The organism is Pseudomonas sp. AM4(2022) (genome assembly GCF_036346515.1).
Taxonomy (GTDB): Bacteria; Pseudomonadota; Gammaproteobacteria; order Pseudomonadales; family Pseudomonadaceae; genus Aquipseudomonas; species Aquipseudomonas paracarnis.
On sequence record NZ_JAOTNW010000005.1, the window covers coordinates 173,014 to 288,356 of the forward strand.

Genomic DNA, 115,343 nt, shown 5'->3' on the forward strand with positions numbered 1-115,343 from the left:
AGGCCGGGCTGGAATGGTTGCTGGAGCTGGGCAACAGCAGCATCACCTACCGCTCGCGCTATCTGGCAGTGCCGCAGTTGATCCCGGTGCTCGACCTGCTGCTGCTCGACGAGCAGAACCCCCATGCGGTGCTGTTCCAGCTCAAGTTGGTGAGCCGAACCCTGCGCCGTCTCAATGATGATTTTGGCGTGCCCCGTGAAACCGGGCTGGCGCCATTGGTCGAGCGCTTGGCGCGTTTTGACCTGGGCTGCCTGGAGAACGGCCTGTTTGGCGAAGCCAGCGTGCGTGCCGCCCTGGACGGCCTGGCCGACTTGCTGCAAGCGGTGGCCGATGAAAGCGGGCAGGTGTCGGATCGCCTGGCGCTGCGCCATTTTGCCCACGTGGATGATGTCAGCCAACAAACGGTGTCGGTGTAATGAGTGCGCGCTACCAGATTTTCCATGATACCCATTACCACTACGACAGCCCGGTGTCCCTGGCCCAGCAACTGGCGCACCTGTGGCCACGGCCGTGCGCCTGGCAGAAGTGCACCTGGCAGCAGTTGGATATCAGCCCGGAACCCACCTCACGCCGCGATGAGCTGGACGTGTTCGGCAACCCGATCACTCGCTTGGCGTTCGAACGGCCCCATGATGAATTGCTGGTGAACGCCGGGCTCACTGTAGAAGTGCTGGCGCGACCCGCTCTGGACTTCCAGCGGTCGCCGCCCTGGGACCACACCCGCGACAGCCTGACCTATAGCAGCCAACCCTTGAGCGCCGAGCTGATCGAAGCGTGCCGCTATCGCTTCGAGTCGCCCTATGTCCATCTGAAGAAAACCTTCGTCGAGTTCTCCGAAAGCTGCTTCCCGCCCGGCGAGCCTTTACTGCTGGGCACGCAGGCATTGATGGAGAAGATCTTCAGCGAATTTACCTTCGATGCCGAAGCCACCCAGGTCGCCACGCCGCTGGTTGAAGTGCTGGAGCGCCGTCGCGGCGTGTGCCAGGACTTCGCTCACTTGATGCTTGCCTGCCTGCGTTCGCGGGGCCTGGCGGCGCGCTATATCAGCGGCTATCTGCTCACACAGCCACCGCCCGGCCAGCCACGGTTGATTGGCGCGGATGCCTCTCATGCGTGGGTCTCGGTGTTTTGCCCGGTATCAGGCTGGGTGGATTTTGACCCGACCAACAATGTGCAGCCGGCGCTGGAGCACATCACCCTGGCCTGGGGCCGGGATTTCTCTGATGTGTCGCCGTTGCGTGGGGTGATTCTGGGGGGAGGCAGCCACGACCCGGAGGTGCGGGTGACGGTGATGCCGCTGGAATAAAAAACGATCATTCCCACGCTCTGCGTGGGAATGCCCGCTGTGACGCTCTGCGTCACCCTTGCGCTGGCTTCAAGCCTGGTGCGGGACGCGGAGCGTCCGGGGCTGCATTCCCACGCGGAGCGTGGGAACGATCATTCAGCTGGGGCTTTCGGGGTTTCGGTCTCGTCAGTTGCTGCTTCACCTTCCGCATCCGGGTTCAGCACGCCGGCTTCTTCGTCTGCAGCGGCTTTCTTGCGTTGCAGCTTTTCCTCTTTCTTCTGTTCCTTGGCCAAGTCTCTCTGACGTTTGGCGAAGGAGTAATTAGGTTTGGCCATGGGCGATCCTCTAGGGTCGAAGGTGAGGGTGGGCGGCGCGCAGCTGCCTCGGGTCGTCATGGTAGCAGCTTCAGGGGGCCCTTTGCTTTCACTTACCGCAGGCGTAGGCAGCCAGGAGGCCGTTGAACAGGTGATTGAGGTGCATGGCATGAACTCCCGTGAGTGATGGGCCGATCATAATCAGGGTGCGGCAGTTTGGCTGGTTGATTGTGTTGATGAAGCTGATAGCCTAAAGTTGTATACAATCTGTTGATTCAGATCATAAGAACTCAAGCCTGATTGAGGCACCCTTACCGCAATCCGCGTTTTTAAAATTCTGCCTTGGAGATTCACATGTTTGCCAAACTCGTTGCTGTTTCCCTGCTGACTCTGGCGAGCGGCCAGTTGCTTGCTGCAGAGTGCAAGGTCACTGTCGACTCTACTGACCAGATGTCTTTCAACACCAAAGAAATCACCATCGACAAGAGCTGCAAGCAGTTCACCGTTGAGCTGACTCACTCGGGCAACCTGCCGAAAAACGTGATGGGCCATAACTGGGTGCTGACTACCGAAGCCAATATGCAACCGGTGGCAACCGACGGCATGGCTGCGGGGATCGACAAGGATTACCTGAAAGCCGGTGATGAGCGCATCATCGCCCACACCAAGATCATCGGTGCCGGCGAGAAAGACTCGGTGACCTTCGACGTCTCCAAGCTGAAGGCCGATGAGAAGTACAGCTTCTTCTGCTCGTTCCCAGGCCACATCTCGATGATGAAAGGTGCTGTGGTTCTGAAGTAAGACCGCGTTACCGTTCTTCGCGAGCAAGCCCGCTCCCACATTCGACCGCATTCTCATGTTGGAACTCGGTCAACTGTGGGAGCGGGCTTGCTCGCGAAGGCGATCTAACAATCAATGCAAAACGATCGGGTTCACCTCAAGGCGCAAACGGCATCACCCGCTTGTGCTCAGTCTTGCGATAGGTATCGCAGATAATCCTGAACGCCTCTTCACGCACCGGTTCACCCTGCAGGAACGCATCGATCTCGGTATAGGTCACTCCATGTGACGCCTCGTCCGGCTTGCCCGGCGACAGGTCTTCGAGGTCAGCGGTCGGCACCTTCTCCACCAGCGATTCCGGCGCACCAAAGTGGCGGGCAATGGCTCGCACCTGATGCTTCACCAGCCCGCTCAACGGCGCCAAGTCACAGGCGCCGTCACCGAACTTGGTGAAAAAGCCCATCACCGCTTCCGCCGCATGGTCGGTGCCGATCACCAGGCCGCCCGCCGCGCCGGCGATGGTGTACTGGGCCACCATGCGCATGCGCGCCTTGGTGTTGCCCAGCACGAAATCGCGGGACACCGCCGCCTTGCCTTCAAACGCCGCCACTTCATTAGCCAGGGCCTTCACTGCCGGGCCGATGTTCACGGTGTGGCGCTCGTCCGGCTCGATAAAGTCCACCGAAGCCTGGGCGTCGTGTTCGTCGAACTGGGTTTCGTAGGGCAGGCGCACGGCAATAAACCGATAAGCCTCATCGCCGGTGCTGGCGCGCAGCTCCTGCATCGCACGTTGGGCCAACAGGCCTGCGGTCAGGGAGTCGACACCGCCACTGATGCCGAGCACCAGGGTCTTGAGCCCGGAATTGCGCAGGCAGTCCTGGATAAAGGCCACGCGCCGGGCAACCTCGGCTTCGAGTGCGGCCTGGTCCTTGAACGGGGCTTGCACCTTGAGCTGTTGCGCAATCTCACGCTGTACGGCTTGCATGATTCACTCCTTGCTGGATAAGGCAGGTACTTTGAAAACGTGACGCAAATAGGCGACAAAATTCGGGTCGGTGCAATGGGTCTTGCCCGCTTCATCGGAGATTTTCGCGACGGGCTGGCCATTGCAGGCGGTCATTTTAAGCACGATGCTCATCGGTTCCACCCCTGGAATATCACAGGTCAGGTTGGTGCCGATGCCAAAGCTCACATTAATGCGACCGCGCAACGCCCGGAATATTTCCAAGGCCTTGGGCAATGTCAGACTGTCGGAGAACACCAGGGTCTTGCTCATCGGTTCGATGCCCAGCTTGTGGTAGTGAGCGATGGCTTTTTCCGCCCACTGGATCGGGTCACCGGAGTCATGGCGCAAGCCGTCGAAGAGCTTGGCGAAGTACAGGTCGAAGTCGCCGAGGAACGCGTCAGTGGTGATGCAATCGGTGAGGGCGATACCCAGCAGGCCCCGGTACTCGCGCACCCAGCAATCAAGGGCGGCGATCTGGCTGTCGATCAGGCGCGGGCCGAGTTGCTGGTGGGCCATGATCCATTCATGGGCCATGGTGCCCAGCGGCTTCATATCGAACTCACGGGCCAGGTGCACGTTGCTGGTGCCAACAAAGCGGCCAGGGAAATCGTGCTTGAGCACGCTGACCACTTCTTCTTGCACCCGGTAGGAAAAACGCCGGCGCGTACCGAAGTCCGCTACTTGCAGCTCCGACAGCTCGTCGCTGCTGGCGTTGGCGGTCAGCCAGTCGAACTTGCGATACAGCTGCTCGCGGGCCTGTTCAAGGATCACGGTCTGGTAGCGGTAGCGGTTACGCACCTCGCTGACGATGGCCAGCATTGGCACTTCAAACAGGATCACATGCAGCCACGGCCCGCGCAGGCGGATAAACAACTCGCCATTCTCTATGCCGGTTTGCACATACCGCAGGTTGAAGCGAAACAGCCCGAGGAAGCGCAGAAAATCCGGTTTCATAAAGCTGATGCGTTCCAGGAACCCCAGTTGATCGGGGCTCAGGCTCAGCTCGGCGAGGCGCTCGATCTGGTAGCGGATCTCCGCCAGGTAAGGGCGCAGGTCTTCACTGTTACGGCAACGAAACTCCCATTCAACTTCCACGTTCGGATAGTTGTGCAGCACCGCCTGCATCATGGTCAGCTTGTAGAAGTCGGTGTCGAGCAGGTTCTGCACGATGCGATCGGCAAACACACTCTCGCTCATAACGGGAATCTCCAGACGGGTCGGCGATGGAGGCCGGCCTTTACGCACAATTGAGGAAGGGGGCTAGTGGCGCATAGACCTGTGGGGGATTGCCAGTGATTTTTTTGCCAAGGCCACTGGCGCTTTCGCGAGCAAGCCCGCTCCCACACTTGGAATGCACTTCAAATGTGGGAGCGGGCTTGCTCGCGAAAGCGATATGTCAGGCACTAAATAACCTGCTCCATCATCCACTTCACAAATTCACGCACCTTGGGCACCTCCGCCGAATGCTCAGGATACGCCAGGTAGTAAGCATCCTGGCTCGGCATCGCATGTTGCCAGGGAATCACCAGCTTGCCCTCGGCCAATTCCTCTTCCACCAGAAAGCGCGGCAACAGCGCCACGCCACAACCCACCTGCGCGGCCCGAATGCACATATAGAACGTGTCGAACCGCGGCCCATGGTAACTGTGCTCTGTATGGAAACCCTGGCTGGCGAACCAGTCATGCCAGCCCTGGGGCCGCGAGGCGTTTTGCAGCAGCACCAGGTCGCTCAGTTGCGTGGGGTCGGTGAAGGGCTGGGCAGGCAGGCTGTCGGGCGAACAGACCGGTACCAGCTCTTCACTGAACAGCTTCAGGCTCTCGGTGCCAGGGCGTGCGCCCTGGCCGAAGTAAAACGCCATGTCGGCCTTGCCTTGCAGTAATTCGTCCGGGGCCTGTTCGTTGCACAGGTCCAGGTGGATCTGCGGGTGACGCAAACGCCAACCCTTGAGGCGCGGTACCAGCCAGCGTGCGCCAAAAGTGTAGGGCGTGGACACGCGCAGCACTTCGGTTTCGCCGCCGTAGGAGCGCAGGTAGTGGGTGGACATTTCCACTTGTGTGAGGATCTTGCGCACTTCCACCAGGTACAGGTCGCCCGCCGGGGTCATCTGCAAGCGGCGGCGCACGCGGCGGAACAGCAGGTGCTGCAACAGCTCTTCCAGCTGCGCCACCTGTTTGCTCACCGCGCTTTGGGTGAGGTTCAGTTCTTCGGCCGCGCGGGTGAAGCTCAGGTGGCGGGTGGCCGCTTCGAAACACTGCAGGGCGGTGATCGAGGGCAAATGTCTTCTGTTCAGCACGGCATGCCTCTTTTTATTCTTGCATGAATAAAGGGAATGATATCTCGCCTAATCGTCGTTTGTTGGCAAGTCTTGGGCCAGCTACAAATAGGCTCAGGATCGCCGTGCAAGCAGCGGCGCGATTTTTCTACGCAGATTTGAAGGAGTGACCCATGGTTGCCGCATTGCTTGATCGTCTCGGGGTAAACCCGGCGCTGTACCAGGCTGGGAAACAACCCGTGCATTCACCGATTGATGGCAGCCGTATCGGCAGTGTCCATTGGGAAGGTGCCGCCGAGGTGGAGCAGCAGGTCAGTCGCGCCGAGCATGCATTCGAAGCCTGGCGCAAGGTGCCGGCGCCGCGGCGTGGCGAGCTGGTGCGCCAGTTCGGCGACGTATTGCGCGAGTACAAGGCCGACCTGGGCGAACTTGTTTCCTGGGAAGCCGGCAAGATCACCCAGGAAGGCTTGGGTGAAGTGCAGGAAATGATCGACATCTGCGACTTCGCCGTCGGCCTGTCGCGCCAGTTGTACGGCTTGACCATCGCCTCCGAGCGCCCCGGGCACCATATGCGTGAAACCTGGCACCCGCTGGGCGTGGTCGGTGTGATCAGCGCCTTTAACTTCCCCGTGGCAGTATGGGCGTGGAACACCGCGCTGGCCCTGGTGTGCGGCAACGCGGTGATCTGGAAACCGTCGGAAAAGACCCCGCTCACCGCACTGGCCTGCCAGGCCTTGTTCGAGCGCGTACTGAAAAAATTCGACGGTGCCCCCGAGTACCTCAGCCAAGTGATCATCGGCGGCCGCGACGCCGGCGCTGCGCTGGTAGACGACCCGCGCGTCGCCCTGATCAGCGCCACCGGCAGCACGCGCATGGGCCGCGAAGTGGCACCCAAAGTCGCCGCGCGTTTCGCCCGCAGCATCCTGGAACTGGGCGGCAATAACGCGATGATCCTCGGCCCAAGCGCCGACCTGGACATGGCCGTGCGCGCCATCCTGTTCAGCGCGGTGGGCACCGCCGGACAACGCTGCACCACCCTGCGCCGGCTGATCGCCCATGAGTCGGTCAAGGAAGAAATCGTCACCCGCCTCAAGGCCGCCTATTCCAAAGTGCGCATCGGCCACCCCCTGGAAGGCAACCTGATTGGCCCGCTGATCGACAAGCACAGTTTCGACAACATGCAGGATGCCCTTGAGCAAGCCTTGAGCGAAGGCGGCAAGGTGTTCGGCGGCAAGCGCCAGTTGCAAGAAAAATTCCCCAACGCCTACTACGTATCGCCGGCCATCGTGGAGATGCCTGAGCAAAGCGACGTGGTGTGCAGCGAAACCTTCGCGCCGATTCTTTACGTGGTCGGTTACACCGACTTCGCCGAAGCCCTGCGCCTGAACAACGCCGTGCCGCAAGGCTTGTCGTCCTGCATCTTCACTACCGACGTGCGTGAAGCCGAGCAGTTCATGTCGGCGGTGGGCAGCGACTGCGGTATTGCCAACGTCAACATCGGCCCGAGCGGCGCGGAGATCGGTGGCGCGTTCGGGGGTGAAAAAGAGACCGGCGGCGGGCGTGAATCGGGCTCGGATGCGTGGCGCGGGTATATGCGCCGGCAGACCAATACCGTGAACTACTCGCTGGAACTGCCGTTGGCACAAGGCATTACCTTCGACTAAACCACTGTCGAAACGCGGTTGAAAATGTGGGAGCGGGCTTGCTCGCGAATGCGGTGGATCAGCTGTAAATCTGTTGACTGACACACTGAATTCGCGAGCAAGGCCGCTCCCACATTTGATTGGATTACCAAGTCGAAACTGAATTGAGTTGTTTGTTAGGTCTCATCGGAGTCTGGCAATGGCACTGCGCGAAACATGTTTATGGGAACACCTCACCCCAGGCCGCCCCGACCGAGCCGCGCTCAAGGGCGCGGTCAAGGTGGATGTGTGCGTGATCGGCGCCGGCATCACCGGTTTGTCGGCGGCTATTCATTTGCTGGAACAGGGTAAAAGCGTCGCCGTACTGGAGGCCCATCGCACCGGTCACGGCGGTTCGGGGCGCAACGTCGGGCTGGTCAACGCCGGCCTGTGGATTCCACCGGACGAGATCGAGGCCGGTTTCGGCACGGCGGTGGGCAGCCAGCTCAACCGCATGTTGGGCGCGGCGCCGTCCCTGGTGTTCAGCCTGATCGACAAATACAACATCGACTGCCAATTGCGCCGTGAAGGCACCTTGCACATGGCGCACAACGCCCGTGGCGAGGCGGACTTGCGCAGCCGTGAGCAGCAGTGGAAACGCCGCGGCGCACCGGTTGAGTTACTCACCGGCCAGGCCTGCGAGCGCGCCACCGGCACCCGGAAAATCGCCGCCGCGTTGCTGGATCGGCGCGCCGGCACCTTGAACCCCATGGCCTACACCACTGGGTTGGCGAATGCCGCCGTTGGGCTGGGCGGGCAACTGTTCGATCATTCGCCGGTCACCCAGCTTGAGCGCCAAGGCGCCGATTGGTCGGTGCAGACCGCCGAGGGCGCGGTAGAGGCCGCGCAGGTGGTGATCGCCTCCAATGCCTACACCGAAGGCGAATGGACCGAGCTGCGGCGTAACTTCTTCCCCGGCTATTACTACCAGGTGGCCTCGGCGCCCCTGACTGATGACGCCGCCCGGCAAATCCTCCCCGGCGGCCAGGGCTCCTGGGACACGCGCCAGGTCCTGAGCAGCATTCGCCGCGATGCCGATGGGCGCCTGTTGCTGGGCAGCCTGGGTAACGGCAACCAGAAACCGGCGTGGTTCCTCAAGGCGTGGGCCGATCGGGTGCAGCAACACTACTTCCCGTACCTCAAACCGGTGCAATGGGAATACACCTGGACCGGCTGCATCGCGTTCACCCCGGACCACTTGATGCGCCTGTTCGAACCGGCCCCCGGCCTGGTGGCGGTCACCGGCTATAACGGGCGCGGCGTGACCACCGGCAGCGTGGTGGGCAAGGCGTTTGCCGACTACCTGTGTCACCAGGACCCCCAAGCCTTGCCGATCCCTTTTGCCCCTATGCAACCTCTGGCCGCTGTGGGCCTGCGCAGTTGCCTGTATGAAGCCGGCTTCTCGCTCTATCACGCCGGGCAATGCCTGAGGATCGTGATTTGATCAGCGAAATACCCCTCAAAAGCCTGCGTTTTCTTAGCAGGCTACCCATCTGTATTGGTGCAAGTCGTAGCAATCACGCACTGTAAATGTGCAGTTCCGTTACGCACATTGTTACAGCTGTAGGAGCTGTCGTTTATGCCTGTGGTTGCAGGTGCGACCTCCCAGGGTTGTACTTTTTTGGAGCGTTGGTTGCACCTATAGACGCTAGACGGTTGCACGTCCTGGCAAAAGGCGTCGAAACGCCTGTAATAACAATGACACCGTGTCTTTTTGAAGAATAAAAAAGTAATGGCACGCGGCTTGCTCTGAGCTTTCAGTGAAAAGTTTGAATGCAAGTTGTCGTGCCAAAAATCAAAAATATCGGAGCACCACTCATGTCCCAGACGTTTTACAAGAAAGGTTTTCTGGCCCTCGCCGTTGCTGCGGCGCTGGGTGTTTCTACGTTTGTTCAAGCTGATGTGAAAATTGGTGTGGCAGGCCCGATGACGGGTGCCAACGCCGCTTTCGGTGAGCAGTACATGAAGGGTGCCCAGGCGGCAGCCGACGTTATCAACAAGGCCGGCGGCATTAACGGCGAGCAGATCAAGCTCGTGGCGGGCGATGACGCCTGCGAACCCAAGCAGGCCGTAGCCGTGGCCAACCGTCTGGCCGACCAGGACAAGGTGATCGGTGTGGTCGGGCACTTCTGCTCATCCAATACCATCCCGGCGTCGGAGGTTTACGATGAAGCGGGCATCATCGCCATCACCCCAGGTTCCACCAACCCACAAGTGACCGAACGCGGCCTGGGCGCCATGTTCCGTATGTGCGGGCGTGACGACCAGCAAGGCATCGTCGCCGGCGACTATATCGTCGATGTGCTCAAGGGCAAGAAAGTCGCGGTGATCAACGACAAGGACACCTACGGCAAAGGCTTGGCCGACGCCACCGCAGCCCAACTGACCAAGCGCGGCGTCAAGCCGGTGCTGGAAGAGGGCCTGACCCGAGGCGAGAAAGACTTCAGCGCCCTGGTCACCAAGATCCGTTCCCTGGGCGCCGACGTCGTGTACTTCGGCGGCTTGCATCCGGAAGCCGGCCCATTGGTGCGCCAGATCCGTGAAGCGGGCTTGAAAGACGTCAAGTTCATGTCCGATGACGGTGTGGTCACCGACGAACTGGTAGCCACCGCCGGCGGCGCCCAGTACGTCGATGGCGTATACATGACCTTCGGCGCCGACCCACGCCTGCTGCCAGACAGCAAGACCGTGGTGGAAGAGTTCCGCAAGAACGGCACCGAGCCTGAAGGCTACACCCTGTACGCCTACGCCTCGATCCAGGCCCTGGCCGCCGGCTTCAACGGTGCCAAGTCCAACAAGGGCGAAGACGCTGCCAAGTGGCTCAAGGCCAACCCGGTTAAAACCGTCATGGGCGAAAAAGCCTGGGATGCCAAGGGCGACCTGAAAGTCTCTGACTACGTGGTTTACCAGTGGGACAAAGACGGCAAATACCATCAGTTGGAAAAGCAGAAGTAATAACGCGACGGCTTGAACACCTCGATCTCTTTGGGAGCCGGGCTTGCCCGCGATGACGGCCTCAATACCAACACCTGTGTTGAATGTGAAACCGATATCGCAGGCAAGCCAGCTCCCACAGAGGGCCTGGTTGCCTGCTCTATTGCAACAAACCTGTTTTTTCCTCCAGAAGCGCCGCACACCCCACCGGTGTGCAGGTGCTCACCGCGTGAGATTGCGTTATGGATGGTATTTTCCTGCAGCAACTGGTCAACGGCCTGACCCTCGGGTCGGTCTATGGCCTGATCGCCATCGGCTACACAATGGTCTATGGCATCATTGGCATGATCAACTTCGCCCACGGCGAGGTTTATATGATTTCCGCTTACCTCGCGGCGATCAGTCTGGCACTGCTGGCTTACTTCGGCATCGAATCCTTCCCGCTGCTCATTCTCGGTACCTTGATCTTCACCGTAGTCGTCACCGGCGTGTACGGTTGGGTGATTGAGCGTGTCGCCTACAAACCGTTGCGTAACTCCACCCGCCTGGCTCCGCTGATCAGCGCCATCGGTATCTCGCTTATCCTGCAGAACTACGCGCAGATCGCCCAGGGCGCCAAGCAACAAGGCATTCCCACCCTGCTGGCCGGCGCCTGGCGTGTCGATATCGGCACCGGGTTTGTACAACTGACCTACACCAAGGTGTTCATCCTGGTCGCCGCTTTTGCCGGCATGGCCTTGCTCACCTACATCATCAAATACACCAAGCTGGGCCGTATGTGCCGTGCCACCCAGCAAGACCGCAAGATGGCCTCGATTCTGGGCATCAACACCGACCGGGTGATCTCCTACGTGTTTGTCATCGGTGCCGCCATGGCCGCCCTGGCCGGCGTGCTCATCACCCTCAACTACGGCACCTTCGACTTCTATGCCGGCTTCATCATCGGCATCAAGGCGTTTACCGCGGCGGTACTCGGCGGCATCGGCTCTCTGCCTGGGGCGATGCTGGGCGGGATCATTCTCGGTATCTCCGAGTCGTTGTTCTCGGGGTTGATCAACTCTGACTACAAAGACGTGTTCAGTTTCTCCCTGCTGGTGGTGATTCTGATTTTCCGTCCCCAGGGCCTGCTTGGTCGCCCACTCGTGGCGAAGGTGTAAACATGTCTGCTGCCAAATCCATTGATATCAAGAAAAGTGTGGTCGATACGGTCCTCGCCGGGCTGATTTCGCTGATCGTGTTCGGGCCTATCGTCGGCGTGGTGCTCGACGGCTACAGCTTCAACCTGGAGCCGCTGCGCGTTGCCACATTGGTCGCCATTGTGATGGCCGGACGCTTTGCCCTCAGCCTGTTTCTGCAAACCCCAAAGGGTGTGAAGATTCTGCAGGGCTTCGAAAGCAGCGGCTCGGGTGTGCACGTGCTGCCACCGGACTACAAGTCGCGATTGCGCTGGATCATCCCGGCGCTGATCGTGATCGCCATCGTGTTCCCGATCTTTGCCAACAAGTACCTGCTCACCGTGGTGATCCTGGGGCTGATCTACGTGTTGCTCGGCCTGGGGCTGAACATCGTGGTGGGCCTGGCGGGCCTGCTCGACCTGGGTTACGTGGCCTTCTACGCCATTGGTGCCTACGGCCTGGCGCTGGGTTATCAATACCTGGGCCTGGGGTTCTGGACGGTGCTGCCGCTGGCGGCCATCGCGGCGGCGCTGGCGGGGTGCATACTCGGCTTCCCGGTGCTGCGAATGCACGGTGACTACCTGGCCATCGTGACCCTGGGCTTCGGGGAAATCATTCGCCTGGTACTCAACAACTGGCTGTCATTCACCGGCGGCCCCAACGGTATGCCGGTGCCTTCGCCGACCTTTCTGGGCCTTGAATTCGGCAAGCGTGCAAAGGATGGCGGCATTCCGTTTCACGAGTTCTTCGGCATCGATTACAACCCCAACATCAAGTTCATGTTCATCTACATCGTGCTGTTTCTGGTGGTGCTGGCCGTGCTGTACATCAAGCATCGCCTGACGCGCATGCCGGTCGGTCGCGCCTGGGAAGCCCTGCGCGAAGATGAAATCGCCTGCCGTTCCATGGGCCTGAACCATGTGCTGGTCAAACTCTCGGCCTTCACCATCGGCGCTTCAACCGCAGGTTTGGCCGGGGTGTTCTTTGCCAGCTACCAGGGCTTCGTCAACCCATCGTCGTTTACCTTCTTCGAGTCGGCGTTGATCCTCGCCATCGTGGTGTTGGGCGGCATGGGCTCGACGGTCGGCGTGGTGATCGCCGCGTTTGTGCTGACCGTGGCGCCCGAACTGCTGCGCAGCTTCTCCGAGTATCGCGTGCTGCTGTTTGGCGTGTTGATGGTGGTGATGATGATCTGGAGACCGCGTGGCTTGATTCGGATCAGCCGTACCGGTGTGACGCCACGCAAGGGGGTAGCGCCATGAGCAAGGAAGTGGTCCTCTCCGTGGAACACCTGATGATGCACTTCGGAGGCATCAAGGCCCTCAGTGATGTGAGCCTGCAGGTCAAACGCAACTCGATCTTCGCCCTGATCGGCCCCAACGGCGCCGGCAAGACCACGGTGTTCAACTGCCTCACCGGCTTCTACAAAGCCAGTGGCGGCAAGATCGAGCTCAACGTGCGGGGCAAGCAAACCAACGTCATTCAGTTGCTGGGTGAGCGCTTTGAGGCCACCGACTTCGTGTCGCCCAAAAGCTTCCTCAGCCGTGTGTACTACAAGATGTTCGGCGGCACCCACCTGGTGAACCGTGCCGGGCTGGCGCGCACCTTTCAGAACATTCGCCTGTTCAAGGAAATGTCGGTGCTGGAAAACCTGCTGGTGGCCCAGCACATGTGGGTCAACCGCAACATGCTTGCCGGCATCCTCAATACCAAAGGCTACCGCAAGGCCGAAAGCGATGCGCTGGACTGCGCATTCTACTGGCTGGAAGTGGTCGACCTGGTGGACTGCGCCAACCGTCTGGCCGGCGAGCTCTCCTACGGCCAGCAGCGCCGTCTGGAAATCGCCCGCGCCATGTGCACGCGGCCGCAGATCATCTGCCTGGACGAACCGGCAGCGGGCCTCAACCCTCAGGAAACCGAAGCCCTCAGCGCGATGATTCGCCTGCTGCGCGACGAACACGACCTCACGGTGGTGCTGATCGAACACGACATGGGCATGGTGATGAGTATTTCCGACCACATTGTGGTGCTGGACCACGGCAACGTGATCGCCGAAGGCGGCCCCGACGCGATCCGCAACGACCCGAAAGTGATTGCTGCCTACCTGGGCGCGGACGAAGAGGAGCTGGTATGAGCGGACCCATCCTCGAAATGAAGGACCTGGACGTGTTCTACGGCCCGATCCAGGCCCTGAAAAAAGTCTCGCTGCACATCAACGAAGGCGAAACCGTCAGCCTGATCGGCTCCAACGGCGCAGGAAAGTCCACGCTGCTGATGTCGATCTTCGGCCAGCCTCGCGCCGAATCGGGGCAGATTCTGTACAACGGCGTCGACATTACCCACAAGTCGTCCCACTACATCGCTTCCAACGGCATTGCGCAGTCGCCGGAAGGGCGGCGGGTGTTCCCCGACATGACCGTCGAGGAAAACCTGCTGATGGGCACCATCCCCATTGGCGACAAGTTCGCCAGCGAGGACATGCAACGCATGTTCGAGCTGTTCCCCAGGCTCAAGGAGCGGCGTAACCAGCGGGCCATGACCATGTCCGGCGGCGAGCAGCAAATGCTCGCCATCGCCCGTGCGCTGATGAGCCGGCCCAAGCTGTTGTTGCTCGATGAGCCAAGCCTGGGGTTGGCGCCGATTGTGGTGAAGCAGATCTTCTCCACCCTGCGCGAGCTGGCGTCCACCGGTATGACTATCTTCCTGGTGGAGCAGAACGCCAACCATGCGCTGCGCCTGTCGGACCGCGCGTATGTGATGGTCAATGGTGAGATTCGTCTGACCGGGACCGGCAAGGAGTTGCTGGTGAACGAGGACGTGCGTAACGCCTACCTGGGCGGCCACTAACCTAAGATCCAGGCGCATCAACCCTGTGGGAACCGGGCCTTATGTGGGAGCCGGGCTTGCCCGCGATAGCATCACCTCGGTTTAGCTGGCATACCGAGGTGGCTGCATCGCAGGCAAGCCAGCTCCCACCCAAGGCCCGGTTCCCACATTTGTTTTTGCGGTGTCAACACGCCCTCCACCAAATTGTGGAAAACAAATCCAGCCGACCTCAAAAGCGCGACATATAGCCGCCGCAAATCCCTGTTTTGTCACAGTTTTGACTTGTCCCCATCCACTGTGGAACCGGCTGTGGGTAACGTGGGAGTAGCTGGCTGAAAGCCTTTAACTACGTGGCTTGTAGCGTGTTGGTTGTTTTTCGATCAGCGTGTTTTTCGCCACCGCCTCAAGGGTTTGTCAACCTGTTTAAAGACACAGGTATATGAATGAAATAAGTCATTCCTGCCTGTGGATAAGTCTGTGACTAAACTCTGGAAAGACGCGCGCAGGGGCCGGAATGACTGGCCTGGAGCCATCGTTGTGTTTTTCTGCATTTGTCAGCGGCTACATAGGCGCTCGCCCAGGTCAAGCAAAAAACTTTATAAAACCGCCTGCAACCCTTGTACACAGCGGCTTTGCGCCGTTTGCACTTGCCCCCAAAGACTGTGGGCGCAGTTGTGGATAACCTGCGCGCATATGGCTGCAAGCTACGGTTTATAAGGCTTTGCGTGGTTTGATTAAAAAATGATCAGCCAAGCATGCGTGTGTGTGCACAGCGGTTGCCGCAAACGCGGCGTAAGGGCATTCTGCTGGCTGTTTTTTTCCCGATGCCCGCAAGGAGAACACCATGTCCGACACGCTGTTTATCACTGGCGCTACTTCAGGTTTCGGCGAAGCCTGTGCCCGTCGCTTTGCCGAGGCCGGTTGGAAACTGGTGCTTACCGGTCGTCGTGCCGAGCGCTTGAATGCCTTGGTCGAAGAGCTTTCCAAGCAGACCGAAGTGCATGGCCTGGTGGTGGATGTGCGCGACCGCAAAGGCATGGAGGAGGCCATCGCCAACTTGCCGCCCTCGTTCGCGACGCTGCGTGGCCTGATCAACAATGCCGGCCTGGCCGTGGGCACCGACCCTGCGCCCAAGTGCGACCTCGACGATTGGGAAACCATGGTCGACACCAACATCAAGGGCCTGCTGACCACCACCAACCTGCTGTTGCCGCGCCTGATTGCCCATGGGCGCGGTGCCGGGATTATCAACCTGGGCTCCATCGCCGGTAACTACCCGTACCCGGGCAGCCATGTGTACGGCGGCTCCAAGGCGTTCGTGAAGCAGTTCTCGTTGAACCTGCGCTGCGACTTGCAAGGCACCGGCGTGCGCGTGACCAATATTGAGCCGGGCTTGTGTGAAAGCGAGTTCTCCCTGGTGCGCTTCGGCGGTGACCAGGCGCGTTACGACGCCACCTATGCAGGGGCCGAACCGATCCAGCCGCAGGATATTGCCGATACGATTTTCTGGGTGATGAACACCCCGGCGCACGTGAACATCAACCGCCTGGAGCTGATGCCGGTGAGCCAGACCTGGGCCGGGTTTGCGATTGAGCGTGGGGCCAAGGGCTAAGCACCTGCGCGACACACTGTAGGAGCGAGCTTGCTCGCGAAAAACGTTAACGATGACGCGGGTATCCTGAATGCACGCGGCGCGCTCAGGTTTTTCGCGAGCAAGCTCGCTCCTACAGTAGATGGCGTCAAATCGGCCAAAACAGGACATAAGGTACACTGCCCGCCTGAGAACCCCACCGCACCCAGCGGTTTAAAGGTTTTGACAGGAGGCTATGTGAGTAACCGAGGTGAGCAGGCACTGCTCAAACAATCGACTATCCTGATGTTCGCAGTCGCGATCGCCGGGATTGTCACGGGTGTGATATCCGGCGCCCAATCCATTCTGTTCGACGGCTTTTTCTCGCTGATCGCCACCGCCATCAAGGTGTTGATGCTGATCACGGCCAAGCTGATCGCCAAGAAAAGCAACGAGCGTTTCCAATTCGGCTATTGGCACCTGGAGCCGATGGTGCTGCTGATAGAAGGCAGCTTCCTGCTGCTGATTGCCATCTACGCGTTCCTCAATGGCGTGTTCGGCATTATCAATGGCGGGCGCGAAATCGAGTTGGGGCTGGTGATTATTTATGCGGCGGTGTTTACCGTCGTGGAGTTCGCCTACTTCTTCTATGTGCGCTACCGCAATCGCACACTCAAATCGTCATTGATCCAGTTCGACAACATCAGTTGGCTGGTGGACGCGATGCTGTCGGTGGGCTTGCTGATCAGCTTCCTGGCCGCACTGTTGCTCAAGTCCCAGGGCTATGGCGAGTGGGCGGTCTACGTGGACCCGTTGATCCTGATCCTGCTGGCCCTGAGCATGCTGGCGCCGGCATTCAAGATCCTGCGCCCGGCGCTGCGCGAAGTGTTGGGCATCGCGCCGGATCACTTGGACGACAAGGTCCGCGAAGTGATGGACGCGGCGCAGGCCAAGCATGGTTTCGACGACTACGTGTCCTATGTGCAGAAGCACGGGCGTGCACGGTTTATCGAGATTCATGTGGTGCTGCCAGCGGATTACCCGGTGGATAACGTTGCCACCCTCGATGGGCTGCGTGAAGAGATATCCACAGAGTTGGGGGCGGCGGATGCGGCGCGGTGGTTGACGATCAGTTTTACAGGCGACCGCAAGTGGATTGCCTAAAGTCTGTTAGACCGAGGTGAGGCTATCGCAGGCAAGCCAGCTCCCACAGTTGATAGTGTTCGCACATTAAAATGTGGGAGCTGGCTTGCCTGCGATGGGGCCTTGCAGGTCAGCCCAGATGCTGGACCAAGCCCTGATAGCAAGTCGCCAAATGATAAGGCGTAGTCGAAGGCATGTCCCGTCGGCTCACCTTACCCTCGGCATCCAGGCATTCATGCCAACCCTTGGCATGCAAAAAGCGCTGTTGCAACGCCTGCAACTGACGCTGCAGCACCGCTTCGCTACCCGGCCGCAAGGTCAGCGCCCGCAGGTACTCCGCCTGTGCCCAGATCCGTTGGGTACCGTCGCGCACCGTGCCATCCAGCGCGAGCATGCCGCTGACCGCACCGCTTAACTTATCCACACCCTTTTGCTCGGCATAGGCAAATGCCCGTGTCAGCGAGCCATGCAGCGCGGTGCCGCGCAGCACAGCTGAAGACTCGAGCAAAAAGAACCATTCGAACTGGTGCCCCGGCTCAAACCAGTTATCCACAGCGCCCAAAGGTTTCTCCATCATCACGCCGTGCTCGCGGTCGATGAAGCGTTGCTGCATGGCCGTCGCCAGTGCCAGCAGGGCCGCTTGCACCTGGGCGTCCTCACGCACCGCGAGGGTGGCCAGGAAACCTTCGGCCAGGTGCATCAGTGGGTTTTGCAAGGGGCCTGAGTTGAGGGAGGCCCAATTGCGTTCCAGTACTGCTTCGTACAAACCGTCGCCGGTGGCAAAGCGTTGGGCGACGACTTCCAGGGCAGCGTTGAGCACCGACTCTACCAATGGCTCACGCACCTTCGCCCAGTAATGGGCGCAGGCAAAAATAATGAAGGCGTGGGTGTAGAGGTCTTTGCGCTTGTCCAGCGGCTGGCCGGCGGGGTCGATGCTGTAGAACCAGCCACCGTGTTCGGCATCATGGAAGTGCCGTTGCAGGGAGCGAAACAGCGCCGCCGCACGTTCTTCGGCAAAAGCCGCGCCGGGCTCGCCGATCAGGCTGGCGAACAGGTACAACTGCCGGGCGCAGGCCATGGCGCGATAGCGCTGTGGGGGCAGTGGCTGGTGGTCGGCGTCCAGGGCCTCAAAGGGCAATGCCAGGTCGGCATTCCAGCCCGGGCCTTGCCAGAGGGGCACGATCAGGTCATGGAAGTGCGTGAGCACAGGCGTCAGGGAAGAGGGGGAAGCGATGGGCATTGGCTGGCGTCGTCACGGCAGGGGTGTAGGCGCGCATGGTAGCAGGCTTGGGAACGGCGGTGTTTATGCTACCGCTTTCGCGAGCAAGCCCGCTCCCACAGTTGGAACGCATTCCAAATGTGGGAGCGGGCTTGCTCGCGAAGAGGCCCTCAGCAGCGCTGCAAATCAACCCGCCAGCAACCACACCCCAGTCGCCGCCGAAGCCGCCCCGGCCACCCGCACCAAGGGTGCAGCAGCAGCTGGCAAAAAGCGCACGACTGCATAACCGGCTGCATGCAAGGCCGCGGTCGCCCCCACAAACCCAGCCGCATACGCCCAAGGGCTGGTCATGTCCGGCAGTTCCAGGCCATGGGCGACGCCGTGAAACAGCGCAAACAAGGCCGTGGCGCCCACGGCCACGAACAGCGGCGGCCGCACCGCCAACGCTACCGCCAGGCCCAAGGCCAGCACCGATGCGGCAATCCCGCTTTCCAGCGCCGGTAGTTGCAGCCCTTCAAAACCCAGCACGCCGCCGATCAGCATGGTGCCGACAAAGGTGCACGGCAGCGCCCAGCGCGCGGTGCCTTTTTGTTGGGCAGCCCAGAGGCCCACCGCAAGCATGGCCAGCAAATGATCGAGGCCGCCCAGGGGGTGGCTGATACCGGCCACCAGGCCATTGTCGCCATGGCCCGGATGGGCGAAGGCCAGGGCAGGCGCGAGCAGCAGCGCGGCGGCGGCGAAAAGTCTGTTGAGTCTCATGGACAGGTTCCTTATGGGTTGATCAGGCGGCGGTCAGCAGGCCCTGGCGTTCGATGAAGGCGACGATGTCATCCAGGCCGACCCCGGTTTTCTGGTTGCTGAACACAAAGGGTTTGCCGTTGCGCATGCGTTGAGTGTCGCTGTTCATCAGTTCCAGCGACGCGCCGACCAGCGGGGCCAGGTCGATTTTGTTGATCACCAGCAGGTCGGATTTACAAATGCCAGGCCCGCCCTTGCGCGGCAGCTTGTCGCCCGCAGACACATCGATCACATAGATGGTCAGGTCCGACAGTTCCGGGCTGAAGGTGGCCGACAGGTTGTCGCCGCCGGACTCCACCAGAATCAGGTCCAGGCCCGGAAAACGGCGGTTGAGTTGGTCCACGGCCTCCAGGTTGATCGAGGCATCTTCGCGAATCGCCGTGTGTGGGCAGCCACCGGTTTCCACGCCGATGATGCGCTCCGGCGCCAGGGCCTGGTTGCGCACCAGGAAGTCGGCGTCTTCGCGGGTGTAGATGTCGTTGGTCACCACCGCCAGGTTGTAGCGATCGCGCAGCGCCAGGCACAGGGCCAGGGTCAGGGCGGTCTTGCCCGAGCCTACCGGGCCGCCGATACCGACGCGCAGGGGTTGTGTGTTCATGTGCTTCTCCAGAATCAGGAACGGAACAGGCGGCTGTACTGGCGCTCGTGGGCCATGCACGCCAGGGACAGGCCAAAAGCAGCGCTGCCCAAATGGTTAGGGTTAATGCGCCCGGCATCCTGCTGGGCTTGTTGCAGCAGCGGCAGCAGTTCACTGGTTAGACGCTGGGCCGCTTGCTGGCCCAGTGGCAGGGTTTTCATCAGCACTGCCAATTGGTTTTCCAGCCAGCTCCACAGCCAGGCGGCGAGGGCGTCGTCGGGGCTGATGTGCCAGGCGCGCGCGGCCAAGGCCCAGCCAAGGGCCAAGTGCGCTTCGTCGCGTTGTGCAAGAAAGTCATGGGCGCTGATGTCCAGTTCCGGCAAGCCGTTGAGCAGCTGTTGCAGGGAGTAGCCCATCTGGCGGCTTTCCTGATACAGCTCGCGTGTTTCACGGCTGGCGCGATGCTCGTCGCACAACTGCGCCAGTCGCGCCCAGTCCTGCTCGATGGCTGCGCGGCAATGGGCAAGCAACAGCGGCGCTTCGAAGCGCGCCAGGTTGAGCAGCAACTGGTCACTGATCCAACGTCGGGCGCTCGCGGCATCCTGCACGCGGCCGTTGTCCACCGCCATTTCCAGGCCCTGGGAATAGCTGTAACCGCCAATCGGCAGTTGCGGACTGGCCAGGCGTAGAAGCGCCCAGGCTGGGTTCATAGACGTACGCCGAACTGATGCAGCTTGGGGGCGTAGTTGAAGTCTTCATCCCCATGGCGCGAATGATGATGGCCGCCGCCATAGGCGCCGTGCTCGGGTTGAAACGGCGCTTCGATGGGCTGTGCATCGGCACCCAGCTGTTCAAGCATGGCCTTGAGCACGTAGTCATCAAGCAGGCGCAGCCAACCGTCACCGACTTGCAGCGCCACATGGCGGTTGCCCAGGTGATAGGCGGCGCGGGTCAACTCGAACGCGTTGCGGCAGGTGACGTGCAGCAGTTGTTCAGGACGGGCGCACACCCGTACGACGCGTCCGTCTTCTGCCTGTAGGAATTCACCATCGTGCAAGGGCGGCTGGCCCCGCTCCAAAAACAGGCCGACGTCTTCACCGTCGGCACTGAAACAGCGCAGGCGGCTTTTGCTGCGGGCTTCGAAATTGAGCAGCAACTCGGCGGCCCAGAGGGCTTGGGGGGCGATTCGGCGGTGTATCACCAGCATCAGAGAGCTTCCAGCTGTGAGCGATGAAAGACCTAGAGCAAGGGGCTTGCCAATCACGGGATTGAGTAGGAATTCCCTGTAGTCAGGCAGGCATGCTGCTCAATAGGGCGTCGGATAATTCAGTGCGTGAATCAATTTGGTGCGTGGCGAGGTTTATAGCACCGGCGAAGGGCGTTTTGCGTTGATGGCGGCGCTTGTCTTGATGAAATTTCTTTCATCTTTTTCTCTGTAGGCGGTTTTTAGGATTTGTCCTACGAATCATGAGGATTTGGAGTTCATGAGATTACCTGCGGGTTCTTTAGGCTATGCGCCCTGTTTAATACCACCGCGACGTTCATCATGCTTCGATCAATTTTCTGTATATGCCTGGCCAGCCTGACCTTCTTCATTTCAACGGCATCGGCCAATTTTCAGCCCCGCGCCAGCTTCGGCTCGTCGCTGCAAAGCCTCAAGCCCGCCTCCATCGACGACGTGATCGACCGCGCCCATGAGTTGCTCGGTACGCCCTACAAGTGGGGCGGCACCTCGGCGGAGCAGGGCTTCGATTGCAGCAGCTTCCTGGTGTACCTGTTCAAGACCCAGGCCAATATCCAGATACCGCGCACCACCACGGCCATGCACCGCTCATCGGCGGCGACCATCAAGCGCAATGCGTTGAAGCCTGGGGATGCGGTGTTTTTCAAAGGCAACGGGCGCGGCCAGGTCAGCCATGTCGGGCTTTACATTGGCCAAGGCAAATTCATCCATTCGCCGCGCACCGGTAAAACCATCCGTATCGACTCATTGAGCAATAGCTACTGGAACAAGCACTACACCACCGCCAAACGGTTCCACACGGCGGGTTGATTGGCTTATTCGGTGCTGCCCAGCCCTTGCCAATGCTTGAGGCCGATAAAGATAAAGCGCAGTTGCTGGGTGATTTTCGCTTGGGGCGTAAGATGGGCCGGCAAGGCGTGGGGCGGTGGGTCGATGATATCGGGCAGGGTGGCGAACACACTCTTGACGATCAGGTCGGCCATCACGTGCAAACCTTCCGCATCCAGGTGCTGCAACTTGGGCATCAACGTCAAGTCGGCGGCCAGGTCGCGGGTGATGTCTTCGCGCAGGGCGGCGATGGCTTGGCGCACGGCCAGACAGCCGCCGTACTGTTCGCGAGCCAGGAACAGGAACTGAGAGCGGTTAGCCGAAACCACATCGAGAAAGATGCGCACCGAGGCATCAATGATGCCGCCCATCACGAATTCGTTGTGGCGCACCAGGCGGATCGTGGCGCGAAAGGTCTGGCCGACCTCGCTGACCAATACCAGCCCAAGCTGGTCCATATCGGCGAAATGGCGATAGAAACCGGTGGGCACGATACCCGCGGTCTTGGCCACTTCGCGCAAACTCAGGCTGCCAAACCCACGGCCACACTCCATCAGATGGCGGGCTGCGTCCATCAGGGCGAGGCGGGTCAGTTGCTTCTGTTCGGCGCGGGGCAGCATGAGCGGATGAGCTTTGTCGGCAAGTACAGCGACGCACTCTAGCAAAAGCGCTTTGCCGGCGTCGAACTTGGCAGGGGCGAGGCGTGACGCGGTCTATATAAAAGCAAAAGCCCGATCGGCAGATCGGGCTTTTTTCTGGGCCACCACAGGCTTAGCTCTGTGCTTGATGCAGTTCTTGCAGACGGTCGGCACCGCCTTCAGCAACGCCTTCGGTGTAGGCGCGTTTGTTGGCTTGTTCAGCACCGCCTTCGACCAGACCTTTCTCTTGCAGGCGGTTGTAGCCATTTTCAGCCACGGCGCCTTTGGCGTAATCACGGTTTTCGTCTTCTTGCGAACCGCTGCGAGCCACGGTTTGGCTGGTTTGCACGGCTTGGGCTTTGTTCTGTGGGGTGACCTGTTCGGCAGCTGGCAGGGCAAAAGCGCTGGAAGCCAGGACAGATAACAGAACGGTAGCGAGTAATTGGCGTTTCATGATGGTTGCTCCTAGGGAGGGCGATAAAGTGGGTACAGGGCTAATGTTACCCTTGATAAGTCGATATAAAAGTTCATAAACACAATGGTAATAATCAACAGAATTGATTGTTCTCCCCGGAGGCTCTAGATCGAGCCTCTCAAGCCCGCGGCTTTGCACCGATGTGGGTATTTTCGACACGAGCCTGGGTAACAATGGTGCGTCATCGATGGGGAAAATTGTCGGGTTGATCAGGAAAATCGCTTTTTTCGGCTAAATCCGCCGTTGCGTTAAACCCCCAGGCACTTTGCCAGTCGTAGTCCTATAAGCTGTTTAAAAGGCTGTAGCCCAGCCAGTCGTATTCAGGAGCCCTGTGCAATGACGCGCACTCGTAAAATTCTCGCTTGGAGCTGCGCCAGCTTCGTTCTGTTAATGGCCATCGTGGTACTGGTGTTGGTGTTCTTCGACTGGAACCGCATCAAGCCGCCCCTCAATGCCAAGGTCTCCGAAGAACTGCACCGCCCGTTCGCCATCAACGGCAACCTCGCAGTGGTGTGGCAGCGTGAACCCGATGAAGGCGGTTGGCGCGCCTGGGTGCCGTGGCCCCATGTAATTGCCGAAGACCTGACCCTGGGTAACCCCGATTGGTCGAAACAACCGCAGATGGTCACGCTCAAGAAGGTTGAGCTGCGCATATCGCCCCTGGCCTTGCTGGTGCAGCGTGTGGTGATCCCGCGCATCGACCTCACCGAACCCAGTGCCCAGTTGCAGCGCCTGGCTGATGGCCGCGCCAACTGGACCTTCAAGTTCGACCCCAAGGACCCTGACGCCGAGCCGTCCAACTGGGTGGTGGACATTGGCGCCATCGGTTTCGACAAAGGCCACGTGACCCTTGACGATCAAAGCCTCAAGACCCAGCTGGATGTGATCATCGACCCGCTGGGCAAGCCGATTCCCTTTGGCGAAATCGTCGGCGACGCCGATGCCAAGAAGGCCCTGGAAAAAGGCTCGGCGCCCCAGGACTATGCGTTCGGCCTCAAGGTCAAAGGCCAGTACCACGGCCAGAAACTCGCGGGCACGGGCAAGATCGGTGGCTTGCTGGCCTTGCAGGACGCGGCCAAGCCGTTCCCGCTGCAAGCCCAGGTCAAGATCGCGGACACCAGCATCGCCCTGGCTGGCACCCTGACCGACCCGCTGAACCTCGGCGCCCTGGACCTGCGCCTGAAACTCTCGGGCAGCAGCCTGGGCAACCTGTACCCGCTGACCGGCGTGACCCTGCCGGACTCGCCGGCCTATTCCACCGACGGTCACCTGATCGCCAAACTGCATGAGGCCAGCGGCGCCTCCTTCCGCTACGAGAACTTCAACGGCAAGATCGGCAACAGCGACATCCACGGCGACCTGGCCTATGTCGCCAGCCAGCCACGGCCCAAGCTCAGTGGCGCGCTGGTGTCCAACCAACTGCTGATGGATGACCTGGCACCTTTGATTGGCGCTGATTCCAACGCCAAGCAAAAAGCCCGAGGTGGTGAAAGCAAACAGCCGGCGACCAAAGTGCTGCCGGTTGAAGAGTTCCGCACCGAGCGTTGGCGCGATATGGATGCCGACGTCGAGTTCACCGGCAAGCGCATCGTGCACAGCGCCGATTTGCCCTTTACCGACCTCTACACCCACCTGGTGCTTAACGACGGCCAACTGAGTCTCGAACCCCTGCGCTTCGGCGTGGCCGGTGGCAAGCTCGATGCGCAGATTCGCTTGAACGGCCGCATCACACCGATGGAAGGCCGCGCCAAACTCACGGCGCGTAACTTCAAGCTCAAGCAGTTGTTCCCGACCTTCGAACCGATGAAAACCAGCTTTGGTGAGCTCAACGGCGATGCCGATATTGCCGGGCGCGGTAACTCGGTGGCGGCACTGTTGGGCACGTCCAACGGTGACCTGAAGATGCTCATCAACGATGGCGCCATCAGCCGAAGTCTGATGGAAATCGCCGGGCTCAACGTGGGCAACTACGTGGTGGGCCGCCTGTTCGGCGACGAGGAAGTGAAGATCAACTGCGCAGCGGCGGACTTCGGCATCAAGACAGGCCTGGCGACCACGCGGCTGTTTGTGTTCGATACCGAGAACGCGATCATCTACATCGACGGCACCGCGAATATGGCCACCGAGCAATTGGACCTGACCATCACGCCGGAATCCAAGGGCTTTCGCCTGTTCTCCCTGCGGTCACCCCTGTACGTCAACGGGCCGTTCATCAAGCCCAATGCCGGGGTCAAGGCCATCCCTCTGGCTCTGCGCGGTGCCGGCATGGTCGCTTTGGGTGTGATTGCCGGGCCTGCCGCCGGCTTGCTTGCCTTGGTAGCCCCAAGCGGTGGTGAGCCCAATGAGTGCGCACCGTTGCTGCAACAGATGAAGGAAGGCAAGGCGCCAAAGACTGTTAAGTAACTGTGGGAGCGGGATTGCCCGCGATAGCGAAGTATCAGTCAATGATTTATCAACTGATCCAACGCTATCGCGGGCAAGCCCGCTCCCACAGTGGGTGTTGCGGTGTTAGTTATTACAGATCCTGCAGAATATCCGCCATGTCATCGGCGTGTTCTTCTTCCTGGGCCAGGATGTCTTCGAAGATGCGACGGGTAGTCGGGTCTTTATCACCGATGTACTGGATGATCTCGCGGTAGCTGTCTACCGCGATCCGCTCGGCCACCAGGTCTTCGTAGACCATTTCCTTCAAGGTGTTGCCCGCCACGTATTGCGCATGGGAGTTCTTGGACAGCAGGTCGGGGTTGAACTCCGGCTCGCCGCCCAGTTGCACGATGCGCTCGGCCAGTTTGTCGGCGTGCTCGGCTTCCTGGGTCGCATGTTCCAAGAACTCATCGGCAGCCACGCTGGCTTTGAGGCCGTTGGCCATGAAGTAGTGACGCTTGTAGCGCAGCACGCAAACCAATTCGGTGGCCAGCGACTCGTTGAGCAGGCGGATGATTTCTTCGCGGTCGGCGTCATAGCCTTCGGTTACGGCGCCGTTTTCAACGTTCTGGCGGGCGCGGCTGCGCAGGGTCGCAACGTCAGTCAATTGTGCTTGAGTCATTTCAATCTCCTGGGGCTAATCCGGTTGTACGCCACGCTCTGCCGGCGTGATCGCTATCAGGTGTGAGTCCTGGGCGGCGCAAAAAGTTTTATTGGATTTGCCAGCAGGTGTCATCTTCTGGTCGTGGGAGTGGGTTAGCCTGACTTGATTCCGTCTGGTTCAAGGACGTTCGATACATGCCGCAGTCATTAGCCACACGTTACCCCCTGGTATTGGTACCCGGCATGCTGGGGTTTGTGCGCCTGGGGTGGTTCCCTTACTGGTACGGCATCGTCCCGGCGCTGCGGGCTGGTGGGGCGCAGGTATTTGCCGTGCAAGTCGCGCCGCTGGATTCCAGTGAGGTACGCGGTGAGCAGTTGCTGGTGCAGATCGAGCGGATTCTGCGCGAGACCGGCGCCGACAAGGTCAACCTGATCGGGCATAGCCAGGGCTCGCTCACCGCTCGCTATGCGGCAGCCACACACCCGCAATGGGTGGCCTCGGTGACCTCGGTGGCCGGGCCCAACCATGGTTCGGAACTGGCCGATCATATCCACACCCATTACCCGGTCGACAGCGCCAAAGGCCGACTGATGAGCGCTGCCTTTCACTTGGCCGCCTGGGTGATGGGCCTGCTGGAAACCGGCTATCGCGGGCCGCGCTTCAAGGCCGATCTGCCGGCCTCGCATCAGTCCCTGACCAGCGCGGGCGTGGCGCTGTTCAATCGCCAATATCCCCAGGGGTTGCCCCAGGAATGGGGTGGGCACGGCCTGGAGGAGGTCAATGGCGTGCGCTATTACTCGTGGTCCGGCACCTTGCAGCCGGGCAAGACAGATCGCGGGCGCAACCTGTTGGACGGGACGAATCGCAGCTGCCGCTGGTTCGCCCGCAGCTTTGTGCGGGAGAAGGGCCAGTGTGACGGCATGGTCGGGCGTTACAGCTCACACCTGGGCACGGTGATCGGCGATGATTACGCCCTGGACCATTTCGATATCGTCAACCAATCCCTGGGATTGGTGGGCAAGGGCGCCGAGCCGATCCGCTTGTTTGTCGAGCATGCGCGACGGCTGAAGGCGGCCGGTGTTTAACCGGGGAACCGCGTTATCGCTCTTCGCAGGCAAGCTCAGGCCACACTGACCCGACGGCCAACTGGCGTGGTCCAGCGCTCCGACAGAATCACCCCACCCAAGGTCAGCAAACCGCCCACCAAGTGATACAGCGCCAGCTCTTCCTTGAGCACCAGCGCTGCAATCAGCGCGGTGATCAAGGGCAGCAGATTGAAAAACAGTGTGGTACGGCTTGGCCCCAGGGTCTTCACCGAGTGCATCCACGCCAACGGCGCCAGCATCGACGCGAGCAGGCACGCATACAGCACCAGCGGGATATTCGCCCAACCCAGCCCTGCCTTGGCCGAAAACAGGAACAGCGGAAATAGCACCAGCACCGCCACCAGCACCTGCAAATACAGGAGCACCAATGGCGGCAGGCGCAGCTGCCATTTTTTCAGCAGGGTGCTGTAGACCGCATAGGCCAGCGTCGCAACCAGCATCATGCCGTCGCCCAGGTTGACCCCATGTTGCAGCAACGCGCCCAGGCTGCCGGCCGACACCACTACTACCACGCCTGCGAACGACAGCACCGCGCCGGTCATCGCACCAAAGGTCAGGCGTTGGCCAAGGCTGATGATCGCAGCGGTCAGCGCCATTAACGGCATCAGCGACAGGATGATGCCCATGTTGGTGGCGCTGGTCAGCGTCGCGGCGTAATAGGCCAGGCTTTGATACACCGCCATGCCGAGCACGCCAAGGATAAAGATCTTGCCCAGGTTGGGGCGGATCTGCGGCCAGTGGGCGACCACCGGTTTGAGCATGAACGGCGTGAACAGCAACGCAGCGAACAGCCAGCGGTAAAAGCCGATTTCAGCCGGGAAGATCGAGCCCACGGCCAATTTGTTGACCACGGTGTTGCCGGCCCAGATAAAGATAGCCAGCAGCGGATACGCGTATTGCATTGAAAAGAAACCCAGTGTGTTGACGAGGCAGGATTATCCTCTGTCTGGATCGAAGCCTATACTGCGATCCAGACAACTGAGCGTTGAATCCAGACAATATGTCCCGACACACCGTACGCCTACCCGATTTTGCCCGCCTGCCCAGCCCGGTGTATTTTCGGTATTCCGATTTTGCCCCGGACACCGAATGTACCCCGCACCAGCACACCTGGGGCTCGCTGGATTATTCGGCCAGCGGCGTGATGCGCATGGAAGTGGCGGGCAATCGCTTCATGTCGCCACCGCAATACGCGGTGTGGGTGCCGCCGCATACCGAGCACAGCTCCTACAATGCCGAGGCGATTGTCTACCACTCCGTAGGTCTGGCGCCGCAGCTATGCGAGCAGTTGCCGCAGCAGCCTTGCACGCTGGCGATCAGCGACATTCTCAAGGCGATCCTCAAGGATTTCGCCCTGCGCGACGTCAATGCGCCGCGCACCGACGCCGATATCCGGCTGGCCCAAGTGCTGGTGGACCAACTCCGGCAGGCGCCGGTCCACGATTGCTTCCTGCCCTACGCCCGCCACCCAGGATTGCTTGGGGTCTTGGAGGGCATGCAGGCAGAGCCGGGAGACAACCGCCCGCTGGCGCAATGGGCCGAGCAGGTGCATGTGAGCGAGCGCACCCTGGCGCGCCAGTTTGTGCGCGAGCTGGGCATGAGCTTTGGCGAATGGCGCCAGCGCCTGCGCTACCTGGCGGCCATCGAAGCGTTGGACAGCGACCGCAGCGTGCAACACGTGGCGTTTGATCTGGGCTACAGCACCGCCTCGGCGTTTATCGCCATGTTCCAACGCCACGCCGGCTGCACGCCGGAGCAATATCGGCGGGCGAATATTCGTGGCCGGTGAAGTTGTAACAGGTTTTGACTACACTGCGCGGTAGGCCGTGCCCGTCGGCACGGTAACAGGGAGAAAACTCCATGAAGATGCTGCGTATTCCATTGTTGATGATGGGCCTGCTGATGTGTGCCCAGGGTTTTGCCGCCACTGCCCAGCAGAACAAAATGACCACCTGCAATGCCGAGGCCACCACCAAGACGCTCAAGGGCGATGAGCGCAAGACTTTCATGAAGACTTGCCTGTCGGCACCTGCCGCCAACGATGCCAAGACCCTGACCCCGCAGCAGCAGAAGATGAAAGATTGCAATGCGTCGGCGAAAACCCAGGCCTTGGCCGGTGATGCGCGCAAAACCTTCATGAGCACTTGCCTGAAGAAATAATAGCCCCGGGCCATAGAAGGCTGCGACACTCGCACACAGCCCCTTTGTAGGAGCGAGCAAGTGTGGCGAGGGAGCTTGCTCCCGCTGGAGCGCGAAGCGCTCCCAAACCGAACAGACGAGTATGCCTGGTGCACACCGGCTCAATGGTTTGGGGCTGCTTCGCAGCCCAGCGGGAGCAAGCTCCCTCGCCACAGCAAGCTCGCTCCTACAACATCCTTCAACGCCGTTTGTTTTGAGGCTGTATGCCAACGTTTTCTCAGCGTCATGTGTTGTTGCTGTCCAGCTACATCATCATTTTCGGCGGGTTGCTGCTGGTACTGCCGCTGAAATTGCTGCCCAGCCTGCTGGCCGGCCTGTTGGTCTATGAGCTGGTCAACATGCTCACCCCTCAACTGCAACGCCTGATCGAAGGCCGGCGCGCGCGCTGGCTGGCGGTGGCCTTGCTGGGCACCCTGATTGTCAGCGTGTTGGCCTTGATCTTCGCCGGCGCCATCAGCTTCCTGCTCCACGAAGCGGAAAACCCCGGGGCTTCCCTGGACAAATTCATGGGCGTGGTCGACCGCGCGCGCGGCCAATTACCGCCGTCCATCGACGCTTACCTGCCCGCCAGCGCCGCGGAGTTTCGCGTGGCCATTGGTGATTGGCTAAGCAAACACCTGAGCGAACTGCAACTGGTCGGCAAAGACGCCGCCCACATGTTCGTCACCTTGCTGATCGGCATGGTGCTGGGCGCGATCATCGCCCTGCAGCGCGTGCCCGACCTGACCAAGCGCAAGCCCCTGGCCGCCGCGCTGTTCGACCGCCTGCACCTGCTGGTCCAGGCGTTTCGCAACATCGTCTTCGCCCAGATCAAAATCGCCGCGCTCAACACCGCTTTCACCGCGGTTTTCCTCGCGGTGGTGCTGCCGCTGTGTGGCATTCACCTGCCGCTGACCAAGACCCTCATCGTGCTGACCTTCCTGCTCGGCCTGCTGCCGGTGATCGGCAACCTGATCTCCAACACGCTGATCACCATCGTGGCGTTGTCGCTGTCGATCTGGGTGGCGGTGGCGGCGCTGGGGTATTTGATCGTGATTCACAAGGTCGAGTACTTCCTCAACGCGCGTATCGTCGGCGGGCAGATCAGTGCCAAGTCATGGGAATTGCTGTTGGCGATGCTGGTGTTTGAGGCCGCGTTCGGCCTGCCGGGGGTGGTGGCGGGGCCGATTTACTATGCCTATCTGAAGAGCGAGCTGAAGCTGGGTGGGATGGTTTAAAGACAGATTCGGGGCCTGAACTGGCCTCTTCGCGAGCAAGCCCGCTCCCACATTCGACTGCATCCCAAAGGTGGAACGCGGTCAAGTGTGGGAGCGGGCTTGCTCGCGAAGGGCGCGCCACGGTTTCAGCTGAAACTCAGCTGCCGTAACGCTTGCTCGCCTCAATCGCCAAACCACTCCCAATGCTGCCGAAGATATTGCCTTCCACATGCCGCGCATTCGGCAACATTGCCGAGATGCTGTGGCGCAGTGCCGGAATGCCGCTGGAACCACCGGTAAAGAACACCGTGTCCACATGGGCCACGCTCACCGAGGCGTCATTGAGTAACTGTGTGACACTGCCGCGCACGCGTTCGAGCAGGTTATCGATGGATGACTCGAACAGTGCCCGACTCAGGTCTACGCTCAGGCCCGCTTCGATGCGGTCCAGCGGCACGTGGCGGGTGTCTTCGTGGGTGAGCTGGATCTTGGTCTCTTCAACTTCCATCGCCAGCCAGTGCCCGGCGCGCTGTTCGATCAGTTTGAACAGGCGGTCGATGCCGCCGGTGTCTTCGATGTCGTAGCGCATACTGCCCAGGGCCAGCTGGGATTTTTGTGAATACACCGAGTTGATGGTGTGCCAGGTCGCCAGGTTCATGTGGTGGCTGGTGGGCATGTAGGCGCCGCTCTTCATGCGGCTGCCGTAGCCGAACAGCGGCATCATGCCGGCCAGCGAGAGCTGTTTGTCGAAGTCGGTACCGCCGATGTGCACGCCGCCGGTGGCGAGGATGTCGCTCTGGCGGTTGTCGTTATGGCGGCGATCCGGCGACAGGCGTACCAGGGAAAAGTCGGAGGTACCTCCGCCGATGTCGACGATCAGCACCAGCTCTTCTTTCTCGATGGTGGACTCGTAGTCGAACGCCGCTGCAATCGGTTCGTATTGGAACGAGATGTCCTTGAAGCCGATCTTGCGCGCCACATCCACCAGGGTGTTTTCCGCTTCCTGGTCGGCCATCGGGTCGTCATCGACGAAGAATACCGGGCGACCCAGTACCACTTCTTCGAATTCACGACCGGCGTTGGCTTCGGCGCGGCTCTTGAGCTGGCCGATAAACAGTGCCAGCAGGTCGGTGAAGGGCATGGCAGTGCCGAGCACGCTGGTGTCGTGCTTGATCAGCTTGGAACCCAGCAGGCTCTTGAGCGAGCGCATCAGGCGGCCTTCATAGTTCTCCAGGTATTCGTGCAGCGCCAGACGACCGTACACCGGGCGGCGTTCCTCGAAGTTGAAGAAGACCACTGACGGCAGGGTGATTTTGCCGTCCTCCAGCGCGATCAGCGTCTCCTCGCCGGGGCGGATCCAGCCGACGGTGGAGTTGGACGTGCCGAAGTCGATGCCGCAGGCACGGGCTGGAGATTCGTTTTTCATGTCTAACAGGTTCCGGTCAAAAAACGGCCGCGCAGTGTATGTCACTCGGGGCCGGATGCGTAGACCGGTGATCCGTAAATCCACCGGCATTCGTGCTACATAGCTACGTCTTGAGCCTGCCGGGGTTTGGCTAGGCTGCGGTTTTACCGCTCACGGATGAACCGCTATGCCTGATGCAACCTTTACCGCCGACCTGCGCGGCGTGCACTACGACTTCCTCAAACAACGCGTGCCAAGCTGGTTCCTGGAGGGCACGACCCAGCGCCAGGAAGAGCTGGGCCAGCACGAGATGGACATTCCTTCCTGGTACCTGGCCACGACTCACCAGGACAAAACCGCCCTGGCCGCGCAGCACACACGTTTTCGCGAAACCCTCAATTCAATCGAAGCGCATCTCGGCCAGATCGACGACATCCTCGCGTTCGCCGAGCAGCCGCTCAAGGACGCACTCAAAAAGCAGTTCAACCTGGAGCTGGATGTACGCAATGTGTTCTTCGTGCGCAAATATGCCTACAAAGGTGCTCGCGATGATTTTTATGGCGCCTTCGTGTTTGACCAGCAAAACGATCCCTCCCTGACCTACACCTACCGAGGTATCTCCCTGCTGGAAGCGGCCCTGGCCAATTTCGAGGCCGATGAAGAACAGCCAGCGCCGTGCAACGATTGCCAACTCATTACCCGCTGGAACCCCGACAACCCCGATATCATCGCGACATTCGCCGCCGTCAGCGCCCACGCCGTGGCGATCAAGCCCCATGAGTTTGCCAAGCTGTGCCGCTCCCTGGACCTCGGCGCCCAGTATCAAAAGCACATCAAGGCGGTGGTCGAACCCGACGCCGCCCAGGAGCGCGAGGCGCTGGAGCAAGTGCTTGAGGAGCATCAACGCCAGCAACTGGCGCTGAGCATCGAGATTGCCCGGTTGCAGTTAAACGGCGCGTTGAGTGCCGATGCCTACCAGATGCTCAAACAGGTGGTAGCCGGTTCCGGCACGCCGAAGCTTGCGGGTAAGCCGGTTACCTATGCCGCCCTCAAGGTACTGGACAGCGTGCTGGTGGGGCCGCTGCTGATCGGGCCAGACCGTGCACATTCGGACCGTACCGAGCGCCTGGTGGTGTACATACCCGGCGACCCGCAACAGCCGGTCAAGGAGTACGCCTCCAGTGGAGAGTTCATGGTCGACCTGCGCATGCGCTTGCACAGCGCGTCGTATCGACGCTTTTTCAGCCGCTTTGTGCCGGTGCGCGAGCAAGGCGGATTTTTCGCTCGTTTCAACCGGCTGTACCAGCCCGCCGACAATGGCAACGGCGGGGCGGATTATCCGCTGCGTACGCCGTTGGTGCATTTGCCCATGGACGAGTTCCTCCTCTGCGGTGATCTCTGGCGGCGCAGTCGCCAGGCGCATATCCGCAAGATCTTGAGTGATGCGCGGGCCGTGGCCGTACCCACCGAGGACGAGGACCGCAAGGCGCGGCTGGAGCGCCTGGAAAGTTTTTTCGATGCCGCTGTCAGCGTGTTCAACCTGGCGGCCTTCGTGGTGCCAGGGTTGGGGCCGATCATGCTGGCCGTGGGCGCGTCGCAGATGTGCTACGAGGTGTTTGAAGGGATAGAAGCCTATGGGCAAGGCGAGCCACGGCAAATGTGGGCGCATTTTGCGTCGGTGGCGTTGAACGTGGCGTTTATTGCCACCGGCGCCAAGGTGTTGCCCGCGGTCAAATGGCAAAGCGCGGTAGACCACCTCAAGCCTGTGACGATGCCGTCCGGCAAGCAGGTGCTGTGGAACCCTGACCTGGCGCCCTACGCGTCGCCGGTCAAACCGGTGCCCGAGGCCAAGGCCAACGCGCTGGGCCTGTATGACCACGACGGTCAACAGTTGCTGGCATTCGAGGATGCGCATTATCAGGTCAGGCAAGACCCTCACACCGGCGATTACCGCATTCAGCACCCGACGCGCCGCGACGCTTATGCGCCGGAGCTGGAGCACAACCACAACGGCGTTTGGACCCACGAGCTGGAAGAACCGCTGACCTGGGACGAATCAACCCTGCTCAAGCGCTTGGGGCTTGCCGAACAGGCCGACCCGCTGCGTATCAGCGGCGTCGACACCGACGTGTTGCGCCAGGCCGCGGTCCATCACGAGCCACTGCCGTTGCTGCTGGAAGACACGCTCAAACGCTTCCAATTGCACCAACAGCTCACCACCTTTGCCGAGCAGATAAAAAGCAGCGACCCATTGGTGTACTCGAAAGCCGAACCGGCGCTGCAATTTGACCTGCTTCAGCGCCGTGGCCTGCTGCCCGACAACGTGGCGCTGAAAGTTATCGGCCCTCAGGACGAGGTGCTCTGGGAGGCGGTCGATGCACCGGCGTCGGCCAGCAAGCGCGTCATGGTGGTGACCGAAAGCGCCATGGCCCAGGGCCGTTTGCTCCGGGAGTTGCTGTACACCTTGCAGGGTGTCGACCCGCTGCTCAAAGAGTTTCCAGGTAGCCCCGAGGAGTCGCTGGAGGTGCGCGCCGGCAAGCTGCGCCATTATCTTGGCGATGCCGTTGACACGCTCAAGGGGCCGTTGCTGGAACAACGCTACCAAGCGCTGAACCCTACGTCCGATGCCGATGTACAGCGTTTGCTGGATACCTATCCGGCCTTGCCCAAAGCGGTCGCCGAGCGTGTGTTGCAAGGGGCGACGACAGATCAGCTGCAGGCCTTTCGCAGCACGCGCCGTTTGCCCGAGCCCCTGGCCACGCAAGCCCGATGGTGTGCCCAGGAAACCCGGGTGGCCCGTGCCTACGAAGGGTTGCACCTGGACACCCAGACGCAGCTCGACAGCCAGCGCCTGGCCTTGCGCACCCTGGAAACCCTGCCGGGCTGGCACCGCGGCTCGCGCATCGAGCTGCGTCAGTATTCGGCTGAAGGCACGGTGCTGGATGCCATCGGCTCGCCTGACTTTCCGCATAAACGCACGCTGGTATGGCTGGAAAGCGGCGACTTCCAGGCCTCCATGCCCGGCGATTTTTACAGCGCTATCTGGGAACAATTGGCGCTCGATGAACGCCAGCGCCTGGGTCTGAGCAGTGCCGCTGAACTGAAGCAGACGATTCAACGCAGCCCGTTACCGCGTGAGCCGTTGCGCACGGTGCTGGAGGAGAACCCGTTGCGCAAGCCTGACTATGACCCGATGGCCAGGCTGCTGGGCGGCGCGCCTGGGGTGCGCCAGTTGTTAAGGACGGCAGGGAATGTGCTTCGCTCCCCGGCGGAACGGGTACGGCGGTTGTTTCCAACCTTCAGCGACGAACAGGTCACAGCGTTCATTGAGTCGCTGGGCACAGACGTGCGGGGCGAGTTGGCCAGCCGTGAGTTGGAGTACCGCACCCTGGAAAAAACCTTGAAGGTGTGGGCGCAAGCAAAGGGGCCGCGGGCCTTGGCCCCTTACAGCGAGGAGTGGCGTGTGAGCGAAGAGATCAAACGCTGCTGGCGCCGTGAGACCGGGAGCCAACTGCACATTCGCCTGCCCAGGGACAGCCTCTATTGGGTGGATTTGCCCGCCGTAAAAGGGGGCTTCGACCATGTCCGGGAGTTGGTGTTGTCGAATGTCAAATGGAGTGGGCATTCCAGTGCGTTGTTTCTCGAAAACTTTACCGAGTTGAACAGCCTGAGCATCACGGGGGCCGAAATGACCGAGCTGCCTGCGGTGATTGGCGACATGAAGCAGCTCACGTCGTTGAAGCTGCACGCCAACGGCTTGCAGTTGGCCGAACGCAGCGCGGGACTGTTAAGCGATCTCAATGCGCTACAAGTGCTCGACCTGTCGAGTAACCCATTGGGGGTGACGCCAGACTTCAGTGGCATGCCCCATTTAAGAGAGCTGAATCTATTCTGGACGCGAATCGAGCGGTGGCCGTCGGGGTTGAGAGAGCAGGCCGGGCTGGAGCGCCTCGACCTGCGTGAAAACCGTCTGCAACAGGTACCGCAGGACAACCTGGTGCCGCCCGCGGATCAATTGGAAACCGTGGCACGGATCAACAATGTCACCTTGCTTGAGGATAATCCCTTCCCGCCCGATTACTGGAAAACCTTCGATAAGTACTGGCAGGACCTGGCCCAGTCTCGACCCGACCTGTTGCAAGGGGCGCTGGAGGGCGCTTTCGACAGTAAAAACCCGCGCATCGAGAAGGTGGTGTACATGTACCCCGAGTACTCCGTGCAGAAGGCCAGGGCGCTTATCTGGTCCTGGGGTGACGGGGCCGAGGCGCAGTTGAACCGCCTCTGGCAAGAGCATTCTGTGCTGCTCCGGCAGTTGAACGGATGGCTGTTTTCAGGCGGTGGTGAGCGTCAGCGCTATGTGCGTGTCGGCGAGCGTGCCAATGACGCAGGGTCTTTGCGTGACCGCAACCATGCCTGGGAGCGTATCTTGCGCTGCTGGAGGCAAGAAACACCGCAACAGCTCACCAATGATGGCGAACCTTTCGGCCTTGAGTTGAACCTCAGTGATTTGAACCTGCCGAGCCTGCCTGACCTGGATGCGGATTTCAGCCATGTGGGTTCGCTCAAACTGAGCAATATGAACCTTCGCACCTCGCCGGAAGGGTTCCTCGCGCGTTTTCGCGGCGTGCGCTGGCTCGACTTGTCGAACAACCAGTTGCGTGAGTTACCGCCGGCGGTTGGGCAGATGCATGGCTTGACCCGCTTGTCCCTGCAAAACAACCGGATCCGCCTGACTGCCGATTCGGCGGCGATACTCTCGTCACGCATCACGCTCAAGGCTCTGGTGCTCAATTCAAACCCTCTGAGCAGGGCACCGGACTTCAGCCAAATGACCAATCTGCACTCTTTGGGCATGGGGGCCACCGGCCTCGATACGTGGCCTACCGGGTTGGACGAGCTCCCCCTGTTGGACATGGTGTACCTGCGAGGCAACAATATTTCCACCTTGCCCGATGCGCTGGTCGCACCGTCGGATGAGCAACTTGGACAGACACTGCGGGTCACCCGGGTAACCGACCTGGGCCTGAACCCGCTGTCCGCCGATACGCGTCAACGCATCAACGCCTACGGCGACCGGCTCACCGCCGCAGAGCGAGCAGCCAATCGATTGGTTGCCAGCGTGACGAGTGCGGTGGATGGCCCGGTGGAGCTGCATGGCGCGGATGCGCCGTTTCGGCGCTGGTCCACAGGTTTTTCCACTGAGCAATTGGCGCAGCGCCGGCTCCAGTGGTCCACCCTGCGTGCGTTACCTGGTTCGGACGGCTTCTTTGAAGTGCTCCGGGACCTGGAAATAGCGCCCGCTGGTCTTGAGGACTTGCAGCGCCGCATCTGGGAGGTGATCGATGGCATCACGCAAAACAGCAATGAGTCCGAGCAGTTGCGCAAGGAGATGTTCGAGTGGGCGGGGCGGGCGGCCTGCTGTGACCGGGCGGCATTGACCTTCAGCAACCTGGAGATCCTGCTGATGACCCACAACGCCAAGGCGCTTGCTTTGGACTCGACCCAGGGTGCGGCCCTGCTGAAGCTGTCCAAGGGGCTGTTCCGTCTCGATGAGCTGGAAAAGATCGCCCTGGAGGATATCGACCAGCGCAGAGCCGCGATCAACGCACGCGAGGGCTTGACCCCCGCCCAACGTGAGAGCGCCTTGAGGGCCGTGGAAGAGGTGGAGGTGCGCATGGCGTATCGCCATGGGCTCAAGGATCGCCTTGAATTGCCCGGCCAACCACAGCACGCCCGGTTTGCCCATTTCGGCAATGTGACCCAGGCGATGCTCGATGCGGCCTACCAACGGGTGCTAAGCCTGGATAACTCCGCTCAGGAGTTGCAAGCCATGCTCGCCAGAGACTTCTGGAAAGACTATGTGGCGAATAAATACCGCGCGCGGTTTGAAGCACAGAACGAACCCCATCACGATCAAATGGAAGCCTTGCAGCGCGATTTCGAGGCCGGGACACTGCCTCGGGCCAGCTACGACACCAAGGTCAAGGCATTGCAGGCGCAGTTCGAGATCGAAGAAGCGCAATTGATCGAACGCTTGAGCCGCGATGAAGTGGCGCAGGCGCTGGTTCCGACGGCAAGCCTTGAAGTTTTGGTAGAAAGCGCCGGCCCCGGGCTGCAACTGTCCCAGGCGCAAGCCATCGACTTCCATGGCAAGCGCTACTTCGTGGCGAGCATGCCCGATGCGGGCGATGGCGAGCACTACGTGTTATGGGTACAAACGGCGGATAACCCCTTGCGTTTGACCAGCAGCGCAATCGTCGCCAAGCCTGATCTCAACGGCGTGTGGCGACGTAGAGGCCTGGCGGGCGGAATGGTGCAGCCGGGGGCCGGCGATGAGTTTGTCGATGCTTCGGAATCCATGCCGGTGAAGCCCTATACCACGGCCGAACTCAGTTACATGCGTCGGGAAGTGCACTTTACGGCCAACCCTAATCCGGTCGGCAGTTACATCCGCGCCAACAATGGCAAGTACCCCCTCAGGGATTACCAGGGCAGGCCGATCCGTATCCGCTCCCTGGAAAGGCAAGTGACCTTGGACTCCGGCACCCAATACACCTCCGCGCAGGTCAAACCCTACATTCAGTTTGAAGGGTATGAACACGTCGGCGCACGCTATGAAGCGCAACTGCAACTGCGCACATTCACGGCGCAGGATGTGAAAGTGCCGGGCGAAAAGGCGTTGATCGGCCAGTCCATGGTGGTGGCCAACCGGCGTATTGCCAAAGGGGAAATCGTCGGTGTATACGGCGGTACCGTATTGCCGTCGGGTATCTTCGGCGAGGGTGGCCAGACCTACACCATGAAGGTGGGCAGCCAGAGTGTTGCCCAGGGCAATAGTCTGGTGGAGGTGCCGATCCATTTGTCGGGGGACAATATTCTGTCGCGGATAAACACCCACTTTGAGTACGACGACAACGGCAAGCCGCTGCGCCAGGCGCCAGGTGGCTATAACGTCGAGACGGTGGGGTTTGATGTCGAGGCCGATATGTGGCTGGGCGTGGGGCCAGGGGCGCAGGTAAAGCGCAAACCCTTCATCCTCAACGCTCTTTTCGCCACAGAAGCTATCGCCGCGGGCACCGAACTGCGCATGGACTACCAGTACACCGAGGGGATGATAAAAAAGCAGTTCGCCTGATCCTACCCGCATCGGTAATCGGTCCGTCGTCGTAAATAGCGCTATCCCATCTTGAAAGGCGGCGTTTTGCCCCAATCTTGTGGGCATATCCAGGCGGTACACAGCCATTGCATGACGTCTGTGTGCCGCCGCTTAACTTATGACGCGCCCTGCATCAATTCCCAGGCTGCCAGCCATGGCGTGCCGTGTGGCGGGCTGCGCGATATCGATAACGGATGGTGATGCCCCCATGGATTTCAAAGACTACTACAAGATTCTCGGTGTCGAGCCGACGGCGGATGACAAGGAGATCAAGTCGGCTTATCGCAAGCTGGCGCGTAAATATCACCCGGACGTCAGCAAGGAAAAAGATGCCGAAGCCAAGTTCAAGGATGCGTCCGAGGCCTATGAAGCGCTGAAAAGCGCCGACAAGCGCGCCGAATACGACGAATTGCGCAAATACGGCCAGCATGGCCAGCCGTTTCAGGGCCCGCCGGGCTGGCAGAGCCGTGGCGGCTTTGGTGGTGGCCAGGACGCGGGCGACTTTTCGGACTTTTTCAGTTCGATCTTCGGTTCGCGCGGCGATGCCTTCGGTGGCGGCCAGCGCCGTCCTACCGGGCGCAAGGGCCAGGATGTGGAGATGCAGCTCACGGTTTCTCTGGAGGAAACCCTGTCCACCGAGTCCAAGCAGATCAGCTTCCAGGTGCCGCAGTACGATGCCTCCGGTCGGCATGTGAGCAACACTACCAAAAGCCTGAACGTGAAGATCCCGGCCGGTGTGGCCGATGGCGAGCGCATTCGCCTCAAGGCCCAGGGCGCGCCGGGCATTGGCGGCGGCGCCAATGGGGATTTGTACCTGATCATCAAGTTTGCGCCCCACCCCAAGTTCGAGGTGGACGGCGAAAACCTGATCATCAACCTGCCGCTGGCACCCTGGGAGTTGGCGCTGGGCACGGAAGTGGCCGTGCCGACCCTCACCGGCAAGATCAACCTCAAGGTGCCTGCCGGCAGCCAGAACGGCCAGCGCATGCGTGCCAAGGGCCATGGCTTGCTGAACAAGGCCGGGCAACGCGGCTACTTGTTCATCCAGCTCAAGGCCGTCATGCCCAAGGCGGCGGATGATGAGGTCAAGGCATTGTGGGAGGCCCTGGCGCAAAAGGCTGCTTTCAATCCGCGCGAGCAGTTCTGAGCGGGTCATTGATTTAGTTAGCGCCAGCCGCAAAAACGCCGTGCCTAGGATGACAACCTCTTCCAAGAAAAAGGTTGTCATCCCATGCCGGACTTTCAGGTCACCGACCCCGCCACTCCGCTTCCCGGTGAGCAGGGTCAACATTACGAACTGATCAAGCAGGCGATCCCCGCTTGCCTGGTCAACAGTTCGCCCTCCCGCCGCAAGGCCCTCAAAGATACGCCGCCGGCCATTCCCCGCTGGTATGGCGCTGCTTCCCAAGCCTGCAAAGATCGGCTCAAGGTGCTGCTGGATGCCCGTTGCGATTCGCTTAACGAACTGGAGAAAACCTTCAGCCACATACGCTCGGAGCAAGCGTTTGCCCAACCGTTGCTGGAAGCCAAGCTAAAGGCTATCGGCCATGAGCTGGACGTCAATCAAACCTGGTTGCGCCTGTATGTACCGGTCGAAGATGCCTTTGGCGTAAAGACCGGTGGCTTCAGGGTCAAAACGTTCTCGCTGCTGCACGCTGCCCTCGGCAATTTCGAGCAACGCGAGACTCGAGAGGGCTATTTCGACAGTGCCTCAGGTTTCATCACCCAACCGGACGTGCGCGATCATTTCGAGCGCCACACCACGACCCTGAAGATTCATGCGTTCACTCAACTGTGCCGAGACCTGGACCTGGGCAAGCAGTACCAGGCTCACCTCAAGGCGCAATTGAAACCTGACGACGCCAAATCCCAAGCCGAACTGCGCGAACGTTATGTCCGGCATCAGAAAGCCGCCTTCAAGGCGGCGGCGTACCTGGCGTTGCTCAAAGGCGACATTGGCGACAGCGACCACGCGCTGCTGATGCGGGTGGCGGCCGGGGAAAAATACATCCGCAGCGACGGCAAGCCAATCGGCTATCGCAGCCTGAGCCTGATGAACCTGCATGTGCATGATTGCCTGGTCATCGACACTTGCGCCAAGCCTGGCTACACCTGCTGGGTCATCGTCTATATTCCCGATGACCCCGACCATCCCATCAAGCGTTATGAAAGCTTCAATGACTTTCGCAATGATTTGACCGAGCGCCTGAGCGCGAAAACCACCCAGCAAGCTGACCGCTCTCAAGGCTGGAAGGCTACGCCGAACCAGCATTTTTTTGCCCGGTTCGTTGCCGACAAAGACCGCGCGTACTACTACAAACGACTGACCGAACTGGTGCTGGACGCACCTCCCCAGCCGTTTGGCGCACAGGCCTTGCGATCGGAGTGGGGTCGCTTGCTCACTTCTCCGTCCTTCTCCACGCCTTCAACGCTGGGGGAGCCCCAACCCCGGGTGCGCGTCCCTGTCAGCGCCCCTGAGTTCAACATCCGCGCTCACACCCTCGTTGACCTTTGGCAAGTCCCGGACCTGTGGACTTATCGCCTGGGCAGCCTGCGTACCCGCCTGTTCGAGAATGCGCGGCATCGTGCGGTGAGCACCGCCGATGTCGATGAGGCCTCGCGCTCACTGCGCGCCGCGCATTACATGAGCATTGGCCTGTTCGGCCTGAACCTGGTGGCCATGGCGGTACCGCCGCTGGGCGTAGTGATGGCCGTGGCGATGGCCGGGCAACTACTTTACGAAGTCATCGACGGTGTTATCGAGCTGAGCGAAGGCGACCGCGAAGAGGGCTGGGCGCACATTACCGATGTGGTGGAAAACCTGGCGGCGCTGGCGGTACAGGCAGCCGTGGTGCACTTCACCGTGTTGCCGTTTATCGAGCAGCTCAAGGCCGTTACCCTGCCCAGTGGCAAGACTCGGCTCTGGAAACCCGACTTGTCGGCCTATGAGCACACCGCGTCCCTCCCTTCAGTGGCGGCGGATGAGCAAGGCCTGCACCGGCACAACGGCCAGACCGTGCTGCCATTGGAGGGTAAACGCTATGCCGTGCAACAAGACCCGCTGACCGAGCAATATCGCATCCTGCACCCCACACGTGCCGAGGCCTATCAACCGATATTGAAGAGCAACGGCACTGGCCTCTGGAACCATGAAGTGGAGCGACCGCACACTTGGGAAGGCGCCACGTTGATGCGACGGTTGGGGGCCGTGACGGACGGCTTCAGCGATCTCGAGTTGGAGCAGGCACGCAGCGTGGCGGATGTGAGTGAGGCGGTGCTGCGCCGCGTGCACGCGGAGGGCGAACCGGTACCGGCGATTTTGCTCGACACCCTGCGCCAGTTCAGGGCGTATCGCGATGCGGTGAACGTCGCCGAGGGCATTCGCCTGGGCGCGCTCAGCAGCGAGCTGTGCAGTTATGCCGCATCCCTGGCGGTGGAGTTGCCGGGGTGGCCGGCGAGCAAGGCGATCGAGGCATTTTCCGGCACCGAGTTGAGCGGGCCGTCGATCAAGTACGGCAATCGTCAGGCAACGGCGGCGGACACCGTGCATATCCACCGTGGCCAATTGATGGGCGGCCAGTTGCCCCGGCGCATTATCGAAGCGCTCAGCGAACCTCAGCGCGATGCCCTGGTGGGCAGTTACACCCCCCGCACGCTCGAGGCTCGAACCAAGGTCCTGCAATTGATGCTGGAACAGCGGGCCGAGGCAGTGCGCGAACGCTTGATGAAGAGTATTTACGTCGAGCAGCAACCACCGTCCGACACCGCGATCATGTTGATCCAGCGCGACTTTAGCGGTGTGCCGACGATCCTGGCGCGCGAAGTGCTGGCCGACGCAACGCCGACCGAACGCGACACCCTGAACAGCGCCAAGCGCATCCCGCTGCGCCTCGCTCAGAAGGCGCGCCGGGCGCAGCAGCAAATGCGCCTGACCCACGCACATGAGGGCTTGTACCTTGATGCGTTGGCTGGACCGGACACCGAAACCCTGGCCCTCCACACCCTGCCGGCGCTTCCCGGCTGGTCGGACAATTTGCGCCTGGAGGTGCGCGAGGGCCGGTTTGAAGGCCCATTGCGTGCCAGTTTTGGCCCTCAGGAGGCGAGCAATCGCAAGGTCCTGGCACGCATGGAGGATGGGCGTTATCAAGCCTTTGATGAGCGCGGTCAGCATCTGCATGGGCTCAATGGTTTCTATGGCGCCTTGCAGCACGCATTGACCGATGTCCATCGCAACGCGATTGGCCTGCCCCACGTCGGCCAGGGTGAGCAATTGAAGGGGTTGATCAAGCAGCATGCATTAGGCAGGGCACCGTTGCGCAAAGCCTTGGGCATGTCGCCGGAAAAGCTGCCGTTTTTTCAACCGCCGAGCGTGTTGCCAGGTGAGCGTCGCGGCTATCCATTGAGTGGGCGCGGTGGCACTGAGTGGGAAAAAATCACGCGCGAGCGGATCCGCAGCCTGTACCCGGAAATCACCCGGGACGAAATGCTCGCCCTGATCAATGAGCGCGGAGCATTGGATCTGAGCTGGCTGCGTGCGTTGGAGCAAGAGTACAAAACCCTGCATTCCACGTTGCATCAATGGCTGAGCGTACAGCCCCAGGGCATGGAGGCGTTCGGTGAACAGCACCGTAGGATACTGAGGGCCAGACGCAAGATTTTTACCACGCTGGATGACGCCTGGAGACGGGTTGGCCCACGGCACTATGATCGAAGCGGACGCCTTTTGGGGCAGAAAATCGAATGGTTGGAAGAGGACCTGGCGCAGCAGTTGCGAACCTTGCCCGCACTGACTGCAAACTTTGACCATGTCAGCTACTTGGGCATTGTGGGAACCGAAGGCTTGCAGCTGACGGATGCCGATGTGCAGCCACTGCTCGCCAACTTTCGCGGTCTGCGTCGATTAGGGATCGAGGCTGCTCAACTGACAAGCGTGCCATCAGCCATCGAACAGATGCCGCATTTGCAGCGGTTGCATTTGGGCGGCAACGATATTGTCCTGACGCCTGAAGACGTCCTGCGCTTGAAAGATCGGGTGCATCTCAAGGAGTTGTTTTTGGAGATGAACCCACTTAGCTTGCCACCCGATGTCGGCCGCATGCCGCGCTTACAGACCTTGCTGCTCAATGACACAAGCCTGGAGGAGTGGCCTGCCAGTGTGTTCCGTGTGCCGAGGCCGGAAAATTTCATTCTGGATATGCGGCAGAACCCGATAGCGCGGATTCCCGAGTTCGCGCCGGGCTCGGATAAGGCACTGATTGTGGCGAAAACGTTCCTCACCCGTGAAGAGCTGACGCCTGAGCTGCTTGCTCAATTCAAGCGGTACATCGAGGCCGCTGGCCGCGATCCGTATCGCCAGTTGCCGAAAAGGGGCGCGCTCGACAGCGAGCAGTGGAAAACCGGTTATTCGGCGCAGGAATGGCCCTCCAGGCAAGTGTTATGGGACAGGCTGGAAGAGTCGTTTGGCTCTGAGGGTTTTTTCAATCTTCTTCGTGCCGTCAGGCGTTCGGGGGATGGGACAGCCGCTAGCGGTGTGTGGTTGCCCGAGCTGACAGCGAAGGTCTGGCGCATGCTCGAGGCGATGGGCGAGGACGTCGAGTTGCGCGAGCAACTGTTCCTGATGGCCAGGGACCCCGCAGCCTGTGTGGACGCCGGAGCCCAGATGTTCAATGCAATGGGCGTTGCCGTGCTGCATTGGTCGGCGTACTTCAGCGAGGATGTGGCCTCCGTGCGCAAGGCTGTCTTCAACCTGGCCAGGGGCAAGTGGCGGCTCGATGAGTTAGGCCGTATCGCCCATGAGCGCGTGTCCCAATTGCAGGCCGACGGTGTCAAGTTTCCGGAGTACGACGCGCAAGGCGCACGCGTCGATCATTACGATGCCCACGGCAATGTGATCGCCGATATCGATGAAGTCGAGATCTACCTGGCGTACACAACGCCACTGGCAACCCGCCTCGACCTGCCCTGGCAATCCCGGAGCATGATGTTCCGCGAGGATTATGTGACGGCGCCCATGGTCGAGGCGGCATTCAACCGCGTACAGCTACTGGACCAAGGCGAGTTGCTGCGTGGCAACCTGCTGGAGCAACCGATGTGGACCGACTTTCTGCAGCGAGCTCATCCAGCGGACTACGCACCGATTGCCGCAAAGTTCGATGCACTGATTGACTATCAGGCCGCGCAGGAACAATGGGCTGGCGCTGCCCACCTCCCCGAGAGGGCGCGGCAGGCCCTGCGTCGAACCATCAGCCAGGCGGCCCGGCGCCTGGGCCGACCGGCTTCGGAAAGTGAACCGGGGCAACTGATGCCCCAGCAAGACTACGACGACACCTTTGGCCGCATCAATGCTGAGCTGATCACCTTGAACCAGACACTGACCGATCAAGCGATCAGCGCCATCCACTAGAACAGGAAGTACCGCTGGGCCATCGGCAGTACTTCAGCCGGTTCGCACCACAGCAATTGACCGTCGGCCTTGACCTGATAAGTCTGTGGATCAACCTCGATATCCGGCAGGTAGTCGTTGTGGATCAGGTCGGTTTTCTGCACATCGCGGCAACCCTTGACCACTGCGATTTGCTTCTTCAGGCCCAGGGCCTCGGGCAGCCCGGCCGCCTGCGCGGCCTGGCTGATAAAGGTCAGGCTGGTGGCGTGCAGCGAGCTGCCGAAGCTGGCGAACATGGGGCGGTAATGCACCGGCTGCGGCGTCGGGATCGAGGCGTTGGCGTCGCCCATCAGGCTCGAAGCAATGGCGCCGCCCTTGAGGATCAGCGTGGGCTTGATGCCGAAGAACGCCGGGCGCCATAGCACCAGGTCGGCCCATTTGCCAATTTCGATGGAGCCGACGATATGGCTGATGCCGTGGGTGATCGCCGGGTTGATGGTGTACTTGGCGATGTAGCGTTTGGCGCGGAAGTTATCGTTGCCGGGGCCGTCACCGGGCAGGGCCCCACGCTGTTTTTTCATCTTGTCGGCGGTCTGCCAGGTGCGTGTGATCACCTCACCGACGCGGCCCATGGCCTGGCTGTCGGAGCTGATCATCGAGAACGCGCCGAGGTCGTGCAGGATGTCTTCGGCGGCGATGGTTTCGCGGCGGATGCGGCTTTCGGCGAAGGCCACGTCTTCGGCAATGCTCGGGTCCAGGTGGTGACACACCATCAACATGTCCAGGTGTTCGTCGATGGTGTTACGCGTGAACGGCCGCGTCGGGTTGGTGGAACTGGGCAGCACATTGGGGAAACCGCAGGCCTTGATGATGTCCGGCGCATGCCCGCCACCGGCACCTTCGGTGTGGTACGTGTGGATGGTGCGGCCCTTGAGCGCGGCGAGGGTGGTTTCGACAAAACCCGACTCGTTGAGGGTGTCGCTGTGGATCGCCACCTGCACGTCGTAGGCATCGGCGACGCTCAGGCAGTTGTCGATGCTCGCCGGCGTGGTGCCCCAGTCTTCGTGCAGCTTCAAGCCGATAGCACCGGCCTTGACCTGCTCGATCAGCGGCTCGGGCAAACTGGCGTTGCCCTTGCCGGTAAAGCCAATGTTCATCGGGAACGAATCGCTGGCCTGCAGCATCCGCGCAAGGTGCCACGGGCCGGAGGTGCAGGTGGTGGCATTGGTGCCGGTGGCCGGCCCCGTGCCGCCGCCGATCATGGTGGTGACGCCGCTGGTCAGGGCCTCTTCGATCTGCTGTGGGCAAATGAAATGCACGTGGGAGTCGATGCCGCCGGCGGTGAGGATCATGCCTTCCCCGGCGATCACTTCGGTGCTGGCGCCGATGGCCATGGTCACGCCGGGCTGGATGTCCGGGTTGCCGGCTTTGCCAATCGCGTGGATGCGGCCATTCTTCAAGCCGACGTCGGCCTTGACGATGCCCCAGTGGTCGATGATCAATGCGTTGGTGATCAGCGTGTCGACCACTTCATGGGCGAGCAACTGGCTCTGGCCCTGGCCGTCGCGGATCACCTTGCCGCCGCCGAATTTGACCTCTTCGCCGTAGACGGTGAAGTCCTGTTCCACTTCGACGAACAGTTCGGTGTCGGCCAGGCGCACCTTGTCACCGACGGTGGGGCCGTACATGTCGGCGTAGGCTTGGCGGGTGATTTTCATGTGTGTGCCCTGAACAATAGGTGTTGAATATGAAATCGCTATCGCAGGCAAGCCAGCTCCCACAGGGGATTGCATTCCAACTGTGGGAGCTGGCTTGCCTGCGATGAGGCCCTAAAGGTCGCCCATGACCCGCCCTGCAAACCCAAATACCCGCCTTGCACCACTCAACTCCACCAACTCCACCTCCCGACGCTGCCCCGGCTCAAACCGCACCGCCGTGCCCGCCGGAATATTAAGGCGCATGCCACGGCTGGCCGCTCGGTCGAATTCCAGCGCGTCATTGGTCTCGAAAAAATGGTAATGCGAGCCTACCTGGATCGGCCGGTCGCCGCTGTTGGCCACGCCGAGGATGAGGGTGCGGCGGCCGACATTCAGTTCGATCTCGCCAGGCTGGATCTGATATTCACCAGGAATCATGCAGGTTGCCCCAGGGTCTTGAAGTAGATGGCGGTAGGGCTGTAGCGCCCGTCCGGGCTTTGGCAATAGTCGGGCAGCTCACCGATCTTGGTGTAGCGCAGCGACTGGTAAAAGGCTTCGGCGCCGGAGCCGGCCTCGGTGTCCAGGTACAGCAGGCCACGCTTGTGCTGGCGCGCGGCGAGTTCCAGGGTATTCATCAATTGCTGGCCCAGGCCATGGCGACGGGCGCTGCTGTGCACCAGCAACTTTTGCACCTCGGCGCGGTTCAGGCCATTGGCTTTCTGGCACAACGCCAATTGCACGCTGGCGATCACCTGCTCGTCGCGCACCACCACCCACAGCAGCAGGCTGGTGTCCTCGACGCCGGCTTGCACGCCGGTCAGGTAGTCCCGGGCCTGGGCCTCATCGAAGTCGGCCATGAAGCCCACCGACGCGCCATGCTGCACCGCGTCCAGCAATAGTTCGATCAAGCCCTGGCGGTAATGGGCAAAGCTTTCTGCATTGACTCGACGCAGTTGTGCAGCGCTCATCGATGTCACTCCTTGGGCGGTTGTGCGCCCGGGTTCAAGGTCAGTTGCATAAAGGTGAGGTCGAGCCAGCGGCCGAACTTGATGCCCACTTGCGGCATCTGCCCGGTAATGCTGAAGCCCAGGCGCTCATGCAGGCGGATCGAGGCCAGGTTGCTGCTTTCGATGGCGGCGACCATGACGTGCTTGCCGCCGTTGCGGGCGCGCTCGATCAGGGCCTGCATCAGGCGTGGGCCGAGGCCTTTGCCGCGCTGGTCATTGCGCACGTAAACCGAGTGTTCCACGCTATAGCGGAAGCCCTCGAAAGGGCGCCAGTCGCCGAATGAGGCGTAGCCGGTGACTTCGTCGTTGTCCACAGCGACCAGGATCGGGTACTGCTGCGCCTGGCGTGCACTGAACCAGGCTTGGCGGTTGGCCAGGTCCACCGGCTGCTCGTTCCAGATCGCCGTGGTGTTCAACACCGCGTCGTTGTAGATGGCGCGAATAGCCGGCAGGTCGTGTTCGGTTGCATCACGAATCATGGCCGCACCTCACGCAATGGGCTGGTGGACGGTGACCAGCTTGGTGCCGTCTGGGAAGGTGGCTTCCACCTGGATATCCGGGATCATTTCCGGGATGCCTTCCATCACTTGTTCGCGGCTGAGCAGGGTAGTGCCGTAGTGCATCAGGTCGGCCACGGTGCGGCCATCGCGGGCGCCTTCCATCAGGGCGGCGGAGATATAGGCGATGGTCTCCGGGTAGTTGAGCTTCACCCCGCGCGCCAGGCGCCGCTCGGCGACTAAGCCTGCGGTGAAGATCAGCAGTTTGTCTTTTTCCCGTGGGGTCAGGTCCATGGTTCAGTCCGTCGTAAGGCAATTAAAAGGGCGGGCGCTAACCCCTGTAGGAGCGAGCTTGCTCGCGAAAAACCTGAGGGCGCCGCGTACATTCAGGATGCCCGCGTTATCGTTAACGATCTTCGCGAGCAAGCTCGCTCCTACCGAAGGGCGCATCTTCATGTGCTCCAAATTCGTGGTGCGACTGCTTCTCGCCCCAGCACTGCCGGGCGTAGCAATTTCCATAAATCAATCAACCAACCCCGCGCCAGCAGCGCTTCACTGGCCAGGCAACGCGCCACCAGCAAGCCGGGCAGTTGGGTCAGGTCACCGCGCACCGCGTGGGGCAGTGAGCGGCATTGTTCAAGCAATTGCGCATCGACTTCACCGGTCACCAACAAGGTGGCAAACACCGGTTGCCCATCCAGCCCGATAGGCGAATCCAGCAACCCATCGGCGCCCACAATGCGCTGGCGTTCATGCCAGAGCAACTGGCCGTCGCGGCGAATGTCCAGGTGCGATTGAAAGTGGCCCAGGTCGAACCGTTCGCCACTGGCCGGGCGGCCCAGGGCGACCACATCCCAGTAGAACAACCGCGCATCGCCCAGCAGCTCGATCTGTGTGGTGAGTTCGGCCTGGGCCGCGCTGAACACGATGGTTTCCTGAGGCAGCCATTCCAGGGTCGCGCCGGCTTCCACGGTCAGTTCAAGTTGCTGATACGCCGGGCCGCTGGCGCGGTACCACTTGGCGGCGCCGGGGCTGGTCAGTTGTGCCCAGGCCCCTGTGCCCACATGGGCGCTGATGTCCAGGCGATCGCCACCGGCAATCCCGCCGGGTGGGTGCACGATGATGTGCTGGCACACCTCGGGGCCTTCGGCGTACAGGTGCTTTTGCACCCGTAGCGGGCCCAGGTGGCGGCGCAGTACCGGGCGTGTGGTATCGCCGAAACGCGCGTAGCCGAGTTCCAGCTCGGCGTGCCAGCTGGGGGTGAACAGGGCAGGGGTAACGGGCAGGTTCATGGTGTGTGCTTATCGTTAGGAGGCTACAGATTAGATGGTTACCAGCCCACGCACACCCTCGTTTTCCATATTTTCACCACGGCCCTGCTGCACGATTTCGCCACGGGACATCACCAGGTACTGGTCAGCCAGTTCAGCGGCAAAGTCATAGAATTGCTCCACCAACAGGATCGCCATATCGCCGCGCGCCGCGAGCTTCTTGATCACCGCACCGATTTCCTTGATCACCGACGGCTGGATGCCTTCGGTGGGCTCATCGAGAATCAACAGGCGCGGGCGGCTCGCCAGGGCACGGCCAATCGCCAACTGTTGCTGCTGGCCGCCGGACAAATCGCCGCCACGTCGATGCTTCATTTGCAGCAACACCGGGAACAGTTCGTAGATGAAGGCCGGCACCTCTTTGGCTTCGGAACCGGGGAAACGCGACAGTCCCATCAGCAGGTTTTCTTCCACGGTCAGCCGCCCGAATATCTCCCGGCCCTGAGGCACGTAGGCGATGCCGGCATGTACTCGCTGGTGCGGCTTGAAGCCGGTGATGGCCTTGCCTTCCCAGTTCACCGCGCCTTCCTTGGCCGGCAACAGGCCCATCAGGCACTTGAGCAGGGTGGTCTTGCCCACGCCGTTACGCCCGAGCAGGCAAGTGACTTCGCCGACCTTCACGTCGAAGGACAGCCCACGCAGAATGTGGCTACCGCCGTAATACTGGTGCAGCTTGTCGACTTGCAGCATTCTCAAAACCTCCTCAATGTGATCGTTCCCACGCTCTGCGTGGGAATGCATACCGTGACGCTCTGCGTCACCGTTGCGCAGCGGGACGCGGAGCGTCCAGCGTGGCATTCCCACGCGGAGCGTGGGAACGATCAGCCGTTCGTGTCAGCGTTAGCGGCCGAGGTAAACCTCGATCACCCGCTCGTTTTCCTGCACCTGTTCCAGCGATCCTTCGGCCAGCACGCTGCCCTGGTGCAACACGGTGACGTGGTCGGCAATCGAGCCGACAAAGCCCATGTCGTGCTCCACCACCATCAGCGAGTGCTTGCCGGCCAGGCGTTTGAACAGCTCGGCGGTGAACTCGGTTTCGGCGTCGGTCATGCCTGCCACCGGTTCATCCAGCAGCAACAGTTGCGGGTCTTGCATCAGCAGCATGCCGATTTCCAGGAACTGCTTCTGGCCGTGGGACAGTAAGCCGGCGGGGCGATGCACGGAGGCGGTGAGGCGGATGGTGTCGAGCACTTCCTCGATACGGTCTTTCTGTTCGCCACTCAGGCGCGCCCGCAGGCTGGCCCACACCGACTTGTCGGTCTTCTGCGCCAGCTCCAGGTTTTCGAACACGCTGAGGGCTTCGAACACCGTGGGCTTTTGGAATTTGCGCCCGATACCGGCCTGGGCGATCTGCACTTCGCTCATGCGGGTCAGGTCCAGGGTTTCGCCAAACCAGGCCTTGCCGTGGCTGGGCCGGGTCTTGCCGGTGATCACGTCCATCAGCGTGGTCTTGCCCGCGCCGTTGGGGCCGATGATGCAGCGCAATTCGCCGACGCCGATGTACAGGTTCAGGTCGTTGAGTGCCTTGAAACCGTCAAAGCTGACGCTGATATCTTCCAGGGTCAGAATGGTGCCGTGGCGGGTGTTGAGCCCTTTGCCCGCGACCTGGCCGATGCCAATCGCCTCGCGGCCGCTGCCTGCGTCGAAAATAGGTTCAAGCATGACGTTCCTCATTTCTTCAGCAGGCCGATAACGCCCTTGGGCAGGTACAGGGTGACGATGATGAACAGCGCCCCCAGGAAGAACAGCCAGTACTCGGGGAAGGCCACGGTGAACCAGCTCTTCATGCCATTGACCACACCGGCGCCGAGCAACGGCCCGATCAACGTGCCACGCCCACCCAGCGCTACCCACACGGCGGCTTCGATGGAGTTGGTCGGAGACATTTCGCTGGGGTTGATAATGCCCACCTGCGGCACATACAGCGCACCGGCAAGGCCGCACAACACTGCACTCAACACCCACACGAACAGCTTGAAACCGCGTGGGTCGTAACCGCAGAACATCAGGCGGTTCTCGGCGTCGCGCAGGGCGGTGAGCACACGCCCGAACTTGCTCTTCGCCAGGCGCCAGCCGATGTAGAGGCTGGCCACCAGCAACAGCACCGTGGCGAGAAACAACACCGCTCGCGTGCCCGGTTCAGTGATGCCGAAACCGAGGATGCTGCGGAAGTTGGTAAAGCCGTTGTTGCCGCCGAACCCGGTCTCGTTGCGAAAGAACAACAGCATCCCGGCGAAGGTCAGGGCCTGGGTCATGATCGAGAAATACACGCCCTTGATTCGCGAGCGGAAGGCGAAGAAACCGAACACCAACGCCAGCAAACCAGGGGCCAGTACCACCAGGCACAAGGCCCAGAGGAAGTGGTCGGTGCCGGCCCAGTACCAGGGTAATTCGGTCCAGGACAAAAAGGTCATGAAGGCCGGCAACTCGCTACCTGCCGCCTGGCGCATCAAGTACATGCCCATGGCGTAGCCGCCCAGGGCGAAGAACAAACCGTGGCCCAGGGACAACATCCCGGCGTAACCCCACACCAGGTCCAGCGCCAGGGCGACGATGGCGTAACAGAGAATCTTGCCCACCAGGGTCAAGGTGTAGGCCGACACATGCAGCGGGTTGTCGGCAGACAATAGCGAACACAGGGGCAACGCCAGCAGCAGGAGCAGGATGACTGCACCGACCGCAATCGTGACTTTGGGGCCGGCCTTTTGCGTGGCCGTAAGCATCAATGGCTGGTTCATCAGTCGATCACCCGTCCTTTCAGTGCAAAGAGTCCTTGCGGGCGTTTCTGGATAAACAGAATGATCAGCGCGAGGATCAGGATCTTGCCGAGCACGGCACCGATCTGGGGTTCGAGAATTTTGTTGGCGATCCCTAAGCCAAAGGCGGCCATGACACTGCCGGCCAACTGGCCGACGCCGCCGAGCACCACCACCAGGAACGAGTCGATAATGTAGCTCTGGCCCAGGTCCGGGCCGACGTTGCCGATCTGGCTCAGCGCCACGCCGCCCAAACCTGCGATACCGGAGCCGAGGCCAAAGGCGAGCATGTCCACGCGCCCGGTGGGCACGCCGCAGCAGGCGGCCATGTTGCGGTTCTGGGTGACGGCGCGCACGTTCAGACCCAGGCGCGTCTTGTTCAACAGCAGCCAGGTGAGCACCACCACGAACAGTGCGAAGGCGATGATCACGATGCGGTTGTACGGCAGCACCAGGTTGGGCAGTACCTGGATGCCGCCGGACAGCCAGGCCGGGTTCGACACTTCGACGTTCTGCGCGCCGAACACCAGGCGCACCAGCTGGATCAGCATCAGGCTGATGCCCCAGGTGGCGAGCAAGGTTTCCAGCGGACGGCCATACAGGTGGCGAATCACCGTACGCTCCAGTGCCATGCCGATGGCCGCGGTGACAAAGAACGCCACCGGCAACGCGATCAAGGGGTAGAACTCGATGGCCTGGGGCACATAGCGCTGCATCATCAACTGCACCACATAGGTGGAGTAGGCGCCGAGCATCAGCATCTCGCCATGGGCCATGTTGATCACGCCGAGCAGGCCGAAGGTGATCGCCAGGCCCAGGGCCGCCAGCAGCAGAATCGAGCCCAGGGACATGCCGCTGAACGCCTGGCCGAGGATTTCACCCATCATCAGTTTGCGTTTGACCTGGGCCAGGCTGGTTTCAGCGGCGGTGTGCACGGCGGCGTCGGCTTCCACGCCAGGTGCCAGCAGAGCTTCAAGGCGCGTGCGGGCCAGCGGGTCGCCGGTGCTGCCGAGCAAGCGCACGGCCGCCAGGCGCACTACCGGGTCGGGATCGACCAGTTGCAGGTTGGCCAGGGCCAGGCTCAGGGCGCTGTGTACTTGCTCATCCGTTTCGGCGGCGACTTGCTGGTCGAGAAATTTGAGTTGTGCAGGCACCGCGCTTTTTTGCAGGGTGCGCGCTGCCTCCAGGCGCACCTTGGGGTCGGCGGCGAGCAGTTGCTGGCTGGCTTGCACGTTATTGATCAAGCCGCGCAGGCGGTTGTTCAGGCGCACGGTCTTGGTTTCGCCGTTGAGCGTGAGTTGGCCTTGCTCAAGGGCATCCACCAACTCGATACGCGTTGGATCGGGGTGGGCGGCCCAGTCCTGCAGGAGTTTGGCTTGCTGCACCGGGTTGGCGTTAAGGAAGTCTTCGGCGTCGCTGGCGCGTGCGCCCAAGGGCAGCAACAGCAGCACGGCGAGGATGAGGCGGTGGAGGGCAGTGGGCATACAAAAATGTCCTGATTATGCGCGGTCAAACTGTGGGAGCGGGCTTGCTCGCGAATGCGGTGTGTCAGTCAGCACATTTGTCACTGATTTACCGCATTCGCGAGCAAGCCCGCTCCCACATTTGATCTGTGTTGGGCTTTAGTTGCTCTTCACCGCATAGTCCGGCTTTTTGTCATTGCCCGGAATGTAAGGGCTCCATGGCTGTGCACGAATCGGCGCCTCGGTCTGCCACACCACCGAGAACTGCCCGTCGGCCTGGATCTCACCGATCATCACCGGCTTGTGCAGGTGGTGGTTGGTCTTGTCCATGGTCAGGGTGAAGCCCGACGGTGCAGCGAAGGTCTGGCCGCCCAGGGCTTCACGCACTTTGTCGACGTCCGTGGACTTGGCTTTTTCCGCCGCCTGCGCCCACATATGGATGCCCACATAGGTGGCTTCCATCGGGTCGTTGGTCACGGCTTTGTCGGCGCCCGGCAGGTTGTGTTTCTTGGCGTAGGCTTTCCAGTCGGCCACGAACTTCTGGTTCACCGGGTTCTCCACCGACTGGAAGTAGTTCCAGGCCGCGAGGTTGCCCACCAGCGGCTTGGTGTCGATGCCACGCAGTTCTTCTTCACCCACCGAGAACGCCACTACTGGGACATCGGTGGCTTTCAAGCCCTGGTTGGCCAGTTCTTTGTAGAACGGCACGTTGGAGTCGCCATTGACGGTGGAGACCACCGCGGTCTTGCCACCGGCGGAGAACTTCTTGATGTTGGCGACGATGGTCTGGTAATCGGCGTGGCCGAACGGGGTGTAGACCTCTTCGATGTCTTTGTCCGCCACGCCTTTGGAATGCAGGAACGAACGCAGAATCTTGTTGGTGGTACGCGGGTACACGTAGTCGGTGCCGAGCAGGAAGAAACGCTTGGCGCTGCCGCCTTCTTCGCTCATCAAATATTCCACCGCCGGGATCGCCTGCTGGTTCGGCGCCGCACCGGTATAGAACACGTTCGGCGACATCTCTTCGCCTTCGTACTGCACCGGGTAGAACAGCAAGCCGTTGAGTTCTTCAAACACCGGCAACACCGATTTACGCGACACCGAGGTCCAGCAGCCGAACACCACGGCGACTTTGTCCTGGGTCAGCAACTGCCGGCCTTTTTCCGCGAACAGCGGCCAGTTGGACGCTGGGTCCACCACCACCGGTTCGAGCATCTTGCCGTTCACCCCGCCTTTGGCGTTGATCTCGTCAATGGTCATCAGCGCCATGTCTTTGAGCGAGGTTTCGGAGATCGCCATGGTCCCGGACAACGAGTGCAGGATGCCGACCTTGATGGTCTCGGCGGCCTGGACGGTCCAGGTCAAACCCATGGCGGCAATGGATGCCGACAAAGTGAAAGCCTTGATCAAGCTGCGACGCTTCATGGTGCGATCTCCGTAAACCATTAGTTGTTATGGGGCAGATACACAGCGCTTTGCAAAGGCTGTGCCTGCGACCCGTCGCAGCGGTTTCAACGAGGATTCAGGGCCGGGCAGCGGCGGTTGCGCACCAGCTTGGCGCTGTAAGCGCGGACGCAGGCGTGACGCGCCTCAAAAAAGGGCGCCGGGAGCAATATGCAGCGCAAGCTCGGCGCGCGGGTATTCCAGGATGATCACTTCTTCCGACTATCCAGGTGTTTTCATGGACGATTCCTTTGCGCGTGACAAGCGTGCGACACTGCCTCGCGGCCAGGCCAAACTGGGGCAGCTCAGCCCCGCCTTTATCAGCACTGACGATGCCGCGCGTTATATTCACGAGCAAATCGGTAACCAGCGTGACGTGGAGTACGCCAGTGTCATTTTGCGGCGCCTGAGCGATAACCTGTACGTTGCCAGCGAACCGCGCGCGGGCAAGCCCACCACGTTCGACTGGAACCTGTTGCTGGACCGTGAACATGCCGCCGGCGATTTCGTGAACCCCGAGGGCTACCAGATTGTGGCGAGCCTGCATTCCCACCCCAGTTCACTGGACTTTGTAAAACGTACTTACCCCAAGTGAACGCTGCAGCAGATGCAGGCGTTCATGAGTTTTTATTCCACGCCGGATATCTACTTCAATCATCAGGACCGTGCGCGTTTTACCCAGGCTTATCTCTCGGGGCCAGATGGCGCGCTGTTGCGCTACACGCCGAGCAACTCCGCCGCCGAGGCGGGGTTTGTACACTGGCTGGACACCAATGGGCCGTGGTCCTCGCCCCATGCCCATGACGGCACGCTGGAAGGCATCTACAAGAAGCTGGCCGCGGTGGGCCAGTTGACCTTTGTGCAGTCCAGCCCTGCCTGGGGCAGCTCGACGGGGGATGTTCCCGCCGACTGGCAACCTTACCAGCCCTTCAGTGCGCCAGCGATGCCATTGCCCTGCGGGCCGGTGTTCACTGACGCCGAGCAGGCCTTGTCGTATGCCTGGTCGCGTATCCAGCGCACTCCCACCGCCCGGCAGCGGGTGCTGTTGCTCAAGCATGATCTGCAAGAATTGTTTGTCGCGGCGCAGCCGGAACTCTCCAGTGACGTCAGTGATCAACTGCCGCTGTTGCCGACCGGGCTTCACCTGCTGGGTATCTACTTTCACTCCCGGCCCTTGCCCGGCCAATACCCTGACCTGGATGCCTGGCTGTATAAGAACTTTGTCAGCCCGTCGGAGCTGGCCACGCATATCGCGCAATTTCGGCAGTATGCGCTGGGGGCCCAATCTACCCTGGGCGCGTCGTTGTACATCCGTATGCGCGACGAGGCGATCCTGCGCTATCGGTTTTCAGGCTCGGCGGCGGAGACGGCATTGTTTACCCGCTCGAGCACGGGTGAAGTGGGTGACAACGGCACTCAGGCGGCCTTGCAAGCCGGCACGCTGCTGACCCGGGCATTCGTGTTGCAGGTGGCGGCCGCCGGGGAGTTGACCGTCGAGAAAACCAGTGCCCTGTGGGACCGCGCCGGCGTGGTCGATGCGCAGTGGAAACCTTATTCCCTGGTGGCCCTGCCCAGTTTGAGCCGTGGCTTTCTGAGTGCCGATGATGCCGCCCGTCATGCCCATGAACGGATCGGCGCACGGCGTGATCGCGAGTATGGCGGGACGATCCTGCAACGCACGGATGGTCGTTATGTGGCGACCGAACCTGTGGCGACCGGGCCCTGGCCGTTTGCCTTTGCGCGGTTGTACCCGAAAGACCGGCAAGGCGCGCCGATCATTCTGCACGCCGGGTGCCGGTTGCAGGGGCTTTACGGCTCGCGCACTGCCCTGTCCCTGGCCGACCCCGCCGAGGCGTTGACGCTCAAGTGGAGTCGCCAGGATGTCGAGGTCAACGGGCAGATGTTCCGTGATCTGGACGTACACCCGATTTTGCAGGCCGGAGTAACCGCTTATCTGTCCGGCGCCGAGGACAGCCTGATCGCCTACCAGCCGGGCCACACGACGGCCGAGTGGGTGTTGCATTGGCAAGCCGAGGCCATCAGCGGTATCAGCCAGATAGCCAAGAACCTGGCCGATGGCACGATGAAGCCCGCCGATGTGGTGCGCAAACTCGCCGAGGCCGGCGCCTTGCGGGTGGTGATCGGCAATGCGTTGTGGGGGCCGAGCGGGCCAGTCGAACTGGATTGGGGCCCGTACGTGCGCAGCATTGCCTGGCAGCGTCCCGAGCTGCCGAGCCATGGCGCGCTGTTTGAAAGCGCCGACGCGGCGGCCTTGGATGCGCTCGATCGAGTACCTTACAACCAAGAGCAAAACCGCTATTTTTTCTGTTTTATCCTCAAACACACGTCGCGCAATGACTACGTGGTCAGCGAGTGCGTGCCGATTACCCGGCAGTCACCGATGCTGACCCTTGCCAGCCTGTACGCGAGTACCGGCCCTGGTACTTATCAGTTGCCCGAGGGGTTTGAGTGTGAGGCGCTTTATTACACCAACCAATGGGCTGGCAATGGTGTCACTGCCTGGCTGGAGCGCTGCTTCATGCTGCCTGCGCACCTGGACATCGGCGTGTCCCAGGCACGCTTGATCACCCGCGGCTCGGCCCTGGGCGCGGCGGTCTATATCGCGCCCCCCGAGAGGGCTTTGCTGTGCTATCGCTCGTCTTCGCCCAAGTCCTTGTTTGACTCGCAAAGCGAGGGCGACAGCCTGGAGACGATCGAGGCCAAGTTGAAGGGCGGCACCCTTGAGCCGCTGAGGTTTATTCGCAAGGTTGCCGAGGCGGGCGAGTTGCGGGTGGTGATGCAGAGTCCATGTTGGGACCGCACGGGAACGGTGAACAGGTTATGGAACCCGTATGCGAACCTGTCACGCCGTCGCTTGAGCCCGGTGTTTGTGTCGATGGATGACGCTGCCCGCTACGTACGGCGACGTGTGGCGGTGACGCAGTCGCAGGCGTACGGCGGCCTTATCCTGCGCCGCGATGACGGCGGGTTCGTTGCCTCCGAGCCTTTGGTGGTTGCCGATGAAGTCTTCGATCTCAAATGGATCTTCCCTGATGAGCTGGTGACGCGAGGGGAGTACCCCATACGCACCACCGTGGTGGCCAGCTATCACTCGAGGCCCGCGTCCCAGTGGCCGTTTTTGCTGACGGCGGCCGAAGCCTCTGTGTACAGCAACACGTTTTCCACCCGTCTGCTGGCCCATGCCTTGACGCTCGGCGAGAAGCGCCTGTATCACTACCTGCTGGGGCCTGATGGTTCGTTGACCTGCCTGTGGCCCGAGCCGCGGGGCAAGTACCCGCAGATTACCGAACAGCAACTGCTCACTCACCCGAAAAACCGTTATGACTGGCTCACCGCGCCACTGGAGCGCCAGATACGGACGGGGGAACTGGCGCCTTCGGAGTACGTCAACCGTATTGCCCGCAGTTTTACCTTGAGTGTGGTGCAGGGCAGCGCGATGTGGGGTGAGCCGGGCGTGGTGTCCATGTGGAGCGCTTTTGCGACGCCGGCCAAAAGTGACGGTCAGTATGCCCAGGCGCGCCATGAGCCTGCGTACAGCCCGTTGTTCATCCAAGCCGACGATGCCGTGCGGCATGTGCACGGGCAAATGGCGCAGCGCTCGCAACTGATGTTCGGGTACGTCCTCAAATCGATGGATAACCGTGGCTACGTGGCGACGTTGCCGGTGAGCGACGGCGGTTCGAAGCTGGCTCGCCGCCGGGTGTTCAGCAGTGCGGGCTTTCCGTATCGCTACGGTTTGGCGGGCATCTATATCTGTGTGCCCGAACAGGCCGACTTCCATCCAACCGGCGGCGTGCGCACGGGGGATGATATCTACCGAGCGCTGTTCTCGCCGACCGAATTGCTTGGAGCGTTTCATCAAGTGCAAGCCACGACAGCTCGCTCGGTGCTGCCGATGTATTTTTCCTGTGCCGACGGCGCCTTGCTCAAGTTTGTCGCGCGCGATACGCGGGGAATCTCGTACAGCGATGTCGTGAATTTGCGCCTGCGCTTGTTGAGCCCAGCTGTCTATATCCAACGTGTGGCGGCGGCGGGTGAGCTGCGTGTGTTGCAACCCAGCACACACTGGCTGGGGGCGGGCATCGTGGATGCCCAATGGCAGCCGGGGCGTTCACGCGCGGTCATGCCTGCGGGCGAACGCCAGTTGGCATTGGGGCCGTTGCACACTCACCGCGATGATGCCGCGTGGTTTTCCCAGGCTTATGTCGGCGGCTACACGGGGCAGCAGTACGTGAGTGCGCTGTTGACGAACCCCGCCGGCAGCAGCCATGTCCCTGTACTGCCATTGCCGGACGACGGCTTCCCGTCCAAGCCCGCTGAAGCTTTGTTTGACGGGCGCGGGTTGCCGGAAAAATACCGGCTCACCGCAGCCCATCTGCTGTTTCACGCGGGCCTCGATCAGCCGGCAGGTGTGGCGCAGAACGCCTTTCGTACTCACTTCGTGTCGTGGCGCGAGTTGGCGTATTACGTCCACGATCTGAAGCGAAAGGGCTTGCCGATCGTCACGTTCTATCTGTCTGCACGGGATGGGGCAGTGCTCGCCTACGACCCGCACTGGAGCAATGAGGAATACAACCTGCTTGCCACGTCTGACAAATGGTCGGCGCAAACAGGCTATACCCCGCAGGCGCCGACGCCTTCGCACTTCATCTCCGAACTCGCGCGAATCGGCCGGCTTCGTGTGGTGCGCAGCGGGGATTTCTGGACAGTGCGCGGTGTATTGGGGGCGCAGTTGAAGCTGTCGGTTGGCCGCCCCCCAAAGGACGAGTTGTGAACATCAGTGTTTGTTTCAGGCGGAACCTGAAGTTGGTTCACCATGGCGTAAAAAGCGCGACAGCACCCACCGGTCCAACGCCCACACGGCGATCAGCGACGCCCCCACCAAGGGGAATATGATCGCCAGCCCGAGCATGATCGCCATCGCGGTTTTCCACTTGGGCAGGTCATGGCGCAGCGGCGGTACACCCAGCCCACCCTGGGGCCGGCGCTTCCACCAGATCACCACGCCGCTGACCGCGCTGAGCAGAATCATCAGGCAGATCACCAGCACGATCAGTTGGTTGACCCAGCCGAACATCTTGCCCTCGTGCAGCATCACGCCGGTCTCGGTGGCGCGTGCGACCAGGTTGTAATGATCCCAGCGCACATCGGCCAGGACCTTGCCGGTGTACTGGTCCACGTGCAGGGTGGCGTCGTTGCGCGGGTCGTCGGCGAACACCGAGACGGTGAATACACCGGTGGCGGTGGTGGGGAAGGTGATGCTGTAGCCGGGTTCGACCTTGCGCGCATTGGCCAGGTCGACCACCTGTTGCAGGCGTACGGTGGGTGCAGCCGGGCCTGCGTGCATTGCACCGTGGTTCATGTGCTCGGCGTGGTCGCCGGACATTGGCATCGGCGTGTTTTCCAGGGCCCAGGGTACGGTTTGCTGGGTGGCCGTGTTGAGCACACGGGCCTGCTGGTCGGACTGCGGCACGTTGTTCCACATCGCTGCCGGGAAGGTGTTCCACAGGTCGGCGTATTGCTTGCCCCAGAAGCCGGTCCAGGTCATACCGCTGAGCAGCATCACCAGCAGGAACGCCGCACCCCAGAACCCGGCGACAGCGTGCAGGTCACGCCAGAACAAGCGGCCACGGCTGCCGAAGCGCGGCCACAACACGCCGGCCGAGGACTTGCCCCGCGGCCACCACAGGTACAGGCCGGACACCACCAGCATCACCCCCCAGCCGGCGGCCAATTCGATCAGGCGATCGCCGACGGTGCCGATCATCAGCTCGCCGTGCAGGGCGCGGACGATGGCTTGCAGGTTGTTGTTTGCGTCTTGCTCACCGAGGACGGTGCCGCGATAGGGGTCGATGAATACTGTCACTTCGTGGGCGTCGTTGCGCATCACGAACTGCGCGCTGCGGGTGGCGTCGGCAGGGGGCAGGTATTTGCTGATCGCGGCGTGGGGGTAGGCGGCCTGGGCGCGCTGCAGTTGCTCGTCGGCGCTCAGCGCGTGGTCGGCGGCGGGCACGGTGAGCAGGTGGCCGTACATCAGCGGGTCGAGCTGGGGTTTGAACAGGTAGATGATGCCGGTGAGGGCCAGCAGCACCATGAAGGGGGCGACGAAGAGGCCGGCGTAGAAGTGCCAGCGCCAGGCCAGGTTGTAGAAGGAAATTTTTTGCGTGGTCATCGGCTGCTCCGCATAAGGCTCTTGATTTTTCTTGGTCTGTTACACCGTCATCGCAGGCAAGCCAGCTCCCACATTGGAATGTATTCCACCTGTGGGAGCTGGCTTGCCTGCGATGCTTTTAGAAGCTCATGTCCACCTTGGTCCAGAGCGTACGTCCGGGTTCCTTGATGGCCTGCGGGTCGTTCGCTGGGTAACCGAAGCCTGCGTTACCGGCCAGATTCAGATGCTCGGCGTAGGCTTTGCCAAACAAGTTGTCGACGCCGGTGCTGACCTTGAAGTGCTTGTTGATGCGGTACGCTGCATTCAGCGAGAACACGCCAAAGCCGCCACTCTTGTCGTAGTCCTTGCCGACCACGTTGCCTTTGTTTGGATCGATACGGTGTTGCGCCGCGACCACCCTCCACAACGCGCCAGCGCTCCAATCGTCTTCGCTGTAGGTCAGGCCCAGGCGCGTATCCAGCGGTGGCATTTGTGGTAGGGCCTTGCCGTCGCTGCTGTTCTTGCCCCAGGCATAGGCGAGGCTGGCGTCGGCTTTCCAGTGTTGGCTCAGCTTGTACGCCGCGCCCACTTCGCCGCCCATGATGCGTGCGTCCACATTGCGCGCCTGGGAGGTGGTGCCCATCATGCCGGGCCTGTAGTCGAACAGGATGAAGTCGCGTACCTGGCCGATATAGCCCGAGGCCCAGGCTTCCAGGTCGGCGCTCTTGTACTGGGCGCCGAAGTCGAGCTGGGTGGTTTTCTCCGGCTTTACGCCGTCGAAGGCATTCACCGAACCGGCCGCGCCGGTGTTGGGGGAAAACAGTTCCCAGTAATCGGGGAAACGTTCTGCGTGACCCAGGCCGGCATACAGCGTGGTGGGGCTGCCCGCCAAGTCGTGCTCATAGCGCACAAAGCCCGAGGGTAATGTATCGGCGCGGGTATCGCCGGCAGTCGGGTTCGGGCGTGACATCATTCCCGAGCCGGTGCGTTGACGGAAGTCCTTGGCCGAGGCGCGGTCCAGGCGTGCGCCGGTGATCAGGCGATCGTTGTCGGCGGCGTACCAGGTCAATTCACCGAACACGCCATAGTTGTGGAAGTTGGCGTCCTTGTTGCGCGGCAGATCCTTGTACGTGTCGATGCCCATGCTGCTGCGCGCACGGTGTTCATTGGTCTGTGCATCCAGGCCGCTGATCAATTGCACATCCGCCCAGCGCCAGGTCGCCTTGATGCGTGCGCCAAGGGTGCGGCGGTCGACGTTGGACGCCATAGGCCCCGCCATCATGCCGGTGCCCGAAGGGACACGCAGGCTGTAGTTGTCCATCACATGGTCGGCGTAGTTGTAGTAGACCTGGGCCTCGACCTTATCCAGCACCTCGCCGAGATTGGATTTCTCGAAACGCAGCCCCAGGCTTTCGCGCAGGAACTGCGAGCCGTCCATGCCGCGCCCGGCGTAGCGCGCCTCGCCATCGCCACGCCCGGCGGTGAGTTCCAGCAGGGTGTCGGCATCGGGCGTGAAACCCACCGCCACGTCGCCGTTCCACTTGTCATAGCGCGAGGCGACGGTGTCGTTGTTGCCGTCCTTGTAGTCGTCGGCATGGGCCTGGTTGCCGATCACCCGCACGTAGCCCAATGGCCCGCCGGCAGCGGCATCGATGACCTTGTCGAAACGCCCGTTGGAGCCGGCCAATACGCTGGCGTTGACCCGCGTGCCCAGCTCGCCGAACTGCTCCGGCTCACGGTCGAACAGGATGGTGCCCGCTGACGCACCCGGGCCCCAGAGCACGGTTTGCGGGCCTTTGATCACGGTGAGCTTGTCGTAGGTTTCCGGCGAAATATACGAAGTTGGCGCATCCATGCGGCCCGGGCAGGCGCCGAGCATCATGCCGCCGTTGGTGAGGATATTCAGGCGCGAGCCGAACATGCCGCGCAGCACTGGGTCGCCATTGGTGCCGCCGTTGCGCACCAGGGCGAAGCCGGGGATGGTCTTGAGGTAGTCGCCGCCATCGCTGGCGGGCACCGGTTGGCGTGGGTCTTTGGGGTTGGTGACCACGGTCAGCGGCGAGCTGGGGGCTATCGCGGTGATCACCGTGGGGCTCAGCTCATGCTCGTCGGCGTGAGCGTGGGCAGCCAATAGTGCGCCGCATAAGGCGGTGAGCAGGGCAGTACTTCCCAAACGGGTGTCAGCAGAAAACCTGGACATGACAAATTCCATCAATCAATCGTAAACAACACGGCCAGCAGCCTGCGGCTGTCTGTCTAAAGTCGGCCGGGGTGAAGTAACGCGGTGAAGGGCTTACGACACGATGGGCGGCGCGCGGCTGCGGGCACCGGGGAAGATGCTCTGCCGGGCATGGCCCAGGCGCGTGGCGGGGGTGAGGGCGTTGGCGGGCGGCGGGGTACCGAGGGTTACGTAGGAGACGCTGCCGGGCAGGGCCGGGCAACTGAACAGCAGGCTGCAATAGCCGCACTTCTCCCAGAGCACATGATGTTCATCGGGGGCTTTACTCGGCTTGGCTTCGCCGTGGCAGGCGGGCATATCCATGGACATACCGGCGTGATGATCCATCGGCATCGCCTGGGAAATCAGCGGACCGATAAAGATCATCAGCATGGCGAACAGGCTGATCCAACTGCCGCGCTTCACGCGGTAGTGGGGAGACAACCTGGCGCGAGGAGCGCCCATCGAGGTTGGCTTACTGAGCGTGCATATGCTCGTGGCCAGCCATCGGTGGCGCTTTGTGCACCGACACTTGCACCTCGACCTTGCCGGCTTTCTCGAAGGTGAGGGTCAGCGGGAATTGCTTGCCATCGGCGAGCAGGCTGCGGTCCTTGAGGCCCAGCAGCATGACGTGATAGGCCATTGGCGCGAAGGTCAGTTCACCCTTGGCCGGTACGGCCACGTTGGGCACCTGTTGCATCTTCATCAGGTCGCCTTGCATTACGTGCTCATGCAATTCGGCTTTCTCCGCCAAGGGCGTCTCGGCACTGAGCAGGCGATCTGCCGTCTCCCCAGTATTGTGAATCACAAAGTACGCCGCGACGGTGGGCGCATTCGGTGGCAATTCCTGGGACCAGGGATTGCTGACCTCCAAGTCGCCGGCCTTGTAGTCCTCGGCATTGGCAGCACTGAACACCGGCAGCAGCAACGCAGCCAGAAGCAGGGAAGATTTGAGCATGGCAGTTCTCCAGAACGGTTCTAAACGCAGTTCACTTGCGAAGAAAATCAGACCGTTGGAGAGGCGCGGGGGTTGAGGCTCGGCCATTGCTGGCGCGGGGTGGGAGTGCGCAATAAGCGCGGCGGCAGGTTCTGCACCGCCTCGAAGCGCGTCACATACAACTGCGGCACATGCCCCGGCAACGCCACCAACGGCGCCGAACCCGAGCAACACCAGCAATGCTGCATGGCGGAGTGATCGTCCGGCGGTGCGGGGATTTCCAGCTTGCCCAGGGCAATGGCCTTCAGGCTGGCGCCGTTGGCAGAACAGAACCCGCCCCACATCAGACGCTTGACCGGGTCATCCGTCTGCTGCATCGCACTGGCCAACGGCATGGCAAACGCATTGAACAGCACTGCAAGGCAGGCGATCCAGGCAATTGCAAAGCGTTGACGGGCCATGGCGGATAATCCGTAGGGTTAAACGATCAGGCGGGTATTTAGCCTGATCGGGGGGGATAAGTAAAAAGGGCGGGTGTGGTTTGGTGTCGCAGTGTTGGGTTTGAGGATAGACGAGAACGGCCGCTTGCCAATTTTGCAGAAGGGACGCGGCGCACCAGGCGACGCTGAACACTGTGGGAGCTGGCTTGCCTGCGATAGCATCACCCCGTTCCAATTGGAAGACCGAGTCGCCTGCATCGCAGGCAGCCCCTCCCACATGAGATTGTGGCGTTTAAAGAATGCTGATTGCCTGTAGCACCCCCTGACGTTGCGGTGCATTCATGCTGGTTGATATTGCAAATTATGCAGCGGGTACGCCGTGGACCTGCATATCGACACCCAGGGCTTTTCTAATCACGGCAAAAATCGCCGCAAGGTTATCCATGCTGGGGTTGCCGCTGGCCGAAAGCATTCGATGCAGGCTTTTGCTAGGTTTGGCGGTTTGTTTCGCAAGGCCTTCAAAGCCTACTGTGGCGTTGACTAAATCACGCAGGATCACGCGAGATATTTCCGGCTCGCCATTGAGAAATAGCGTAGCGGCCTCGTCGAGAAGCGCTTGGGCGAATGCAGGGTCTCGCTGGGCACGTTCAGCGATGGTGTGTTTGTAGCTACGGGTAAGCGCCATGCTGGTCACCTCTTTTGTTTCAATTTCTTGTCACGCTGATACTCATTAATCAGCGACTTTACGACCTTGATATCGCGCTTTTGACTGGACTTATCACCACCACCGAACAGGATGATTAATCGATGTCCTTCTCGTATCAAATAGATTCGCAAGCCGGGTCCCCAGTCGATACGGTATTCGCCTAGCCCATCGAACCACTTGATGTTGCTGGTGTTGCCTGTTTCAAGCCGAACTAAAGCGGTTGAAACTCGAGTTGCCGCTGGGACACTCAAGGATGAAAACCACTCATCGAACGGACTGGAATCGTTGTCGCGTTGGTATTCTTCGATCTCAATCATTAGCCGTCCTGAAGGTAACAAATAGGTTACTAATCAAGCAAGCGAGCGATCCTGACTCATCGAGTGAAGTTTGCCAACGCGCTGAGTGTTTCTTCAGGCGACAGGAATTCCTTGTTTACTTGAGCCAACACCGGCCGCTTCAACACCAACACCGGCACCCCCCGCTCACGCGCCACTTCCAGCTTCGGCTCGGTGGCGGTGCTGCCGCTGTTCTTGCTGATCAGCACATCAATTCGCCGTTCTTCGAACAACGCCCGTTCGTCCTCGATGAGGAACGGCCCGCGTGCGCCGATCACTTCACAGCGCTTGTTGCCCGGATACACATCCAGCGCGCGCAAGGTCCAGAACTGGTCGGCGGGGATTTCGTCGAGGTGCTGCAAGGGTTCGCGACCCAAGGTGAACAGCGGGCGCTTGAAGGGTTTGAGCGCTTCGACCAGTTCGGCCCAGTCAGCGACCTCGCGCCAATCATCCCCCGGCTGTGGCTGCCACGCCGGGCGTCGCAATGCCCAGCAAGGCACATCGCTCAATCGCGCCGCTTGGGCCGCGTTTTGGCTGATCTGCGCTGCATACGGATGGGTGGCGTCAAGGATCAGGCTGATACGTTCGTCACGAATAAACTGCGCTAACCCTTCAGCGCCTCCGTAACCCCCGACTCGAACCTGGCAGTTCAGGTTGGTTGGCACACGGCCCACGCCGGCCAAACTGTAGATATGCTGCGGCCCCAATGTGCGGGCGATGGCCAGTGCTTCGGTGACTCCACCCAGTAAAAGAATCCTTTTCATAACGGCTTGATCACTTCCAGCAGCGTGATCGGCAGCGCCTGGCGCCAGGTATCGAACTCGCCTAATGGCTGGGCCTGGGCGACGTGGATGCGGGTCAGTTCGCCGCCATGTTGGGCGCGCCAGTTCATCAAGGTCATTTCGCTTTGCAGGGTCACGGCGTTGGCCACCAGCCGCCCCCCGGGACGCAGGTGTTGCCAGCAGGTATCGAGGACGCCGTCGCGGGTGACGCCGCCGCCGATAAAGATGGCGTCTGGTGTTTCCAGACCGCTTAACGCCTCCGGAGCCTTGCCGCGAACCAGTTGCAGGCCGGGCACGCCGAGGGCGTCGCGGTTGTGTTCGATCAGGCCCTGGCGGCCGGTGTCGGCTTCGATCGCCAAGGCGCGGCAGCTGGGATGGGTGCGCATCCATTCAATACCGATGGAGCCGCTGCCCGCGCCCACGTCCCACAGCAGTTCGCCCGGCATCGGCGCGAGGCGGGCGAGGGTCATGGCGCGCACATCGCGCTTGGTCAGTTGGCCGTCGTGTTTGAAGGCCGAGTCTGGCAAGCCGGCAAGACGTGACAGACGCGGCGCGTTGGCATCTGCCAGGCAGTCGATGGCGACCAGGTTCAAATCGGCAACCGCAGCCTGCTCCCACGCTTGCGCATGCCCCTCGATACGCCGCTCAGTCGTGCCGCCCAGGTGTTCAAACACACTTATCCGGCTGGGGCCAAAACCGCGCTCGGTCAACAACGCAGCAATCAAGGCGGGACTGCTGCCGTCATTGCTCAATACCAACAAGCGCACACCACTGGCCAAATGCGTGTTGATTGCCGTCAATGGCCGCGCCACTACCGACAATGTCACCACCTCCTGCAACGGCCAGCCCAAGCGCGCCGCCGCCAGGGATACCGACGAGGGCGCGGGCAAAATCGTCAACTCCTCAGACGCCACTTGCCGGGCCAGGCTGGCGCCGACGCCATAGAACATCGGGTCGCCACTGGCCAAGACGCACACAGGCTCCCCACGCCGCGACAGCACCGGCTCCAGGGAAAACGGGCTCGGCCACAGCTGGCGCTCGCCACCAATACACTGCGGCAGCAGGTCCAACTGGCGCTGAGCACCTATAATCCGCGTGGCGCGCAATAGGGCATGCCGGGCATTCCTGCCCAGGCCTTTGAAGCCGTCTTCACCGATGCCTACAACCGTCAGCCAGGGCGACATATCAATTCCTTGAACGACATCCGACGGGCAGGCTTTTCATGCCGCCGGACAAAGCAGGCATAATACCGCGCCTTTACCCGTCAACCGGTAGCCCCGTGAACCCAACGCCCGCTGTGAATACCTTGCGCCCCTCGGCTTGTCCGGGGTTGCTGCGTATTGTCCAGGCGTTGGACGGCGGCATTTGCCGGGTCAAATTGGCGGGCGGCGCGATCACCGCCGTCCAGGCTCACGCTGTGGCGGACGCAGCCCAGGCGTATGCGGGCGGGGTGATCGAGGCGACCAACCGCGCCAACCTACAGATCCGCGGCATCGGCGCCGAGCAGGAAGCGTTGATCGCCCGGCTGCTGGCGGCGGGCCTGGGCCCCAGCAACGCGGGCGGTGACGACGTGCGCAACCTGATGCTCAGCCCCAGCGCCGGTATCGACCCGCAGATGCTGTTCGACACCCGCCCGCTGGCCGCGCAGATTCTCGCCACCCTGGAGAACCATCCGCGTTTCCATGAACTGTCGGCCAAGTTCGCGGTGCAACTTGATGGCGGGGAGGACCTGGCGATGCTCGAACATCACCACGACCTGTGGCTGTCGGCCTTCGTACAGCATGGCGAAACCCTGCTTGCATTCGGCCTGGCCGGCTGTCCGGGCCTGGATGCGCCCCTGGCTGCTGTGCCATTGGACCAGGGCCATGGGTTGGTGGTGGCTGTGCTGGAAGCTTTTCTGGACCTCGCCACCCCAGAGCAAACGCGTATGCGGCATTTGCCTGTGGATAACGTACTGAGCCATTTGCGCTTGCCGTTACTGCCAATCGACGGCTTCACGCGCCCGCCCAGCGACCCGTCGCTGCAGGTGGGCACTTATCCACAAGCGCAAAAAAATCAGTTTTATGTCGCCGCCCTCGCGCCTCTGGGCCGCCTGGACCCGACGATGCTCAAGGGCGCCGCACAACTGGCCAGTGACTATGGGGACGGCACCTTGCGCTTCACCCCCTGGCAGGGCGTGCTGGTGCCCAACGTCGAAAAGCCTCACGCCGTGACCGAGCGCCTGGCGCAACTGGGCTTTATCTGCTCGGTGGCGCACCCGCTGGCGCGCATGATCGCCTGCACTGGTTCCAGCGGCTGCGCAAAAGGCCTGGCCGACACCAAGGCCGACGCCGTGCAGCTGGCCGCCCAGCAACCGGGGGTTGGGGTGCACCTGTCCGGTTGCCCGCGCTCCTGCGCCGCCGCGCACACCGCGCCCGTCACCTTGCTGGCGGTGAACCCCGGCCACTACGACCTCTATTTTCGCGATGCAGCCCAGCCAGGTTTTGGTCGGCTGCACGCGCGCACTCTTTCCATTGAAGCGGCGGGCGCCCTGTTGCGCGCTCGTCCACGGAGCAACACCGATGATTGATTACATCCGCGACGGTCAGGAGATCTATCGCAACTCCTTCGCCATTATTCGCGCGGAAGCCCAGTTGGACCGCATCCCGGCTGATTTGGAAAAACTCGCGGTGCGGGTGATTCATGCGTGCGGCATGGTCCAAGCCATCGACGGCCTGCAATTCTCCGAAGGGGCCGGCAAGGCCGGGCGTGACGCGTTGGCCGCTGGCGCGCCGATTCTGTGCGATGCGCGGATGGTCTCCGAAGGCGTGACCCGCGCACGCCTGCCAGCCAATAACCAGGTGATCTGTACCCTGCGTGACGACCGCGTGCCTGAGTTGGCGCGCGAGTTGGGCAATACCCGCTCTGCCGCCGCGCTGGAACTGTGGCGCCCGCATTTGGACGGCAGTGTAGTAGTGATCGGCAACGCGCCGACCGCGTTGTTCTACCTGCTGGAAATGCTCGACGCCGGCGCGCCGAAACCGGCGTTGATCCTCGGTTTCCCGGTGGGCTTTGTCGGCGCCGCCGAATCCAAGGCGATGCTCGCCGCTGACAGCCGTGGGGTGCCGTTCGTGATCATGCAAGGCCGCCTGGGTGGCAGTGCCATGGCGGCGGCCGCCGTCAATGCCCTGGCCACGGAGGTCGAATAATGCAGGTGCGCGGACGTTTGATCGGCCTGGGCGTCGGCCCCGGTGACCCGGAACTGATTACCCTCAAAGCGCTGCGCCTGCTGCGTGAATCGCCGGTGGTGGCGTACTTCGTGGCCAAGGGCAAGAAGGGCAACGCCTTCGGCATCATCGAGGACCACCTGGTACCGCAGCAGACCCTGATGCCGCTGGTGTACCCGGTGACCACCGAAGTGCTGCCCGCGCCGCTGTCCTACGAGCAAGTGATCAGCGACTTCTACGACAACGCCAGCCTCGACGTGGCCGCGCACCTGGACGCGGGCCGTGATGTGGCGGTGATCTGCGAAGGTGACCCGTTCTTCTACGGCTCCTACATGTACCTGCATGACCGCCTGGCCGAGCGCTACGACGCCGAGGTGATTCCAGGCGTGTGTTCGATGCTCGGTGGCGCCTCGGTACTCGGCGCGCCGTTGGTGTATCGCAACCAGAGCTTGTCGGTGCTCTCGGGCGTATTGCCCCATGAGGATCTCAAGCGCCGCCTGGCGGATGCCGATGCCGCGGTGATCATGAAGCTGGGGCGCAACTTCCCGAAGGTACGCCAAGTGTTGGAAGATCTGGGCCTGGCCGAGCGGGCGCTGTATGTGGAGCGCGCCACTATGGCCAACCAGAAGATTGTGCCGCTGGACCAGGTGGACCCGGCGTCTTCGCCGTACTTCTCACTGATCATCGTGCCCGGTGAACGGTGGCAAGGTTGATGACCCCGGCGATTGTGATTCTGGGCCAGGGCAGCTTGGCGACTGCGCGCAAGCTCCAGCAGGTTTACCCCGGCGCGTTGATCCACGGCCTGGCCACACGGGTTGAGGGGGCAGACCGCACCTACAGCGAGTTCGGCGCGACCTTGCGTCAGCTCTATCAGCAGGGCACACCACTGATTGCCTTGTGCGCCGCGGGCATTGTGATCCGTACCCTGGCGCCGTTGCTGCTGGAAAAGGGCGAAGAGCCCGCCGTGCTGGCCGTGGCCGAAGACGGCAGCGCGGTGGTGCCGTTGCTCGGTGGCCTGGGTGGCGTGAACCTGATGGCGCGTGACATTGGCGCAGCACTCGGCGTGTCTGCCGCCATCACCACCAGCGGCGAGTTGCGTTTTGGCACCTGCCTGCTCAACCCGCCCGCGGGCTATCAACTGGCTGACATTGAGCTGGGCAAACGCTTTGTCTCCGACCTTCTGGCCGGTGAAAGCGTGCGTATCGAAGGCGCGGCGCCATGGCTGGAGGAGGCTAACCTGCCTCAGGACCAACAGGCGCGCCTGACGATTCATGTGGGCAGTGCCGAGCGCACACCGGCAGCCAACGAATTGCTGATTTACCCGCAGAATGTCTACGTCACCTGCCGGCCGGGTGCGCAGTTGGCCGAGCGTGTGCGCACGGCGTTGCAGGAGGCGGGCGTGGCCGTGCAATCCCTGGCCTGCCTGCTGGCCAGCGATCTGCAGATGGCTGACGCGTCCTTGCATGAAGCCGCGTCGGCCTTGGGTGTACCGTTGCGTTTTGCCGCGCTGAGTCCCGTTGCGGACATCAGTATTACCGTGGCCGAGCAGCCCTTGGACCTGTCACAGATTGGGCGCCCCCGCGGGCGTCTGGCGGTGATTGGCCTGGGCCCAGGCGCCGCCGAACTGATGGTGCCGGCGGTGAAGGCGGAACTGGCGCGTTGCACCGATGTGCTGGGGTATGAAACCTACGTGCGCATGGCCGGGCCGTTCCGGAACGACCAAGTGCAACACTGCACCGACAACCGTGAAGAAATGCAGCGCGCCCGCCACGCCTTCGAGCTAGCCGCGCAAGGCCGCTCGGTGGTGGTGGTGTCCTCTGGCGACCCGGGTGTATTCGCCATGGCCGCGGCGGTGATCGAAGCGTTGCATGAGTCCAGCGAGCCGGCCTGGCATCAGGTCGACCTGGAAATCCTGCCAGGGGTTTCCGCTTCGCTGGCCACCGCTGCCCAGGCGGGCGCGCCGCTGGGGCATGACTTCTGTGTGATGTCGCTGTCGGATAACCTCAAGCCCTGGTCGATCATCGAAAAACGCTTGGACCTGGCTTCCCAGGCCGACCTGGCCTTGGCGTTCTACAACCCGATCTCGCGGTCGCGGCCTTGGCAACTGGGACGCGCTCTGGAGATCGTCGCGCTGCATCGCACGCCACAGACGCCAGTGGTGCTGGGCCGTGACATCGGCCGCCCAGGCCAGACCCTGCGCGTCACCACCTTGGGGCAACTGACGCCCGAGCAGGTGGACATGCGCACCATGGTGCTGATTGGTTCATCCACCACCTGTGTGTTCCCGCGCGCGGGTGGCGGCGAGTGGGTGTACACACCACGTTGGTATGGCGACAAACCCAACTCCTGAAAACAGCCCCGTTGGCTGCCGGAAAGCTCCGAATAACCCAGGGATTCCCCTGGCGTTGTTCGGGGCTTTTTCTTTTTTTTGCGATGAAAACCGTACGCTTGACCGCCGCGCCTTGTCATTGCTGGGCGCTGGTTTTGGGCGGGGCGGGCCAAGGGATGTTTGTCGTATGGAAAGCCCGTCGCTCCCTGGACTAGTGTGCAAGCAAGCCCCATGTGGGGTGCTTGTGGAGAACAGAAAATGGAGCGACGTCACAGAAGGATCAACAGCAAAAAAAGGCGCAAGTTGATTGCCGCCTACAAATTGCCGGGCGCACCTGCACGGCAGGCCGCTTGCGCGCTGGATCGCGACGATGATTGCAATGCGGCCGTGGTCAACAACGGGGTGATTTCATTTGCCGAAGGCTTGTCGGCGTTGAACCGCGAATACGTACGCAAAAGCTATCTGCTGGCCAGCAGTTATGTGAGCGATGTACTGAACGTCCAGCGCGGTAGCGAGGCGTGGTACGAGGAATTTATCAAGGTGATGGTCAGCCTGGGGTGGCTGCCGCTGCGCAGTCGCTTTGAGCGGGTCTCGCGTGCGGGCAAGGGCCTGACGGTGCAACTGGCGGCGCTGAATATCATCGCCTCGATGCTGACATCGACGGCGCTGTCCGGGCCACTGCTCAGCGCACTGCCGAAGTTGGCCGCCGATGCGCTGGACGCATTGAAGCGCCAGCCAGCGTCTTTCGAGCTGTTCAAGCGCAATTGCGCGGTGCATGAGGGCGGCGATTTCGGCCTGGCCTCCTGCGCTGAAACAGACGGCGAGTTGATCATGGTGCTGGTGACCTACAGCACCCATGGTGTGGATAAACAGGTGGGCCTGCCGTTCCTGGAGTGGGACAGCTCCTCGTTCGAGGCCTTCAGCGGGCAGACTTGCCTGGTGCTCAATACCTCGATGGTCAACGAGAAAACCATCCAACTGATGCGCGAAAGCGCCGGTGACAAAGTCGAAATGGCTATCGCCAAATACCGGATCTAGGGCACCAGGTAGCCGCGTACCCCGGTAAAAATGATTTGTGCGGCCAGGGCGCAGACGAACAGGCCCATCAACCGGCTGACAATCTGCAAGCCCTGGTCGCCGAGAATGCGTTCGATACGGTTGGACAGGTACAGCACCACGCCCACCGTCAGGCTGGCCAGGGCAATACTGAGGATGGCGGTGAGCTTATCGTCCCAGTGCGGTTGGCTGACGCCCATCACCAGCAAGGCGCCAATGGTGCCGGGGCCGACGGTGAGGGGGATGGTCAGCGGCACGATGGTCACATCCTGCTGCACGTTGTCGGTCTGCACCGCCGACTTGCCCTGGGCCATGCCCAGGGCGGAGATAAACAACACGCTGCCGGCGCCGATGCGGAACGCGTCGACGGTAATGCCGAACACACTGAAAATCACCCGGCCAAACAGGTAGAGCAGCACGCTCGATACCAGGGTGGCCAGTGCGACTTTCCACGCCAGGCGCCGACGCTCCTTGCTGGAGTAGCCACGGGTCAGGCTGATAAAGCAGGACAGCACAAAGAACGGGCTGTAGAGCACCAGCATCTTCAGGTAAACGCTGAATAACACATGGAGCATGGGGGCGGCTCGCGGGCGGGGAAAGTGTGGAGGAGTCTATCCGACACAGATCAAATGTGGGAGCTGGCTGATCGTTCCCACGCTCTGCGTGGGAATGCATCCAGTGACGCTCTGCGTCGCGCTCAAGCAGGACGCGGAGCGTCCCGGGCGGCGTTCCCACGCGGAGCGTGGGAACGATCATCAGGAAAGGGTGCTGTGCTCAGGGCGCTGTTGGCGCTGCGCCACCCAGTAGTCCACCAGCTCGCGCAGCTGCGACAGTTCCACCGGCTTGGCCATATGCCCGTCCATGCCTGCCTGGCGTGCGCGTTCTTTGTGTTCCGACAGGATGTGCGCAGTGAGCGCCACCACCGGCGTGCGCACGCGTTGGTGGCTGATTTCCCACGCCCGCAGTTGCTGCGTGGCGGAGAAACCATCGAGGATCGGCATCTCACAGTCCATCAATACCAGGTCGTAACGCTGGGCTTTCATTGCCTGCAGCGCTTCTTCGCCGTTGCTGGCGGTGTCCGGGTTGAGGTTGAGCTTGCCGAGCATCCCGCGAATCACTTTGGTGGAGATGCTGTTGTCTTCGGCTACCAGGATGCGGAAATCGCTGGGCACGGTGATGGCTGCCGGTGCGCTGGGGGCCGGGCGTGCAACGAGGGCGCCTTTGCTGCGCTGGGTCAGCTCATCGGCCAGGGTGGTCTTGAGGGTATAACCCGCCACTGGCTTGGCGAGAATGCGCTTGATCCCGCAGTTGCGCGCAATAATCTTGCTCGGCGCGTTACTGATGCCGGTGAGCATGATCAGCAGGATGTCGTGGTTCAGGCTCGGATCTTCCTTGATCTTCGCCGCCAGTTGCATGCCGGTCATGCCGGGCATGTTCTGGTCCAGCAGCACCACGTCAAAGTAATCCCGCAGGTGCGCCTTGGTACGCAGTAGCGCCAGGGCCTCCTTGCCCGAAGGCGCGGCGCTGACGTTCAGGCCCCAGGCCGTGCACTGCTGCACCAGCACTTTGCGGCAGGTGTCGTTGTCGTCCACTACCAACACGCGGGCGTCCTTGAGCGGGCCGTCGAGGTCGCTGGTCGGATGTTCCAGGCGTTCCGGGTCCAGGGGCAGGGTCAGCCACAGGGTGCTGCCCTGGTGACTGCCGCTCTTGATGCCGAACTCGCCGTTCATCAACAGGATCAATTGGCGGGCAATGACCAGGCCCAGGTGGCCGCTCAAACGCGTCGCCGAGAGGAAGTTCTTGCTGTGCAGTTCGCTGTGCAGCAGGGCGTCGCGTTCGGCGGCGTCCATGGGCACGCCGCTGTCTTGCACGGCAATGCGCAGGCGTGGCTTGGTGCTGCGCTCATCCAGGGCGACAACGATCAGCACTTCGCCTTCATCGGTTTTGTGCAGGGCGTTTTCCAAAAGGCTCAGTAGCGCCTGGCGCAGCCGTGTCGGATCACCGCTGATCACCCGTGGCACCTGAGGCTGGATAAAGCTGATCAGCTCGACATTCTGCTGCTCGGCCTTGGCGCGGAAGATGCTCAGGCAGTCCTCGATCAATGCATTGAGGTCGAACTGCACATCATCGAGTTCGATCTGGCCGGACTCGAGCTTGGAAATGTCGAGAATTTCGTTGATCAGGGTGAGCAACTCATTACCGGCGCTGTGGATGGTCTGCACATAGTCACGTTGCTTCACCGACAACGGCGTGCCCAGCAGCAACTCGGTCATGCCTAGCACTCCGTTCATGGGTGTGCGGATTTCGTGGCTGATCTTCGCCAGGAACTCGGCCTTGGCGGCGATTTCGGCGTTGCTGGCCGCCAGGTCGCGGCTCAGGCTGAAGCGGGTTTCGACAATGGCGCGCTGGCGCTCGCCGAGGGCCAGGCTCATCAGCAGGCCGCTGAGGCAGATAAAGCTCAGCAGGGTGACGATCAGGCCTTGTGGCGCCACCAGGGTGAGGCCGAGCAGGGCGGGCAGGATGATCAGCGTGCCGATGTTGAACACCACCATGGCCGCCACGAACAAGCGCGCCGGGCGGTAGCCTTTTTGCCAGTGATAGGCCGAGACGAACAGCATGCTCAGGCCCGCCAGCGCGACCAGCGCATAGGTGATGATGTTCAGCGGCAAGGTGTTGACGAACAACAACAGCAGGCCGCACAGGATGATCAGCAGGATGTCGGCGACCAACACTTTGTTCAGCGGGTGCGGGCCCAGGGGCATGAAAAATCGGTAGGCAAACATCAGCCCGCAGGGTGCGGTCAGCAGCAGGGCGAGGTAGGCGCCAGGGGTCTGGATCGCGTGCCAGTTCGGCAGCCACGGCCCCACTAGGTTGAGCAGTAGCGCCAGGCTGAGCATCAACAGGAATTCGCACGCGGCCAGCCACAGGCTACTGCGCGAGCGGTGGTAGGCGAAGCGCGTGAGGTTGTGCAGGATCAGCATCGACAGCACGCCGAACAGCAGCCCGTAGATCAATGTCTGGTTCTGGTTGGCAGCGGCCAGCACCGCCGGTTCCAGAGTGATGTAAGGGCGCAGTTCGTGTTCCGAGACCAGGCGCAGATACACCTCAAGGGGCCGAGGGCTCTGGGGCATCGGTAACATGAAGTCACTGCTGGGCAACGGGCGCTCAGCCTGGGGTTGGCGAGTGCCGGTGATTTGTTGCTCTACCAGGGTGTCGCCGTCCAGCACATACAGGCTCAGGCTGGACAGGTCCGGGGCGAACACCCGCAGCACTTGTTCGTGCTTGCCGGGCTGCAGCCTGAAACGTACCCACAACGCACCGTCCGGCTGCGCGGCGGTGATCCGGTCCAGTTCGATGGGGCTGAATTGATTGGTATAGCGGGTGGAACGGATGTCGCTCAGTTGCAGGTCGGCCTGTTCATCAAGCAATACCGCCCAGCCACTGCCTTGCGCGGCGGCCTGGGCCGGTAGCAAGCAGAGCAGGGTCAGCAGACTGATTGTGAAACCTATGGCGATCCTGAGCCAGCGCACGGCGAAATCCCTTCGGTAGGTGGATGCACGGGTTAACTATGCGCGGGGCGACAGGGTACGGCAAGGGCCAAAGGCCCTTACCTAACCGAACGGATAGCTACTGCAAGTGTAGCTGCTCAGTTGTTCTCACCGCGTTCGCGGGCAATGGCACGGTAGCCAATGTCGGTGCGGTAGAAGCAGCCTTTCCAGTCGATTTTTGCCGCCAGTTTGTACGCCTGTTGTTGCGCGGCATCGACACTGGCACCCATCGCGGTGGCGCACAATACGCGGCCACCGGCGGTTACAACTTTGCCGTCCTTGAGTGCGGTGCCGGCATGGAACACCTTGCCTTCCAGCGCAGCGGCCGCGTCGAGGCCTTCGATCACATCGCCCTTGGCGTAGTCGGCAGGGTAGCCACCGGCCGCCAGCACAATCCCAACGCTAGGACGTGGGTCCCATTGCGCTTCGACCTTGTCCAGGGCCTGGGCGAGGGCGGCTTCCACCAGCAGCACCAGGCTCGATTGCAGGCGCAGCATCACCGGTTGGGTTTCCGGATCGCCGAAGCGGCAGTTGAACTCGATGACTTTCGGCTTACCGGCTTTGTCGATCATCAGGCCGGCGTAGAGGAAACCGGTGTACACGTTGCCTTCATCCGCCATGCCGCGCACGGTTGGCCAGATCACCAGGTCCATGACGCGCTGGTGCACGTCGGCGGTTACAACGGGCGCCGGGGAGTAGGCACCCATGCCGCCGGTGTTCGGACCGCTGTCGCCGTTGCCGACGCGCTTATGGTCCTGGCTGGTGGCCATCGGCAATACGTTCTTGCCGTCGACCATCACGATAAAACTGGCTTCTTCGCCATCGAGGAATTCCTCGATGACCACGCGCGAACCGGCGTCACCAAAGGCATTGCCGGCGAGCATGTCGCGCACGGCGTCTTCGGCTTCCTGCAGGGTCATGGCGACGATCACGCCTTTACCCGCAGCCAGGCCATCGGCCTTGATCACGATCGGTGCGCCTTTCTCACGCAGGTAAGCCAGGGCCGGTTCGATCTCGGTGAAGTTCTGGTAGTCGGCCGTCGGGATCTTGTGGCGGGCCAGGAAGTCCTTGGTGAAGGCTTTCGAGCCTTCCAGCTGGGCGGCGCCCGCGGTAGGGCCGAAGCAGTCCAGGCCACGGCTGCGGAACAGATCGACGACGCCGGCAACCAGCGGCACTTCCGGGCCGACGATGGTCAGGGAAACATTCTTCTCGGCAAAATCTGCCAGCTGCTCCAGGGCCAGCACGTCGATGGCGACGTTTTCGCACTTGGCTTCGATGGCGGTGCCGGCGTTGCCAGGGGCGACGAAGACTTTCTGCACGCGTGGGTCCTGGGCTACTTTCCAGGCCAGGGCGTGTTCACGGCCACCGCTGCCAATGATCAAAACATTCATTTCAAAAACCTCGTTAACTTGATCGTTCCCACGCTCTGCGTGGTAATGCTACTTGTGACGCTCTGCGTCACGCTTTGGAACGCAGAGCGTCCCGGACTGCATTCCCACGCAGAGCGTGGGAACGATCAATCAGTGGCGGAAGTGGCGCATGCCAGTGAAGACCATCGCAATGCCAGCTTCATCAGCGGCGGCGATGACTTCTGCATCACGCATCGAACCGCCCGGTTGGATCACGGCGGTCACGCCGGCTTTCGCAGCGTTGTCCAGGCCGTCACGGAACGGGAAGAACGCATCGGAAGCCATCACCGAACCCACCACCTGCAAACCGGCGTGCTCAGCCTTGATCGCGGCGATACGTGCCGAGTTCACGCGGCTCATCTGGCCAGCGCCGACACCGATGGTCTGGCGGTTCTTGGCGTAGACGATGGCGTTGGACTTGACGTATTTGGCCACTTTCCAGGCGAAGATCAGGTCGTTGATCTCTTGCTCGGTTGGCGCGCGCTTGGTCACGACTTTCAGGTCCTGGCTGCCGATCATGCCGATGTCGCGGCTCTGTACCAGCAGGCCGCCATTGACGCGCTTGTAGTCCCAGGCCGCGGCGCGGTCAGCCGACCACTCGCCACAGGCCAGCAGGCGCACGTTGGCTTTGGCGGCGACAATGGCGCGGGCTTCTTCGCTGACGCTTGGGGCGATGATCACTTCGACGAACTGACGCTCGACGATGGCCTTGGCGGTCTCGGCATCCAACTCGCGGTTGAAGGCAATGATGCCGCCGAATGCGGATTCGGTGTCGGTGGCGTAGGCCAGTTCGTACGCCTGGCGGATACCGCCTTCAGCGTCCGGGCTGACGGCCACGCCGCATGGGTTGGCGTGCTTGACGATCACACAGGCCGGCTTGACGAAGCTCTTCACACATTCCAGCGCAGCGTCTGTATCGGCCACGTTGTTGTAGGAGAGTTCTTTGCCTTGCAGTTGAGTGGCGGTGGCGATACCCACTTCGGCCGGCTTGGCTTCCACGTAGAACGCCGCGCTCTGGTGCGGGTTCTCGCCGTAGCGCATTTCCTGGGCCTTGATGAACTGGCTGTTGAAGGTGCGCGGGAACTGGCTGCGGCCTTCTGTGCTCAAGGTATCCGCAGCTTGATTCACGGTGCCCATGTAGTTGGCGATCATGCCGTCGTAGGCTGCGGTGTGTTCGAACGCCTTGAGCATCAGGTCAAAGCGCTGGGCGTAGGTCAGGCCACCGGCCTTGAGGTTTTCCAGGACGTTGGCGTAGTCGCTGGCGTTGACCACGATGGCCACGTCTTTATGGTTCTTGGCCGCCGAGCGCACCATGGTCGGGCCGCCGATATCGATGTTTTCGATGGCGGTCGGCAGGTCGCAGCCTGGCTTGTTGATAGTGGCTTCGAACGGGTACAGGTTAACCGCCACCAGGTCGATCGGCTTGATGCCGTGCTCGGTCATGATGGCGTCGTCGATGCCGCGACGGCCAAGGATGCCGCCGTGGATTTTCGGGTGCAGGGTCTTGACGCGACCGTCCATCATTTCTGCGAAACCGGTGTAGTCCGCGACTTCTACTGCGGCCACGCCGTTATCCTGCAGCAGTTTGAAGGTCCCGCCCGTGGAGAGGATTTCCACACCCAGGGCTTCCAGCTCCCGGGCAAATTCGAGGATCCCGGTCTTGTCGGAAACACTGATCAAGGCACGGCGGATCGGCAGGCGGGTGGTCTGGTCGGTCATCTCAATTTCCATCAAAAGCAAAGGAAGTCAGCAAAAAAGGCGACCGGTTTTACGCGGGCGCCTTTCTGGTTTGATTGAATGCTTACAGCAAATCGTACTGCTTGAGCTTTTTGCGCAAGGTGCCACGGTTGAGGCCCAGCAGCTCACTGGCTTTGGTCTGGTTGCCCTTGACGTAGTTCATCACGCTTTCGAGCAAGGGCGCCTCGACTTCGGAGAGCACCAGGTTGTACACATCCGTGACGGAAGCGCCCTCAAGGTGGGCGAAATAATTGTGCAGCGCCTTCTCGACACTCCCGCGAAGGGTCTGGCCTTCTTCGCTCGGCGTGTTGAGGTGCTGTTTCAAATTGACATTGTCGCTCACGGGTGTTGTTCCACTCACTAAAGTCTCGGTCATCATCGTCATGCGGCCACCCCTTCTCCATCCCCTGTTCCCAGGCTCTTGTCGCGTCCGGCGAAGAACTCACGAACGGTGGCGACCTGTGCCTGCGTTTCATCCAAACGATTGAACTGAGCGCGGAATTCCTTGGCGCCCGGCAAGGTGGCGAGATACCAGCCGACATGCTTGCGAGCAATGCGTACTCCCATCACGTCCCCATAGAAGGCGTGCAGGGCGGCCAGATGCTCTAGCAGAATACGTTCCACCTCGACCAACTCTGGTGCCGGCAAGACTTCACCGGTACGCAGGAAATGCTCGATTTCACGAAAAATCCACGGCCGCCCCTGGGCGGCCCGGCCAATCAACAAACCATCGGCACCGGTCGCGTGCAGCACGCGCCGGGCTTTCTCGGCACTGTCGATGTCGCCATTGGCAAAGACGGGCATGGACACAGCCTGCTTGATCGCGGCAATGGTGTCGTACTCGGCTTCACCGGTGTAAAGGTCGGCGCGGGTGCGGCCATGCACCGCCAGCGCTGCAATACCTGCCTGTTCAGCGATCTTCGCCACGGTCAGGCCATTCTTGTTGTCCCGGTCCCAACCGGTACGAATCTTCAGGGTCACCGGCACATCCACTGCGCCGACAACGGCCTGCAGGATCTCGGCGACCAACTGCTCATCTTTCAACAGCGCGGAACCGGCGGCCTTGTTGCAGACCTTTTTGGCCGGGCAGCCCATGTTGATATCGATGATCTGTGCACCCAGCTCCACATTGGCCCGGGCTGCATCCGCCAGCATCTGCGCATCGCCACCGGCGATCTGCACCGAGCGTGGCTCGGGATCACCTTCGTGGATCATGCGCATCCGCGACTTGCGGGTGTTCCACAAACTCATGTCGCTGGTAACCATTTCAGAGACTACTAGACCCGCGCCCAAACGCTTGCACAGCTGACGAAAGGGCTGGTCGGTGACACCCGCCATCGGGGCGAGGATCAAGCCGTTTTGCAATGTGTATGGGCCGATGCGTACCGCCGACATAGGACTTCCCTGTTGTGGGGCCGGATCATTAGAGTTCGAAAAAGGGTTGGCATGATACCCGCTCTCGATGACGGGTTAAAGGCTGAATTGGATAAAATCTGAACAGTTACTTTTTTATCGCCATCGGTTTGGTCGACGGCGGCCAAGTCAATAATCCGCCGTCAAACCTCGGTGGGCGCGCCGTTTCACTCGGGTGAATGGAAGCTCAGGCTGTAATTTACGGCTTTGTTGCCGGGGTCCAGGATGTCCAGGGAGATGTGGATCGGCGTCTGCGAGGGCATTTCGCTGACGCCGGCCAACTCGCCGCTCAGGTATTCGGCGGGCTTGAAGCGACGACTGGCAATCAGGCTGCCGTTCAAGTCCGCAAAGCGCAGCTCCAGCAGTGGGAAGGGCTGGGAGAAGGTCGCGCGGTTATAGAGGATGGCATCCACCACCAGTGCCCCGGCGAACTCGGGGTGGCTGCGCACCACCAGGTTGCTGCTCTTGATATGGGTAATGTCGACCCGCGATGGCACCGTACATCCCAGTTTCGGGCACAGCGCCTGGAACCATGGGCGGTAGGCGTCCTGGCGGGCCAGGTCGTCGAATTGGTAGGCGATGTACTGGCCGGCCAGGCCGGCGGCGGCGAGTACGACCAAGAGTATCCAGAGCAGACGGCGACCCCAGCCTGACGGACGCTTCTGCGCGTACAGGTGCAGGGGGTCGTCTTCCAGGTCTTGGAGCAACTCGTCGTGTACACCGGCCTCCGTTCGCGCGCGCTTGCGTCGCGCGAACGCGCGGTCTTCGGGTTCAGGCTCGTCGTGCTCGTCGCGGGTGGGTGTCAGCGGCGGGTCGAGGTCATCATCCACGGCAGTGGTGTGCAGAGCGGGTTCGTCATCAAGTTCGTCGACGTGGGCCGACATGGACGGTTCGGTGCGCTGTTTGGACGCAGGTGCCTTAACCGGCTCGGGCTCTTCTTCTGGTGCCTGGGCGCGCTCTTCGGGTGGCTCACTGAACAGGCTGGCCGCCCATTTTTCTTCCTCGGCCTTGACCGTGTCGCGGCTGGCACTGAAGGACTCTTCCTTTTGCCGACGGTCGGCGCCTGGCTGGCGACGTTCTGCGCCCCCTGCCTGGGTGTGCTGGATCTCGCGACGTTCCAGCCTGGCCAGTTCCTTGTCCAGGTTATCCAGGTCCAGCTCTTCGGCCGTCCACTGCTTCTGGCTGATGGCCCGCGGTGGCTCGGGAGGCGTTTCGACAGGCGGCTCGGTGGCCGGCTCGGCGCTGGTCGGCACTTCAGGCTCCGGCGCAGACGCCTGGGCCCGTTGCTCCAGCAACTGGCGAGCGGCGTTGAACACTTGCAGGCACGAGCCGCAACGCACGACGCCGCGGGCCACGCTCAACTGAGCGTGGTTGACGCGAAAACGCGATTGGCAATGTGGGCACTGGGTGACGAAACTGTCGGTCATGCGGCCATCCGATTCAGGCAAGCGCTCATTCTAGCGCCGACGACCGCTGATGCGTACCCAGCCATCACGGTTGGCGATCGGGTCCAGCTCGAAGTCCTTGGCGTAGGCCGCAGCCACGTCTTCACCTTGCTCAGCGAGGATGCCCGACAGCGCCAGGCGCCCGCCCGGCTTGACCAGGCTCGACAGTTGCGGCGCCAGCGACACCAGTGGCCCGGCGAGGATGTTGGCCACCAGCACATCGGCCTGAACCTGGGGCAGGTCCTCGGGCAGGTAGAGTGGGAATTTGCCTTCGGCAATGTTGTTGCGCCCAGCGTTATCGCGAGAGGCTTCCAGGGCCTGCACGTCGATATCGGTGCCTACGGCCTCCTTGGCGCCCAGCAGCAGGGCGGCGATTGCCAAAATCCCCGAGCCGCAGCCGAAGTCCAGTACGTTGCTGTCGGTCAGGTCCTGGCCGTCCAGCCATTCCAGGCATAGGGCGGTGGTCGGGTGGGTGCCGGTACCGAACGCCAGGCCCGGGTCCAGCAGCAGGTTGACGGCGTTTGGCTCAGGAGCAGCGTGCCAGCTTGGCACGATCCACAGGCGCTGGCCGAAGCGCATGGGCTGGAAGTTATCCATCCAGCTGCGCTCCCAGTCCTGGTCTTCGATGACCTCGCTATGATGCTCGGGCAGCGGGCCACCGGTGAGCAGTTCCATATGGGCCAGCACGACGGCGGCGTCGGTGCCGTCTTCGAACAGGGCCAGCAAGTGGGTGTGGGACCACAGCGGCGTGGTATTGAGTTCCGGCTCAAAGATCGGCTGGTCTTCGGCGTCCATGAAGGTCACCGACACGGCGCCCACTTCGAGGAACGCGTCTTCGTAGGTTTCGGCTTGTTCTGGGCTGATGGCGAGACGGACTTGCAGCCAAGGCATGGCGGGCACCTTTGAAAAAAATGAATGTGCGGCGGGCAGGCCGCGAAAGCGCGCAAGTTTACGCGAGCGGCGGGAAGGGTGTACACAGAACAAAATGTGGGAGCGGGCTTGCTCGCGAATGCGTTGGGTCAGTGGAGGATGTTTTAGCTGATACACCGCATTCGCGAGCAAGCCCGCTCCCACAGGGGGAATGTATCCATCCAGCACATTTGGGGGCCCACAAACAACAAAACCGCCCGAAGGCGGCTTTGTTGGGTGGAGCACTTACTGGTTGGCCAGCTTGTGTTCCAGATAGTGAATGTTCACACCACCTTCGCAGAAGCCTTCATCACGAACCAGATCCCGATGCAGCGGGATGTTGGTCTTGATACCGTCGACCACGATTTCGTCCAGGGCATTGCGCATACGGGCCATGGCCTCGTCGCGAGTGGCGCCCCAGGTGATCAGCTTGCCGATCAGCGAGTCGTAGTTGGACGGAACCTTGTAGCCGCTGTACAGGTGCGAATCCACACGTACGCCGTTGCCGCCGGGCGCGTGGAAATGCTTGACCAGGCCAGGGCTTGGGATAAAGGTTTTCGGGTCTTCCGCGTTGATGCGGCACTCCAGGGAGTGGCCGTGCATCTTCACGTCGTCCTGGGTGAAGGACAGCACGTTACCGGCGGCGATGCTCAGCATCTCCTTGACGATATCGATACCGGTGACCATCTCCGATACCGGGTGCTCTACCTGCACACGAGTGTTCATCTCGATGAAGTAGAAACGGCCGTTCTCGTAGAGGAACTCGAAGGTACCGGCGCCACGGTAGTTGATGTCGATGCACGCCTTGACGCAACGCGCCAGCACTTCCTGGCGGGCTTTCTCGTCCAGGCCCGGTGCCGGGGCTTCTTCCAAAACCTTCTGGTGGCGACGTTGCAGCGAGCAATCGCGATCACCCAGGTGGATGGCGTGGCCCTGGCCGTCGGACAGTACCTGGACTTCCACGTGACGTGGGTTGGTCAGGTACTTCTCCAGGTAGACCATCGGGTTGCCGAACCAGGCGCCCGCTTCGGAGCGGGTCTGCTTGGCGGCTTCGATCAGGTCTTCTTCCTTGTGCACCACGCGCATGCCGCGACCACCACCGCCACCGGCGGCCTTGATGATCACCGGGTAACCGACTTCGCGACCAATGCGCAGAGCGGTTTCCTCGTCTTCAGGCAGTGGGCCGTCAGAGCCTGGAACGGTTGGCACGCCGGCTGCGATCATCGCGTCCTTGGCCGAGACCTTGTCGCCCATCAGGCGAATGGTTTCGGCTTTGGGGCCGATGAAGGCAAACCCGGATTTTTCCACCTGTTCGGCAAAATCGGCGTTTTCCGCGAGGAAGCCGTAGCCTGGGTGGATGCCATCAGCGCCGGTCACTTCTGCCGCGGCGATGATGTTCGAGACTTTCAGGTACGAGTTCGTGGCCAGTGGCGGGCCGATGCAGATGCTTTCGTCCGCCAGCTTCACGTGCATCAATTCGGTATCGGCCGTCGAGTAAACAGCGACGGTCTTGATGCCCTCTTCCTTACAGGCGCGCAGGATACGCAGCGCGATCTCGCCGCGGTTGGCGATCAGGACTTTTTGCAGTTTCTTCGCAGGTTTCAACATCGAAGGCGCTCCGCGGTTCAAACGATGGTGAACAGCGGCTGGTCGTACTCAACCGGCTGACCGTTTTCTACCAGGATGGATTCGATGACGCCGGCTTTTTCCGCGGTGATGTGGTTCATCATTTTCATCGCTTCAACGATGCAGATGGTGTCGCCCACTTTCACGGTCTTGCCCACTTCAACGAAGGCTGGCGAGGTCGGTGCCGGAGTGCGGTAGAAAGTACCGACCATTGGCGACTTGACCACGAAGCCGTTCAGCGCAGGCGCGGCTGGGGCGGCAGGTGCAGCGGCGGCGGCAGGCGCGGCAGCCGGAGCAGCAGCGGCTGGAGCCGGCGCTTGCATCTGTGGTGCGTAGAACTGTTGGGCCGGGGTCTTGCTGTGACGGCTGATCCGTACGGACTCTTCGCCTTCCTTGATTTCCAGCTCGTCGATACCGGATTCTTCCAGCAGTTCGATCAGTTTCTTAACTTTACGGATATCCATGAATCATCAACTCCCAAGGGTCGGTCAGGGGCGTTTAGCCTGTTCTTCAATGTGTTCCAGGGCGGCCTCCAGGGCCAGTCGGTAACCGCTGGCGCCAAGGCCGCAGATCACTCCTACCGCTACGTCGGAGAAGTAAGAGTGATGGCGGAAAGCTTCGCGTTTGTGCACGTTCGATAAATGCACTTCGATGAATGGGATGCTCACCGCCAGCAGCGCGTCACGTAATGCAACGCTTGTGTGCGTAAAAGCGGCGGGATTGATCAGAATAAAGTCCACGCCTTCGCCGCGCGCGGCATGGATGCGATCAATCAATTCATACTCGGCATTGCTTTGCAGGTAGAGCAAATGGTGGCCGGCAACACGGGCCCGTTTTTCCAGGTCGAGGTTGATCTGGTCCAGGGTCACTGCCCCGTAGACGCCCGGTTCGCGGGTGCCAAGCAGGTTCAGGTTGGGTCCGTGAAGAACCAGTAAGGTCGCCATTGGCTGTTCCTTGTTATCGGTGTGGGTGCGTCAGAACCCGGCGACTATGCCGCAAAGCCTTTGTGACTGTCCAGTTCTATGCAGTAGCCGGCACGATTAGCGAGGATTGCGCAAAATTTGTGACTGCGGCCTTAGATCCAGTCATCGCTGTTACGGCACTGAGATCGCTGGAGACTCATTGTGGGAGCGGGCTTGCTCGCGAATGCGGTGGATCAGCTAGAGATGCATTGATTGACACACCGCATTCGCGAGCAAGCCCGCTCCCACATTTGGTCTACACCGGTCGGGATATCGAGTCAGACGCGGAAGGCTTGCACCGCGGTAGTCAATTGCCCGCCCAGTACCAGCAGGTGCTCGCCCTGGCTACGGCTCTGGCCAATACGCAGTAAATTATCCTCACCCAATTGATGAATCCGCTCACTGTTGTCGCGTATCTCGCTCACGGCGCCACTCTGTTGCGCGGTCACATCGGCAATGCGTACGGCGGTATCCGAGATGGTCTGGATCGCACCGACGATTGCATCCAGCGCACCATCCGCCGCCTGGGCCTGCTGGGCGGTGGCTTCGGCATGTTCGACCTGGGCGCGCATGCCTTCAACCGACTGGTGCGCGGCGCTTTGCAGGCCGGCGATCAGGCCCTGGATTTGGGCGGTGGCACCGGCGGTACGCTGGGCCAGGGAGCGAACTTCGTCGGCCACCACGGCGAAACCACGTCCGGCTTCACCGGCGCGGGCGGCTTCGATGGCGGCGTTGAGCGCCAGTAGGTTGGTCTGGTCGGCAATCGAGCGAATTACCGTAAGCACGCCGCCGATGGTGGCGGACTCTTCGGCAAGCTTCTCGATCATCTGCGCGTTTTGCTGCACTTCGCCTACCAGCGCATGCAGCCCGGTGAGGCTCAGGCCGATCACACGCTGGCCTTGCTCCACCGCCTGGCCCGCACTGCGACTGGCCCCGGCGGCCTGGCTGGCATCCCCGGCGACTTGCTGGATGGTGGCTTCCAGCTCGCCGAGGGAATCACGGATTTGCGCCGTGTCGCCGGCCTGGCGTTCGGCGCCGTCGTGCAGGCCGCTACTCAGTTCGGCCAGGGCGCGGCTGCTGCCCGCCACTTCTTCGGCATTGCCACGGATGGTGCCGACCAGGTCTACCAGATAGGCGCGCAGGCGGTTAAGGGAGGCCTCGATATCGTGAAGTTCACGGTTGGTCTTGCCCAGGGCAATCGGTTGGCTGAAGTCGCCTTCGGCCCAGGTCGACAAGGCTGGTGCCAGGTTGGTCAGCACGTGCGCCAGGCGGCGTTGCAGGGTGTCGATCAGCAATGCGATCAGCAGGATCAGACCAATCATCACGCCCTGCATCACGCGTACTTCGCCCTGGATCCTGGCATGTTGCGCGCGCACCACGGGTTCCAGGCCGGCGATGGCTTGTTGTACGTTAGTGATTTTAAGGTGGGTGCTGGCGGCGAGATCGGCGCGTTGCTGGATCTGTTCACGGGTGCGTTGCAGCTCGGCGGGGTAGCGGGTCAGCAGGCTGTTGAGTTCGCGCTTGAGGTCAACACCGGTGTCCAGGGCTTCGTTTTTTTCGGTATTTTCCAGGCCCATCAACGCGGAAAAGTCGTCGGTGTTGGATTCAGCGCTGGCCTTTATTCCCAATAGGGGCAGTTGCGCGAGCAGGTCGGCCTGGGTTCGCAGGTTAGTCACCTCCCGCTCGACATCCGCAGCCAACTCGGCGCGCCCGCTGCTGACCAGCTTGTCGCGGGCCAGGGACAGTTTGCCCAGGTGCTGTGAGGCGGCGAGCAGCGGCGACATATAGCGCGCAGCCTCTGCGGAATTGACGCCGCTGGCGTACTGGCTCAATTGCTCCAGGTTCGCGCCCAGTTCACGTTCGGCTTGCAGCAACAGCGCTTGCGGGTCGCCAGCCAATTTACCGGCGGCCAACAGGTCGGTCTTGCTAAAGGTCTCCAACTCCGCGAGGCTGGGCCGCAGGCTTTGCGCCAATTCGGGCGGCAGTTCGCCCAGTTGCAGCTGCAGGCTTTCCAGGCTCTGGGTGGCACTGCTCAGGCGCAGGGCATCGCCGCTGGCCAAGTAGTCCTCGATGTTTCGGGCAGCCTGGTTTTGAAAGACCTGGGACAACCCCAGGTAGCGCTCCATCAACAAGTACGGGCGCTCCAGCGCCCGTTGCGACCACCACAGCGTCGCGCCGAGGGCCAGGCACACGGCCACCAGCAGAAGGGTATTGAGATTGGTCAGCAGCTTCAGGCGCATGCGGGGTTTCAACCGACGGCAAGAGATAAGCGCCTGAATTTATTGCGTTTGTATTACAGCGTTATGACCGAATCGGTGGATTCTGGTGAAAAGATGGCACTTTGCTTTGATGTGCGAGCGGCTTGCACTCGATTGCGTCCGGCGTCCTTGGCGCGGTACAGCGCTTCGTCAGCCTGGGCGGCCATCATTAAGCTGTCGGAACCGTCGCACAGCTCCACCAGGCCGGCGCTGAAGGTGCACCACAAATCCTGCGGTTGGGCAGGGTAGTGGATTTCTGCAAAGCGCCGGCGAATGTCGTCCAGCACCTTGCAGGCCGATTCCACGTCGGTGTCGGGCATGACGATGGCGAATTCTTCACCGCCGTAGCGCCCGATGTAATCGGTCTTGCGCAAACGCTGCTTGAGAAACAGTGCCAGGCTCTTGATCACCCGGTCGCCCATGGGGTGGCCGTGGCTGTCATTGACGCGCTTGAAGTGGTCGATATCGAGCATGGCGAAGCTCAAGGGCTTGTTCTCGCGGCGTGCGCGGAAGCTGCAATCTTCGAGCAGTTGCAGGATATGCGTGTGGTTGTACAGCCCGGTCAGGCTGTCGCGCACCATCCGTGCCTTCAAGTTGCGTGCACGTGACGCACGGTTGCGCACAGTGGTGATCAGGTGGCGCGGCTTGATCGGTTTGGTGAGGAAATCGTCACCGCCCTCGCTCATCGCATCCAGCTGTTTATCCAGGTCGTCCTCAGCCGACAGATAGATGATCGGCACGCTGACGTAGCGGTCGTTGTGGCGAATCACCTTGGCCAGTTCCGTGCCGGTACAGGCAGGCATATACATGTCGAGGATGATCAGGTCGGGCTGGAAGTCCGCCAGCTCGGCCATGGCCTGGATCGGTTCGATCAAGGTGCGGGTGACAATGCCAGCACTGTTGAGCAGGCGTTCGGTGTGCAGCGCCTGGGCTCGCGAGTCGTCGATGATCAGCACTTTGTAGGGCTCATACTGGGCCGCACAGGTCAGCACTTCGATCTTTTCCAGCAGGCTTGAGGCTTCCAGGGTGCCGGTCAGGAACTCTTCGCCACCGGCGCGTACGGCGGCCAGGCGCGTTGGGGTGTCGGTTTCGTGCAGGCTGAAAAACAACAGTGGCAGCTTTTGCTCCAGGCCCTCCTGGGCCTCTGCCGCGAGCTTCAGGCCCTGGCCCGTGCCGCAGAAGTCCACGTCCATCACAATCGCTGACGGCAAACGCTCGGCCATGGACGTGTGAAAGGCAGCGACGCTGTCTAGGGCGTGGGCGCTCATGCCAAAAAATTCGAGCTGCTTGGCCAGGCGCTCAGCGCGGTCATGGTCGGCGAGCATCACATAGATCGGCTTGCGCATTGGCGGCAGGAAGGTTTGCTCAAGCTGATCGCCCTGACGCAGGCCGGTGCGGGACAGGCGTTGCATCAAGCGGTTGAGCTCGGTGATCAGTTGGCTGCTCAGGCGGCCACGGTTCTCGTCCACGGCCTGCAAGGATTCACTGATATGCCGTGCCAGCTGTGTGTGTTCGGGCTGTTCGAAACGTTCGGCAAAGCGTTGCAGGCGCAGGTTGGCTTCGCTGAGTTCGGAAAAGTCGGCGTTCGACCACTCGCTGCGTTGCAGGCGCTGCCAGATCTCAAGAATTTGACGTGCCTGATGAATTACCCGCTGGGCAAAGTGCTGCTTGAGACGCTCGCGGCTGGGGTCTTCTGGCTCGGTCATATCCTGACTACTGTGAGGGTGCATGCTGAGGTCGACTGATGGCTCTATGCTAGCACCTCTTTTCTGATAGATGAGTGTCATACGTCAATTAAGTCTGCGTGCCTGTGATTCAGTTATTGACCGGCTGGTCGCCCAGCGTAAAAGGCGTGCATCCTTTATAGTCCAAGCGCCCCGGTGCGCCACTTTCGTGTAAAAGCCCCGCACCGATGGGCACGATGGGGTAGGGTTGTGGTCGGAATGTCTGAACGCACCCTGACAATTGACGTGCATGAACTCAAGTGATTGAAAGGATATCGCCATGCTGGACTGGAAAAACCGCGAAGGCAGTGCCAAAGGCCCCGCCCCTGAGCCCAAGTCGGCCAACCGCAGCTATTTTCGCAACTTGCTGATGAGCCGGGCTTTGCTCAGCATTATCGGCCTGTACTTGCTGGTCACCGGTGGCCTGGGTTGGTACTGGAGCCAGGAGCCGGCGCTGTTTCCGGTCCAGCAGAACGCCCAGCTGGCCGCCGAGAAGGAAGGCAAGCAGATGGTAGTGGGTTACACCACCGTCGAAACCCTCAAGACCGTGGTTGGCACCTTGCTGAACAAGCCGGGCGGCTACATCTCCAACGACCGTTTCCCACCGGGCTTGTGGATGGACAACATGCCGAGCTGGGAATACGGCGTGCTGGTGCAGGTGCGTGACCTCACCCGTGCCCTGCGTAAAGACTTCGCCCGCTCCCAGTCGCAGTCGGCTGAAGACGCTGACTTGGCCAAGGCCGAGCCGCGCTTCAACTTCGATAACAAGAGCTGGGTGCTGCCTTCCAGTGAGTCGGAATACCAGGAAGGCATCAATTCTCTGAGCCGCTACGAAGCGCGCCTGTCTGACCCGAACCAGCGCGGCGCGCTGTTTTATGCACGTGCCGACAACCTCAACAACTGGCTGGGCGATGTGGCCACACGTTTGGGCTCGCTGTCCCAGCGTCTGTCCGCTAGCGTGGGCCGGGTCAAGCTGAACACGGCGCTGAAAACCGAGGCGCTGGCGCCGGGTGAAGTGCCTCAAGTCGATGAAGAAGTGGTGGAAACCCCATGGATGCAGATCGACAACGTGTTCTACGAAGCGCGCGGCCAGGCCTGGGCGCTGTCCCATCTGCTGCGTGCCATCGAAGTCGACTTTGCCGACGTACTGGCCAAGAAAAACGCCACCGTCAGCGTGCGCCAGATCATTCGTGAGCTAGAGGCCTCGCAGGAGCCGGTATGGAGTCCTATGATTCTTAACGGCAGTGGCTTCGGCGTACTGGCGAACCATTCGCTGGTGATGGCCAACTACATTTCCCGGGCAAACGCTGCAGTGATCGACTTGCGTCAGCTCCTCAACCAGGGTTGATGATGGACGCTACCCAAAAGGAGGCCGCACACCGAGCGGCCTCCGACGCTGAACTGATCTGCTGGGTCGACGAGCAGGACCACCTGCTCGGCCATCTGGTCAGGTCTGACCTGCGCCAGCGCGGCTTGATCGGCCGTTGCACCTTTATCTTTTTGTTCAATTCCAAGGGCGAGCTGTGCGTGCATCGGCGCACCTTGAGCAAGGCCCTGTATCCGGGGTTTTGGGATACGGCGGCTGGCGGTATGGTGGCGGCGGGTGAGTCCTATGCGTTGTCGGCAGCCCGTGAGCTGGAAGAAGAGCTGGGTGTCAGCGGTGTGCCATTGATTGAGCATGACCACTTTTATTTCGAGGATGGTGACAGCCGCCTGTGGTGTACTTCCTACTCTGCCGTATGGGACGGTCCGCTGTGCTTGCAGCCTGAAGAGGTCATGGAGGCACGCTTTCTGCCCATCAAAACGGTGCTTGCCGAGGCCGGGCAAAAGCCCTATTGCCCGGATGCTCAAGAAGGTCTGCGGCGCTATCTCGCCTCACGTCGCTAAAGTTGCATAAATTGGCGCCATTTGGCTCTTAGCAACTTCGCTTTTTGCCGTTACACTGCGCGCCTTTTCACCCGAACCGCTATTGTTTCACCCTGTAGGAGCGAGCTTGCTCGCGAAAAACGCCAAGACGCCGCGTGCTGCCTGAATGCCCGCGTTATCGTTGACGACCTTCGCGAGCAAGAACTAGGCGTCCCCCTCGCTCCTACAATGGTGGTGGCCTTGACGGTTCGGTAGCGCTGCCCCTGCCTGAGTGGGGCTTCGCGGTCGGTCACCGCCTTGTGCGGCGCCGATCAGTCTTCATCCTCCCAAGAGGATTGCCGGTGGCCAAAAAAGCCGCATCCTTCGCCGCCCTTGGTGGCCTGGTATTTTCCACCGACGCAGGTCGACACTGCCCGGACTGTCGTCAGCCCGTGGATTCGTGCACCTGCAAACAGACCCTGATCCCCGAAGGCGACGGTATTGCCCGCGTGCGTCGCGAGAGCAAAGGCCGTGGCGGCAAGACGGTGACCACCATCACCGGCGTGCCCCTGGCTGAAGAGGCCCTGAGGGAATTGGCCACCTCGCTGAAAAAGCGCTGTGGCACCGGTGGCGCGTTGAAAGACGGGGTTATCGAGATCCAGGGCGATCACGTCGAGTTGCTGTTGGCCGAGCTGATCAAGCTCGGGTACAAGGCCAAGAAGTCCGGCGGCTGAAAGCCTCTTCCCAACCTGTGGCTAAACTCTGTCCTGCCAGTGGGGTCTACTTCCCTTGCAGGCAAATCGTCATTTTCATTCTTTAGACTGCGCCAGCCTCCGCGAGAGGTGGCGCCTTCGCCTTCATTTATAGGGGACTTCGATGTCCGTACGACGCACACGCAAAGACGATGGCAGCCAATGGACAGTTGCGGACAGCCGCAGTGTTTACGGGATTCGCCATTGGGGGGCCGGGTATTTCGCGATCAATGAAGCCGGTCGCGTAGAAGTCCGTCCGAACGGCCCGAACAGCACGCCCGTCGACCTGTACGAGCAAGTCGATGAGCTGCGCAAAAGCGGCCTGTCGTTGCCGCTGTTGGTACGCTTCCCCGATATCCTGCAAGACCGCGTGCGCCAATTGACCGGTGCCTTCGATGCCAACATCGAACGCCTGGAATACCAGAGCAAGTACACCGCGCTGTACCCGATCAAGGTGAACCAGCAAGAAGCGGTGATCGAGAACATCATTGCCACCCAGAACGTCTCCATCGGCCTGGAAGCCGGCTCCAAGCCTGAGCTGCTGGCCGTGCTGGCCCTGGCGCCGAAGGGCGGCACCATCGTCTGCAACGGTTATAAAGACCGTGAGTTCATCCGCCTGGCGCTGATGGGCCAGAAGCTCGGCCACAACGTGTTCATCGTGATCGAGAAAGAGTCCGAGGTGGGGCTGGTGATCGAAGAGGCGGCGAGCCTCAAGGTCAAGCCACAGGTGGGCCTGCGTGTGCGCCTTTCTTCCCTGGCATCGAGCAAGTGGGCGGACACCGGTGGCGAGAAATCCAAATTCGGTCTGTCGGCAGCGCAGCTGCTGTCAGTGGTCGAGCGCTTTCGCGCAGCCGGCCTGGACCAGGGCATCCGCCTGCTGCACTTCCACATGGGCTCGCAGATCGCCAACCTGGCCGACTACCAGCACGGGTTCAAGGAAGCCATTCGTTACTACGGCGAACTGCGCAACCTCGGCCTGCCGGTGGACCATATCGACGTCGGCGGTGGCCTGGGCGTGGACTACGACGGCACCCACTCGCGCAACGCCAGCTCGATCAACTACGACATGGACGACTACGCTGGCGTGGTGGTGGGCATGCTCAAGGAATTCTGCGACGCGCAGAGCCTGCCGCACCCGAACATCTTCTCCGAAAGCGGCCGCTCCCTGACCGCTCACCACGCCATGCTGGTGGTGCAGGTGACGGACGTCGAGAAGCACAACGACGAAATCCCGACCATCGAAAACAAGGAAAGCCTGCCGGAAACCGTGCAATGGCTGGTGGACCTGCTGGGCCCGACCGACATCGAGATGGTCACCGAAACCTACTGGCGCGCCACCCACTACATGAGCGACGTGGCCACCCAGTACGCCGACGGCAAGCTGACCCTGGCGGAAAAAGCCCTGGCTGAGCAGTGCTACTTCGCGGTGTGCCGTCGCCTGCACAACTCGTTGAAAGCCCGCCAGCGCTCGCACCGCCAAGTGCTGGACGAACTCAACGACAAGCTGGCCGACAAATACATCTGCAACTTCTCGGTGTTCCAGAGCCTGCCGGACACCTGGGCCATCGGCCAAGTGCTGCCGATCCTCCCGCTGCACCGCCTCGACGAAGAGCCGCTGCGCCGCGCTGTGCTGCAAGACCTGACCTGCGACTCCGACGGCAAGATCAAGCAATACGTCGACGAGCAGAGCATCGAAACCAGCCTGCCGGTTCACGGCTTGAACGAAGGCGAGGACTACCTGCTGGGGATCTTCCTGGTCGGCGCCTATCAGGAAATCCTGGGCGACATGCACAACCTGTTTGGTGACACCGACTCGGTGAACATCTACCAGCGTGAAGACGGTTCGGTGTACAGCGCCGGGATCGAGACCCACGACACCATCGAAGACATGCTGCGCTATGTGCACTTGTCGCCGGAGGAGTTGATGACGCACTACCGCGACAAGTGTGCGAGCGCGAAGATCAGCGCCAGTGAACGTACGCAGTTCCTGGATGCGTTGCGCCTGGGCTTGACCCGCTCTTCGTACCTGTCCTCGTAAACCTGTCACCTCTTGTAGGCGCGAGATTGCTTGCGAAGAGCATTAACGATGATGCGGTCCTCCTGAATACACGCGTCGCTTTAAGGTTTTTCGTGAGCAAGCTTGAAGATGCAGTGCCCGCGCGGAGTCCCCGAATATTCACGTTTTTTAGGGGTTCTCGGTACCTTGGACAATTAAGCAATACTGGGTTTCGCATTTGGTATTGGTGCCTAGCAGCGAGGCGAACTTAAACGCGCCAGTGGGAGATACAGGGGAGATTGTTACGGGGTAGCGATTGTCCAGGCGCATGCGGCCCTTGGGCTCGACGATGGTTTTCTTGCCTTGTTGTATCGCGTACACCTTGAAGTCGCTGTTATTCCAGACCTCTATCATCTCGGTCAACGCTCGGTTTGGAGTAACGGACGGCGCTTGGACGGGAGGGGCGACGACATGGCCATCCGGCTGGGTGGTTGCGTCGGCAATGGCCGGTGAGGTGACGGCGTTGACCATCAAGAAAGTGACGAAGAGATGATTTTGAATGTTCATGTTTGGTCGTCCCTGAGTTAAAAGAAGGTTACGGTACTGAGCCTCAACCCTCTTCAGCACCGACCTTTATTCAACGGTAATACAAGGGACTTGTAACCTGTGAAATCTAACAGGTCGGCTCACTGATCCATTGATTTTTTCTATTCAAGTGCCAGGCGATCGCCCACAGCGTCAGGCTGCGCACCGCCATGAACAGCAGGAAGGTGATCCACAACCCGTGGTTACCCAAGCCCTGCAGCGCCCAGGCAACCGGTAGCACCGCTATCACCGTCAGCAACATCCCATTGCGCATCTCCCGCGCCCGCGTTGCGCCGATAAACAGGCCGTCGAGCAAATAACTCCACACCGCTATCAATGGCAATACCGCAAGGTAGGGCAGGTAGATATCGGCGGTTTCGCGCACACTGGGAATATCGGTTTGCATGGCGATAAACAGATGGCCGCCGAAGGTGAACAGCAGGGCAAAGCCGATGCTGGCGATCAGCGACCAGCCACAGGCAACCACCAATGATCGCCTTAACGCCTGGCGGTCACGCGCACCGATGGCGTGACCGCACAAGGCTTCGACAGCGTGGGCCAGGCCATCCAGGGCATGTGCCGTCAGCAACAGGCCATTGAGCAGCAGCGCATTGGCTGCAACGGTGGCGTCCCCCAACCGTGCACCTTGCACCGTGATCATGAAAAACACTGACTGCAAGGCGAGGCTGCGAATAAAGATATCGCGGTTCACTGCCAGCAGCGGGCGCCAGCTTTGCCACAGTGTCAGCGCGGCCCAGGCGATATGCCCGGGATAGGCACGCAGGGCTTTTTGCGTGAGTGCCAGGCCGAGCAGGGCGCCGGTCCATTCCGCAATCACCGAGGCGCGTGCGGAGCCGACCACGCCCCAGTCCAGGCCGAGTACAAACCACAGGTTGAGCGCGATGTTCACCAGGTTGGTGGTCAGCAAAATCGCCAACGGCGCTCGCGCATTCTGGGTGCCGAGGAACCAGCCGACCAGCGCATAGCTGGCGAGGGCGGCGGGCAGGCCGAACAGGCGGGTGTGGAAAAACTCGCGGGTCAGTTGGTTCAGTTCTGGCGAAGGCTGCATCCATTCCAGGGCCAGATGGCTCAAGGGAATGCCCACGGTGCCCAGCAGCATCGCCAGGCCCAGCGCCAGCAACAAGCCTTGCAACAGGATCTGCCGCAACGCTGCGCCATCATTGCGCCCGGCGGCTTGGGCGGCGAAGCCGGTGGAGCCCATGCGCAGGAAACCCATGGCCCAGGCGAGGAAGGTATACAGGCTGGCGCCGACAGCCACGGCGCCCAGTTGGTGGGCGTGGGGCAGGTGGCCGATAACCATGCTGTCTACCAGGGCGACCAAGGGCACGGAGATATTCGACAGGATCATCGGCGCGGCCAGGGCCCAGACGCGGCGGTGGGTAGGGCGGTGGCGCCAGTCGGTAAGCAGGGCGGTCATGAAGGCTCCTTGGTGGAGCGGCATTGTAACCGTCAACCCGCCACACAGCAGAACCAATGTGGGAGCTGGCTTGCCTGCGATAGTAGTGGGTCAGCCAGTGAAGATATTGGCTGAAAGACCGCTATCGCAGGCAAGCCAGCTCCCACAATTTGATCTCCAGTGGCTGTGGGATTTGGCTTGGCTTCATGCCAACCTAGAACCAACCGCCCCTCCGTCGGTCAATGTGACCGGCGCCGCAGCAGCCAGGCCGACGCTGATATATAGTTCACCCCCAGGTTCCCTCTGACGACGAGTGCCCCATGTTTAACAAAGGACTGTTCCTCGCTTGCGCGCTGGCCCTGCTGAGCGCCTGTGATTCTTCCGATAAACCGGCCGCACCCGCGGCCCCTGCAGCGCCAAGCGTGGCACCCAAACCTGCCAAGGCGGCGGTGGACGTGGCAGCGTTGAAGCAACGCTATGCCGGGCGTGAGCTGAGCGTGGTGGACGTGTCCGAGGTGCAGTTGGATGGCGCCAGCACGCTGTCGGTGAGTTTTTCCATTCCCCTGGACCCTGATCAGAAATTCGCCGACAAGCTGCACCTGGTAGACAGCAAGTCCGGCAAGGTCGATGGCGCCTGGGAACTGTCCGATAACCTGATGGAACTGCGCCTGCGCCACCTTGAGCCGCAGCGCAAGCTGGTGTTGACCGTCGACGCCGGGGTGAAGGCGGTCAACGGCAACACCCTCGCCGCCGAATACAGCGCCCGCCTGGAAACCCGCGACCTGCAAGCCACCGTCGGCTTCGCCAGCCGTGGCACCCTGTTGCCGACGCGCCTGGCCGAGGGCCTGCCGGTGATCGCGTTGAATGTCGACAAGATCGACGTGGAATTCTTCCGGATCAAACCCGAATCCCTGCCGTCATTCCTGGCACAGTGGGGGCGCAATACCAGCCTGCAAAGCTATGAGTCCCGGGAACTGCTGCCGATGGCCGAGCTGGTGTACGGCGGGCGTTTTGACCTGAACCCGGCGCGCAATACCCGCGAAACCCTGCTGCTGCCCATTGCCGGCCTCAAGCAGTTGCAGCAGCCGGGCGTGTACCTGGCGGTGATGCGCGCTTCAGGCACCTACAACTATTCGCAACCTGCCACCCTGTTCACCTTGAGTGATATCGGCCTGTCGGTGCACCGCTATGCCAATCGCCTGGATGTGTTTACCCAGGCGTTGGAAGGCGGCAAGGCGCTCAACGGCGTCGATCTGGAAATCCTCGATGCCGAAGGCCGCGTGCTCGGCCAGGGCAGGACCGAAGACGGTGGCCACGCCGAGTTGCCACTGCCGAAAAAAGCCCAGGTGTTGCTGGCAAAGCAGGGCGAGCAGACCAGCCTGCTGCGCCTGGACAGCGCCGCGCTGGACCTGGCCGAGTTCGATATCGGCGGGCAGCCCTCTCACCCGTTGCAGTTCTTCGTGTTCGGCCCGCGTGACCTGTATCGCCCCGGCGAAACCGTGCTGCTCAACGCGCTGTTGCGTGACAAGGATGGCAAGGCGGTGAAGCCTCAGCCAGTGAGCGTCGAAGTGCGGCGCCCGGATGAGCAGGTGAGCCGCAAGTTCGTGTGGGAGGCCGACGCGTCTGGCCTGTATCAATACCCGTTGCAACTGGCTGGCGAAGCGCCGACCGGGCGTTGGCAGTTGGTGTTCGACCTCGGTGACGGCAAACCGCAACTCTATGAATTTCTCGTCGAAGACTTCCTGCCCGAACGCCTGGCGCTGGAACTCAAGGGCAGTGACACGGCGTTGAGCCCAGCAGATAACCCGGTCATCCAGGTCAACGGTCGTTACCTCTACGGCGCGCCCGCCTCCGGTAACCGCGTCAGTGGCCAAGTGTACGTGCGCCCACTGCGTGAGGCGGTCAAATCCCTGCCGGGCTACCAGTTCGGTTCCGTCACTGAAGAAGAGCTGAGCCAGGATTTCGAACTGGACGAAAGCGTACTCGATGCCAATGGTGAGCAAGCGCTGACCCTGGAAAGCAAGTGGGCCGAGGCCAAATCGCCGTTGCAGCTGATCGTGCAAGCCAGCCTGCAAGAGTCCGGCGGGCGGCCGATCACCCGGCGCCTGGTGCAGCCGATCTGGCCGGCCGAGCAATTGCCGGGCCTGCGCGGGCTGTTTGACGGCAAGGAAACCAACGGCGATGGCCCGGTGGAATTCGAAGTGCTGGTGGCCAACCAGGACGGTCAGAAACTGGCCGCGCAAGACCTCAAGGTGCGCCTGGTGCGTGAGCGCCGCGACTACTACTGGAACTACTCGGAGAATGACGGCTGGAGCTACCACTTCAACGAGAAATTCCTCAACCTCGATGAGCAGAGCCTGAACATCAAGGCTGGCGACACCGCCAAGGTCAGCTTCCAGGTGGAGTGGGGCCCTTACCGCGTGGAGGTCGAAGACCCGCACACCGGGCTGGTCAGCAGCCTGCGTTTCTGGGCCGGCTACCAGGCCCAGGACAACACCGAAGGCGGCGCCGTGCGCCCAGACCAGGTCAAGCTGGCATTGGACAAACCCGCCTATGGCGATGGCGACACCGCCAACGTCACCGTCACGCCACCGGCTGCCGGTAAAGGCTACCTGTTGGTGGAGTCCGCCGAAGGGCCGCTGTGGTGGCAGGAAATCGACGTGCCGGCCGAAGGCAAAAGCTTTGCGGTGAAGCTCGACCCGAAATGGTCGCGCCACGATCTGTATGTGAGCGCCCTGGTGATTCGTCCCGGCGAGCGCAAAGCCAACATCACGCCTAAACGCGCCGTGGGCTTGCTGCACCTGCCGCTGGATCGCACCCAGCGCAAACTCGGCCTGACCCTCACCGCGCCAGAAAAAATGCGCCCCAAACAACCGCTGACGGTGAAGATCGCCGCCAAGAACGCCGATGGCAGCGTGCCCCAACAGGTGCACGTACTGCTGGCGGCGGTGGACGTGGGCATCCTGAATATTACCGAATACCCAACGCCCGATCCGTACGCGAGTCTGTTCGGCCGCAAAGCCTATGGGGTCGACCAGTTCGACATCTATGGGCAACTGATCGAAGCTGGCCAAGGGCGCCTGGCCAGCCTGGCATTTGGTGGCGACGCGGCGTTGGCCAAGGGTGGCAAGCGCCCGGATACCAGCGTGACCATCGTCGCCCTGCAAAGCGCGCCGGTGACCTTGAACGAGAAAGGCGAGGGCGAAGTCAGCGTCAATATCCCCGACTTCAACGGCGAACTGCGCCTGATGGCCCAAGCCTGGAGCGATGATCGCTACGGCATGGCCGAAGGCAAGACGGTGATCGCCGCCCCGTTGATCGCCGAGTTGTCAGCACCGCGCTTCCTGGCGGGAGGCGACCAGACCACCTTGGCCCTGGACCTCTCCAACCTGTCGGGCAAGGCCCAGAAACTCGATGTGCAATTGACCGCGCAAGGTCAGTTGCAGTTGGTCAACAGCGGCGTGCAATCGGTTGAGCTCAAGCAAGGCCAGCGCACCACCCTGCGTATTCCGGTACAAGCCTGGGGCGGTCTTGGCCAGGGCAAGGTCACGGTCACCGTCAACGGCCTGGACTTGCCGGGTGAAAACCTGCCGCCGTTCAGCCGCGAATGGACTTTGGGCGTACGCCCGGCGTACCCGGCCTTGCTCAAGCATTACCGTGCCGTACTCAAGGATCAGCCGTGGAGCTTGCCGTCGGGTGCACTGGATCAATTCGATGCATCGGGACGTGAGGCGTTGTTGAGCCTGTCGAGCCGGCCGCCGTTAAACCTGGGGGCGCAGATCAGTGCGCTCAAGGCGTACCCCTATGGTTGCCTGGAGCAAACCGCCAGTGGCTTGTACCCGTCGCTGTACGCCGACGACGCGCTGCTCAAGCGCCTGAGCATCAAGGGCGAGCCGGATGCCGAGCGCAAGCGCAAGATCGAGTTGGGCATCGAGCGCCTGTTGGGCATGCAGCGCTACAACGGCAGCTTCGGCTTGTGGGGCGCCGATGGCGAGGAAGAATATTGGCTGACTGCCTATGTCACTGACTTCCTGCTGCGCGCCCGCGACCAGGGTTTTGCCGTACCGCCTGAAGCCTTGAAGAAGGCCAGCGAGCGCCTGTTGCGGTATGTGCAGGAACGTAACCTGATCGAGGTGGATTACAGCGACAACGCTGAACACACCCGGTTTGCCGTGCAGGCGTATGCCGGCATGGTGTTGGCGCGCAGTCAGCAGGCGCCGTTGGGTGCGTTGCGCAGCCTGTTCGAACGGCGCAGCGATGCACGCTCCGGCTTGCCGCTGGTGCAGTTGGCCATTGCCCTGCAGAAAATGGGTGACCAGCCACGCGCGGATCAGGCGTTGTTGGCCGGCTTGGCGGCGCAGCGCAATGCCAATGAGTGGCTGGCCGACTACGGCAGCCCGTTGCGCGACCAGGCGATGATTCTGGCATTGCTGGAGGAGAACGACTTGGCCAAGGGCCAGCGCGAGGAGCGTTTGTTTACCTTGTCGGACCAATTGGCGGCCAGCCCGTACCTGTCGACCCAGGAGCGTAATTCCCTGTTCCTGGCCGGGCGCCTCGGGTTCGCCAAGCCGCAAGCGAACTGGCAAGTGTCGCTCACCGGCAGTGGTGGCGTACGCGAGTTGAACAACCAGCAATCGACGTTGGAGTTGGATGGCAAGTTGTTGTCCAGCGACCTGGCCTTGAGCAATCAGGGTGAAGCGCCGGTGTACCAGCAATTGACGGTTTCGGGTTATCCACAAGTGCCGCCAGCGGCGGGTGGCAACAACCTGAGTATCCGCCGCGAGTACCTGGGCATGAACGGCCAGCCGTTGAACCTGCGTAACCTCAACAGCGGTGATCTGGTGCTGGTGCACTTGGCGGTCAGCGCCAAGCAACGCGTACCGGATGCCCTGGTGGTCGACCTGTTGCCTGCCGGCCTGGAACTGGAAAACCAGAACCTGGCCCAAAGCGCGGCGAGCTTGGAGAACGCAAGCAGCCAGGTGAAGGAGTGGCGTGAGTCGATGCAGAATGCCTCGCTCAAACACCAAGAGTTCAGGGACGATCGCTATGTGGCAGCGATGAATCTGGATGGCTATGGCACCACGCACTTGTTGTACCTGGCGCGTGCGGTGACACCGGGAACCTACCGCGTGCCGCCGCCGCAGGTAGAGTCGATGTATCGGCCGAACTGGCAGGCGGTGGGCGAGACGCCAGTAGATATGGTGATCAAGGGCCGCTGAAAGACAATGGTGCGATCCCTGTAGGAGCGAGCTTTCTCGCGAAAAACGTCAACGATAACGCGTGTTTCCTGGGAGAACGCGGTGTCTGTGAGTTTTTCGCGAGCAAGCTCGCTCCTACAGGGGGAGTCGAGTGGTTATAACGTCAGTGCACGACCCAACTGAGTAGCCAAAGCCCCAGCATCAGCCAGATGATCCCCACGATAATCGAGGCCCGCATAAAGGCGCGTACCGCAGAGTAGAGGAACAACAACCCGACGATCAGGGTGATGATGCTGATGATCGAGGTGTCCATGCCCAAGGTGCGTGACAGGCCGTCGATAAAGTTGCCGCCGGCGTGGGTCAAGGCCCCGAACAAACCGCTGAGCCCGTCGACGATAAAACGGATGACGGAACCGAGCGCCTGGCCCAACCATTCGAAAAAGCTTTCTACCTGCATGTGCGTGTCCTGATGAGAAGGTGGGCGTAACTGTGCCTTTGGTTGTCGATAACGCAGGCGAGTTCCCTGCAAGCATAGAGGTTTGCCCGTTTGAGTTTTAGTTTAATCACGTCCGGATGTACGCGGCCCAATGTGGGAGCTGACTTGCCTGCGATAGCGGTGGGGCAGTTGTGGATAAGTTGACGGACCCTGCGCTATCGCAGGCAAGCCAGCTCCCACGGTTATTGCGCTGGGCTTTGGGTTGTGTGGTGTTGGTGGTTGCCCTGCTATGGCTGGCCGATCGTATTTGGCCCTTGCCCCTGCCCCAGGACGACCTGGCCCGGGTAGTGCTGGCCGAAGATGGCACACCACTGTGGCGATTTGCCGATGCCAATGGCGTATGGCGCTACCCGGTACACACCAGCGAAGTATCGCCTTATTACCTCGACGCGTTGCTCACCTATGAAGACCGTTGGTTCTACCAACACCCCGGCGTAAACCCGTTGGCGCTGGTGCGGGCGACCTGGCAAAACCTGAGCGGCGCTCGGGTTGTCTCCGGTGGCAGCACCTTGTCGATGCAAGTGGCGCGCCTGCTCGACCCGCACTCACGCACCCTGCACGGCAAGTTACGCCAGCTGTGGCGTACCGCGCAGTTGGAGTGGCACCTGTCCAAGGACGAAATCCTCAACCTGTACCTCAACCGTGCGCCTTTCGGCGGCACGCTGCAGGGCGTGGCGGCGGCGAGTTGGGCCTACCTGGGCAAGTCGCCGTCACAGCTGACCCACGCCGAAGCCGCGTTGCTCGCGGTGTTGCCCCAGGCGCCGAGCCGTTTGCGCCCGGACCGTCATCCGCAGCGCGCCCAGGAGGCCCGCAACAAAGTGCTGCGCCGCCTGGCCGAGTTTCAGGTATGGCCGCAATCGGCGGTCGATGAAGCCCTGGAAGAACCCCTGTTGCTCGCCCCACGCCTGGAACCGAGCCTGGCGCCCTTGCTCGCACGCCGCCTGAACCGGCCCGACAGCCCGCCGCTGATCCGCACCACCCTGGATGCCACCTTGCAACGCCGTCTCGAAGACCTATTGCTGGGCTGGCGCGCACGCCTGCCGGAACACACGTCGGCGGCCATCCTGGTGGTGGAAGAAGAAAGCATGGCGGTGCGCGCCTACCTAGGGTCGGTGGATATCAACGACACCAAACGCTTTGGCCATGTGGACATGATCAGCGCGCTGCGTTCGCCCGGTTCCACCTTGAAACCTTTTCTCTACGGCATGGCGTTGGACGACGGCCTGATTCACTCCGAATCGTTGTTGCAGGATGTGCCTCGACGCTATGGCGATTACCGCCCTGGCAACTTTTCCATGGGCTTTACCGGGGCGGTGCCGGCGAGCACGGCGTTGTCCAGCTCGTTGAACCTGCCGGCGGTGCAGCTGCTGGAAGCCTACGGGCCCAAGCGCTTTGCCGCGCAGATGCGCATCGGTGGCATGCCGTTGGCGTTGCCGGCATTGGCCGAGCCGAACCTGGCGTTGATTCTCGGCGGTGCGGGCAGTCGCCTGGAAGATCTTGTGGGTGGCTACAGCGCCCTGGCGCGTGATGGCAAGAGCGCCAGCCTGCGGTTACAGCCGGACGATACGCTCAGGGAGCGACCGTTACTGTCGCCCGGCGCCGCGTGGATTGTGCGGCGCATCCTCAGCGGCCAGGCGCGGCCCGATCGCGACCCGCGTGCCGAGCTGGTCCAACGCCCGGTGCTGGCGTGGAAAACCGGCACCAGTTATGGCTTTCGCGATGCCTGGGCGATTGGCGTGGGCCCGCGTTACCTGATCGGCGTATGGATCGGCCGGCCCGATGGCACGCCGGTACCGGGGCAATTCGGCCTAGCGTCGGCAGCGCCGTTGATGTTGCAGGTGCATGACGTGCTGACCAACCGCGACAGCCAGCGCGGCATCAGTGCGCCGGTCAAACCAGTGCCGGCGAACATCGGCGTAGCGGCGATCTGTTGGCCGTTGGGCCAGCCCATGAGCCGCAGCGACCCCAATTGTCGTCGCCAGCGTTTTGCCTGGACCCTGGACAACACCACGCCGCCGACCTTGCAGGCATTGGATCAACCCTTGAGTGTGGGCTTGATGGAAAGCATCTGGGTTAACACAAAGGGCTTGAGGGTCGATGCTCATTGCCCTGGCGCAACCCCCAAAAGCATTGCCCTCTGGCCGGCGCCGCTGGAGCCCTGGTTGCCAAGGATTGAACGCCGTGAAGCGCGCATTCCTGCGCCTGACCCGGATTGCCCGCCACCGGCGCTGGCCGCGTCATCGCCGTTGTCCATCGTGGGCGTACGCGAAGGCGACCAACTGCGCCTGCCCGCCGCCAGTCAGCAAGCCTTGCGCCTGAAAATCTCCGCCCTGGGCGGCAGTGGCCGGCGTTGGTGGTTTCTCAACGGTGCGCCGTTGGGCGACAGCGCCAATCAGGACAGCGTCAATGCCAGTTTTGAACGGCTGGGCCGCTATCAGCTCAGCGTATTGGATGAAGCCGGTCAAACTGCCAGGCTCGAATTCAGCGTTGTCGACTAGCCCCCACTGTAGGAGCGAGCTTGCTCGCGAAAGACGTCAACGATAACGCGAGCGTCCTGGATAAACGCGGCGCCTGTGAGCTTTTCGCGAGCAAGCTCGCTCCTACAGACGCTTGCGTTCATCCCCCATCCCCCTGAAGCTATACCCATTCAGGAGCCACCGCATGAACCTCGAACACCTCACCGAACGCTTGCACCGCATCCGCGATACCAATGACTGGAAGCAGTTCCACAGCCCGAAAAACCTGGCCATGGCCGCAAGTGTGGAAATGGCCGAGCTGGTGGAAATCTTCCAATGGCTCACCGAAGACCAATCCCGCCAACTGCCCGCCGATAAACTCGCCCATGCGGGCCAGGAGGTCGGTGATATCGTTCTGTACCTGCTGTTGCTGTGCAGTGAGCTGGGCCTGGATATGAACGAAGTGGTGCGCGCCAAGCTGGCCGATAGCGAACGGCGGTTTGCCCATGAGTGATCGTCATTTCGACCAGTTGGCCACGCGCTTTGCCGAAAAGATCTACGGCGGTGCCAAGGGCGCGATTCGCCTGGCGGTGCTCCAGGCCGATCTGGTGCAAGCCCTGCCGCAACGCCCGTTGCGCGTGCTGGATATCGGCGCAGGCCTGGGGCATATGTCGCTGTGGCTGGCCGAGCAGGGCCACGAGGTAACCCTGGCCGAACCCGCTGCGCCGATGCTTGAAGGGGCGCGTCAGCGCTTTGCTGACGCCGACCAGACCGCGACCTTTATTCATGCACCGTGGCAGGACTTGCTCGGCCAACTCACCGAACCTTACGATCTGGTGCTGTGTCATGCGGTGCTGGAGTGGTTGGCCGAGCCCCACGCCATCCTGCCAGTGTTGCACCAACTGACGCTGCCGGGTGGCTGGTTGTCCCTGGCCTTCTACAACCGTGATGCGTTGATCTACCGCAACCTGCTCAAAGGCCACTTCCGCAAAATGCGCAAGAACGACATGGCCGGCGAAAAACAGAGCCTGACGCCGCAACAACCCCTGGACCCGCGGGAGTTGGCGGCGCAACTTGAAGGTTTGTGGCAGGTCGAAAGCCAAAGTGGCGTGCGGGTGTTTCACGACTATATGCCGGTGGAATTCCAGGCGCGCGCCAACCTGCAGGACTTGTTGGAGATGGAACTCGCTCACCGTCGTCACCCAAGCTTTGCCGGGCTTGGGCGATATTTGCACTGGATCTGCCGCCCGGTTTAAGCGGCCCAGCGTGGGAGGTCGACATGCGTCGTCTCGGTTTAATCCTGTTGTCTCTAGGCCTTGGGGCTTGTTCGAGCCCCAACCCTTACGTCGCCAGTTCGGCACCGATGCCGCCGGCGCCCGCCCAGGCGGCCACTACCTTTGATGCCAGCGCCTACCCTGCGCCGGTACGCGACTACGGCGCCTACCGCAGTTGGGGCTGGCTCAACGGCCAGTTGCCGGCGGGCACGGCCTGGGCCGATTCGGCGCAGATTGCCGAGGCGGTCAGCGGCGCCCTTGACCAGCGTGGCTTGCGGCCCTTGCATGACAAGCGTGCGCCCGACCTGCTGGTGAGCGCCGATGTACGCCTGGAAAAACGCCTGCGCCAGGTCCAGGACGATTATGGTTACGGCTACGGCGGTTATAACCGTTATGGCAACGGCTATGGCATGTACAACAGCGTGCCGGTGGTGCGCACCTATGAAGTGACAGTGGCCGTGGCGCGTATCAGCCTGTTCGATGCGCGCACCCGCCAGCCGGTGTGGAGCACCAGCGCCGAAACCACCAGCCAGGGCAGCCTGAGCGAACGCGCCGATAGCTTGCGCAAGGCGATGCAGAAGGCAATGGCTGCCTATCCACCCAGTTAGCAGCTATTCTCATTACAGGCCCACGTTGTTTTTGGAGTACACCATGCTTCGTCGCATCGCTGCACTTGCTGTTGTCATGTTGCTGGGCGGTTGCCAGAGCAACCAGGTCAACCACGATTTCGACGCCAGCCGAGACTTCGGCGCCTACCGCAATTGGGCCTGGAAAGACCCGGCGTTGCAGTACCGTCCCGATGACCCGCGAATCAAGAGCGACCTCACCGAGCAACGCATCCGCCAGGCCGTGGGCGAACAGCTGGATCAGCGCGGTTTGCGTCCTGCGGCGGCGGGTACGAAGGCAGACCTGAATGTGCAGGCCTACCTGATCGTCGAAGACCGCCAGCAGCAAGTCACCACCAACTATGGCGGTGCCTGGGGCGGCCCGTGGAATGGTTATTGGGGCGCGCCGATGTACAACGAAACGCGCAACATCACCTACAAAGTGGCGACCATCCAGATCGACCTGCTTGATGGCAAGGACGGCAAGCTGGTGTGGCGCGGCAGCGACGAACAAATGATGGCCAGCACGCCAAACCCCGAGGATCGCAACAAGGCCATCCGCAGCACTGTGACCAAGATCCTTTCCAATTACCCGCCGCGCTGATCACCCCCTCTCACCCCTGTGGGAGCGGGCTTGCTCGCGAAAGCGGTGTGTCAGTCACTGCTTCAGTGACTGACACACCGCTTTCGCGAGCAAGCCAGCTCCCACATTTGATCTTCAGTGTTTTGAGCATTGCGTTCGCTTAACTGATTTGTATTAGGGCTAGCTCCGCACGGTTATATCCGATATTCAGTACATCTCCGCCAGTCGCCAATGTGGCGAGTTGCCAGCAACCTGTCGAAGCCTTGTCTACACTCCAGTGCAACGGAGAGTTAGCGCAGGAGTGCTTCGATGTCTCCCCGATTCGGTTCCAGACAGCGTGGTGCAATAGGCTTGATGGCGGCAGGCACCTTGGCCTTGGCTCTGGTGTTCACGTTGCTGGCGGTCGACAGCGGGCGCTTGTATCTGGAAAAGCGCAAGCTGCAATCCGTCGCCGACACCTCGGCGCTGGAAGCGGCCGGTCTCGGTGGCCAATGCGGCACTAACACCACCGCGAATGCCTATGCCACACAAAATGCGGCGCGCAACGGTTTCGTGGTCGGCAATGGTCGCACCCTGGCGGTGACGTGCGGCACCTTGGCGACCAACGCCCTCAACACCCGTGTGTTCAGCGCCGATGCCACCAAGAATGACGCAATCCGCGTGGTGGCCTCGCGCACCGTCCTGACCAGCATCGCCAATGGTCTGTGGAACCTGTTCAGCGGCGCGCCGATCACCCCGCAAATCAACTTGAGCGCCACCGCCGTTGCGGCGACACCGCCGCCCGTGGCGCAGCTGTCGATCCGCAGCAGCCTGGCCAGCGTCGATTCAGGCAAATCCCCGCTGCTCAACCTGGTCATCGGCAACCTGCTCGGCGGCAACCTGTCGCTCACGGCGGCGGGTTGGAACGGCTTGCTGCAAACCAACGTCAACCTGCTCAGTTATTTGGACCAACTGGCGATCAACCTGAACGTGAAGGCCGGTGACTACGATGCCTTGCTCAGTACGGCGGTCTCGGCTACTCAACTGATCGACGCTGCCGTGAAGGTCTTGCAGAAAAACGGTGCGGCGGTCACAGCGGTCGTCAACGACGTGATTTCGATTCAAGCCATTGCACCGAACAGCAAGCTGTTGACCGTGGGCGACCTGATCGACATCGCCACCGGCACGCCGACGGCGGCGCTGAACAGCAACGTGCAGTTGTTTCAACTGTTGGAAGCGGTGGCGCAGTTGTCCAGCAGCAAGAATGCGGTGAGTGCGGCGGCCCAACTGAACGTTCCGTTGGTAGGCAACGTTTCGATCCAGACTAAAGTGATTGAGCCACCGCAGCTGTCGGCGATTGGCAATCCTGCGTTGGCCAAGAAAGGCTTGCAGAATATCCCGCCAACCGATCAGATTTTTGTACGCACTGCGCAAGTGCGTACGTTGGTGTCTCTTCAACTGCCTGTGTTGAATGGCATCAATGGGCTGACGTCTGCGGTTTCAGCCATTACGACTCCGGTGACAGGTGTCGTAAACAACTTGCTGCATTTGAATTTGGTGAGCCTATTGGACCCACTGTTGTGCCTGATTTTAAAGCCTTGTGATCATACCGATGTTCAGTTGTTGAGCGGTCTGGATATAAACATCGAGGTTGCCAGCGCAACAAGCTATATCAAGGATTTCAATTGTGCGAGTAACGCGACTAAGTCGTTAACTGTGCAGGTTGAGACGGCGATCGCAGATGTTTCGGTAGGCAAAGTGGACCCGATAAAGGCTTTCTCCTCCGCAACGAAATCTGAAGTGAATCCAGTAGCGCTTGTTGATATCGGCGTACAGACATGCAAAGGGATATTCGGCTGTGGCCCACGTAAGGCAGGTGTGGGTGGGAGTTTATTGTTATCAGTCGAACATGCGAAGGTTGGAGGAGGAGAGCACACCTTAGTATTTTCTCCTGTCAACGACATGAATCAGGCACCTACCTATATGTCCGCCCCCCCTTCTACAGATGTGGTCAAAGGCCTAGTCAACACATTGGGTGCGGTCCAGGTGAGTTACGTTCCCCCGCCCGGTAGTACCCCGAGCGGAATACTGCCGGTAGTGTCGGGGTTGCTCGCCACCATTACCAACACGCTGGTAGCGGCGATCAAGAACATATTGTCGCCGGTACTCGATCCGATTGTGGATACCCTGTTGAGCGCCTTGGGCATCAACCTGGGCAACGCCGAAGTCGGTGCCAACCTCTCTTGCCATATGGGCCGAGCTTATCTGGTGATTTAGCCTGTCGAATTCCGGCCAGCGTGGTTTGACGGGGCGCTTAAGACCAAGAGCGGCTCGCTTCGCATCGTGGTTAGCGGATTGAGTTCTGCGCGATGGGCAACTCGACGCAGAATTTCGCACCAGCCTCGCCATTGCTGACACTCAGGCGCCCACCCATATTTTCCACAATCCCATAGCTCACCGAGAGCCCCAGTCCGGTACCCACGCCTATCGGTTTGGTGGTAAAGAACGGCTCGAAAATCCGCTCCAGCAAGCGCGGGTCTATCCCGCCGGCGTTGTCTTCGACCCAGATACGCACATGGCGGCTGTCGTGCTCGCTGTGCAGGGCAATCCAGGGGCGCAGGGCAGGGTCTTTTTCTCGCTGGCTGAGTAATGCGTCGCGGGCGTTGACCATCAGGTTGATCAGCACCTGTTCCAACTGGTCGACATAGCCTTTGACCTGCACCGAGAAGTCCGCAGGGCTGATGCGCACGTCCACACCTTTGCCGCGCAAGCCTTCGCTGAGCAGGGACAGAGTGCCCTCCAGTGCCTGCGCCGGGTCGAACGGTTGCTGCTCGATTTCCGAGCGGCGGCCGAACACGCGCATATGGTCGACCACCCGTGCCGCGCGTTGCACCTGGGCGTCGATGCGCTGGAGTTTTTCCGTGAGGTAGTCGATTTGCACATCGCCATTGCCCAGGCGCTTGAGCACGTTGACGACGGCCATGTGCATCACGTTCAGCGGTTGGTTGATCTCATGGGCCAGGCCGGTGGCCATTTCGCCGAGGGTGGCCATTTTCGCGCTTTGGGTCAGTTGCTGCTGGGAGCGGCGCACTTCGGTGTTGTCACGGCCCACGGCCTGCACTTCGATCAGGGCGCCTTGTTCATCGAAGACGCCACGGTCCGACCACACCCACCAGGCATGTTCGCGCCCGGGCAGTTGCAGGCTGATTTCCGCCGTGCTCACCGGGAATTCGGGGGTCAGTTGCTGGATGCGCTGTACAAAGGCGGCGCGTTGTTCATCCGACAGCCACTGGCCCAGGTCGATGCCTGGCAGTTGCTCGGGCCGACACTCCAGGTAATTGGCCAGCGGCGTGTTGCCGAAGGTGAGGATCAGGTCGGGGCGGTAGCGACAGATCATCGCTGGCGAGTCTTCCACCAGGATGCGATAGCGCTCCTCGCTCTGGCGCACCTGTTCGGCAGCCAGGGTCGCCTCGGTGACGTCCAGCCACAGGCCCACGGCTTCCACCGGCAGGCCGAGGTCGTCGCGCAAAAGCTTGGCTTCGTCGAGCAGCCAGTGGTAGTGGCCTTGTTTGTCGCGCAGGCGGTAGCGGCTGCGCACGTTGCCTTCGCGCAGCAGTTGGCGGGTGCGTTCGAAGTAGCGTTCTCGGTCGTCGGGGTGGATCAGCGCCGCCAGGGTGTCGTGGTTGCAATCGGCCAAGGTCCAGCCCAACAGCGGCAACAGGCTGGCGCTGAAAAACGCCGGGTGCAGCGCGCCGTTGACGTAGCGCTGCACATAGATGACGGCCGGTGAGCTGGCGATCAGGTTGTCCAGGCGCGCATGGGCGGCGGCTGCTTGCAGTTGCTGGTTCTGGATGTCGCTGATGTCGAGCATGAAGCCGATCCAGCGCCGTTCATTGCCGGCGCCCAGCACTTGGCCTTGTATGCGGTACCACAGGGGCGACTGCTCGGACTCGGTGCGTTGCAGGCGCACGCTGGTCAGCAGTGGCTTGCCCAGGGCCTGCAGGTCTTGCAGGCGGCTGTTGAGGGCCTGGCGGTCGGCGGGGTGGATAAGTTCGAGCCAGGTGCCGAGAGGTTGGCGGGTGGGGCCTTCGTCCAGGCTCAGGTTGCGCAGCAATTGTGGCGCCAGTTGGATCTCCTGGGTGGCGGGCAACAGTTCCCACCAGCCAGTGCCGAGCAGGCCTTGCAGGGCTTCTACCCGTTCCAGTTGCTGGTAGTGACGCTGTTCGCGCAGGCGGCCCAGCAGCGGCGCGGCGAGTGCTGCGCACAGGTTCAGCCAGTCACGCTCGCCGGTGTGGGATGCCTGGCCGTTATAAAAACCACACAGCAGCCACGCGGCGGCGCCATGGCTGTCGCGGTACGGCACCAGGAAGCCGTCGGCATTGCCAAATACACTGTGCAAGCGCGGGTTGTCGCTGCGGCCCTGGGCAACGTCCAGGCTCAGTGGCGTGTTGCCGTTGATGCTGTCCAGGCTGGTGCCCAGGTGCTGCCCGGTTTGCCATAAGGCCGGGGCGTCGTGGGCGGTGTATTGGCTGTAGATGCGCCAGCCCTGGTCATCTTCGTCGAGCAGTGCCATGGCGACGCAAGGGATGCGCCAGCGCTGGGCCACGCTGCGCAGGTGTTCGCTGAACACCTGGGGCAGGCGGTTGAGGCTGCACACGCGCAGCTGTTCGCTCATCAGGGCGGCGAGTTGGTGGTTCTGCTCGCGTTGCTGCACCCGTAACCGGTCGGCCAGCAGGTCAGTGATGTCCAGCAGGTGCAGGGCCCAGCCGTCGCCCTCCGGCTCGATCCAGCCGCGGGTATGCAGGACTTGGCCGGCAGCGCCCTGGAAGTCGAGGTCCAGGCCGTGTCGTTGCCACTCCTGCGGCGTGCCCTCGACACTCCGCGCGCTGTCGGCACACAGCAAGATCTGCAATGGTGGGTTGGGCGCGTTGGCAAGATGCTGGGCAAGCAAAGGCCTCAAGGTGCCTGAGATGTTCAGCACCCGCCCCAGGTTGTCCAATTGCACTTGCAGGCCCGGCGCGGGTGTTGCTGGCGCGTCCAAGGCCAGGGCGCTGGTGCGCCCGCGCAGGCGTGCGAACAATTTATCCCCCGTCGTCAAAACTGAAGGCTCGAGGTAGCAGTGAGGTGGGTGGGCAGGTTCGGTACGGTGCCCACCCCGGGCAATACCAGGGCCGGCAAGACCGCTTTGATATTGGCCGAGGGGTAGGTGATCTTCACCGTCAGCAAATTATTGGTGTAGGTGGCGGTGATATAGCCGGGCAAGAAATTCAAGGAACTGGGAATCCAGTTCAACTGGGCCTGAGTCGCCTCCTTGGCGCGTTGCACAACCAGGGCCGAATAGCCTGAACCCGCAGTGATTGGGTCCAGGGACACACTGCGGCGTACCCCTTCGGCGGCTGCTTGGTGAAATGACTGCATCAACAGCAGCGGCAAGCTGTAGCTGAGCATGCCGTAGAACACCGCAAAAAAAATCACGAAGACCAAGGCAAACTCGATCGCCGCAGCACCTTTTTGCTTTCTCGGGAGGCTCGATTTCATGACTGCGTCTACCCTGAGGCGAGTACTTGATATCAGCATAGAATCATTCAGCCAAAAGGGATGTTTTTTACGTGATCCAGACGCTAGTGATTGTGCTGTGGTTGGGCGTATGTACCGTGCAGGATATTCGCCAGCGCCAAATTGCCAATACGCTGACCCTGGGCGTCGGGCTGCTGGCGTTGATCTACCTGCTGTGGGCGGGGTCGACCTGGCTGGGCGCGCCCCGTAGCGAGGGTGGCCTGGCCTTGGCTTTGGCGCTGGTGCTGACCTTGCCGGGCTATGCGTTGGGCCGCTTTGGCGCGGGGGATGTGAAGTTGCTAGCCGCCTTGGGGCTGGCCTCCAATATCGAGTACCTGCTGGGGTCGTTGATCGGTGCCGGCATCGCCATGGTGGCCTGGACACTTATGCATCAATGGCTTAGCTCGTGCCGTGTCGAGGGTAAGGCGCAGGTGTCAACAAAGCAGCCTTTTGCTCCCTTCGTTTTGACAGGTTTTGCCGGCAGCTGGCTTTGGATCCATCAGTCGCACGAGTTGATTAATGCTATGTACATAGTCGGAAAGTACGTCTACGTTTAATGAGTAGTTGTGTAGGAATTTTCGTCAGAAGGGATAGGTCATCATTTGGCTTGCCAGGCATGGAGTAGCGCGTGAACAAGCTTACGTCTGCAGTAAAAGTGCTCGTAGTCGACGATCAACCATTAATCGTAGAGGAGCTCTGTGAATTTCTTGAAAGCAGCGGGTACCGTTGTGTCCCGTGCGAGTCCAGCCAGCAAGCTGTTCAGCGTTTTGGCGAAGACCTTCAGATTGGTTTAGTGCTGTGTGACCTGCATATGCCGGACATGGACGGCATCGAACTGGTCCAGGCGCTGCAGCGGATCGCCGGTAAACATCGTGCGTTCGAAGCGATCATGCTCACCGGTCGCGCCGACAAGCAGGATGTGATCAAGGCGCTGCGTGCGGGCATCGCCGATTACTACCAGAAGCCGATCAACCTCGATGAATTGCTCGAGGGCCTCAAGCGCCAGGAAGCGGCATTGGAGGAGCGGCAGAAAGACCTGCAGTTGGGCACGCTCAACCAGAAGTTGCAGTACCTGTCCGAATCCATCAACGACTTGTATATGGACTTGGACAAGGTGCGCCGTAACCCGACGCCCCAGGACCATGACGGGGCCCCATCGACCGATGAGGCCGGTTCGTTGGAGATTCCGGCGATTTTCAATCAGCTGTCACCGCGCCAGTTGGACGTGGCACGCCTGGTGGGCAAGGGTCAGACCAACTATCAGATTGCCTGTGAATTGGGGATTACCGAGAACACGGTCAAGCTGTATGTGTCCCAGGTATTGCGCCTGACCCATATGCACAACCGCACGCAGTTGGCGCTGGCGTTGTCACCGAACAACTCGGCGATGCGCCAGCGGGTGACGGCGCACTAGCACCGCCCTACGGTAGGAGCGAGCTTGCTCGCGAAAAACGCCAAGACACCGCGTTACCCCAGGATGCACGCGTTATCGTTGACGTTCTTCGCGAGCAAGCTCGCTCCTACAGGGGTTATTTGCCGCCCTGCGCAGTGCCGCCTACTTTCTGATCAAAAAACTCCGGAATCGGGTGCTTGTTGCTGTCCAGCCAGCGCTTGAGCGCTTGTTCGCGTTCTGCCGGCGTGGTTTTTTGCGGGTTGGCCGAGGCTGCGCGGCCGCTCAGTTGCAGCGCCATCCAGTTTTCCGTTTCTGCCTGCCGGGGTGAAGACGGCCCCGCTTCGATGGCCGAAGCGAGGAGGGGTAGGGCCAGGCAGGCAAGGCCAGCGAGGTGGAGGAATTTCATCATTGACTCCCTATTTCACAGAGGCCGGCAGCGTGTCGCTGACCGCCGCTACCTGATCCTTGACTGGACGCTGCGGTGCCGTGCCAGCGTCCTTGAGGTGTTGCGCCCGTGCCTGGGCCCGAGTCACCTGATCGGGACTCAAGCCGAGTTGGCCGACC

At 61.4% G+C, this 115,343-nt stretch carries 94 protein-coding genes and 2 pseudogenes (2 of these 96 only partly in view); 41 read left to right on the forward strand and 55 right to left on the reverse strand.

The features are described 5' to 3' along the window. Positions 1 to 416, forward strand: partial view of a circularly permuted type 2 ATP-grasp protein gene (locus ODQ19_RS09120; protein WP_330209844.1) — the 3' end only. It extends 2,071 nt beyond the left edge of the window; only the last 416 of its 2,487 coding nucleotides appear in the window; its start codon lies off the left edge, out of view; it ends in the stop codon at positions 414 to 416. After that, positions 416 to 1,306, forward strand: coding sequence for a transglutaminase family protein (locus ODQ19_RS09125; protein ID WP_003188089.1), 891 nt, complete (start codon positions 416 to 418; stop codon positions 1,304 to 1,306). Before ODQ19_RS09120 ends, ODQ19_RS09125 begins: the two co-directional genes overlap by 1 nt. Positions 1,307 to 1,437: 131 nt before the next feature. On the opposite strand, the gene ODQ19_RS09130 is transcribed toward ODQ19_RS09125, so the two are convergent. Continuing rightward, the gene (locus ODQ19_RS09130) at positions 1,438 to 1,620 is read right to left on the reverse strand and encodes a hypothetical protein (RefSeq protein ID WP_330209845.1); all 183 of its coding nucleotides are present in this window, start codon (positions 1,618 to 1,620) and stop codon (positions 1,438 to 1,440) included. A 333-nt stretch (positions 1,621 to 1,953) separates the two neighbouring features. Here ODQ19_RS09130 and azu point away from each other — a divergent pair, with 333 nt between their 5' ends. Beyond that, positions 1,954 to 2,400: an azurin gene (gene azu, locus ODQ19_RS09135; RefSeq protein WP_003188091.1), complete on the forward strand. Its 447-nt coding sequence runs from the start codon at positions 1,954 to 1,956 to the stop codon at positions 2,398 to 2,400. A 136-nt stretch (positions 2,401 to 2,536) separates the two neighbouring features. On the opposite strand, the gene nadE is transcribed toward azu, so the two are convergent. From nadE to ODQ19_RS09150, 3 genes are all read right to left on the reverse strand, one after another. Further along, on the reverse strand, positions 2,537 to 3,364 hold the full coding sequence (nadE, locus tag ODQ19_RS09140; RefSeq protein ID WP_330209846.1) for an ammonia-dependent NAD(+) synthetase: 828 nt from the start codon (positions 3,362 to 3,364) through the stop codon (positions 2,537 to 2,539). A 3-nt stretch (positions 3,365 to 3,367) separates the two neighbouring features. Next, a complete protein-coding gene (pncB, locus tag ODQ19_RS09145; protein ID WP_003188094.1) occupies positions 3,368 to 4,582 on the reverse strand; it encodes a nicotinate phosphoribosyltransferase in 1,215 nt (404 codons plus the stop codon). A gap of 206 nt (positions 4,583 to 4,788) precedes the next feature. Further along, positions 4,789 to 5,679 (reverse strand): LysR family transcriptional regulator, encoded by an 891-nt coding sequence (locus ODQ19_RS09150; RefSeq protein WP_330209847.1) that lies wholly within the window; start codon positions 5,677 to 5,679, stop codon positions 4,789 to 4,791. A 152-nt stretch (positions 5,680 to 5,831) separates the two neighbouring features. On the opposite strand from ODQ19_RS09150, the gene amaB reads away from it, so the two are divergent. The 9 genes from amaB (at position 5,832) to ODQ19_RS09200 (ending at position 17,009) form a co-directional block, all read left to right on the forward strand. Further along, entirely contained in the window at positions 5,832 to 7,322 is a 1,491-nt protein-coding gene (amaB, locus tag ODQ19_RS09155; RefSeq protein WP_330209848.1) for an L-piperidine-6-carboxylate dehydrogenase, read from the forward strand. A 178-nt stretch (positions 7,323 to 7,500) separates the two neighbouring features. Then, positions 7,501 to 8,784, forward strand: a complete 1,284-nt coding sequence (amaA, locus tag ODQ19_RS09160; RefSeq protein ID WP_330209849.1) for an L-pipecolate oxidase — start codon at positions 7,501 to 7,503, stop codon at positions 8,782 to 8,784. Positions 8,785 to 9,158: 374 nt separating this feature from the next. Then, positions 9,159 to 10,295, forward strand: coding sequence for a branched-chain amino acid ABC transporter substrate-binding protein (locus ODQ19_RS09165; RefSeq protein WP_005784282.1), 1,137 nt, complete (start codon positions 9,159 to 9,161; stop codon positions 10,293 to 10,295). 221 nt (positions 10,296 to 10,516) lie between these two features. After that, positions 10,517 to 11,431 carry an ABC transporter permease subunit gene (locus ODQ19_RS09170; RefSeq protein WP_003188099.1) on the forward strand — a complete coding sequence of 305 codons (915 nt, stop codon included), beginning with the start codon at positions 10,517 to 10,519 and terminating at the stop codon, positions 11,429 to 11,431. Between the two features lie 2 nt (positions 11,432 to 11,433). Continuing rightward, positions 11,434 to 12,711 carry a high-affinity branched-chain amino acid ABC transporter permease LivM gene (livM, locus tag ODQ19_RS09175; protein ID WP_005784284.1) on the forward strand — a complete coding sequence of 426 codons (1,278 nt, stop codon included), beginning with the start codon at positions 11,434 to 11,436 and terminating at the stop codon, positions 12,709 to 12,711. Continuing rightward, complete coding sequence (locus ODQ19_RS09180) at positions 12,708 to 13,583, forward strand: ABC transporter ATP-binding protein (RefSeq protein ID WP_003188102.1); 876 nt, start codon at positions 12,708 to 12,710, stop codon at positions 13,581 to 13,583. The genes livM and ODQ19_RS09180 overlap by 4 nt, the downstream gene beginning before the upstream one ends. Further along, positions 13,580 to 14,296, forward strand: coding sequence for an ABC transporter ATP-binding protein (locus ODQ19_RS09185; RefSeq protein ID WP_330209850.1), 717 nt, complete (start codon positions 13,580 to 13,582; stop codon positions 14,294 to 14,296). Before ODQ19_RS09180 ends, ODQ19_RS09185 begins: the two co-directional genes overlap by 4 nt. Before the next feature lie 823 nt (positions 14,297 to 15,119). Beyond that, the gene (locus ODQ19_RS09190) at positions 15,120 to 15,887 is read left to right on the forward strand and encodes an SDR family oxidoreductase (RefSeq protein WP_003188104.1); all 768 of its coding nucleotides are present in this window, start codon (positions 15,120 to 15,122) and stop codon (positions 15,885 to 15,887) included. Positions 15,888 to 16,103: 216 nt separating this feature from the next. Beyond that, positions 16,104 to 17,009, forward strand: a complete 906-nt coding sequence (locus ODQ19_RS09200; RefSeq protein ID WP_330209912.1) for a cation diffusion facilitator family transporter — start codon at positions 16,104 to 16,106, stop codon at positions 17,007 to 17,009. A gap of 109 nt (positions 17,010 to 17,118) precedes the next feature. On the opposite strand, the gene ODQ19_RS09205 is transcribed toward ODQ19_RS09200, so the two are convergent. The 5 genes from ODQ19_RS09205 to ureE all read right to left on the reverse strand — a co-directional run bounded on the left by ODQ19_RS09205 (position 17,119) and on the right by ureE (position 20,789). Then, on the reverse strand, positions 17,119 to 18,228 hold the full coding sequence (locus ODQ19_RS09205) for an AGE family epimerase/isomerase (RefSeq protein ID WP_116666790.1): 1,110 nt from the start codon (positions 18,226 to 18,228) through the stop codon (positions 17,119 to 17,121). 165 nt (positions 18,229 to 18,393) lie between these two features. Beyond that, a complete protein-coding gene (locus tag ODQ19_RS09210; RefSeq protein ID WP_116666791.1) occupies positions 18,394 to 18,966 on the reverse strand; it encodes a HupE/UreJ family protein in 573 nt (190 codons plus the stop codon). Positions 18,967 to 18,988: 22 nt separating this feature from the next. Then, positions 18,989 to 19,603: an urease accessory protein UreG gene (ureG, locus tag ODQ19_RS09215; protein ID WP_003188109.1), complete on the reverse strand. Its 615-nt coding sequence runs from the start codon at positions 19,601 to 19,603 to the stop codon at positions 18,989 to 18,991. 14 nt (positions 19,604 to 19,617) lie between these two features. Beyond that, on the reverse strand, positions 19,618 to 20,292 hold the full coding sequence (locus ODQ19_RS09220; RefSeq protein WP_330209851.1) for an urease accessory protein UreF: 675 nt from the start codon (positions 20,290 to 20,292) through the stop codon (positions 19,618 to 19,620). Continuing rightward, positions 20,289 to 20,789, reverse strand: coding sequence for an urease accessory protein UreE (gene ureE, locus ODQ19_RS09225; protein WP_330209852.1), 501 nt, complete (start codon positions 20,787 to 20,789; stop codon positions 20,289 to 20,291). The genes ODQ19_RS09220 and ureE overlap by 4 nt, the downstream gene beginning before the upstream one ends. A gap of 339 nt (positions 20,790 to 21,128) precedes the next feature. On the opposite strand from ureE, the gene ODQ19_RS09230 reads away from it, so the two are divergent. Next, on the forward strand, positions 21,129 to 21,635 hold the full coding sequence (locus ODQ19_RS09230) for a C40 family peptidase (protein ID WP_116666794.1): 507 nt from the start codon (positions 21,129 to 21,131) through the stop codon (positions 21,633 to 21,635). Between the two features lie 5 nt (positions 21,636 to 21,640). Here the strand turns inward: ODQ19_RS09230 and ODQ19_RS09235 are convergent, their stop codons facing one another. Further along, positions 21,641 to 22,273 (reverse strand): TetR family transcriptional regulator, encoded by a 633-nt coding sequence (locus ODQ19_RS09235; protein WP_330209853.1) that lies wholly within the window; start codon positions 22,271 to 22,273, stop codon positions 21,641 to 21,643. Between the two features lie 151 nt (positions 22,274 to 22,424). After that, a complete protein-coding gene (locus ODQ19_RS09240; protein ID WP_116666796.1) occupies positions 22,425 to 22,745 on the reverse strand; it encodes a hypothetical protein in 321 nt (106 codons plus the stop codon). A gap of 357 nt (positions 22,746 to 23,102) precedes the next feature. On the opposite strand from ODQ19_RS09240, the gene ODQ19_RS09245 reads away from it, so the two are divergent. Then, positions 23,103 to 25,169: an AsmA family protein gene (locus tag ODQ19_RS09245; RefSeq protein WP_330209854.1), complete on the forward strand. Its 2,067-nt coding sequence runs from the start codon at positions 23,103 to 23,105 to the stop codon at positions 25,167 to 25,169. Positions 25,170 to 25,281: 112 nt separating this feature from the next. Here ODQ19_RS09245 and ODQ19_RS09250 read toward each other — a convergent pair whose 3' ends face one another. Beyond that, positions 25,282 to 25,812, reverse strand: a complete 531-nt coding sequence (locus ODQ19_RS09250; protein ID WP_003188119.1) for a ferritin-like domain-containing protein — start codon at positions 25,810 to 25,812, stop codon at positions 25,282 to 25,284. A 176-nt stretch (positions 25,813 to 25,988) separates the two neighbouring features. Here ODQ19_RS09250 and ODQ19_RS09255 point away from each other — a divergent pair, with 176 nt between their 5' ends. Then, complete coding sequence (locus tag ODQ19_RS09255) at positions 25,989 to 26,879, forward strand: esterase/lipase family protein (RefSeq protein ID WP_330209855.1); 891 nt, start codon at positions 25,989 to 25,991, stop codon at positions 26,877 to 26,879. A 35-nt stretch (positions 26,880 to 26,914) separates the two neighbouring features. On the opposite strand, the gene ODQ19_RS09260 is transcribed toward ODQ19_RS09255, so the two are convergent. Then, positions 26,915 to 27,802 (reverse strand): DMT family transporter, encoded by an 888-nt coding sequence (locus ODQ19_RS09260; protein ID WP_116666800.1) that lies wholly within the window; start codon positions 27,800 to 27,802, stop codon positions 26,915 to 26,917. A 98-nt stretch (positions 27,803 to 27,900) separates the two neighbouring features. Here ODQ19_RS09260 and ODQ19_RS09265 point away from each other — a divergent pair, with 98 nt between their 5' ends. The 3 genes from ODQ19_RS09265 to ODQ19_RS09275 all read left to right on the forward strand — a co-directional run bounded on the left by ODQ19_RS09265 (position 27,901) and on the right by ODQ19_RS09275 (position 30,316). Then, positions 27,901 to 28,689 carry an AraC family transcriptional regulator gene (locus tag ODQ19_RS09265; RefSeq protein WP_034125676.1) on the forward strand — a complete coding sequence of 263 codons (789 nt, stop codon included), beginning with the start codon at positions 27,901 to 27,903 and terminating at the stop codon, positions 28,687 to 28,689. Between the two features lie 71 nt (positions 28,690 to 28,760). Beyond that, positions 28,761 to 29,060, forward strand: a complete 300-nt coding sequence (locus ODQ19_RS09270; RefSeq protein WP_032893794.1) for a PsiF family protein — start codon at positions 28,761 to 28,763, stop codon at positions 29,058 to 29,060. A 242-nt stretch (positions 29,061 to 29,302) separates the two neighbouring features. Beyond that, the gene (locus tag ODQ19_RS09275; RefSeq protein ID WP_003188124.1) at positions 29,303 to 30,316 is read left to right on the forward strand and encodes an AI-2E family transporter; all 1,014 of its coding nucleotides are present in this window, start codon (positions 29,303 to 29,305) and stop codon (positions 30,314 to 30,316) included. A gap of 136 nt (positions 30,317 to 30,452) precedes the next feature. On the opposite strand, the gene ODQ19_RS09280 is transcribed toward ODQ19_RS09275, so the two are convergent. Next, entirely contained in the window at positions 30,453 to 31,721 is a 1,269-nt protein-coding gene (locus ODQ19_RS09280) for an Hsp70 family protein (RefSeq protein ID WP_330209856.1), read from the reverse strand. A gap of 166 nt (positions 31,722 to 31,887) precedes the next feature. On the opposite strand from ODQ19_RS09280, the gene ODQ19_RS09285 reads away from it, so the two are divergent. The 3 genes from ODQ19_RS09285 to ODQ19_RS09295 all read left to right on the forward strand — a co-directional run bounded on the left by ODQ19_RS09285 (position 31,888) and on the right by ODQ19_RS09295 (position 45,259). Further along, positions 31,888 to 38,835, forward strand: a complete 6,948-nt coding sequence (locus ODQ19_RS09285) for an NEL-type E3 ubiquitin ligase domain-containing protein (protein WP_330209857.1) — start codon at positions 31,888 to 31,890, stop codon at positions 38,833 to 38,835. Between the two features lie 229 nt (positions 38,836 to 39,064). After that, a complete protein-coding gene (locus ODQ19_RS09290) occupies positions 39,065 to 40,003 on the forward strand; it encodes a DnaJ C-terminal domain-containing protein (protein WP_116666804.1) in 939 nt (312 codons plus the stop codon). Positions 40,004 to 40,087: 84 nt separating this feature from the next. Beyond that, entirely contained in the window at positions 40,088 to 45,259 is a 5,172-nt protein-coding gene (locus ODQ19_RS09295) for a dermonecrotic toxin domain-containing protein (RefSeq protein WP_330209858.1), read from the forward strand. Here ODQ19_RS09295 and ureC read toward each other — a convergent pair. The 12 genes and pseudogenes from ureC to urtA form a co-directional block, all read right to left on the reverse strand. Then, positions 45,256 to 46,956, reverse strand: a complete 1,701-nt coding sequence (gene ureC, locus ODQ19_RS09300; RefSeq protein ID WP_330209859.1) for an urease subunit alpha — start codon at positions 46,954 to 46,956, stop codon at positions 45,256 to 45,258. The genes ODQ19_RS09295 and ureC overlap by 4 nt on opposite strands. A gap of 111 nt (positions 46,957 to 47,067) precedes the next feature. Continuing rightward, positions 47,068 to 47,373, reverse strand: a complete 306-nt coding sequence (locus ODQ19_RS09305; protein WP_054896379.1) for an urease subunit beta — start codon at positions 47,371 to 47,373, stop codon at positions 47,068 to 47,070. Continuing rightward, complete coding sequence (locus ODQ19_RS09310; protein WP_330209860.1) at positions 47,370 to 47,903, reverse strand: GNAT family N-acetyltransferase; 534 nt, start codon at positions 47,901 to 47,903, stop codon at positions 47,370 to 47,372. The genes ODQ19_RS09305 and ODQ19_RS09310 overlap by 4 nt, the downstream gene beginning before the upstream one ends. 5 nt (positions 47,904 to 47,908) lie before the next feature. After that, positions 47,909 to 48,421 (reverse strand): GNAT family N-acetyltransferase, encoded by a 513-nt coding sequence (locus ODQ19_RS09315; protein ID WP_330209861.1) that lies wholly within the window; start codon positions 48,419 to 48,421, stop codon positions 47,909 to 47,911. Positions 48,422 to 48,430: 9 nt separating this feature from the next. Then, the gene (gene ureA, locus ODQ19_RS09320) at positions 48,431 to 48,733 is read right to left on the reverse strand and encodes an urease subunit gamma (RefSeq protein ID WP_003171437.1); all 303 of its coding nucleotides are present in this window, start codon (positions 48,731 to 48,733) and stop codon (positions 48,431 to 48,433) included. A 45-nt stretch (positions 48,734 to 48,778) separates the two neighbouring features. Continuing rightward, positions 48,779 to 48,889: pseudogene (locus tag ODQ19_RS09325) on the reverse strand (outer membrane lipoprotein carrier protein LolA); the annotation flags it as partial. Between the two features lie 2 nt (positions 48,890 to 48,891). After that, positions 48,892 to 49,731 (reverse strand): urease accessory protein UreD, encoded by an 840-nt coding sequence (locus tag ODQ19_RS09330; protein WP_330209862.1) that lies wholly within the window; start codon positions 49,729 to 49,731, stop codon positions 48,892 to 48,894. Positions 49,732 to 49,761: 30 nt separating this feature from the next. Next, positions 49,762 to 50,460, reverse strand: a complete 699-nt coding sequence (gene urtE, locus ODQ19_RS09335; RefSeq protein WP_116666810.1) for an urea ABC transporter ATP-binding subunit UrtE — start codon at positions 50,458 to 50,460, stop codon at positions 49,762 to 49,764. A gap of 150 nt (positions 50,461 to 50,610) precedes the next feature. Further along, positions 50,611 to 51,444 carry an urea ABC transporter ATP-binding protein UrtD gene (gene urtD / locus ODQ19_RS09340; protein WP_330209863.1) on the reverse strand — a complete coding sequence of 278 codons (834 nt, stop codon included), beginning with the start codon at positions 51,442 to 51,444 and terminating at the stop codon, positions 50,611 to 50,613. Beyond that, positions 51,441 to 52,508 carry an urea ABC transporter permease subunit UrtC gene (gene urtC / locus ODQ19_RS09345; protein WP_116666813.1) on the reverse strand — a complete coding sequence of 356 codons (1,068 nt, stop codon included), beginning with the start codon at positions 52,506 to 52,508 and terminating at the stop codon, positions 51,441 to 51,443. The genes urtD and urtC overlap by 4 nt, the downstream gene beginning before the upstream one ends. Further along, entirely contained in the window at positions 52,508 to 54,010 is a 1,503-nt protein-coding gene (gene urtB / locus ODQ19_RS09350) for an urea ABC transporter permease subunit UrtB (RefSeq protein ID WP_330209864.1), read from the reverse strand. The genes urtC and urtB overlap by 1 nt, the downstream gene beginning before the upstream one ends. 138 nt (positions 54,011 to 54,148) lie before the next feature. Further along, positions 54,149 to 55,414, reverse strand: a complete 1,266-nt coding sequence (gene urtA, locus ODQ19_RS09355; protein WP_096143994.1) for an urea ABC transporter substrate-binding protein — start codon at positions 55,412 to 55,414, stop codon at positions 54,149 to 54,151. Positions 55,415 to 55,670: 256 nt separating this feature from the next. Between urtA and ODQ19_RS09360 the strand changes: the two genes are divergently transcribed. Both ODQ19_RS09360 and ODQ19_RS09365 read left to right on the forward strand, forming a co-directional pair. Then, positions 55,671 to 56,027, forward strand: a complete 357-nt coding sequence (locus ODQ19_RS09360) for a hypothetical protein (protein ID WP_330209865.1) — start codon at positions 55,671 to 55,673, stop codon at positions 56,025 to 56,027. A gap of 24 nt (positions 56,028 to 56,051) precedes the next feature. Further along, positions 56,052 to 60,227: a hypothetical protein gene (locus ODQ19_RS09365; protein WP_330209914.1), complete on the forward strand. Its 4,176-nt coding sequence runs from the start codon at positions 56,052 to 56,054 to the stop codon at positions 60,225 to 60,227. Positions 60,228 to 60,242: 15 nt separating this feature from the next. On the opposite strand, the gene ODQ19_RS09370 is transcribed toward ODQ19_RS09365, so the two are convergent. The 9 genes from ODQ19_RS09370 to cbiE all read right to left on the reverse strand — a co-directional run bounded on the left by ODQ19_RS09370 (position 60,243) and on the right by cbiE (position 68,206). After that, complete coding sequence (locus ODQ19_RS09370) at positions 60,243 to 61,625, reverse strand: PepSY-associated TM helix domain-containing protein (RefSeq protein ID WP_330209866.1); 1,383 nt, start codon at positions 61,623 to 61,625, stop codon at positions 60,243 to 60,245. A 118-nt stretch (positions 61,626 to 61,743) separates the two neighbouring features. Further along, the gene (locus ODQ19_RS09375) at positions 61,744 to 63,804 is read right to left on the reverse strand and encodes a TonB-dependent copper receptor (RefSeq protein ID WP_330209867.1); all 2,061 of its coding nucleotides are present in this window, start codon (positions 63,802 to 63,804) and stop codon (positions 61,744 to 61,746) included. A 93-nt stretch (positions 63,805 to 63,897) separates the two neighbouring features. Then, on the reverse strand, positions 63,898 to 64,287 hold the full coding sequence (locus tag ODQ19_RS09380) for a DUF2946 domain-containing protein (protein WP_330209868.1): 390 nt from the start codon (positions 64,285 to 64,287) through the stop codon (positions 63,898 to 63,900). A gap of 10 nt (positions 64,288 to 64,297) precedes the next feature. Further along, positions 64,298 to 64,780, reverse strand: a complete 483-nt coding sequence (locus tag ODQ19_RS09385; protein ID WP_330209869.1) for a copper chaperone PCu(A)C — start codon at positions 64,778 to 64,780, stop codon at positions 64,298 to 64,300. A gap of 47 nt (positions 64,781 to 64,827) precedes the next feature. Next, entirely contained in the window at positions 64,828 to 65,220 is a 393-nt protein-coding gene (locus tag ODQ19_RS09390) for a DUF2946 domain-containing protein (RefSeq protein WP_330209870.1), read from the reverse strand. 340 nt (positions 65,221 to 65,560) lie between these two features. Next, positions 65,561 to 65,884: a helix-turn-helix domain-containing transcriptional regulator gene (locus tag ODQ19_RS09395; RefSeq protein ID WP_014716718.1), complete on the reverse strand. Its 324-nt coding sequence runs from the start codon at positions 65,882 to 65,884 to the stop codon at positions 65,561 to 65,563. A 5-nt stretch (positions 65,885 to 65,889) separates the two neighbouring features. Further along, positions 65,890 to 66,222, reverse strand: coding sequence for a type II toxin-antitoxin system RelE/ParE family toxin (locus ODQ19_RS09400; RefSeq protein WP_019818285.1), 333 nt, complete (start codon positions 66,220 to 66,222; stop codon positions 65,890 to 65,892). 56 nt (positions 66,223 to 66,278) lie between these two features. Continuing rightward, complete coding sequence (locus ODQ19_RS09405) at positions 66,279 to 67,004, reverse strand: cobalt-precorrin-6A reductase (protein ID WP_330209871.1); 726 nt, start codon at positions 67,002 to 67,004, stop codon at positions 66,279 to 66,281. Next, positions 67,001 to 68,206 (reverse strand): precorrin-6y C5,15-methyltransferase (decarboxylating) subunit CbiE, encoded by a 1,206-nt coding sequence (cbiE, locus tag ODQ19_RS09410; RefSeq protein ID WP_330209872.1) that lies wholly within the window; start codon positions 68,204 to 68,206, stop codon positions 67,001 to 67,003. Before cbiE ends, ODQ19_RS09405 begins: the two co-directional genes overlap by 4 nt. A gap of 38 nt (positions 68,207 to 68,244) precedes the next feature. Here cbiE and cobG point away from each other — a divergent pair, with 38 nt between their 5' ends. The 5 genes from cobG to ODQ19_RS09435 all read left to right on the forward strand — a co-directional run bounded on the left by cobG (position 68,245) and on the right by ODQ19_RS09435 (position 73,595). Next, a complete protein-coding gene (gene cobG / locus ODQ19_RS09415; protein WP_330209873.1) occupies positions 68,245 to 69,591 on the forward strand; it encodes a precorrin-3B synthase in 1,347 nt (448 codons plus the stop codon). Continuing rightward, complete coding sequence (locus tag ODQ19_RS09420; RefSeq protein ID WP_330209874.1) at positions 69,584 to 70,210, forward strand: precorrin-8X methylmutase; 627 nt, start codon at positions 69,584 to 69,586, stop codon at positions 70,208 to 70,210. Before cobG ends, ODQ19_RS09420 begins: the two co-directional genes overlap by 8 nt. Then, the gene (locus ODQ19_RS09425) at positions 70,210 to 70,941 is read left to right on the forward strand and encodes a precorrin-2 C(20)-methyltransferase (RefSeq protein WP_330209875.1); all 732 of its coding nucleotides are present in this window, start codon (positions 70,210 to 70,212) and stop codon (positions 70,939 to 70,941) included. The genes ODQ19_RS09420 and ODQ19_RS09425 overlap by 1 nt, the downstream gene beginning before the upstream one ends. After that, positions 70,941 to 72,578 carry a precorrin-3B C(17)-methyltransferase gene (gene cobJ, locus ODQ19_RS09430; protein ID WP_330209876.1) on the forward strand — a complete coding sequence of 546 codons (1,638 nt, stop codon included), beginning with the start codon at positions 70,941 to 70,943 and terminating at the stop codon, positions 72,576 to 72,578. Before ODQ19_RS09425 ends, cobJ begins: the two co-directional genes overlap by 1 nt. A gap of 237 nt (positions 72,579 to 72,815) precedes the next feature. Continuing rightward, the gene (locus ODQ19_RS09435; RefSeq protein WP_330209877.1) at positions 72,816 to 73,595 is read left to right on the forward strand and encodes a hypothetical protein; all 780 of its coding nucleotides are present in this window, start codon (positions 72,816 to 72,818) and stop codon (positions 73,593 to 73,595) included. Here the strand turns inward: ODQ19_RS09435 and ODQ19_RS09440 are convergent. From ODQ19_RS09440 to ODQ19_RS09500, 13 genes and pseudogenes are all read right to left on the reverse strand, one after another. Then, positions 73,592 to 74,188 (reverse strand): MarC family protein, encoded by a 597-nt coding sequence (locus ODQ19_RS09440; protein ID WP_003171467.1) that lies wholly within the window; start codon positions 74,186 to 74,188, stop codon positions 73,592 to 73,594. The genes ODQ19_RS09435 and ODQ19_RS09440 overlap by 4 nt on opposite strands. Positions 74,189 to 74,368: 180 nt before the next feature. Next, on the reverse strand, positions 74,369 to 77,143 hold the full coding sequence (locus ODQ19_RS09445; RefSeq protein WP_330209878.1) for a hybrid sensor histidine kinase/response regulator: 2,775 nt from the start codon (positions 77,141 to 77,143) through the stop codon (positions 74,369 to 74,371). Between the two features lie 116 nt (positions 77,144 to 77,259). Beyond that, positions 77,260 to 78,552, reverse strand: coding sequence for a phosphoribosylamine--glycine ligase (gene purD / locus ODQ19_RS09450; RefSeq protein WP_330209879.1), 1,293 nt, complete (start codon positions 78,550 to 78,552; stop codon positions 77,260 to 77,262). 129 nt (positions 78,553 to 78,681) lie between these two features. Then, positions 78,682 to 80,289 carry a bifunctional phosphoribosylaminoimidazolecarboxamide formyltransferase/IMP cyclohydrolase gene (purH, locus tag ODQ19_RS09455; protein ID WP_014716728.1) on the reverse strand — a complete coding sequence of 536 codons (1,608 nt, stop codon included), beginning with the start codon at positions 80,287 to 80,289 and terminating at the stop codon, positions 78,682 to 78,684. 82 nt (positions 80,290 to 80,371) lie between these two features. After that, a complete protein-coding gene (gene fis / locus ODQ19_RS09460) occupies positions 80,372 to 80,692 on the reverse strand; it encodes a DNA-binding transcriptional regulator Fis (RefSeq protein ID WP_002555375.1) in 321 nt (106 codons plus the stop codon). Continuing rightward, entirely contained in the window at positions 80,689 to 81,702 is a 1,014-nt protein-coding gene (dusB, locus tag ODQ19_RS09465; RefSeq protein ID WP_003188182.1) for a tRNA dihydrouridine synthase DusB, read from the reverse strand. The genes fis and dusB overlap by 4 nt, the downstream gene beginning before the upstream one ends. 185 nt (positions 81,703 to 81,887) lie before the next feature. Beyond that, positions 81,888 to 83,147 (reverse strand): DUF3426 domain-containing protein, encoded by a 1,260-nt coding sequence (locus tag ODQ19_RS09470; protein ID WP_330209880.1) that lies wholly within the window; start codon positions 83,145 to 83,147, stop codon positions 81,888 to 81,890. A 30-nt stretch (positions 83,148 to 83,177) separates the two neighbouring features. After that, positions 83,178 to 84,056: a 50S ribosomal protein L11 methyltransferase gene (gene prmA / locus ODQ19_RS09475; RefSeq protein ID WP_116666833.1), complete on the reverse strand. Its 879-nt coding sequence runs from the start codon at positions 84,054 to 84,056 to the stop codon at positions 83,178 to 83,180. Positions 84,057 to 84,320: 264 nt separating this feature from the next. Beyond that, positions 84,321 to 85,682 (reverse strand): acetyl-CoA carboxylase biotin carboxylase subunit, encoded by a 1,362-nt coding sequence (accC, locus tag ODQ19_RS09480; protein WP_003188188.1) that lies wholly within the window; start codon positions 85,680 to 85,682, stop codon positions 84,321 to 84,323. A 17-nt stretch (positions 85,683 to 85,699) separates the two neighbouring features. Continuing rightward, positions 85,700 to 86,164 (reverse strand): acetyl-CoA carboxylase biotin carboxyl carrier protein, encoded by a 465-nt coding sequence (accB, locus tag ODQ19_RS09485; RefSeq protein ID WP_003188191.1) that lies wholly within the window; start codon positions 86,162 to 86,164, stop codon positions 85,700 to 85,702. Positions 86,165 to 86,188: 24 nt separating this feature from the next. After that, positions 86,189 to 86,644, reverse strand: coding sequence for a type II 3-dehydroquinate dehydratase (gene aroQ / locus ODQ19_RS09490; protein ID WP_073524980.1), 456 nt, complete (start codon positions 86,642 to 86,644; stop codon positions 86,189 to 86,191). Positions 86,645 to 86,940: 296 nt separating this feature from the next. Beyond that, positions 86,941 to 87,456, reverse strand: a pseudogene (locus ODQ19_RS28160) (methyl-accepting chemotaxis protein); the annotation flags it as partial. Between the two features lie 1,499 nt (positions 87,457 to 88,955). Continuing rightward, entirely contained in the window at positions 88,956 to 90,626 is a 1,671-nt protein-coding gene (locus ODQ19_RS09500; RefSeq protein ID WP_116666835.1) for a GGDEF domain-containing response regulator, read from the reverse strand. A 298-nt stretch (positions 90,627 to 90,924) separates the two neighbouring features. Here ODQ19_RS09500 and ODQ19_RS09505 point away from each other — a divergent pair, with 298 nt between their 5' ends. The 4 genes from ODQ19_RS09505 to speA all read left to right on the forward strand — a co-directional run bounded on the left by ODQ19_RS09505 (position 90,925) and on the right by speA (position 95,279). After that, the gene (locus ODQ19_RS09505) at positions 90,925 to 91,992 is read left to right on the forward strand and encodes a DUF2333 family protein (RefSeq protein WP_003188197.1); all 1,068 of its coding nucleotides are present in this window, start codon (positions 90,925 to 90,927) and stop codon (positions 91,990 to 91,992) included. Positions 91,993 to 91,994: 2 nt separating this feature from the next. Then, positions 91,995 to 92,531 carry an NUDIX hydrolase gene (locus ODQ19_RS09510; RefSeq protein WP_116666836.1) on the forward strand — a complete coding sequence of 179 codons (537 nt, stop codon included), beginning with the start codon at positions 91,995 to 91,997 and terminating at the stop codon, positions 92,529 to 92,531. A 320-nt stretch (positions 92,532 to 92,851) separates the two neighbouring features. Next, entirely contained in the window at positions 92,852 to 93,223 is a 372-nt protein-coding gene (locus ODQ19_RS09515) for a translation initiation factor Sui1 (protein ID WP_330209882.1), read from the forward strand. Between the two features lie 142 nt (positions 93,224 to 93,365). Continuing rightward, on the forward strand, positions 93,366 to 95,279 hold the full coding sequence (gene speA, locus ODQ19_RS09520) for an arginine decarboxylase (RefSeq protein ID WP_034126423.1): 1,914 nt from the start codon (positions 93,366 to 93,368) through the stop codon (positions 95,277 to 95,279). Positions 95,280 to 95,426: 147 nt separating this feature from the next. Here the strand turns inward: speA and ODQ19_RS09525 are convergent, their stop codons facing one another. Beyond that, positions 95,427 to 95,804, reverse strand: coding sequence for a hypothetical protein (locus ODQ19_RS09525; protein ID WP_330209883.1), 378 nt, complete (start codon positions 95,802 to 95,804; stop codon positions 95,427 to 95,429). Positions 95,805 to 95,910: 106 nt separating this feature from the next. Beyond that, positions 95,911 to 97,260 carry an MATE family efflux transporter gene (locus tag ODQ19_RS09530; RefSeq protein ID WP_330209884.1) on the reverse strand — a complete coding sequence of 450 codons (1,350 nt, stop codon included), beginning with the start codon at positions 97,258 to 97,260 and terminating at the stop codon, positions 95,911 to 95,913. Positions 97,261 to 97,559: 299 nt separating this feature from the next. Here ODQ19_RS09530 and ODQ19_RS09535 point away from each other — a divergent pair, with 299 nt between their 5' ends. Beyond that, the gene (locus ODQ19_RS09535) at positions 97,560 to 102,458 is read left to right on the forward strand and encodes an alpha-2-macroglobulin family protein (RefSeq protein WP_330209885.1); all 4,899 of its coding nucleotides are present in this window, start codon (positions 97,560 to 97,562) and stop codon (positions 102,456 to 102,458) included. A gap of 142 nt (positions 102,459 to 102,600) precedes the next feature. On the opposite strand, the gene ODQ19_RS09540 is transcribed toward ODQ19_RS09535, so the two are convergent. Next, positions 102,601 to 102,894 (reverse strand): hypothetical protein, encoded by a 294-nt coding sequence (locus ODQ19_RS09540; protein WP_003188208.1) that lies wholly within the window; start codon positions 102,892 to 102,894, stop codon positions 102,601 to 102,603. Positions 102,895 to 103,118: 224 nt separating this feature from the next. On the opposite strand from ODQ19_RS09540, the gene pbpC reads away from it, so the two are divergent. From pbpC to ODQ19_RS09570, 6 genes are all read left to right on the forward strand, one after another. Next, entirely contained in the window at positions 103,119 to 105,431 is a 2,313-nt protein-coding gene (pbpC, locus tag ODQ19_RS09545; protein ID WP_330209913.1) for a peptidoglycan glycosyltransferase PbpC, read from the forward strand. Between the two features lie 163 nt (positions 105,432 to 105,594). After that, complete coding sequence (locus ODQ19_RS09550; RefSeq protein WP_003188211.1) at positions 105,595 to 105,903, forward strand: MazG-like family protein; 309 nt, start codon at positions 105,595 to 105,597, stop codon at positions 105,901 to 105,903. Continuing rightward, on the forward strand, positions 105,896 to 106,645 hold the full coding sequence (locus ODQ19_RS09555) for a methyltransferase (protein ID WP_330209886.1): 750 nt from the start codon (positions 105,896 to 105,898) through the stop codon (positions 106,643 to 106,645). The genes ODQ19_RS09550 and ODQ19_RS09555 overlap by 8 nt, the downstream gene beginning before the upstream one ends. Before the next feature lie 23 nt (positions 106,646 to 106,668). Further along, positions 106,669 to 107,271, forward strand: coding sequence for a DUF4136 domain-containing protein (locus ODQ19_RS09560; protein ID WP_003188213.1), 603 nt, complete (start codon positions 106,669 to 106,671; stop codon positions 107,269 to 107,271). 43 nt (positions 107,272 to 107,314) lie between these two features. Beyond that, positions 107,315 to 107,872: a DUF4136 domain-containing protein gene (locus tag ODQ19_RS09565; RefSeq protein WP_014716741.1), complete on the forward strand. Its 558-nt coding sequence runs from the start codon at positions 107,315 to 107,317 to the stop codon at positions 107,870 to 107,872. A 288-nt stretch (positions 107,873 to 108,160) separates the two neighbouring features. Next, positions 108,161 to 110,107 carry a pilus assembly protein TadG-related protein gene (locus tag ODQ19_RS09570; RefSeq protein WP_330209887.1) on the forward strand — a complete coding sequence of 649 codons (1,947 nt, stop codon included), beginning with the start codon at positions 108,161 to 108,163 and terminating at the stop codon, positions 110,105 to 110,107. Positions 110,108 to 110,177: 70 nt separating this feature from the next. On the opposite strand, the gene ODQ19_RS09575 is transcribed toward ODQ19_RS09570, so the two are convergent. Next, positions 110,178 to 112,928: a PAS domain-containing protein gene (locus ODQ19_RS09575; protein ID WP_330209888.1), complete on the reverse strand. Its 2,751-nt coding sequence runs from the start codon at positions 112,926 to 112,928 to the stop codon at positions 110,178 to 110,180. Beyond that, the gene (locus tag ODQ19_RS09580; RefSeq protein WP_116666850.1) at positions 112,925 to 113,368 is read right to left on the reverse strand and encodes a TadE/TadG family type IV pilus assembly protein; all 444 of its coding nucleotides are present in this window, start codon (positions 113,366 to 113,368) and stop codon (positions 112,925 to 112,927) included. Before ODQ19_RS09580 ends, ODQ19_RS09575 begins: the two co-directional genes overlap by 4 nt. 71 nt (positions 113,369 to 113,439) lie before the next feature. Between ODQ19_RS09580 and ODQ19_RS09585 the strand changes: the two genes are divergently transcribed. Together ODQ19_RS09585 and ODQ19_RS09590 are read left to right on the forward strand one after the other, a co-directional pair. After that, complete coding sequence (locus tag ODQ19_RS09585) at positions 113,440 to 113,943, forward strand: prepilin peptidase (protein ID WP_330209889.1); 504 nt, start codon at positions 113,440 to 113,442, stop codon at positions 113,941 to 113,943. A gap of 71 nt (positions 113,944 to 114,014) precedes the next feature. Continuing rightward, positions 114,015 to 114,800 carry a response regulator transcription factor gene (locus ODQ19_RS09590; RefSeq protein ID WP_116666852.1) on the forward strand — a complete coding sequence of 262 codons (786 nt, stop codon included), beginning with the start codon at positions 114,015 to 114,017 and terminating at the stop codon, positions 114,798 to 114,800. 115 nt (positions 114,801 to 114,915) lie between these two features. On the opposite strand, the gene ODQ19_RS09595 is transcribed toward ODQ19_RS09590, so the two are convergent. Beyond that, positions 114,916 to 115,185, reverse strand: coding sequence for a DUF3613 domain-containing protein (locus ODQ19_RS09595; RefSeq protein ID WP_330209890.1), 270 nt, complete (start codon positions 115,183 to 115,185; stop codon positions 114,916 to 114,918). Between the two features lie 10 nt (positions 115,186 to 115,195). After that, on the reverse strand, positions 115,196 to 115,343 hold the 3' end of the coding sequence (locus ODQ19_RS09600; RefSeq protein ID WP_116666854.1) for a tetratricopeptide repeat protein. 578 nt of this gene lie beyond the right edge of the window; the window shows 148 of its 726 coding nt (coding positions 579-726); the start codon falls outside the window, past its right edge — the gene reads right to left on this strand; it ends in the stop codon at positions 115,196 to 115,198.

Excerpts from the sequence above, each read along its gene's own strand:
- ODQ19_RS09435 (WP_330209877.1), top strand. The coding sequence starts at position 72,816 with ATGGAGCGACGTCACAGAAGGATCAACAGCAAAAAAAGGCGCAAGTTG.
- ODQ19_RS09210 (WP_116666791.1), bottom strand. The coding sequence starts at position 18,966 with ATGAGACTCAACAGACTTTTCGCCGCCGCCGCGCTGCTGCTCGCGCCT.
- ODQ19_RS09235 (WP_330209853.1), bottom strand. The coding sequence starts at position 22,273 with ATGCTGCCCCGCGCCGAACAGAAGCAACTGACCCGCCTCGCCCTGATG.
- ODQ19_RS09130 (WP_330209845.1), bottom strand. The coding sequence starts at position 1,620 with ATGGCCAAACCTAATTACTCCTTCGCCAAACGTCAGAGAGACTTGGCC.
- ODQ19_RS09315 (WP_330209861.1), bottom strand. The coding sequence starts at position 48,421 with ATGATTCGTGATGCAACCGAACACGACCTGCCGGCTATTCGCGCCATC.
- ODQ19_RS09250 (WP_003188119.1), bottom strand. The coding sequence starts at position 25,812 with ATGACTCAAGCACAATTGACTGACGTTGCGACCCTGCGCAGCCGCGCC.
- ODQ19_RS09420 (WP_330209874.1), top strand. The coding sequence starts at position 69,584 with ATGATTGATTACATCCGCGACGGTCAGGAGATCTATCGCAACTCCTTC.
- ODQ19_RS09510 (WP_116666836.1), top strand. The coding sequence starts at position 91,995 with ATGGACGCTACCCAAAAGGAGGCCGCACACCGAGCGGCCTCCGACGCT.
- ODQ19_RS09285 (WP_330209857.1), top strand. The coding sequence starts at position 31,888 with ATGCCTGATGCAACCTTTACCGCCGACCTGCGCGGCGTGCACTACGAC.
- urtA (WP_096143994.1), bottom strand. The coding sequence starts at position 55,414 with ATGAAGCGTCGCAGCTTGATCAAGGCTTTCACTTTGTCGGCATCCATT.
- urtC (WP_116666813.1), bottom strand. The coding sequence starts at position 52,508 with ATGAACCAGCCATTGATGCTTACGGCCACGCAAAAGGCCGGCCCCAAA.
- ODQ19_RS09470 (WP_330209880.1), bottom strand. The coding sequence starts at position 83,147 with ATGACCGACAGTTTCGTCACCCAGTGCCCACATTGCCAATCGCGTTTT.
- ODQ19_RS09570 (WP_330209887.1), top strand. The coding sequence starts at position 108,161 with ATGTCTCCCCGATTCGGTTCCAGACAGCGTGGTGCAATAGGCTTGATG.
- ODQ19_RS09310 (WP_330209860.1), bottom strand. The coding sequence starts at position 47,903 with ATGAGCGCTGCACAACTGCGTCGAGTCAATGCAGAAAGCTTTGCCCAT.
- speA (WP_034126423.1), top strand. The coding sequence starts at position 93,366 with ATGTCCGTACGACGCACACGCAAAGACGATGGCAGCCAATGGACAGTT.
- ODQ19_RS09260 (WP_116666800.1), bottom strand. The coding sequence starts at position 27,802 with ATGCAATACGCGTATCCGCTGCTGGCTATCTTTATCTGGGCCGGCAAC.
- ODQ19_RS09190 (WP_003188104.1), top strand. The coding sequence starts at position 15,120 with ATGTCCGACACGCTGTTTATCACTGGCGCTACTTCAGGTTTCGGCGAA.
- ODQ19_RS09295 (WP_330209858.1), top strand. The coding sequence starts at position 40,088 with ATGCCGGACTTTCAGGTCACCGACCCCGCCACTCCGCTTCCCGGTGAG.
- dusB (WP_003188182.1), bottom strand. The coding sequence starts at position 81,702 with ATGTCGGCGGTACGCATCGGCCCATACACATTGCAAAACGGCTTGATC.
- ODQ19_RS09255 (WP_330209855.1), top strand. The coding sequence starts at position 25,989 with ATGCCGCAGTCATTAGCCACACGTTACCCCCTGGTATTGGTACCCGGC.
- ODQ19_RS09540 (WP_003188208.1), bottom strand. The coding sequence starts at position 102,894 with ATGCAGGTAGAAAGCTTTTTCGAATGGTTGGGCCAGGCGCTCGGTTCC.
- pncB (WP_003188094.1), bottom strand. The coding sequence starts at position 4,582 with ATGAGCGAGAGTGTGTTTGCCGATCGCATCGTGCAGAACCTGCTCGAC.
- ODQ19_RS09205 (WP_116666790.1), bottom strand. The coding sequence starts at position 18,228 with ATGCCCATCGCTTCCCCCTCTTCCCTGACGCCTGTGCTCACGCACTTC.
- ODQ19_RS09525 (WP_330209883.1), bottom strand. The coding sequence starts at position 95,804 with ATGAACATTCAAAATCATCTCTTCGTCACTTTCTTGATGGTCAACGCC.
- ODQ19_RS09385 (WP_330209869.1), bottom strand. The coding sequence starts at position 64,780 with ATGCTCAAATCTTCCCTGCTTCTGGCTGCGTTGCTGCTGCCGGTGTTC.
- cbiE (WP_330209872.1), bottom strand. The coding sequence starts at position 68,206 with ATGTCGCCCTGGCTGACGGTTGTAGGCATCGGTGAAGACGGCTTCAAA.
- ODQ19_RS09170 (WP_003188099.1), top strand. The coding sequence starts at position 10,517 with ATGGATGGTATTTTCCTGCAGCAACTGGTCAACGGCCTGACCCTCGGG.
- ODQ19_RS09290 (WP_116666804.1), top strand. The coding sequence starts at position 39,065 with ATGGATTTCAAAGACTACTACAAGATTCTCGGTGTCGAGCCGACGGCG.
- ODQ19_RS09245 (WP_330209854.1), top strand. The coding sequence starts at position 23,103 with ATGACGCGCACTCGTAAAATTCTCGCTTGGAGCTGCGCCAGCTTCGTT.
- ODQ19_RS09565 (WP_014716741.1), top strand. The coding sequence starts at position 107,315 with ATGCTTCGTCGCATCGCTGCACTTGCTGTTGTCATGTTGCTGGGCGGT.
- amaA (WP_330209849.1), top strand. The coding sequence starts at position 7,501 with ATGGCACTGCGCGAAACATGTTTATGGGAACACCTCACCCCAGGCCGC.
- amaB (WP_330209848.1), top strand. The coding sequence starts at position 5,832 with ATGGTTGCCGCATTGCTTGATCGTCTCGGGGTAAACCCGGCGCTGTAC.
- ODQ19_RS09395 (WP_014716718.1), bottom strand. The coding sequence starts at position 65,884 with ATGGCGCTTACCCGTAGCTACAAACACACCATCGCTGAACGTGCCCAG.
- ODQ19_RS09275 (WP_003188124.1), top strand. The coding sequence starts at position 29,303 with ATGCCAACGTTTTCTCAGCGTCATGTGTTGTTGCTGTCCAGCTACATC.
- ODQ19_RS09230 (WP_116666794.1), top strand. The coding sequence starts at position 21,129 with ATGCTTCGATCAATTTTCTGTATATGCCTGGCCAGCCTGACCTTCTTC.
- ODQ19_RS09500 (WP_116666835.1), bottom strand. The coding sequence starts at position 90,626 with ATGACCGAGCCAGAAGACCCCAGCCGCGAGCGTCTCAAGCAGCACTTT.
- ODQ19_RS09265 (WP_034125676.1), top strand. The coding sequence starts at position 27,901 with ATGTCCCGACACACCGTACGCCTACCCGATTTTGCCCGCCTGCCCAGC.
- fis (WP_002555375.1), bottom strand. The coding sequence starts at position 80,692 with ATGACGATGATGACCGAGACTTTAGTGAGTGGAACAACACCCGTGAGC.
- prmA (WP_116666833.1), bottom strand. The coding sequence starts at position 84,056 with ATGCCTTGGCTGCAAGTCCGTCTCGCCATCAGCCCAGAACAAGCCGAA.
- ODQ19_RS09365 (WP_330209914.1), top strand. The coding sequence starts at position 56,052 with ATGAGTTTTTATTCCACGCCGGATATCTACTTCAATCATCAGGACCGT.
- ODQ19_RS09400 (WP_019818285.1), bottom strand. The coding sequence starts at position 66,222 with ATGATTGAGATCGAAGAATACCAACGCGACAACGATTCCAGTCCGTTC.
- ODQ19_RS09375 (WP_330209867.1), bottom strand. The coding sequence starts at position 63,804 with ATGTCCAGGTTTTCTGCTGACACCCGTTTGGGAAGTACTGCCCTGCTC.
- ODQ19_RS09305 (WP_054896379.1), bottom strand. The coding sequence starts at position 47,373 with ATGATTCCTGGTGAATATCAGATCCAGCCTGGCGAGATCGAACTGAAT.
- ODQ19_RS09360 (WP_330209865.1), top strand. The coding sequence starts at position 55,671 with ATGGACGATTCCTTTGCGCGTGACAAGCGTGCGACACTGCCTCGCGGC.
- accC (WP_003188188.1), bottom strand. The coding sequence starts at position 85,682 with ATGTTGAAACCTGCGAAGAAACTGCAAAAAGTCCTGATCGCCAACCGC.
- ODQ19_RS09270 (WP_032893794.1), top strand. The coding sequence starts at position 28,761 with ATGAAGATGCTGCGTATTCCATTGTTGATGATGGGCCTGCTGATGTGT.
- cobJ (WP_330209876.1), top strand. The coding sequence starts at position 70,941 with ATGACCCCGGCGATTGTGATTCTGGGCCAGGGCAGCTTGGCGACTGCG.
- cobG (WP_330209873.1), top strand. The coding sequence starts at position 68,245 with ATGCCGCCGGACAAAGCAGGCATAATACCGCGCCTTTACCCGTCAACC.
- livM (WP_005784284.1), top strand. The coding sequence starts at position 11,434 with ATGTCTGCTGCCAAATCCATTGATATCAAGAAAAGTGTGGTCGATACG.
- azu (WP_003188091.1), top strand. The coding sequence starts at position 1,954 with ATGTTTGCCAAACTCGTTGCTGTTTCCCTGCTGACTCTGGCGAGCGGC.
- ODQ19_RS09220 (WP_330209851.1), bottom strand. The coding sequence starts at position 20,292 with ATGAACCCAGCCTGGGCGCTTCTACGCCTGGCCAGTCCGCAACTGCCG.
- ureG (WP_003188109.1), bottom strand. The coding sequence starts at position 19,603 with ATGAACACACAACCCCTGCGCGTCGGTATCGGCGGCCCGGTAGGCTCG.
- ODQ19_RS09405 (WP_330209871.1), bottom strand. The coding sequence starts at position 67,004 with ATGAAAAGGATTCTTTTACTGGGTGGAGTCACCGAAGCACTGGCCATC.
- ODQ19_RS09535 (WP_330209885.1), top strand. The coding sequence starts at position 97,560 with ATGTTTAACAAAGGACTGTTCCTCGCTTGCGCGCTGGCCCTGCTGAGC.
- ODQ19_RS09240 (WP_116666796.1), bottom strand. The coding sequence starts at position 22,745 with ATGAAACGCCAATTACTCGCTACCGTTCTGTTATCTGTCCTGGCTTCC.
- accB (WP_003188191.1), bottom strand. The coding sequence starts at position 86,164 with ATGGATATCCGTAAAGTTAAGAAACTGATCGAACTGCTGGAAGAATCC.
- ODQ19_RS09530 (WP_330209884.1), bottom strand. The coding sequence starts at position 97,260 with ATGACCGCCCTGCTTACCGACTGGCGCCACCGCCCTACCCACCGCCGC.
- ureC (WP_330209859.1), bottom strand. The coding sequence starts at position 46,956 with ATGAAAATCACCCGCCAAGCCTACGCCGACATGTACGGCCCCACCGTC.
- aroQ (WP_073524980.1), bottom strand. The coding sequence starts at position 86,644 with ATGGCGACCTTACTGGTTCTTCACGGACCCAACCTGAACCTGCTTGGC.
- ODQ19_RS09550 (WP_003188211.1), top strand. The coding sequence starts at position 105,595 with ATGAACCTCGAACACCTCACCGAACGCTTGCACCGCATCCGCGATACC.
- nadE (WP_330209846.1), bottom strand. The coding sequence starts at position 3,364 with ATGCAAGCCGTACAGCGTGAGATTGCGCAACAGCTCAAGGTGCAAGCC.
- ODQ19_RS09505 (WP_003188197.1), top strand. The coding sequence starts at position 90,925 with ATGCTGGACTGGAAAAACCGCGAAGGCAGTGCCAAAGGCCCCGCCCCT.
- ODQ19_RS09440 (WP_003171467.1), bottom strand. The coding sequence starts at position 74,188 with ATGCTCCATGTGTTATTCAGCGTTTACCTGAAGATGCTGGTGCTCTAC.
- ODQ19_RS09165 (WP_005784282.1), top strand. The coding sequence starts at position 9,159 with ATGTCCCAGACGTTTTACAAGAAAGGTTTTCTGGCCCTCGCCGTTGCT.
- ureA (WP_003171437.1), bottom strand. The coding sequence starts at position 48,733 with ATGGACCTGACCCCACGGGAAAAAGACAAACTGCTGATCTTCACCGCA.
- ODQ19_RS09380 (WP_330209868.1), bottom strand. The coding sequence starts at position 64,287 with ATGGGCGCTCCTCGCGCCAGGTTGTCTCCCCACTACCGCGTGAAGCGC.
- ODQ19_RS09185 (WP_330209850.1), top strand. The coding sequence starts at position 13,580 with ATGAGCGGACCCATCCTCGAAATGAAGGACCTGGACGTGTTCTACGGC.
- ODQ19_RS09595 (WP_330209890.1), bottom strand. The coding sequence starts at position 115,185 with ATGAAATTCCTCCACCTCGCTGGCCTTGCCTGCCTGGCCCTACCCCTC.
- ODQ19_RS09425 (WP_330209875.1), top strand. The coding sequence starts at position 70,210 with ATGCAGGTGCGCGGACGTTTGATCGGCCTGGGCGTCGGCCCCGGTGAC.
- ODQ19_RS09330 (WP_330209862.1), bottom strand. The coding sequence starts at position 49,731 with ATGAACCTGCCCGTTACCCCTGCCCTGTTCACCCCCAGCTGGCACGCC.
- ODQ19_RS09560 (WP_003188213.1), top strand. The coding sequence starts at position 106,669 with ATGCGTCGTCTCGGTTTAATCCTGTTGTCTCTAGGCCTTGGGGCTTGT.
- ODQ19_RS09180 (WP_003188102.1), top strand. The coding sequence starts at position 12,708 with ATGAGCAAGGAAGTGGTCCTCTCCGTGGAACACCTGATGATGCACTTC.
- ODQ19_RS09280 (WP_330209856.1), bottom strand. The coding sequence starts at position 31,721 with ATGAAAAACGAATCTCCAGCCCGTGCCTGCGGCATCGACTTCGGCACG.
- ureE (WP_330209852.1), bottom strand. The coding sequence starts at position 20,789 with ATGCTGGTGATACACCGCCGAATCGCCCCCCAAGCCCTCTGGGCCGCC.
- ODQ19_RS09125 (WP_003188089.1), top strand. The coding sequence starts at position 416 with ATGAGTGCGCGCTACCAGATTTTCCATGATACCCATTACCACTACGAC.
- ODQ19_RS09370 (WP_330209866.1), bottom strand. The coding sequence starts at position 61,625 with ATGACCACGCAAAAAATTTCCTTCTACAACCTGGCCTGGCGCTGGCAC.
- urtB (WP_330209864.1), bottom strand. The coding sequence starts at position 54,010 with ATGCCCACTGCCCTCCACCGCCTCATCCTCGCCGTGCTGCTGTTGCTG.
- purD (WP_330209879.1), bottom strand. The coding sequence starts at position 78,552 with ATGAATGTTTTGATCATTGGCAGCGGTGGCCGTGAACACGCCCTGGCC.
- urtE (WP_116666810.1), bottom strand. The coding sequence starts at position 50,460 with ATGCTGCAAGTCGACAAGCTGCACCAGTATTACGGCGGTAGCCACATT.
- ODQ19_RS09580 (WP_116666850.1), bottom strand. The coding sequence starts at position 113,368 with ATGAAATCGAGCCTCCCGAGAAAGCAAAAAGGTGCTGCGGCGATCGAG.
- ODQ19_RS09555 (WP_330209886.1), top strand. The coding sequence starts at position 105,896 with ATGAGTGATCGTCATTTCGACCAGTTGGCCACGCGCTTTGCCGAAAAG.
- purH (WP_014716728.1), bottom strand. The coding sequence starts at position 80,289 with ATGACCGACCAGACCACCCGCCTGCCGATCCGCCGTGCCTTGATCAGT.
- urtD (WP_330209863.1), bottom strand. The coding sequence starts at position 51,444 with ATGAGGAACGTCATGCTTGAACCTATTTTCGACGCAGGCAGCGGCCGC.
- ODQ19_RS09390 (WP_330209870.1), bottom strand. The coding sequence starts at position 65,220 with ATGGCCCGTCAACGCTTTGCAATTGCCTGGATCGCCTGCCTTGCAGTG.